At 71.8% G+C, this 114,810-nt stretch carries 98 protein-coding genes and 1 tRNA gene (1 of these 99 only partly in view); 62 read left to right on the plus strand and 37 right to left on the minus strand.

Annotated features, from left to right (window positions below; genetic code table 11):
• Positions 1–98 precede the first annotated feature (98 nt).
• Positions 99–743, minus strand: a complete 645-nt coding sequence (locus G3576_RS13575; protein ID WP_235951961.1) for a response regulator — start codon at positions 741–743, stop codon at positions 99–101.
• Positions 744–881: 138 nt separating this feature from the next.
• Between G3576_RS13575 and G3576_RS13580 the strand changes: the two genes are divergently transcribed.
• The 3 genes from G3576_RS13580 to G3576_RS13590 all read left to right on the plus strand — a co-directional run bounded on the left by G3576_RS13580 (position 882) and on the right by G3576_RS13590 (position 3,846).
• Entirely contained in the window at positions 882–1,619 is a 738-nt protein-coding gene (locus G3576_RS13580; protein ID WP_164694959.1) for a HugZ family pyridoxamine 5'-phosphate oxidase, read from the plus strand.
• Positions 1,620–1,771: 152 nt separating this feature from the next.
• Complete coding sequence (locus G3576_RS13585; RefSeq protein ID WP_164694960.1) at positions 1,772–3,367, plus strand: phosphoenolpyruvate carboxykinase; 1,596 nt, start codon at positions 1,772–1,774, stop codon at positions 3,365–3,367.
• A 74-nt stretch (positions 3,368–3,441) separates the two neighbouring features.
• Positions 3,442–3,846 (plus strand): DUF2237 family protein, encoded by a 405-nt coding sequence (locus tag G3576_RS13590; protein WP_164694961.1) that lies wholly within the window; start codon positions 3,442–3,444, stop codon positions 3,844–3,846.
• Positions 3,847–3,867: 21 nt separating this feature from the next.
• Here G3576_RS13590 and G3576_RS13595 read toward each other — a convergent pair whose 3' ends face one another.
• The 4 genes from G3576_RS13595 to G3576_RS13610 all read right to left on the minus strand — a co-directional run bounded on the left by G3576_RS13595 (position 3,868) and on the right by G3576_RS13610 (position 9,444).
• Positions 3,868–5,043 carry an oxygenase MpaB family protein gene (locus tag G3576_RS13595; protein WP_164694962.1) on the minus strand — a complete coding sequence of 392 codons (1,176 nt, stop codon included), beginning with the start codon at positions 5,041–5,043 and terminating at the stop codon, positions 3,868–3,870.
• Between the two features lie 102 nt (positions 5,044–5,145).
• Positions 5,146–6,345, minus strand: coding sequence for an MFS transporter (locus G3576_RS13600; protein ID WP_164694963.1), 1,200 nt, complete (start codon positions 6,343–6,345; stop codon positions 5,146–5,148).
• A 41-nt stretch (positions 6,346–6,386) separates the two neighbouring features.
• Entirely contained in the window at positions 6,387–9,260 is a 2,874-nt protein-coding gene (gene polA, locus G3576_RS13605; RefSeq protein ID WP_164694964.1) for a DNA polymerase I, read from the minus strand.
• On the minus strand, positions 9,220–9,444 hold the full coding sequence (locus tag G3576_RS13610; protein WP_164694965.1) for a zinc-finger domain-containing protein: 225 nt from the start codon (positions 9,442–9,444) through the stop codon (positions 9,220–9,222). The genes polA and G3576_RS13610 overlap by 41 nt, the downstream gene beginning before the upstream one ends.
• Positions 9,445–9,546: 102 nt before the next feature.
• Here G3576_RS13610 and G3576_RS13615 point away from each other — a divergent pair, with 102 nt between their 5' ends.
• Positions 9,547–10,491: an ABC transporter ATP-binding protein gene (locus tag G3576_RS13615; protein ID WP_164694966.1), complete on the plus strand. Its 945-nt coding sequence runs from the start codon at positions 9,547–9,549 to the stop codon at positions 10,489–10,491.
• A complete protein-coding gene (locus tag G3576_RS13620; protein WP_164694967.1) occupies positions 10,488–11,474 on the plus strand; it encodes an alpha/beta fold hydrolase in 987 nt (328 codons plus the stop codon). Before G3576_RS13615 ends, G3576_RS13620 begins: the two co-directional genes overlap by 4 nt.
• A 43-nt stretch (positions 11,475–11,517) precedes the next feature.
• Here the strand turns inward: G3576_RS13620 and G3576_RS13625 are convergent, their stop codons facing one another.
• From G3576_RS13625 to G3576_RS13635, 3 genes are all read right to left on the minus strand, one after another.
• Positions 11,518–11,832: a type II toxin-antitoxin system RelE/ParE family toxin gene (locus G3576_RS13625; protein WP_164694968.1), complete on the minus strand. Its 315-nt coding sequence runs from the start codon at positions 11,830–11,832 to the stop codon at positions 11,518–11,520.
• Complete coding sequence (locus G3576_RS13630; RefSeq protein WP_164694969.1) at positions 11,822–12,109, minus strand: type II toxin-antitoxin system ParD family antitoxin; 288 nt, start codon at positions 12,107–12,109, stop codon at positions 11,822–11,824. The genes G3576_RS13625 and G3576_RS13630 overlap by 11 nt, the downstream gene beginning before the upstream one ends.
• Before the next feature lie 85 nt (positions 12,110–12,194).
• Positions 12,195–13,376 carry an enolase C-terminal domain-like protein gene (locus G3576_RS13635; protein WP_164694970.1) on the minus strand — a complete coding sequence of 394 codons (1,182 nt, stop codon included), beginning with the start codon at positions 13,374–13,376 and terminating at the stop codon, positions 12,195–12,197.
• Positions 13,377–13,457: 81 nt separating this feature from the next.
• Between G3576_RS13635 and G3576_RS13640 the strand changes: the two genes are divergently transcribed.
• Both G3576_RS13640 and G3576_RS13645 read left to right on the plus strand, forming a co-directional pair.
• Complete coding sequence (locus tag G3576_RS13640) at positions 13,458–14,234, plus strand: enoyl-CoA hydratase/isomerase family protein (RefSeq protein WP_164694971.1); 777 nt, start codon at positions 13,458–13,460, stop codon at positions 14,232–14,234.
• 47 nt (positions 14,235–14,281) lie between these two features.
• Entirely contained in the window at positions 14,282–15,253 is a 972-nt protein-coding gene (locus G3576_RS13645) for a Bug family tripartite tricarboxylate transporter substrate binding protein (protein WP_164694972.1), read from the plus strand.
• A gap of 68 nt (positions 15,254–15,321) precedes the next feature.
• Here the strand turns inward: G3576_RS13645 and G3576_RS13650 are convergent, their stop codons facing one another.
• From G3576_RS13650 to G3576_RS13665, 4 genes are all read right to left on the minus strand, one after another.
• Entirely contained in the window at positions 15,322–16,995 is a 1,674-nt protein-coding gene (locus G3576_RS13650; protein ID WP_164694973.1) for a gamma-glutamyltransferase family protein, read from the minus strand.
• 4 nt (positions 16,996–16,999) lie between these two features.
• Complete coding sequence (locus G3576_RS13655; RefSeq protein ID WP_164694974.1) at positions 17,000–17,980, minus strand: hydroxyacid dehydrogenase; 981 nt, start codon at positions 17,978–17,980, stop codon at positions 17,000–17,002.
• A gap of 82 nt (positions 17,981–18,062) precedes the next feature.
• Positions 18,063–18,665 (minus strand): thiamine pyrophosphate-dependent enzyme, encoded by a 603-nt coding sequence (locus G3576_RS13660; protein ID WP_164694975.1) that lies wholly within the window; start codon positions 18,663–18,665, stop codon positions 18,063–18,065.
• A gap of 5 nt (positions 18,666–18,670) precedes the next feature.
• Complete coding sequence (locus tag G3576_RS13665; protein ID WP_235951919.1) at positions 18,671–19,234, minus strand: phosphonopyruvate decarboxylase; 564 nt, start codon at positions 19,232–19,234, stop codon at positions 18,671–18,673.
• Positions 19,235–19,337: 103 nt separating this feature from the next.
• On the opposite strand from G3576_RS13665, the gene G3576_RS13670 reads away from it, so the two are divergent.
• Positions 19,338–20,702: an ethanolamine ammonia-lyase subunit EutB gene (locus tag G3576_RS13670; RefSeq protein WP_164694976.1), complete on the plus strand. Its 1,365-nt coding sequence runs from the start codon at positions 19,338–19,340 to the stop codon at positions 20,700–20,702.
• Complete coding sequence (gene eutC, locus G3576_RS13675; RefSeq protein ID WP_164694977.1) at positions 20,699–21,439, plus strand: ethanolamine ammonia-lyase subunit EutC; 741 nt, start codon at positions 20,699–20,701, stop codon at positions 21,437–21,439. Before G3576_RS13670 ends, eutC begins: the two co-directional genes overlap by 4 nt.
• Positions 21,440–21,508: 69 nt before the next feature.
• On the opposite strand, the gene G3576_RS13680 is transcribed toward eutC, so the two are convergent.
• The 3 genes from G3576_RS13680 to G3576_RS13690 form a co-directional block, all read right to left on the minus strand.
• A complete protein-coding gene (locus tag G3576_RS13680) occupies positions 21,509–21,838 on the minus strand; it encodes a cupin domain-containing protein (protein WP_164694978.1) in 330 nt (109 codons plus the stop codon).
• Positions 21,835–23,184 (minus strand): amidase, encoded by a 1,350-nt coding sequence (locus G3576_RS13685; protein WP_164694979.1) that lies wholly within the window; start codon positions 23,182–23,184, stop codon positions 21,835–21,837. The genes G3576_RS13680 and G3576_RS13685 overlap by 4 nt, the downstream gene beginning before the upstream one ends.
• A gap of 83 nt (positions 23,185–23,267) precedes the next feature.
• A complete protein-coding gene (locus tag G3576_RS13690) occupies positions 23,268–23,423 on the minus strand; it encodes a hypothetical protein (protein WP_164694980.1) in 156 nt (51 codons plus the stop codon).
• A gap of 157 nt (positions 23,424–23,580) precedes the next feature.
• Between G3576_RS13690 and G3576_RS13695 the strand changes: the two genes are divergently transcribed.
• From G3576_RS13695 to G3576_RS13785, 19 genes are all read left to right on the plus strand, one after another.
• Entirely contained in the window at positions 23,581–24,576 is a 996-nt protein-coding gene (locus tag G3576_RS13695; RefSeq protein ID WP_164694981.1) for a TRAP transporter substrate-binding protein, read from the plus strand.
• A gap of 65 nt (positions 24,577–24,641) precedes the next feature.
• Positions 24,642–25,157, plus strand: coding sequence for a TRAP transporter small permease (locus tag G3576_RS13700; protein ID WP_164694982.1), 516 nt, complete (start codon positions 24,642–24,644; stop codon positions 25,155–25,157).
• A 6-nt stretch (positions 25,158–25,163) separates the two neighbouring features.
• The gene (locus G3576_RS13705) at positions 25,164–26,462 is read left to right on the plus strand and encodes a TRAP transporter large permease (RefSeq protein ID WP_164694983.1); all 1,299 of its coding nucleotides are present in this window, start codon (positions 25,164–25,166) and stop codon (positions 26,460–26,462) included.
• A gap of 4 nt (positions 26,463–26,466) precedes the next feature.
• Positions 26,467–27,339, plus strand: a complete 873-nt coding sequence (locus G3576_RS13710; RefSeq protein ID WP_328729091.1) for an SMP-30/gluconolactonase/LRE family protein — start codon at positions 26,467–26,469, stop codon at positions 27,337–27,339.
• 12 nt (positions 27,340–27,351) lie between these two features.
• Positions 27,352–28,188, plus strand: coding sequence for an NAD-dependent epimerase/dehydratase family protein (locus G3576_RS13715; RefSeq protein ID WP_164694984.1), 837 nt, complete (start codon positions 27,352–27,354; stop codon positions 28,186–28,188).
• Positions 28,188–29,027, plus strand: coding sequence for an aldose 1-epimerase (locus tag G3576_RS13720; protein ID WP_164694985.1), 840 nt, complete (start codon positions 28,188–28,190; stop codon positions 29,025–29,027). Before G3576_RS13715 ends, G3576_RS13720 begins: the two co-directional genes overlap by 1 nt.
• 139 nt (positions 29,028–29,166) lie before the next feature.
• A complete protein-coding gene (locus G3576_RS13725) occupies positions 29,167–29,574 on the plus strand; it encodes a DUF5872 domain-containing protein (protein ID WP_207622823.1) in 408 nt (135 codons plus the stop codon).
• Positions 29,571–30,758, plus strand: coding sequence for a DUF3140 domain-containing protein (locus G3576_RS31735; protein ID WP_164694986.1), 1,188 nt, complete (start codon positions 29,571–29,573; stop codon positions 30,756–30,758). The genes G3576_RS13725 and G3576_RS31735 overlap by 4 nt, the downstream gene beginning before the upstream one ends.
• 113 nt (positions 30,759–30,871) lie before the next feature.
• A complete protein-coding gene (locus G3576_RS13735; RefSeq protein WP_164694987.1) occupies positions 30,872–32,023 on the plus strand; it encodes an FAD-dependent oxidoreductase in 1,152 nt (383 codons plus the stop codon).
• A complete protein-coding gene (locus G3576_RS13740) occupies positions 32,020–33,651 on the plus strand; it encodes an acyl-CoA dehydrogenase family protein (RefSeq protein WP_164694988.1) in 1,632 nt (543 codons plus the stop codon). Before G3576_RS13735 ends, G3576_RS13740 begins: the two co-directional genes overlap by 4 nt.
• 57 nt (positions 33,652–33,708) lie before the next feature.
• Positions 33,709–35,313: a phytoene desaturase family protein gene (gene crtI, locus G3576_RS13745; protein ID WP_164694989.1), complete on the plus strand. Its 1,605-nt coding sequence runs from the start codon at positions 33,709–33,711 to the stop codon at positions 35,311–35,313.
• A 246-nt stretch (positions 35,314–35,559) separates the two neighbouring features.
• Positions 35,560–37,146, plus strand: a complete 1,587-nt coding sequence (locus tag G3576_RS13750; protein ID WP_164694990.1) for a phytoene desaturase family protein — start codon at positions 35,560–35,562, stop codon at positions 37,144–37,146.
• A gap of 2 nt (positions 37,147–37,148) precedes the next feature.
• A complete protein-coding gene (locus tag G3576_RS13755; protein WP_164694991.1) occupies positions 37,149–37,964 on the plus strand; it encodes a lysophospholipid acyltransferase family protein in 816 nt (271 codons plus the stop codon).
• A gap of 3 nt (positions 37,965–37,967) precedes the next feature.
• A complete protein-coding gene (locus G3576_RS13760) occupies positions 37,968–39,071 on the plus strand; it encodes a glycosyltransferase (protein ID WP_164694992.1) in 1,104 nt (367 codons plus the stop codon).
• Between the two features lie 2 nt (positions 39,072–39,073).
• On the plus strand, positions 39,074–40,672 hold the full coding sequence (locus G3576_RS13765) for a squalene/phytoene synthase family protein (RefSeq protein ID WP_328729094.1): 1,599 nt from the start codon (positions 39,074–39,076) through the stop codon (positions 40,670–40,672).
• Positions 40,672–41,901, plus strand: a complete 1,230-nt coding sequence (locus tag G3576_RS13770) for a hydroxysqualene dehydroxylase (RefSeq protein ID WP_164694994.1) — start codon at positions 40,672–40,674, stop codon at positions 41,899–41,901. Before G3576_RS13765 ends, G3576_RS13770 begins: the two co-directional genes overlap by 1 nt.
• Positions 41,898–43,244 (plus strand): aldehyde dehydrogenase family protein, encoded by a 1,347-nt coding sequence (locus tag G3576_RS13775; protein WP_164694995.1) that lies wholly within the window; start codon positions 41,898–41,900, stop codon positions 43,242–43,244. The genes G3576_RS13770 and G3576_RS13775 overlap by 4 nt, the downstream gene beginning before the upstream one ends.
• Positions 43,245–43,262: 18 nt before the next feature.
• Positions 43,263–43,892 (plus strand): GNAT family N-acetyltransferase, encoded by a 630-nt coding sequence (locus G3576_RS13780; RefSeq protein WP_164694996.1) that lies wholly within the window; start codon positions 43,263–43,265, stop codon positions 43,890–43,892.
• 45 nt (positions 43,893–43,937) lie between these two features.
• Positions 43,938–44,019 (plus strand) — tRNA-Leu (locus tag G3576_RS13785).
• Positions 44,020–44,308: 289 nt separating this feature from the next.
• Here the strand turns inward: G3576_RS13785 and G3576_RS13790 are convergent.
• Genes G3576_RS13790 through G3576_RS13810 form a run of 5 tightly spaced genes read right to left on the minus strand, consistent with a single transcriptional unit; the run spans position 44,309 to position 48,164 of the window.
• Positions 44,309–45,217 (minus strand): SAM-dependent methyltransferase, encoded by a 909-nt coding sequence (locus G3576_RS13790; protein WP_164694997.1) that lies wholly within the window; start codon positions 45,215–45,217, stop codon positions 44,309–44,311.
• Complete coding sequence (locus G3576_RS13795) at positions 45,214–45,576, minus strand: DUF423 domain-containing protein (protein WP_164694998.1); 363 nt, start codon at positions 45,574–45,576, stop codon at positions 45,214–45,216. The genes G3576_RS13790 and G3576_RS13795 overlap by 4 nt, the downstream gene beginning before the upstream one ends.
• Before the next feature lie 9 nt (positions 45,577–45,585).
• On the minus strand, positions 45,586–46,236 hold the full coding sequence (locus G3576_RS13800; protein ID WP_164695328.1) for an endonuclease V: 651 nt from the start codon (positions 46,234–46,236) through the stop codon (positions 45,586–45,588).
• Positions 46,237–46,282: 46 nt separating this feature from the next.
• Positions 46,283–47,176: a fumarylacetoacetate hydrolase family protein gene (locus G3576_RS13805; protein WP_164694999.1), complete on the minus strand. Its 894-nt coding sequence runs from the start codon at positions 47,174–47,176 to the stop codon at positions 46,283–46,285.
• Positions 47,177–47,186: 10 nt separating this feature from the next.
• Positions 47,187–48,164, minus strand: coding sequence for a Bug family tripartite tricarboxylate transporter substrate binding protein (locus G3576_RS13810; RefSeq protein ID WP_164695000.1), 978 nt, complete (start codon positions 48,162–48,164; stop codon positions 47,187–47,189).
• 116 nt (positions 48,165–48,280) lie between these two features.
• Between G3576_RS13810 and G3576_RS13815 the strand changes: the two genes are divergently transcribed.
• The 3 genes from G3576_RS13815 to G3576_RS13825 are packed head-to-tail and all read left to right on the plus strand — an operon-like array spanning position 48,281 to position 50,137.
• Positions 48,281–48,904, plus strand: coding sequence for a glutathione S-transferase family protein (locus G3576_RS13815; protein WP_164695001.1), 624 nt, complete (start codon positions 48,281–48,283; stop codon positions 48,902–48,904).
• Positions 48,905–48,914: 10 nt separating this feature from the next.
• On the plus strand, positions 48,915–49,556 hold the full coding sequence (locus G3576_RS13820) for a glutathione S-transferase family protein (protein WP_164695002.1): 642 nt from the start codon (positions 48,915–48,917) through the stop codon (positions 49,554–49,556).
• 2 nt (positions 49,557–49,558) lie between these two features.
• Positions 49,559–50,137, plus strand: a complete 579-nt coding sequence (locus tag G3576_RS13825) for a histidine phosphatase family protein (RefSeq protein ID WP_164695003.1) — start codon at positions 49,559–49,561, stop codon at positions 50,135–50,137.
• Positions 50,138–50,140: 3 nt separating this feature from the next.
• Here the strand turns inward: G3576_RS13825 and G3576_RS13830 are convergent, their stop codons facing one another.
• The 5 genes from G3576_RS13830 to G3576_RS13850 form a co-directional block, all read right to left on the minus strand.
• The gene (locus G3576_RS13830; RefSeq protein ID WP_164695004.1) at positions 50,141–52,066 is read right to left on the minus strand and encodes an HWE histidine kinase domain-containing protein; all 1,926 of its coding nucleotides are present in this window, start codon (positions 52,064–52,066) and stop codon (positions 50,141–50,143) included.
• A 246-nt stretch (positions 52,067–52,312) separates the two neighbouring features.
• Positions 52,313–53,797 carry a tripartite tricarboxylate transporter permease gene (locus tag G3576_RS13835; RefSeq protein ID WP_164695005.1) on the minus strand — a complete coding sequence of 495 codons (1,485 nt, stop codon included), beginning with the start codon at positions 53,795–53,797 and terminating at the stop codon, positions 52,313–52,315.
• Between the two features lie 5 nt (positions 53,798–53,802).
• Positions 53,803–54,261, minus strand: coding sequence for a tripartite tricarboxylate transporter TctB family protein (locus G3576_RS13840; protein ID WP_164695006.1), 459 nt, complete (start codon positions 54,259–54,261; stop codon positions 53,803–53,805).
• Positions 54,258–55,232: a tripartite tricarboxylate transporter substrate binding protein gene (locus G3576_RS13845; protein WP_164695007.1), complete on the minus strand. Its 975-nt coding sequence runs from the start codon at positions 55,230–55,232 to the stop codon at positions 54,258–54,260. Before G3576_RS13845 ends, G3576_RS13840 begins: the two co-directional genes overlap by 4 nt.
• Positions 55,162–55,947, minus strand: a complete 786-nt coding sequence (locus G3576_RS13850) for an FCD domain-containing protein (RefSeq protein WP_235951921.1) — start codon at positions 55,945–55,947, stop codon at positions 55,162–55,164. The genes G3576_RS13845 and G3576_RS13850 overlap by 71 nt, the downstream gene beginning before the upstream one ends.
• A gap of 115 nt (positions 55,948–56,062) precedes the next feature.
• On the opposite strand from G3576_RS13850, the gene G3576_RS13855 reads away from it, so the two are divergent.
• The 4 genes from G3576_RS13855 (at position 56,063) to G3576_RS13870 (ending at position 60,606) form a co-directional block, all read left to right on the plus strand.
• Complete coding sequence (locus G3576_RS13855; RefSeq protein ID WP_164695009.1) at positions 56,063–57,259, plus strand: CaiB/BaiF CoA transferase family protein; 1,197 nt, start codon at positions 56,063–56,065, stop codon at positions 57,257–57,259.
• Between the two features lie 85 nt (positions 57,260–57,344).
• The gene (locus G3576_RS13860; protein ID WP_207622824.1) at positions 57,345–58,151 is read left to right on the plus strand and encodes an enoyl-CoA hydratase; all 807 of its coding nucleotides are present in this window, start codon (positions 57,345–57,347) and stop codon (positions 58,149–58,151) included.
• A gap of 246 nt (positions 58,152–58,397) precedes the next feature.
• Positions 58,398–60,077, plus strand: coding sequence for an energy-dependent translational throttle protein EttA (gene ettA / locus G3576_RS13865; protein ID WP_164695010.1), 1,680 nt, complete (start codon positions 58,398–58,400; stop codon positions 60,075–60,077).
• Between the two features lie 4 nt (positions 60,078–60,081).
• Positions 60,082–60,606 carry a GNAT family N-acetyltransferase gene (locus G3576_RS13870; RefSeq protein ID WP_164695011.1) on the plus strand — a complete coding sequence of 175 codons (525 nt, stop codon included), beginning with the start codon at positions 60,082–60,084 and terminating at the stop codon, positions 60,604–60,606.
• Positions 60,607–60,631: 25 nt separating this feature from the next.
• On the opposite strand, the gene G3576_RS13875 is transcribed toward G3576_RS13870, so the two are convergent.
• Positions 60,632–61,267: an MlaC/ttg2D family ABC transporter substrate-binding protein gene (locus G3576_RS13875; protein WP_235951922.1), complete on the minus strand. Its 636-nt coding sequence runs from the start codon at positions 61,265–61,267 to the stop codon at positions 60,632–60,634.
• 32 nt (positions 61,268–61,299) lie between these two features.
• Positions 61,300–62,124: an MlaA family lipoprotein gene (locus tag G3576_RS13880; protein WP_164695013.1), complete on the minus strand. Its 825-nt coding sequence runs from the start codon at positions 62,122–62,124 to the stop codon at positions 61,300–61,302.
• Positions 62,125–62,332: 208 nt separating this feature from the next.
• On the opposite strand from G3576_RS13880, the gene metF reads away from it, so the two are divergent.
• Positions 62,333–63,265 carry a methylenetetrahydrofolate reductase [NAD(P)H] gene (gene metF / locus G3576_RS13885; protein WP_164695014.1) on the plus strand — a complete coding sequence of 311 codons (933 nt, stop codon included), beginning with the start codon at positions 62,333–62,335 and terminating at the stop codon, positions 63,263–63,265.
• A 116-nt stretch (positions 63,266–63,381) separates the two neighbouring features.
• Complete coding sequence (locus G3576_RS13890) at positions 63,382–64,356, plus strand: tripartite tricarboxylate transporter substrate binding protein (protein ID WP_164695015.1); 975 nt, start codon at positions 63,382–63,384, stop codon at positions 64,354–64,356.
• 70 nt (positions 64,357–64,426) lie between these two features.
• Here the strand turns inward: G3576_RS13890 and G3576_RS13895 are convergent, their stop codons facing one another.
• Positions 64,427–64,834, minus strand: a complete 408-nt coding sequence (locus G3576_RS13895) for a hypothetical protein (protein WP_164695016.1) — start codon at positions 64,832–64,834, stop codon at positions 64,427–64,429.
• A gap of 79 nt (positions 64,835–64,913) precedes the next feature.
• The gene (locus tag G3576_RS13900) at positions 64,914–65,861 is read right to left on the minus strand and encodes a hypothetical protein (protein WP_235951924.1); all 948 of its coding nucleotides are present in this window, start codon (positions 65,859–65,861) and stop codon (positions 64,914–64,916) included.
• A 27-nt stretch (positions 65,862–65,888) separates the two neighbouring features.
• On the opposite strand from G3576_RS13900, the gene G3576_RS13905 reads away from it, so the two are divergent.
• The 3 genes from G3576_RS13905 to G3576_RS13915 are packed head-to-tail and all read left to right on the plus strand — an operon-like array spanning position 65,889 to position 69,546.
• Positions 65,889–66,404 carry a pentapeptide repeat-containing protein gene (locus tag G3576_RS13905; RefSeq protein ID WP_328729098.1) on the plus strand — a complete coding sequence of 172 codons (516 nt, stop codon included), beginning with the start codon at positions 65,889–65,891 and terminating at the stop codon, positions 66,402–66,404.
• Positions 66,395–68,626: an ATP-dependent helicase gene (locus G3576_RS13910; RefSeq protein ID WP_164695019.1), complete on the plus strand. Its 2,232-nt coding sequence runs from the start codon at positions 66,395–66,397 to the stop codon at positions 68,624–68,626. The genes G3576_RS13905 and G3576_RS13910 overlap by 10 nt, the downstream gene beginning before the upstream one ends.
• Entirely contained in the window at positions 68,626–69,546 is a 921-nt protein-coding gene (locus G3576_RS13915) for a 50S ribosomal protein L11 methyltransferase (RefSeq protein ID WP_235951926.1), read from the plus strand. Before G3576_RS13910 ends, G3576_RS13915 begins: the two co-directional genes overlap by 1 nt.
• Positions 69,547–69,628: 82 nt before the next feature.
• On the opposite strand, the gene G3576_RS13920 is transcribed toward G3576_RS13915, so the two are convergent.
• Complete coding sequence (locus G3576_RS13920) at positions 69,629–70,027, minus strand: DUF1127 domain-containing protein (protein ID WP_235951928.1); 399 nt, start codon at positions 70,025–70,027, stop codon at positions 69,629–69,631.
• A 178-nt stretch (positions 70,028–70,205) separates the two neighbouring features.
• Here G3576_RS13920 and G3576_RS13925 point away from each other — a divergent pair, with 178 nt between their 5' ends.
• From G3576_RS13925 to bcsD, 7 genes are all read left to right on the plus strand, one after another.
• Positions 70,206–71,999, plus strand: coding sequence for an aminopeptidase P family protein (locus tag G3576_RS13925; RefSeq protein WP_164695020.1), 1,794 nt, complete (start codon positions 70,206–70,208; stop codon positions 71,997–71,999).
• 126 nt (positions 72,000–72,125) lie between these two features.
• Positions 72,126–73,211, plus strand: a complete 1,086-nt coding sequence (locus tag G3576_RS13930; protein WP_164695021.1) for a glycosyl hydrolase family 8 — start codon at positions 72,126–72,128, stop codon at positions 73,209–73,211.
• Positions 73,212–73,785: 574 nt separating this feature from the next.
• On the plus strand, positions 73,786–74,460 hold the full coding sequence (locus G3576_RS13935) for a hypothetical protein (protein WP_164694958.1): 675 nt from the start codon (positions 73,786–73,788) through the stop codon (positions 74,458–74,460).
• Positions 74,461–74,479: 19 nt separating this feature from the next.
• Positions 74,480–75,280 carry a cellulose synthase operon protein YhjQ/BcsQ gene (locus G3576_RS13940; protein WP_164695022.1) on the plus strand — a complete coding sequence of 267 codons (801 nt, stop codon included), beginning with the start codon at positions 74,480–74,482 and terminating at the stop codon, positions 75,278–75,280.
• Positions 75,277–80,133 (plus strand): UDP-forming cellulose synthase catalytic subunit, encoded by a 4,857-nt coding sequence (bcsA, locus tag G3576_RS13945; protein WP_268888540.1) that lies wholly within the window; start codon positions 75,277–75,279, stop codon positions 80,131–80,133. Before G3576_RS13940 ends, bcsA begins: the two co-directional genes overlap by 4 nt.
• Before the next feature lie 11 nt (positions 80,134–80,144).
• A complete protein-coding gene (locus tag G3576_RS13950; protein ID WP_164695024.1) occupies positions 80,145–84,059 on the plus strand; it encodes a cellulose biosynthesis protein BcsC in 3,915 nt (1,304 codons plus the stop codon).
• A 13-nt stretch (positions 84,060–84,072) separates the two neighbouring features.
• Entirely contained in the window at positions 84,073–84,552 is a 480-nt protein-coding gene (bcsD, locus tag G3576_RS13955; RefSeq protein WP_164695025.1) for a cellulose biosynthesis protein BcsD, read from the plus strand.
• Between the two features lie 66 nt (positions 84,553–84,618).
• Here bcsD and G3576_RS13960 read toward each other — a convergent pair whose 3' ends face one another.
• Both G3576_RS13960 and G3576_RS13965 read right to left on the minus strand, forming a co-directional pair.
• Entirely contained in the window at positions 84,619–86,667 is a 2,049-nt protein-coding gene (locus G3576_RS13960) for a hydantoinase/oxoprolinase family protein (protein ID WP_164695026.1), read from the minus strand.
• A complete protein-coding gene (locus tag G3576_RS13965; RefSeq protein WP_164695027.1) occupies positions 86,664–88,316 on the minus strand; it encodes a hydantoinase B/oxoprolinase family protein in 1,653 nt (550 codons plus the stop codon). Before G3576_RS13965 ends, G3576_RS13960 begins: the two co-directional genes overlap by 4 nt.
• A 126-nt stretch (positions 88,317–88,442) precedes the next feature.
• On the opposite strand from G3576_RS13965, the gene G3576_RS13970 reads away from it, so the two are divergent.
• The 6 genes from G3576_RS13970 (at position 88,443) to G3576_RS13995 (ending at position 100,537) form a co-directional block, all read left to right on the plus strand.
• Positions 88,443–89,966, plus strand: a complete 1,524-nt coding sequence (locus G3576_RS13970; RefSeq protein ID WP_164695028.1) for a glycosyltransferase family 39 protein — start codon at positions 88,443–88,445, stop codon at positions 89,964–89,966.
• Between the two features lie 21 nt (positions 89,967–89,987).
• Positions 89,988–91,484, plus strand: a complete 1,497-nt coding sequence (locus tag G3576_RS13975; RefSeq protein WP_164695029.1) for an AMP-binding protein — start codon at positions 89,988–89,990, stop codon at positions 91,482–91,484.
• Positions 91,481–92,896, plus strand: coding sequence for a DHA2 family efflux MFS transporter permease subunit (locus tag G3576_RS13980; RefSeq protein ID WP_328729103.1), 1,416 nt, complete (start codon positions 91,481–91,483; stop codon positions 92,894–92,896). Before G3576_RS13975 ends, G3576_RS13980 begins: the two co-directional genes overlap by 4 nt.
• A 71-nt stretch (positions 92,897–92,967) precedes the next feature.
• The gene (locus G3576_RS13985) at positions 92,968–98,079 is read left to right on the plus strand and encodes an alpha-2-macroglobulin family protein (protein ID WP_164695030.1); all 5,112 of its coding nucleotides are present in this window, start codon (positions 92,968–92,970) and stop codon (positions 98,077–98,079) included.
• The gene (pbpC, locus tag G3576_RS13990) at positions 98,079–100,028 is read left to right on the plus strand and encodes a penicillin-binding protein 1C (protein WP_164695031.1); all 1,950 of its coding nucleotides are present in this window, start codon (positions 98,079–98,081) and stop codon (positions 100,026–100,028) included. Before G3576_RS13985 ends, pbpC begins: the two co-directional genes overlap by 1 nt.
• Positions 100,029–100,066: 38 nt before the next feature.
• Complete coding sequence (locus tag G3576_RS13995) at positions 100,067–100,537, plus strand: DUF29 family protein (RefSeq protein ID WP_164695032.1); 471 nt, start codon at positions 100,067–100,069, stop codon at positions 100,535–100,537.
• Here the strand turns inward: G3576_RS13995 and G3576_RS14000 are convergent.
• A complete protein-coding gene (locus tag G3576_RS14000) occupies positions 100,534–101,166 on the minus strand; it encodes an RluA family pseudouridine synthase (protein ID WP_235951930.1) in 633 nt (210 codons plus the stop codon). The two genes, G3576_RS13995 and G3576_RS14000, sit on opposite strands and share 4 nt — an antisense overlap.
• Positions 101,167–101,227: 61 nt before the next feature.
• Here G3576_RS14000 and G3576_RS14005 point away from each other — a divergent pair, with 61 nt between their 5' ends.
• The gene (locus G3576_RS14005; protein ID WP_164695034.1) at positions 101,228–102,142 is read left to right on the plus strand and encodes a PfkB family carbohydrate kinase; all 915 of its coding nucleotides are present in this window, start codon (positions 101,228–101,230) and stop codon (positions 102,140–102,142) included.
• On the opposite strand, the gene G3576_RS14010 is transcribed toward G3576_RS14005, so the two are convergent.
• From G3576_RS14010 to G3576_RS14020, 3 genes are all read right to left on the minus strand, one after another.
• Complete coding sequence (locus G3576_RS14010) at positions 102,139–104,709, minus strand: ATP-binding protein (RefSeq protein ID WP_164695035.1); 2,571 nt, start codon at positions 104,707–104,709, stop codon at positions 102,139–102,141. The two genes, G3576_RS14005 and G3576_RS14010, sit on opposite strands and share 4 nt — an antisense overlap.
• 12 nt (positions 104,710–104,721) lie before the next feature.
• Positions 104,722–105,681, minus strand: coding sequence for a response regulator (locus tag G3576_RS14015; RefSeq protein ID WP_164695036.1), 960 nt, complete (start codon positions 105,679–105,681; stop codon positions 104,722–104,724).
• A 170-nt stretch (positions 105,682–105,851) separates the two neighbouring features.
• Entirely contained in the window at positions 105,852–106,718 is an 867-nt protein-coding gene (locus G3576_RS14020) for a branched-chain amino acid aminotransferase (protein WP_164695037.1), read from the minus strand.
• 123 nt (positions 106,719–106,841) lie between these two features.
• On the opposite strand from G3576_RS14020, the gene G3576_RS14025 reads away from it, so the two are divergent.
• From G3576_RS14025 to G3576_RS14040, 4 genes are all read left to right on the plus strand, one after another.
• Positions 106,842–107,126, plus strand: coding sequence for a UxaA family hydrolase (locus G3576_RS14025; protein ID WP_164695038.1), 285 nt, complete (start codon positions 106,842–106,844; stop codon positions 107,124–107,126).
• Between the two features lie 13 nt (positions 107,127–107,139).
• Entirely contained in the window at positions 107,140–108,315 is a 1,176-nt protein-coding gene (locus G3576_RS14030) for a UxaA family hydrolase (RefSeq protein WP_164695039.1), read from the plus strand.
• A gap of 72 nt (positions 108,316–108,387) precedes the next feature.
• On the plus strand, positions 108,388–108,540 hold the full coding sequence (locus G3576_RS14035; protein ID WP_164695040.1) for a hypothetical protein: 153 nt from the start codon (positions 108,388–108,390) through the stop codon (positions 108,538–108,540).
• A gap of 59 nt (positions 108,541–108,599) precedes the next feature.
• Positions 108,600–109,181, plus strand: a complete 582-nt coding sequence (locus G3576_RS14040) for an HD domain-containing protein (RefSeq protein WP_164695041.1) — start codon at positions 108,600–108,602, stop codon at positions 109,179–109,181.
• On the opposite strand, the gene G3576_RS14045 is transcribed toward G3576_RS14040, so the two are convergent.
• Positions 109,178–111,055: an AI-2E family transporter gene (locus tag G3576_RS14045; RefSeq protein WP_164695042.1), complete on the minus strand. Its 1,878-nt coding sequence runs from the start codon at positions 111,053–111,055 to the stop codon at positions 109,178–109,180. The genes G3576_RS14040 and G3576_RS14045 overlap by 4 nt on opposite strands.
• 145 nt (positions 111,056–111,200) lie before the next feature.
• Here G3576_RS14045 and G3576_RS14050 point away from each other — a divergent pair, with 145 nt between their 5' ends.
• The 4 genes in view from G3576_RS14050 to G3576_RS14065 are tightly spaced (at most 19 nt apart) and all read left to right on the plus strand, a layout consistent with a single transcriptional unit that may run on beyond the window.
• Complete coding sequence (locus tag G3576_RS14050; RefSeq protein ID WP_164695043.1) at positions 111,201–112,172, plus strand: Bug family tripartite tricarboxylate transporter substrate binding protein; 972 nt, start codon at positions 111,201–111,203, stop codon at positions 112,170–112,172.
• Between the two features lie 19 nt (positions 112,173–112,191).
• A complete protein-coding gene (locus G3576_RS14055) occupies positions 112,192–113,220 on the plus strand; it encodes an Ldh family oxidoreductase (protein ID WP_164695044.1) in 1,029 nt (342 codons plus the stop codon).
• A gap of 15 nt (positions 113,221–113,235) precedes the next feature.
• Positions 113,236–114,366, plus strand: a complete 1,131-nt coding sequence (locus G3576_RS14060; RefSeq protein WP_164695045.1) for a 2OG-Fe(II) oxygenase — start codon at positions 113,236–113,238, stop codon at positions 114,364–114,366.
• Positions 114,363–114,810 carry the start of a TrmH family RNA methyltransferase gene (locus G3576_RS14065; protein WP_328729107.1) on the plus strand. Its footprint extends 506 nt past the window's final position, so only the first 448 of its 954 coding nucleotides appear in the window; its start codon is at positions 114,363–114,365; its stop codon lies off the right edge, out of view. The genes G3576_RS14060 and G3576_RS14065 overlap by 4 nt, the downstream gene beginning before the upstream one ends.

A 114,810-nucleotide genomic window follows, 5' to 3' on the forward strand; every position in this document is an offset into this window, starting at 1 on the left:
GGATGGACCCACTTCCAGGCCGGCAAAGCCGCTCTCAAAACCCTCCAGACCTATGCAGATGTGTGAATCTACTAGCCTGCCGGGGAGAGGGCTTTCGCTCAGGCTTCCTTGTAGCGGTAGCCGAGGCCGTAGAGGGTCTCGATCATCGAGAAGTCCGGGTCCACGGCGCGGAACTTCTTGCGCACGCGCTTCACATGGCTGTCGATGGTGCGGTCGTCGACATAGATGTTCTCGCCATAGGCGCCGTCGATCAGCTGGTCGCGGTTCTTCACCATGCCGGGGCGCACGGCCAGCGCCTTCACCAGCAGGAATTCCGTGACCGTCAGCTGCACCTGGCCGCCCTTCCAGAGGCAGGTGTGCTTGGTCTCGTCCAGCACCAGGTCGCCGCGGGCGATGATGCCGCCCGCCGGGGTGCCGCTGCCCTCCGCGCGGCCGGCCTCGTTCCGGCGCAACAGGGCGCGGATGCGTTCCAGCAGCAGGCGCTGGCTGAAGGGCTTGGTGATGTAGTCGTCGGCGCCGAGCCTGAGCCCCATCAGCTCATCCAGCTCGTCATCCTTGCTGGTCAGGAAGATGACCGGCATGGCGCTGCGCTGGCGGAGCCGCTGCAGCAGCTCCATCCCATCCATGCGCGGCATCTTGATGTCGAGCACGGCGAGATCGACGGGCCGCGCCATCAGCCCCTGCAGGGCGCTCTCTCCATCCGTGTAGGTGCGGACGGTGAAACCCTCCTGCTCCAGGGTCATGGAGACGCTGGTCAGGATGTTGCGGTCGTCGTCCACCAGGGCGATGGTGTGCGGCACGGGTCAGGCTCCTCGAGGCGCGGCAGTCGCGCGATGGGGGGATCATGGCGGCCAATTGTGGCAAAGGCGGGTCAGGCGGAGATGGCGACGGAGAAGTTCGGCTTCGAGGCCCGGAAGCTGGTGCGGGCGGCGGCTTCCGCCACCCTGGCGACGGTGACGGAAGGCCAGCCCTTCGCCGCACTCGCCACGCCGGCGGCCACGCCGGACCTGTCCATCCTGATGCTGCTCTCGTCGCTGTCGGAGCATACGCGGCACCTGCGACAGGAAGGGCGCTGCGCGCTGCTCTATGTGGGCACGCCCGAATCGGCGAACCCCCAGACGGCGCCGCGCGTGACCCTGACCGGGATGGCGGAGCCGGTGCCGGAGGCGGAGGTGGCGGGGCTCAAGGCTCGGTGGCTCGCCCGCCACCCCTATGCCGCGCTCTACGCCGATTTCGGCGATTTCGCCCTGTGGCGGATGCGGCCCCAGGCGGCGCTGCTGGTGGGCGGCTTCGCCCGCGCCACGCGGCTCAAGCGCGCCGATCTGCTGCCGGACCCGGCGGCGGTCGCGGCGCTGGAAGCGGCGGAGGCGGAGATCATCGCCCATGTGAATGCCGACCATGCCGATGCGCTGGCCGCGATGGCGCAGGGGCTGCACGGGCAGGGGGCGGGCCAGGATTGGCGGCTGGTGGCCGTGGACAGCGATGGCTGCGACCTCGCGGCCGGGGAGACCGTGATCCGCCATGCCTGGACGGCACCGGTCGCCGATGCGGACGGTGTCCGCGCCGGGCTGATCAAGGCCGCGCGAGCGGGGCGCGCGGCGCTGTCTCAGTCCGATTGAATATCGTAAACAGAAGTTGCAACAAGTAACCGGGCGGTTATCTTGATTATGGCAGCTTACCCGCCCTAATCTTGCCGCGCTCAGCGCCGAAAACGACGCCCGCGACGATGGCCGCCTGACCTCGGTCGGCCACCCCCCTCTGGAGGTTCCTGATGACGTCCGACGCATCCGCCCTGTCCGGGACCGGCGTAGCCGGCTCGGCGAAGGTTCACGCCAATCTGACGGCGGCGGGGCTCTACGCCCACGCGCTGCGCCGGGGCGAGGGGCGGCTTTCGGCGGATGGCGCCTTCATGGCGATCACCGGCCAGCACACCGGCCGTTCCGTCCAGGACAAGTTCGTCGTGGACGACCCGGAAGTGCATGACGCGATCTGGTGGGGCAAGATCAACCAGCCGCTGCCGCCCGCGAAGTTCGCCGGCTTCAGCGCCAAGGTTCGCGAATGGCTCGGCGCCCGCGATGAGCTCTTCACGCAGGACCTGTTTGCCGGCGCCGATACCGGCCACCGCATCAAGGTGCGCCTGGTGACGACGAATGCCTGGCACGCCCTGTTTGCCCGCAACATGTTCATCCGCCCGACGGCCGAGGAACTGAAGACCTTCGAGCCCGACTTCTTCATCCTGCACGCCCCGGAATACGAGGCGAATCCCGCCGAGGATGGCTGCCGCACCAGCACCCTCATCGCGCTGTCCTTCGCCAAGCGCACCATCTGCATCGCCGGCACGAGCTATGCGGGCGAGATCAAGAAGTCGATCTTCACCGTCATGAACTGGCTGCTGCCGGAACGCGGCGTGCTGCCGATGCACTGCTCCGCCAACCTCGGCAAGGGCGGCGACACCGCGCTGTTCTTCGGCCTGTCCGGCACGGGCAAGACGACGCTCAGCAGCGACCCCGAGCGCAGCCTGATCGGCGATGACGAGCATGGCTGGTCGGACACCGGCGTCTTCAACTTCGAAGGCGGCTGCTACGCCAAGGTCATCAAGCTGTCGAAGGAAGCCGAGCCGCAGATCTGGGACGCCAGCCACCGCTTCGGCGCGGTGCTGGAGAACGTCCATGGCGACGAGCACGGCGTCCTCGACCTCGACGACAACCGCTACACCGAGAATACGCGGTCCTGCTACCCGATCGAGTTCATCCCGAACATCGTGACGGGCGGCCAGGCGGGCAAGCCGAAGAACGTGGTGATGCTGACGGCGGATGCCTTCGGCGTGCTGCCGCCGATCGCCAAGCTCTCTGCCGCGCAGGCCATGTACCACTTCATGTCCGGCTACACCGCGCGCGTCGCCGGCACGGAGAAGGGCCTGGGCAAGGAGCCGCAGGCGACCTTCTCCACCTGCTTCGGCGCGCCCTTCCTGCCGCGGCACCCGGAGGTCTATGGCCGCATGCTGGCCGAGCGCATCGCCAAGGACGGCGCCGATGTGTGGCTGGTGAATACCGGCTGGACCGGCGGCGCCTATGGCACGGGCAAGCGGATGAGCATCCAGCACACCCGCGCCCTGCTGCGCGCGGCGCTGGATGGCTCGCTCGCCAAGGTCGAGTTCGTCCGTGATCCCTTCTTCGGCCTGATGATCCCGAAGGCGGTGCCGGGCATCCCCGACAACGTGCTGAACCCGCGCGACAGCTGGGCCGACAAGGCCGCCTACGACAAGCAGGCGAAGCACCTCGTCTCCCTGTTCGAGAAGAACTTCGAGACCTTCGCCGGCGCGGTCGGCGAGGATGTGAAGGCAGCGGCGATCAAGGCCGCGGCGTAGGCCTTTCCGGGCTGGACCATCCAGGGCGCGTCCCCATCATGGGGGCGCGCCCTTTTTCATGTCCGGACCCCGCCATGCCCCTCGACGAGACCACGCCCCGCCGGCAGCCCCAGCGTCCTGAACCCGCGCGCAACGTGCTCGGCGGCACGCTGCTGCCCTGCTCCGTGGCACCCCTGACGGGCTTCCTGCGCGACGGCTGCTGCAACACGGGGCCGCAGGATCTGGGCCTGCACGTCGTCTGCGCCGAAGTCACCGCGGAATTCCTCGAATTCAGCGCCTCGCGCGGCAATGATCTTTCCACGCCGCGGCCGGAATACGGCTTTGCCGGGCTGAAGCCCGGGGATCGCTGGTGCCTCTGCGCGGCGCGGTGGGAGGAAGCGCGCCTGGCGGGGCTGGCGCCGCCGGTCCTGCTGGAAGCCACGCATGAGGCCGCGCTCAGCGTCGTCCGCCGCGAACACCTGATGGCGCATGGGGTGTAGCGGGGCGGCGGTGCCCCTGGTTCAGCCTGGCCCTTCCTTCGGCCGGTCATGCTCGGCATGCAGCGTGCCGGGCATGGCGTAGCTGATGCGGCCGCGGTCGAAGAAGGACAGGTCCAGCATGCGCTTGAACTGGCTGGCCCGCCGCCGCTGTTCCTGGCCGGGGATCACCGAGCGCAGCAGCCGGTCGCCGACATTGCGGGCCCGCAGCAGCGGCAGGACGCCGAAGGTCGCGGTCCGGGGATAGTGGAGCTGGTCCGCCATCGTGTCCCCGATCAGCGCGCGTGACACCCGGTAGACGTAGCGCGCCAGGCTGCGCCGCGCCGCGGGATCCGTGATGCCGGCAACGAGCGGCGCGGAGTTGATCAGGCTGTTGGCCATCATGATTGCCTCCAGCTGCGGTTCCGGTTCGCAGAGCCGGCCGATATGGACGAGGTGCCGTGCCTCGGCCTCCGTCCTGGCCTGCAGCGCCGGGGGCACGCCCATGAGGTGCCCGGCATAGCGCCAGACCAGCATGAAGCTCTCCGCCTCCTCCGCCGTGAAGCGCAGGCCGAGCTGGCGGCCGCGATGCAGCAGCTGGCCGGAGAAGGCGGCGGTGGCGAAGCCGATATGCGCGGCGTGCAGCGGCACGCCCCAGGCTGCCGCGTCCCACTCCTCGGATCGGGACAGAAGCTGCCGGATGCGCGCATGCATCAGGCGGATGCGGACCGAGAGCTTCCAGCCTTCTCCCTGCCGATCCAGCCCGCCGGGCATGAAGATTTCCACCAGGTGGCGGTTGTTCTGCTGGAGGCGCCGCACCCCCTGGTCCGTCACGCGGCCGGTGATGGCGAAGGATTTGCTGATGAGGGTGGAGAATCCCTCGATCAGCACGGCACCGACGAAGGCGCCGATCAGCATCTCCGAATTGCCGTGGAAGGCACGGTGGCCGGCGCGCGTGGCTTCAGGGTCGAACCAGGCCGGCACGGTTTCGGCATCCGCGAAGAAGGCGCGGAGGGCCTCCGGTGCCTCCGCCAGGGCCGAGCCGCCCTGTTCGATGCCGCGGTCGATCCAGTGCCGCCCGCCGGCGCCCTCCATCGCCGCCATGGCGGCATCGGCCAGCGGGTCGCCCTGGCCGGTGAGGCGGAGATAGGTTTCCGCCAGGGCAGGGTCCTGCCGTTGTGCCCGCGCGAAGCCGGCGGCGTAGTCGTGCGGGACCATCATGATCGGTGAAGCCTGTTCTTCAGGCCACCATGGGGCAGGCCGCGCGGCCCGCCAAGCCGACCGTTGCGAAAAGGGACGGAATCGCGCCGTGCCGCGGGCGCCTCAGCGCGCTCCGCGCAGCCCCTGCACCGCCGCGGCGATCGCCGTGGTGGCCATGAAGGCGGCGCCGAGGAGGAAGACGGCGTGCGGGTGGCCGGTGTCCATCAGCCAGGCAAACAGGATGGGGGCGATGAGGCCGCCGATGTTGAAGCCGGTGGAGACCACGCCGAAGACGGCGCCGGCCTGGCCGGGGGGCGCGGCGGCGCGGACCATCATGTCGCGGGAGGGCATGCAGAGGCCGGTCAGGATGCCGGACGCGCCCATCAGCACCGGGATGAGCAGCGCCGGGATGGAGAAGAGGCCGAGCGTCGCGGTGATGACCGCGCCGGCGCCGAAGCCGGCCGCGGCGACCAGGCCGTGGCGCTTTGATCGGTCCGCGATCCAGCCGCCGATCAGCACGCCGAGGGCCGAGCCCACGAGGAAGAAGGTCAGCGCGGTGGAGGCGAGGGTGAGCGAGAGGCCATTGCCCGTGACGAGGGCCGCGACGACGAAGCCGTTCACGCCGCCGATCGACAGCGCGATCAGGATGAAGAAGCCGGTGAGGCCGATGACGGCGGGGCTGAGGACGCGCGTCGGCTGGCCCGCTTCCGGCTTCACGCGGCGCACGGGCTGGTCGGGCGGGCAGGCGAGCCAGACAGTGGCGGCAACGGCGAGGCCGATGAGGCCGGCGGAGAGCACCGCGCCCTGCACGCCGAAGGCGGCGGCCAGGCCGATCATCAGCGTCGGCGCGATGGCGCCGCCGAGGTAGCCCGCGAAGGTGTGCAGCGAGAAGGCGCGCCCCATCCGCACGCCGCCGATGCCGCCATTGAGGATGGCGTAGTCCGCGGGGTGGTAGACGGCATTGGCGAGGCCCGCGAGGGCGGCCGCGGCCAGCAGGAAGGCGTAGCTGCCGGTCAGGCCGAAGAGGCTGAAGGCACAGCCGCCCAGGACCAGGCCCGCCGTCAGCACCCGGCGCGGGCCGAGCCGGTCCACCATGAAGCCCACGGGGGCCTGGGTGAAGGCGGAGACCAGGCTGAAGATGGTCATCGCCAGGCCGAGTTCGAGGAAGCTGACCTCGAGCCTGTCCCGCAGCAGCGGGAAGAGCGGCGGGAAGACCATGATGTGCAGGTGGCTGACGGCATGGGCGATGCCGATGGCCGTCAGCGTGCGGCGTTCCGTCGGTGTCCAGGCGGTGGCGGGGACGGCGTCGGCGGTGGTGCTCATGCCGGTTCCTGTGCGGTGCCCTCAGCAGGCGGGCGGGCGTTTCAGTGGGCTTCTGCCCAGGATTGGCCGTGGCCGACTTCCACGGCGAGGGGCACGGCCAGGTCGGCGACGTTTTCCATGATCTGGCGGACGAGAACGCCGGTGGCCTCGACCTCGGCTTCCGGCACCTCGAACACCAACTCGTCATGCACCTGCAGCAGCATGCGGGCGGAGAGGTTCGCTTCGCGAAGCGCGCGGGGCAGGCGGACCATGGCGCGCTTGATGACCTCCGCCGCACCGCCCTGGAAGGGGGCGTTGATGGCGGCGCGTTCGGCGCCGCCGCGGCGGACGGGGTCCTTGCTGGCGATGTCGGCGATCCAGAGCTTGCGGCCGAAGGGTGTCAGCACGTAGCCGGTGGTGCGCGCATCCTCCTTCAGCTTCTCCATGCAGTTCCGGATGCCGGGGTATTGCGCGAAATAGGCATCGATGATGCCGCGCGCCTCCCCGGGGCCAATGCCGAGGCGGGCGGCGAGGCCGAAGGCGGACATGCCGTAGATGATGCCGAAATTGATGGTCTTGGCGCGGCGCCGCGCTTCCTTGTCCACCTTGTCGGGGGGGATGCGGAAGATGTCGGAGGCCGTGCGGGAATGGATGTCCTGCCCCGTCGCGAAGGCTTCCTTCAGCGCGGGCACGTCGGCGACGTGGGCCAGGATGCGGAGCTCGATCTGGCTGTAGTCGGCGGCCATCAGCACATGGCCGGGATCGGCCACGAAGGCGCGGCGGATGCGCTGCCCTTCCTCGGTGCGGACCGGGATGTTCTGCAGGTTGGGTTCGGTGGAGGAGAGGCGACCGGTGGAGGTGACGGCCATCGCGAAATCGGTGTGGACGCGGCTGTTGGCGTCGAGGCGCTGGGCCAGCGCGTCCACATAGGTCGATTTCAGCTTCTGGATCTGCCGCCAGTCCAGCACGCGCCTGGCGAGCGGCACCTGCTGCTGCGCCAACTCCTCCAGCACGGAGGCATCGGTGCCCCAGGCGCCGGTGAGCTTGCTGCGCTTGCCGCCGGGCAGCTTCATCTCATCGAAGAGGATCTCCCCCAATTGCTTGGGCGAGCCGACATTGAAGGGGCGGCCGGCGAGTTCGTGGATCTGCTTCTCGTAGAGGGCGAGCTTCTCCGCGAAATCCTCCCCGATGCGGGCGAGTTCGCCGGCATCGATGCGGATGCCGGCCAGCTCCATGTCCCGCAGCACGCCGACCATGCGGCGCTCCACCTGTTCGTAGAGCGTCAGCGCGCGGGCGGGGCGGAGTTCGGGCTTGAAGACGTGCCAGAGCCGCAGCGTGACGTCCGCGTCCTCCGCCGCGTAGGCGGTCGCCTTGTCGAGGGCCACCTTGGCGAAGCTGATGCGGTTGCGGCCGGTGCCGGTGACGCTGTCGAAGGTGATGGGCGTGTGGCCGAGATGCTTGAGCGACAACTCATCCATGCCATGGCCATGCGCGCCGGCGCGCAGCGCGTAGGACATCAGCATGGTGTCGTCGATCGGCGCGACGGCGATGGCGCCGTTGCTGTCGCGGCAGAGCACTTCGAGGTCGTATTTGGCGTTGTGCAGCACCTTCAGCACGCTGGGGTCCTGCAGCAGCGGCTTGAGTTCCGCCATCGCCGTGTCGTGGTCGATCTGCTCCGGCGTGCCCGACCCCATCAGGTCGCCGCTGCCCTCATGCCGCAGCGGCACGTAGCAGGCGCGGCCGGGGGCGACGGCGATGGAGAGGCCGACGAGCTGGGCCTTCAGCGCATCGAGGCTGTCGGTCTCCGTATCGAAGCCCATGACGCCGGCGGCGCGGGCTTCCGCGATCCAGGACCGCAGGGCCTCGATCGTCGTGACCGTCTCATAGGGGCCGAAGGGCGCGGCGCCGGGCTGGGGCGCGGGCTCAGGGGCGCTGGCATCCGGCGCGCGGGGGGCGCTGCGGACGACGGCGTTGGCCTCGCCCAGGCCGAGGCGGGCCAGCAGGCTGCGGAAGCCGTTGTCGCGCAGGAATTTCTCGAGAACGGCCGGGGAGGGCGGGCGGACCTCCATCTTCTCGATGGGGCAGGGGAGTGGCGCATCCGCGTCCAGCATCACCAGGCGGCGGCTGATGCGGGCCTTCTCGGCGTTCTGCTCCAGCGCCTCGCGCCGCTTGGGCTGCTTGATCTTGGCCGTGTTCGCCAGCAGCGTCTCAAGGTCGCCGTATTCGGTGATGAGCTGGGCGGCCGTCTTGATGCCGATGCCGGGCACGCCGGGCACATTATCCGTGCTGTCGCCGGCCAGCGCCTGCACCTCCACCACCTTGTCGGGGGTGACGCCGAACTTCTCGAAGACCTCGGGCTCCCGGATCGGCTTCTGCTTGATCGGGTCCAGCATCTCCACGCCCGGCCGGACCAGCTGCATCAGATCCTTGTCGGAGGAGACGATGGCGACGCTGCCGCCTTCCGCCACGAAGGCCTTGGCATAGGCGGCGATCAGGTCATCGGCCTCGAAGCCCTGCAACTCCGCCTGGCAGACGCCGAGCGCTTCCGTCGCCTCCCGGATCAGGGCGAATTGGGGGACGAGTTCGGGCGGCGGTTCGGGGCGGTGGGCCTTGTAGTCGGGGTAGAAATCGTTGCGGAAGGTGGTGCGGTTGCTGTCGAAGACGACGGCGATGTGCGTCGCGGAATTGCGGGCGAGGAACTGGGACAGCATCTGGGTGAAGCCGAAGACGGCGTTCACATGCGTGCCGTCCGGCCGCGTCATGGGCGGCAGGGCGTGATAGGCGCGGAAGATGTAGCCCGAGCCATCGACCAGGATCAGCCGCTTCTCGCCCGGCGCGACGGGCGCGACCGGGTCCGCGGCCTTTGCCGCCGTTTCCTCCCCTGCCACGAGCGTCTCAGTGCCCGTGGTCGTCGCCGGCGCCCTCGGCCAGGACATGGGTGCGGGAGCAGTAGGGGCAGGTGACCTGCCTGTCCTCGATGCGGAGATAGACCAGCGGGTGGCCGAGATTGCCGCCGCCGCCGTCGCAGCCGACGACGCGGCTATGGACGATGATGGTGTCCTCCGGCGTCACCCCCGGCAGGGCGACCGGGGCATAGCCGGTCATTCGCTGGTCGCGCATGGCGGTCCTCTAGGCTGGTGGGCGGAAGATAGGCCCTGGGGGGCGGATCGGCCAGCCCGGCGCGCATGGACCAGCCCTGCGCCGCGCGCTACCGGTGGGGCCATGCAGCCAACCCACGCCATCGAGATCGCGGGCCTCCGCAAGACCTACCCGGGCAGCAAGGGTGGCCCGGGGAAGGAAGCGCTGAAGGGCGTGGATCTGGTCGTCCCGCGCGGATCCTTCTTCGGGCTGCTGGGGCCGAACGGGGCGGGGAAATCGACCCTGATCGGCATCCTGGCCGGCCTGGTGCAGAAGACCGCGGGCAAGGCGTCGGTCTGGGGCGTGGACCTGGATGCGGACCCGATCGGGCTTCGCCAGCGGATCGGCGTGGTGCCCCAGGAACTCAACCTCGACCCCTTCTTCACGCCGCGGGAGGCGATGGAGATGCAGGCCGGGCTCTGGGGCGTGCCGAAGGCCCGGCGGCGGACCATGGAAATCCTGGATGCGGTGGGGCTGGCGGACAAGGCGGATGCCTATGCGCGCAGCCTGTCGGGCGGCATGCGCCGCCGGCTGCTGGTGGCCAAGGCCATGGTCCATGCGCCGCCCGTGCTGGTGCTGGATGAGCCGACGGCGGGGGTGGATATCGAGCTTCGCGAACAGCTCTGGCGCATGGTGCAGGGGCTGAACAAGGCCGGCACCACCATCGTCCTGACCACGCATTACCTGGAGGAGGCCGAAAGCCTCTGCGACCGCATCGCCATCATCGGCCAGGGAAGGCTGATCGCGGATGAGCCGACGCGGGACCTGATCGCCAGGCTGGACGACAAGACCATCACGGTGACGGTGGCGGAGGACCTCGGCGCCGTGCCGCCGGGCCTGGCGGGGCATGAGGCGCGGCTGGATGGGCCGAGGCGGCTCGAGATCCGTTATCGCGCGCGGGAGACGCGCGTCGAGGATATCCTGGACGCGGTGCGGGGCGCGGGCCTCGCCATCCAGGATCTGTCCACCAAGGAGGCCGATCTGAACGCCATCTTCCTGCGCCTGACCCGGGAACAGGTCGCCGCTTGATCCGGGCGCTGCTGGCCGCTTGCGCGCTGCTGCTGGCGGCGGCCTGCACGCCGGTGGTGATGCCGGCCGGCCCGCCGGTGGCGCTGCCGCGGCTGGAGGAGGCGGCGATGATCGCCGCCGATGGCGCCCGCCTGCCGATGCGGGTCTTCCCGCCGGAGGGTGAGCCCCGCGCGGTGATCCTGGCGCTGCACGGCTTCAATGACCATAGCGGCAACTTCCTGACCGACAGCCTGGAGGCGCTGAAGCAGGCGGGCATGCTGGTCTATGCCTATGACCAGCGCGGCTTCGGCCGGGCGCCCAACCGGGGCTACTGGGCGGGGGCGGAGACGATGGCGGCGGACGCTGCCGCCGCCGCCCGCCTGCTGGCGGAGCGCCACCCTGGCCTGCCGCTGTTCATGCTGGGCGAGAGCATGGGGGCCGCGGTCTCCATCCTGGCCGCGGGCATGGACCCCGCGCCGCCGGTGCGCGGCTACGTCCTGCTGGCGCCGGCGCTGTGGAACCGCGAACTCATGAATCCCCTCATGCGCGGCGGCATCTGGCTGGCGGAGCGCACCATCCCGGCCCTGCCGGTGACGGGTGGCGTCGGCGGCGTGGTGGCCAGCGACAACGAGGCCGCGCTGCGCCGGCTGGGGCGCGACCCCCTGGTGATCCGCGTGACGCGGGTGGATTCGGCGCTCGGCCTGATGGATCTGATGGACAAGGCGGTGGCGGCGCTGCCGCGCTGCTGCGGCGGCGCACCGGCGCTGCTGCTCTATGGGGAGCGCGACATGCTCGTGCCGCCCCGCATGACGCGGGCGGCGGTGGCGAGCGTGCCGCCGGCGAGCGGCTTGCGCGTCGCGGTCTATGCCGGCGGCTACCACCTGCTGCTGGCCGGCGGGAACCGGGAGGAGGTGGTGCGGGACATCCTTGCCTTCATCGAGGACCCGCGGGGGCCGTTGCCATCGGATGCGGAACAGCGGGCGCCGGGCTGGCTGGCACGCTGACGCGTGCCAGCGTGCTGGCGCGCTGGCGCGATAGGGTCGTCGCTCAGTCGGCCTCATCCTGGCCGGCCCGACCTTCCAGGGCCCGACCCGCATAGAGCAGCCGCAGGATGGTCACGGTCGATCCCGTGACCTGGAAGGCAATCGTGACCCGCCGGCGGTAGCCGAGGGTGCGGAGGCCCGGCCGGATGGCATCACGCCGCGTGCCGCGCTCCGGGAACTCGGCCAGGCCGAGGCAGTGCCGCCGGAGCGCCTCCACATAGGCAAGGGCGCGTTCGGGCAGGGAGGCATCGGCGGTGGCATCGTAGAGGTCGCGGAGGTCGTCGAGCGCTTCCGGCGCGACGACGACCCTATGCGTCACGCCGGGTCTTCAGCCTTGCCGCGTGATGCGCCCTGAGCGCGGCGCCAACCGCATCGGCATCCATCGCCCTGCCGGGGTCGGCCTGCATGGCGTCCTGCACAGGGGCCACTTCCTCGCGCAGCCAGCGTTCGACGGCGGCGTCACGCTCCCGCAGCGCGCGCAAGCCGGCGCGGACGACCTCGCTGGCCGAGGCATAGCCCCCGGTCGCGACCAGCTCATCCATGTAGCGCGCCTGGTCGGGCGGAAGGCTGATGGTGCGCTTCTCAGCGGGTGCCACGACAGGGCTCCTTGGGGGTGCAGTGTGACGTTATCATACCCCCACCCCGGCCCTCCCCCGCAAGCGCGGGGGAGGGAGGCAGCGGTCACCCCAGCGTCTTGAACACCGCAAACAGCTCGTTCTTCGCCTCGAACCCGATCCCGGGGATCGTCGGCATCGCGACCTTGCTGTCCACCACCGGCACGTCATCCGCGAAGCCGCCGAAGGGGTGGAAGACCTCGGGGTAGCTCTCGTTGCCGCCGAGGCCGAGGCCCACCGCGATGTTCAGTGCGAACTGGTGCCCGCCATGGGGCACGCAGCGGCGGCGGGACCAGCCGTGCAGCGCCAGCATGTCGAGCGTGCGGAGATACTCGACCAGGCCATAGGACAGCGCCGGGTCGAATTGCAGGATGTCGCGGTCCGGCCGCAGCCCGCCATGGCGGATCAGGTTGCGCGCATCCTGCATGCTGAACAGGTTCTCCCCCGTCGCGATCGGCGGCGCGTAATGCTCGGCCAGCGTCGCATGGGTGGAGTAATCCAGCGGGTCCAGCGGCTCCTCGTACCAGCGGAGCCCCATGGGGCCGAGCGCCGCGGCATAGGTCAGCGCGGCATGCAGGCCGAAGCGGCCATTGACGTCCACCGCAAGCTTCGACCCATCGCCGCCCAGCAGCTTCACCACCGCCTCGATCCGGGCCATGTCCTCGGCCAGCGCATCCTTGAGCGAGGTGCCGGGGGCGCCGCCGATCTTCATCTTCACGGTGGAATAGCCCATGCCGAGGTAGCGCTTCATCTCCTCGACCAGCTGGTCCACGCCCTTGCCGGGGTAGTAGTAGCCGCCGGCCGCATAGACCCAGGCGGCCTGGTCCGCGACGCCGTTGTTGTAGCGATCCGCCAGCAGCTTCCAGAGCGGCACGCCGGCGAGCTTCGCGGCCGCATCCCACAGCGCCATGTCCAGCACGCCGACGGCGACGCTGCGCTCCCCATGGCCGCCCGGCTTCTCGTTCTTCATCACCACGGCCCAGGCCCCTTCGGGGGAGAGGGTGCCATCGGCGCGCGTCACCTGCGCCTCCGTCGCCTCCAGCAGCCGGGGGATGAAGCGCTCCGCCAGCAGGCCGGGCTGGGCGTAGCGGCCATTGCTGTTGAAGCCGTAGCCGGTGGCGCGCTTGCCGCCCGCATCCTCCACCGTCACGGCGACGATGGAAGCGGTCATCTTGCTGAAGTCGATATAGGCATTGGCGATGGCGCTCGCGATCGGCGCCGTGCCCTGCTTCACGCTGACGATGCGCATGCCTGGGGGTTCCTGTCCTGGTCGCCACCTTGTCGCCCCGCCCCGCTTGGCGGCACAAGAGGGGGAGGAAGAGGAAACAGCATGCCCGACATCCTGCACGAGACCCGCGGCCGCATCGCCTGGACCACGCTGAACCGGCCCGAACAGCGCAACGCCATGACCTTCGCGATGTATGAAGGCCTGGTGGAACAGGCGGAGCGCGTGACGAAGGACGCTGGCATCCGCGCCTGGGTCATCACCGGCGCCGGCGGCAAGGCCTTCGCGGCCGGGACCGACATCAGCCAGTTCCGGGAATTCAAGTCCGGCCAGGACGGGCTGGAATATGAGAAGCGGATCGACCGCGTGCTCTCGGCCGTCGAGGATTGCCCGAAGCCCGTCATCGCCGCCATCGCGGGCGCCTGCACGGGGGGCGGGCTCGGCATCGCCGCGGTCTGCGACCTGCGCATCGCTTCCGCCAACGCCAAGTTCGGCGTGCCGGTGGCGCGCACGCTCGGCAACTGCCTCAGCACCTCCAACGTCTCCCGCTTCGCGACGCTGATCGGCCCGGCGAAGCTGAAGGAGCTGATCTTCACCGCGCGGTTGATGGAGGCCGAGGAGGCCCGCGCCGCCGGGCTGATCAGCGAGATCCTGCCGACGCCGGAGGCCGTCGTGGACCGCGCGATGGACCTGGCGGAGACGGTCGCCGGCATGGCGCCGCGCACGCTGACGGCGACGAAATTCGCGCTGAAGCGCCTGCGCCTGGCGGCTGGCCAGATCCAGGGCGACGACCTGGTGGAGCTCTGCTTCGGCAGCCAGGATTTCCGGGAGGGGATGGAGGCGTTCCTGAACAAGCGCGCCCCGAACTGGACGGGGAACTGAGGGCATCGCATGCTTCCTCCAATCGATAAGACGATTGGAGGAAACGCATGGTCACGAGACGCCTCTTGATGGGCGCGGCGGGCGCCTGCGCGCTGCCGCTGCCGCTTCTGGCCCAGGCCGCCTACCCCACCCGCCCCGTCTCCCTGCTGGTGGGCTTCGCGCCCGGCGGCGGCACGGACATCATCGCCCGCCTGCTGCAGCCCGCGCTGAGCGAGGAATTCGGCCAGCCCATCGCGATCGAGAACCGCGCGGGCGGGTCGGGCACCATCGCGGCGACGCAGAATGCGCGCGGGCGGCCGGATGGCTACCAGATGCTGATGACGACGGTCAGCGCCAGCGCCGTGGTGCCGCCGACGATGAACCCGCCGCCCTTCGACATCATCAATGACCAGACGGCGGTGGTGCTGGCGGGCACGGTGCCGCTGGTGGCGGTGGTGCCGCTGACCTCCCCCGCGCAGAATTTCCGCCAGTTCCTGGACCATGCGAAGGCCAATCCGGGGAAGCTGAACTACGCCTCCTCCGGCATCGCGACGCAGCAGCACCTGGCGAGCGAGTTGCTGAGCTTCGCCGCCGGGCTGTCCATGCAGCACATCCCCTTCCGCGGCACCGGCCAGGCGGTGAACGAGATCCTGGCCGGGCGCATCGACATCGCGATCGACACGCTGCCGACCTACCTGCCGCATATCCGCGCCGGACGCGTGCGCGCCCTGGCGACGACGCTGCCGGACCGGGTGCCGACGCTGCCGGATGTGCCGACGGTGGCCGAGCACGGCTTCCCCGGCTTCGATTCCGCCGTCTGGTACATGGTGATGGGCCCGCCCGGGCTGCCGGATGCAATCGCGCAGCGCTGGGTGGCGGCGGTGAACAAGGCGCTGGCGGAGCCGGCGCTGCGGCAGCGGGTGATGGAGGCGGGCTTCATCCCGGGCGGCGGGTCGAGCGCCGATGCGGCGGCGCTGCTGCGGCGGGATGCGGCGAAATATGCGCAGCTGATCCGGCAGGCGAATATCAAGTTCGAGTAGGCTGCCCGGGGGAAACGCCGTTTCCCCCGTACCCCCTTTGCCAGGGCCGAGCCGGCCCTGGACCGTCTTCAGTCGCCCGCGGCGATGCCGTCGCGGCGCGGGTCGGCGGCGCCTTCCAGCGTGCCATCGGGCAGGCGGCGGATGACCTGCAGGCCGGTGTTCATCACCACGGCGCGGGGCGCGTGGCCGAGCGTGGTCAGCGCGGGCGCCAGGGCCTCGAGCGGCGTGCCGCGCTCGATCTCCTCCACCCCGTTCTGTGCGCCGATACGGGGGCGCGCGGTGGCACGCTCGGCATCGGCGCCGAAGGCCAGGATCTCCACCAGCGCGGCCGCGACGGCATCGGGGATGCGCGCGCCACCACCGGCGCCAAGCACCACCATCGGTCGGCCATCCGCGCCCATCACCATGGTCGGCGCCATGGTCGTGACGGGGCGCTTGCCAGGCTCCAGCCGGTTCTGCGCCGGCGCCTCCGCCGTGCCGGGGCTGGTCGCGAAATTCGTCATGCCGTTGTTCAGCGTGACGCCCATCGCCGTAAGCTCGGCGCCGAAATTCAGGTTGTTGGTGGTGGTGAGGGAGACGGCGTTGCCGCTGGCATCGACGATGACGACCTGCGTCGTCGCGGCCTCCGCCCAGGGATCGCTTTCCGCCGGCAGGGCGCCGCGCTGGTCGGGCGGCGTGCCGGGCGCGACCTGCGCCATGGCGCGGTCGATGCTGGCGAGCGCGGCGCGGTCATCGATGTAGCCGGCATCGACCAGCCCGCGCGTCGGCACCGCGACCCGGTCGGGATCGCCGATCCAGCGGCGACGGTCGGCGGTGGCGAGGCGGCTCGCCTCGAGGAACAGATGCGCGGCCTCCGCACTGTCCCGCCCCTGGCGCGCGATGCCGAGGCGCTCCGCGATGCCCAGCGTCTGCAGCACGGCGACGCCGCCCGACGACGGCGGGGCGGCCGTGCAGACCTGGTGCGCGAAGGCCGTCATGCAGATCGGCTCCCGCTCCACCGCGCGATAGGCGCGGAGGTCGTCGAGGGTGATCCAGCCGGGGACGGCATGGGCCTGCGTCGCCTCCACCAGCGCCTGGCCGATCGGGCCGCCATGGATGGCGGCGGGGCCGAGCGTCGCCAGCAGGCGCAGCGCCTCCGCCTGGTCCGGGTTGCGGAAGGGCGCGCCGGCGGCAAGCGGCTCGCCGGCGGCGTCGAAATAGAGGGCGCGCAGCGCGGGCACGCGGCGGAGTTCGGCGGCACGGGCGCGAATGACCTGCGCCAGGTAGGGCGGCAGGGGGAAGCCCTGCTCGGCTAGCGCGATGGCGGGGGCGATGAGCTCCGCCCAGTGCAGGCGGCCATGCGCTTCCCGCGCCAGAGCGAGGGCGGCGATGGCGCCGGGCACCGCGACCGATCGGCCGGAGCGCGCGACGGTGGCGGGGCCGACACCGCCCGCGGTCAGGCGGTCCGCGCTGGCGGCGGGGGCGCTGGCGATGCCCTCGTAGAAGCGGAGGCGGCGCTGGCCTTCGTCCCAGACCAGCACGAAGGCGCCGCCGAGCAGCCCGCTGGCATGCGGCTCGGCGACGGAGAGCACGGCCTGCGCCGTGACGGCGGCATCGATGGCGGTGCCGCCGGCGCGGAGGGTGGCGAGCGCCGCTTCCGTCGCATGCGGGCTGGCGGTGGCGACCATCTGGCGCGGGGCCCTCGCGGGCTCCGCGAAGGCGGGCGTTGTTGCCAGCAGCAGGGCGGCGAGAAGGCGGCGCATGGCGTCAGTTCCTCCGGCTGAGGACTTCCTTGTTCACGACGATATCGGGGTCGAGCGTGCCGGCGAAGCAGGCGAGGCAGGCCTCGGCCGCATCCATCGCCATCCGCGCCAGGCCTTCCGCCGTGCTGGCGGCGACGTGGGGGGTGAAGATCAGGTTGGGCGCGGTCAGCAGGGGGATCGCGGTCTCCACGGGCTCGTCGTGGAAGACGTCGATCCCCGCGGCGCCGAGATGGCCGGAACGCAGCGCGGCGTCGAGCGCCGCTTCATCGACGAGGGTTCCGCGGGCGGTGTTGATGAAGAGGGCGCCCTTCTTCATGCGGGCCAGGAGGGCACCGTTCACCATGTGACGGGTGGAGGCGTCGGAGGGGCAGTGGATGGTGACGATGTCGGCCTCGGCGGCGGCTTCCATCACGTCGTCCACGGGGATGAAGCCGAGGCCGCGGATGCTGCCCTTGCCGATGTTGGGGTCTCGCACCAGCACCCGCATCCCGAAGGCGGCGCAGAGCTTCGCGACGCGCGTGCCGATGCGCCCGAAGCCCACCACCAGCACGGTCTTGCCGGCCAGGTCGAAGGTAGGGAGGTTCGCCTGGCCGCCCCAGACGGGCTTGGTCTGGCGGAGGTTGGCGTCGTAGCCGGAAAGCTGGCGCGCGCAGGCCAGCATGAGCATCAGCGCGTGCTCGGCGACGGAGACGGCGTTGGCTTCGGGCGTGATGGTCAGCGGGATGTTGCGTTCCGTCAGCGCGGGCACGTCCACCGCATCGTAGCCCACGCCGTGGCGGGCGAGGATGCGCAGGTTGGTGCAGTGGGCCAGGAAGGGCCGGTCGATGCGGATGGTGCGGACGATCAGGGCATCCGCCTTCGGCAGGTTCCGCGCCAGGCTTTCCGGCGAGATGTCCATCAGGACTTCGACGGTCACGCCCTCGGTCGCGCGCATCTTCTCGATGGCCGCTTCATGGATCGGTCTTACGCAGATGACGTGCGGCATTGACGGGTCTCATTTGAAAAGCCCCCTCCGCTGGAAGGGGGGTTGGGCGCACTGCGCCCAACGGTGGGTGAGGGGGTGACGCCTAGAGTTGATGGTGCGCTGCCGGCCCCAGGATCGCTTCCCGGAACCTGGCCGCGAGGTAGGCGCCTTCCCGCGGCGGCAGCTTGAGCGGCAGGTTGGCCGCGTCGATCTTGATGACGGCGACGAGCGGCGCCGTGGCGGCGTGGATCGCCTCTCGCAGTGGCGCTATGCCGTCCGGCGTCGTGATGGTGCGTGCATCGGCGATCCCCGCGCCGCGGGCGATGGCGGCGAGGTCCACGCCGTGTTTCGTCGCCGTCTCCTGCCCGCCGGTCTCGCCGTAATGTTCGTTGTCCAGCACGACGATGGCGAGGTTGGGCGGCTGCTTGGTGGCGATGGTGGCGAGTGCGCCGAGGCCCATCAGCGCCTCCCCATCCCCGGTGATGACCAGCACGCGGCGGCTGGGCTGGGCGAGGGCCAGGCCGAGCCCCATCACCGCCGCGCCGCCCATTCCGCCCCAGAGGGGCAGGTTGTTCGGGCAGTCGCCGGCCGCGGTGATGTCCCAGGCGGGGGCGCCGAGGCCCGCGATGACGAGGAGGTCGCCGCGATCCGCCAGCAGGGCGTTGACGACGGCGCGGCGGTCGAGCTTGCCGGAGGGTGCGAGCATGGCCCTCATTCTCCCCCCTCGGCCTTCCCGAAGGTCTTGGCGCCGATCAGGCGCTGGCCGAGCAGCGTCGCGGTCGGTCGGTAGGTGTTGAAGGCCATGCGGATGGTGGCGTCCACGCAGGCTTCCACGTCGCCCGGCACGTCGGCGCGGCGGACCAGCGTGCCCATGGCTTCCAGCACCGTCTGGGTGGCATTGCCCATGGGCACCTGGGCCGGGTTGAACTCCCCATAGTCGCCGCGCATGGTCACGATCATCGGCATCGGCGTGCGATGCAGGATGGGCAGGGACAGCATGTTGATGCAGTTGCCCACGCCCGAGGATTGCATCAGCAGCACGCCCTTCACGCCGCCCATCCAGGCGCCGGAGAGCAGCGCGATGCCTTCCTCCTCCGTCGTCAGCGTCACGACGGTGATCTCGTTGTCGGCCAGGCAGCGCCGGATGAGGCGCGAATGCCCGGCATCCGGCACCAGGGCCACCTGGGTGATGTTCTGGGCCTTGAGCACGGCGTAGATGCGGTCCGGCCACTCGGCCGCCGCATCGGGGCGCATTTCCAGCGCGTCGCGATCCATCTGCTTCCTCCGTCGTGGGGGCAGGATCGGGGGTGGAATTGGTGTTGGCAAGCCGGGCCGCCCGGTGCCATGTGACCGCAGCGGTTCAGGGATGCGGGGCGGCATGGGATTCGCACAGATCGTCGGCGGCACGCGCCACGTTTTCCCCGATCTTCGCCGGCTGCTGGCCTGCGCGACGCCCTTCCGGTCCGGCGATGCGCTGGCCGGGGTCGCGGCCGAATCAGCCGCGCAGCGGGTGGCGGCGCAGCGGGCGCTGGCGGATCTGCCGCTGCGCCATTTCCTCGATGAAGCGGTGGTGCCCTATGAGGATGACGAGGTCACGCGGCTGATCCTCGATGGGCATGATGCGGCCGCTTTCGCGCCGGTGGCGCACCTGACGGTCGGTGGCTTCCGGGACTGGCTGCTGGCCGAGGCCGATCCCGCGTCGATCACCGCTCTGGCGCCGGGCCTGACGCCAGAGATGGTGGCGGGACTCACGAAGATCTGCCGGCTGCAGGATCTGGTCGCCATCGCGGCCAAGTGCCGCGTCACCACGCGCTTCCGCAACACGCTCGGCCTGCCGGGGACGCTGTCGATCCGCCTGCAGCCGAACGACCCGGTGGATGACCCCAAGGGCATCGCCGCGCAGGTGCTGGACGGGCTGCTGCTGGGGGCGGGCGATGCCGTGATCGGCGTAAACCCGGCGACCGACAACGTCGACAACCTCTGCCGCGTGCTGGGCCTGCTGGATGCGGTGCGGGACCGCTACGCCATCCCGACGCAGACCTGCGTGCTGGCGCATGTGACGACGACGATGCTGGCGATGGAGCGCGGTGCGCCGGTGGACCTCGTGTTCCAGTCCATCGGCGGCACGCAGGGGCTCAACACATCCTTCGGCGTGTCGCTGTCGCTGCTGCGGGAAGCGCATGAGGCGGCGCTGGCGCTGAAGCGGGGCACGGTCGGCGATAACGTCATGTATTTCGAGACCGGGCAGGGCAGCGCTCTGTCCGCCAATGCGCATCACGGCGTGGACCAGCAGACGCTGGAGGTGCGGGCCTATGCGGTGGCACGGGAATTCCGGCCGCTGCTGGTGAACTCCGTCGTCGGCTTCATCGGCCCCGAATACCTCTATGACGGCAAGCAGATCATCCGCGCGGGGCTGGAGGATCACTGCGCCGGCAAGCTGCTCGGCCTGCCGATGGGGGTCGATGTCTGCTACACCAACCATGCGGAGGCCGACCAGGACGACATGGATGCGCTGCTGACGCTGCTGGGCGTCGCCGGCGTGACCTATGTGATGGGCGTGCCGGGGGCGGACGACACGATGCTGGCCTACCAGTCCACGTCGTTCCATGACGGGCTCTATGCCCGCGCGGCGCTCGGCAAGAAGCCCGCGCCGGAATTCGCGGCCTGGCTGGAACGGATGGGCCTGGCGGAACGCACGCCGGAAGCGCTGCCCGCGCCGATGACCGTGGCGGGGCTGCTGTGAGCGCGCCGGTGCTCTGGCGCGACCTGCGCCGCTTCACCAGCGCGCGGGTCGGGCTCGGGCGCGTGGGGCATGCGCTGCCGACGGCGGCGCATCTCGATTTCCAGGAAGCGCATGCGCAGGCGCGGGATGCGGTGTGGTCGGCGCTCGACGTGCCCGCCTTGCAGGCCGTGCTGCCGGGGGCGCGGGTGGTGGCCTCCGCGGCGCCGGACCGTCGGTCCTACCTGCTGCGGCCGGACCTCGGGCGGCGGCTGGCGGAAGGCACGGTGCTGGAGGCGCAGCCCGGCTGCTTCGCGATCGTGGTGGCGGACGGACTCTGTGCCAGCGGGGTTCAGGCGCAGGCGGCGCCGCTGCTGGCGGCGCTCATCCCCGGGCTGGAGCGCGCGGGCTGGGCGGTGGCGCCGCCCGTCATCGCAACGCAGGCGCGCGTCGCGATCGGTGACGATATCGGCCAGGCGCTGGGTGCCGCGATGGTGGCGGTGCTGATCGGGGAGAGGCCGGGCCTCTCCTCGCTGGACAGCATGGGCATCTACCTGACCCATGCGCCGCGCCGTGGCCGCAACGACGCGGAGCGCAACTGCATCAGCAACATCCGTCCGGGCGGCATTTCCGTCACCGATGCGGCGGCGAAGCTGCTCTGGCTGGTGGCGGCGGCCCGGCGCCTGGGGCTGACAGGGGTCGGGCTCAAGGACGAACAGCCGGCGCTCCTGGAAGGCGAGGCACCAACGCTACTCACGTAGACCTGGGGAAGGCGCTGCCTTCCCCAGACCCCATCCGCCAGGAGGCAGAGCCCCCTGGACCATCGTCAATCAGCCCGGCAGGTGCACCGCCAGCCACAGCGCGGCCTCGCTGGTCCAGGCCACGCGGTGGCGGCAATGGGCGGGCAGCACGGCCCAGTCGCCGGCCACCATCCGGCGTTCGCTGCCATCGTCGAAGGCGAGGCCGGCCTCGCCCGAGACCAGCAGCACGAATTCGGTGCTGGGCTGGTCGTACCAGAAGCCCTCCGGGCTGGCGGCGCGGCGGCTGGCGATACGCTGCACCGTGACGCCCTTCTCCGCCAGCAGGGTGGCGATGGCCTCGCCACCCTCCCGCGCCGCGGCACCGGCGCCGAGTGCGCCGAAGCGGGGGTTGGGGTTCACGCGGCCAGCGCCGCTTCCACCGCGCGCGCCACGCTGAACAGCTTCGCATCGCCCATGTGTTCCCCCATCAGCATGAAGCCGACCGGCGCCTCGCCAGGCCGGTGGCAGGGGATCGAAATGCCGCAGCGGTCGAGGAAGTTGCCGACCGTGGTGTTGCGCAGCAGCAGCATGTTGATGCGGCCATACTCGGCCTCGTCCTCCACTTCCGCGATCGCGGGCGGGATCAGCGGGCAGGTCGGCATCACCACGGCATCGAAGCCGGCGGTAGCCTTGGCGAAGGCGGCGATGATGCGGGCGCGTTCCTGCATCAGCAGGATGTAGTCGGCCGCCGTCATCTTCGCGCCGTTCCGGATGCGCCCCAGGATGCGCGGATCGTAGCGATGGCCCTCGCGCTCGATCAGGTCGCGGTGCCAGGCATAGGCCTCGCTGGCCGCGAAGGTGCCGCGGGCATGCGCCTTCGGGATGTCGGCGAGTTCCGGCACGTCGAGCGTCGTGATGCGCGCGCCGGCGGCGGAGAGGGCGGAGAGGGCCCGCTCGAAGGCGGCCGTCACGCCGGCATCCCAGTTCTCCGTGACATAGCCCTGCAGCACGCCGAACCGGAGCCCGGCCACGCCCATCGGCGCGATCGGTGCAGCCGCCTCCGCGCCCGCCATGAAGCCATCGACGATGGCGCAGCATTCGACGGAGCGGGCGAGGGGGCCGAGGCTGTCGAGGGAGAAGGAAAGGGGCAGCGTGCCCTCCAGCGTCACGCGCTTCGCCGTCGGCTTCCAGCCGACGATGCCGCAGAGCGCCGCCGGGATGCGGCAGGACCCGCCGGTATCGGAACCGAGGCCGGCGAAGCCCATGCCATCGGCCGTCGCGACGGCGGCGCCGGAGGAGGAGCCGCCGGGCAGCCGCCCCGTCGCGCGGTCCCAGGGACTGCGCGGCGTGCCGTAATGCGGGTTCACGCCGAGCCCGGAGAAGGCGAACTCCACCATGGTGGTGCGCCCCAGCACCACGAAGCCCGCGCGCTGCAGCCGCGCGACGGGGGGTGCGGTGGCGCTGGCCGGTGCCGCGCCATCCAGCGCGACGGATCCGCCGCGCGTGACCTGCCCGGCCTCATCATACAGATCCTTGATGCTGATCGGGATGCCGGCGAAGGGGCTGGGGGGACGGCCGGCCTGGCGCAGCGCATCCATGGCATCGGCATTCGCGCGGGCCTGGTCGGCCTGCACCACCATGAAGGCGCGGGCACCCTCGCCGGCGGGGTCGCCGATTCGGGCCAGCGCCTCCTCCACCAGGGCCCGCGAGGTGGTGCGGCCCGAGGCCAGGGCGGAGGCGGCCTCGGCGATGGTGGGGAAGGACATGCTGGCGAGATCCCGCTGAGTGGCGGCGGGATGCTGCGCAGGACGGCCCGCTTCCGCAACCCTCGCTGCGGGCGGGCAGGCGATCAGCGGTGGTCCTTGGCCTCGCCCTGGTCATTCGCCGGCGGGACGGCCAGGATGAGCTGGACGGCCCAGGGATACAGAAGAAAGCCCACGGCGGCAGCGGGTACCAGCGGCACCTCGTTGTCCTCGGCTTCCTCGATCTCGTCTTCCCGGTCCATGCTCGGTCCTCCACCCACGCGACAACAGCGCGCGAAGGGGGGCAACCGTTCCCTCACAATCCGCGGGGCGGCGCATTTGACAAGCCGCGGCCGGGCGGTTGTATGATGTCATATAAGCCGGTGGAGCATCCGCCGGATCGGGAAGGAGACGGGACGAATGATCCGGAAGACTGTGTCGCGCGCGGTGCGCGCGGTGGCCGTGGCGGCCGCGGTGCTGCTGCCCTTCGCCCCCGGCGCGGGCAGCGCCCAGGAATGGCGCGGCTGGAACATCCATGCGGCCGATTATCCGAATGGCCGCGGCCTCGACCGCTTCGCGGAGCTGGTGGGGAGCCGCAGCAACAACCGCATGCGGCTGCGCACCTATCACAGCGCGCAGCTCGGCCAGCAGGATGAGGCGATCCAGCAGATGCGGCTGGGCTCAATCGACTTCGCCAACTTCAACCTGAGCCCCTTCAACAACCTGGCCCCCTCCACCAACGTCGTCACGCTGCCCTTCCTGTTCCGGGACGTGGCGCACAGCCATGCCGCGATCGATGGCGTGGCGGGGCAGGAGATCGCCCGCGACCTGGAGCAGATCGGGATCATCGCGCTCTCCTGGTTCGATGCGGGGGCGCGCAGCCTCTACACCACGCGCCCCGTCCGCACGCCGGCCGACCTCCGCGGCATGAAGATCCGCGTGCAGACCTCCGACCTCTGGATCGACCTGATGCGGGCGCTGGGCGCGAACCCGACGCCGCTGCCGTTCGGCGAGGTCTTTACCAGCCTGCAATCCGGCGTGATCGACGGGGCGGAGAACAACTGGCCGTCCTATGAAAGCACGCGCCACTTCGAGGTCGCCCGCTTCTACACCACCACCGAGCACAGCAACGTGCCGGAGGTGCTGGCCGTATCCCAGCAGCGCTGGCGCCGCCTGAACGATGCGGAGCGCAACATCCTCCGCGACGCGGCGCGCGAAGCGGCGACGCTGCAGCGGCAGCTCTGGGCGGAGCGCGAGGTGGCCTCCCGCCAGCGGGTCGTGGCGGCCGGTGCCACCGTCATCGAGATCCAGGACCGCTCGCCCTGGTCCGCCCTGATGGCCCCGGTCTATGAGAAGTACACGGGCGGCAATGCGCGCCTGTCCGGCCTGGTGCAGCAGATCCGCGCTCTGCGCTGACCGTCCCTGGGGGGCGTCCTCGGGCGTCCCCCTTTCTCGTCGTTCTTCTGGCAGGACGCGCGCCCATGGCGATGTTCACCCGTGCCCTCGACCTCTTCTCGCGGCTGGTCATCGTCATCGCCGGCGCCGCGCTGGTGGGCCTCGTCGCGATGATGGGGTGGCTGGTCTTCGGCCGCTACGTGCTGAACGACACGCCGACCTGGATCGAGCGCGCGGCGACGCTCTCCATCCTCTGCATCGCGCTGCCGGTGGCGGCCGTCGGGGTGCGGGAGCGTTTCCACCTCTCGGTGCTCGGGTTCCGGGAAGCGCTGCCGATCGGCATCCAGCGCTGGATCGCGGTGGGCTGCGACGCGCTGGTCGGCGCCTTCGGCTTCGCCATGGCCTGGTATTCCCAGGAACTCGTCGACATGGTCTGGAACTTCAGGATTCCGCTGCTCGGCATCAGCCAGGGCTGGACCTATGTGCCGCTGCAGGTCTGCGGCGGCCTCATCACCCTTTTCGCCATCGAGCAGGTGCTGCTCGACATCCTCAGCAAGGATGGCCCCGAACAGCGCGGCGTGAAGGCCGCCTTCCTGGAGTAGCCCCGCGTGGAATTCGGCCTGTTCCTGATCTTCGCGGTCTTCGTCGTCGGCGTCGTCGCCGGCGTGCCGGTGGCCTTCGTGCTCGGCATCGCGGCCCTGGTCGGCTTCATCTATGAGGGCATCAACCCCGCCGTCGCCTTCCAGCAGATGGCGAGCGGCATGAGCATCTTCGCCCTGCTGGCCATTCCCTTCTTCGTCTTCGCCGGGGAGTTGATGCTGCATGGCGGCATCGCGCGGCGGCTGGTGGCGCTGGCCTCGGCCGCGGTCGGGTGGATGCGGGGCGGGCTCGGCATGGTCGATGTCTCCACCTCCATGCTCTTCGGCGGCATCTCGGGCTCCGCGGTCGCGGATACCTCCGCCACCGGCGTCATCCTGATCCCGGCCATGAAGGCCAAGGGGTATGGGGTGGATTACGCGGTGTCGCTGACCGTCACCTCCTCCATCGCCGGCATCCTGATCCCGCCCAGCCACAACATGATCCTCTACAGCCTGGCGGCGGGGGGCGGCATCTCCGTCACCGCGCTGTTCATCGCGGGCATCGTGCCGGGGCTGCTGATGTGCGGCTTCCTCGCCATCGCGGCCTATGTGATGGCGGTGCGGCGCGGCTATCCGGCGGAGCCCTGGGCGGGCTTCAAGCATCTGGCCCTGAAGTTCCTGGATGCGCTGCCCGGCCTCTTCACCGCCATCATCATCCTGGGCGGCGTGCTGTCCGGCATCTTCACCGTGACGGAAAGCGCCGCCTTCGGCACCATCTGGGCGCTGCTGGTCACCATCATCGTCTATCGCAACCTGAGCTGGGAGAGCTTCAAGGTCGCGGTGGCGGCCGCGGTGCGCACCTCCGCCGTGGTGTTCCTGCTGGTCGGCACGGCGACGGCCTTCGCCTACCTCCTGGCGCTCTACCGCCTGCCGGATCTGCTGACGGAGGGGATGCTGGCCATCAGCGACAACCCCGTCGTCATCATGCTGCTGATCAATGTCTGCCTGCTGCTGCTGGGCTGCGTGATGGACATGGCGGCGCTGATCCTGATCACCACGCCGATCTTCCTGCCCGTCGTCGTCGCGATCGGGATCGATCCGGTCCAGTTCGGCATGATCATGATGATGAATCTCGGCCTCGGCCTGACCACGCCGCCGGTCGGTGCCGTGCTCTTCGTGGGCTGCGCCATCGGCCGCATCCGGATCGAGGAGGTGATGCGGACGATCTGGCCCTTCTACGGCGCCATCCTGGCCGCGCTGCTGCTGACCACCTACTGGCCCGCCGTGTCGCTGACCCTGCCGCGGCTGCTGCTGGGCTACGAGGGGTAGGGCCGTGTCCTTCCAGCTGGTCGCCGACCTGCGGGCCAGTGTCGGCGAAAGCCCGGTCTGGGATGCGCGGCGCGGCGTGCTGTGGATGGTGGACATCCTGGCCCGCGACGTCATCCGCTTCGACCCCACCGATGGCGCCATGCGCCGCATCCCGGTGCCGGAGGTCTGCGGCAGCCTCGCCCTGTGCCGCTCCGGCACGCTGCTGGTGGCACAGCGCGCGAGCGTGGTGCGCCTCGACCCCGAGACCGGCGCCATCGCCGCCTTCGCGACCATGCCGGAGGAGCCCGCCCATAACCGCCTGAATGACGGCAAGGTGGGGCCGGATGGCTGCTACTGGGTCGGCAGCATGGACGACCGGTCGGAGAAGGGGCCGACCGGCATCCTCTGGCGCGTGCGGCCCGATGGGGTGGTGGAGCGGCGGCGGGACGGCCTCGTCGTCTCCAACGGCCTGGCCTGGAGCCCGGATGGCCGGCGCATCTGGCATTCCGACAGCCGCCGCGCCGTGCTCGACATCGCGGATTTCGACCCCGCCACCGGCGCCATCGGCGAGTGGCGGCGGGTGATCCAGCTGGATGAGGCGACGGGCCGCCCGGATGGCGCGGCGATGGATGCGGAAGGCCACTACTGGTCCGCCGGCGTCTCCGCCGGCCGGATCAACGTGATCAGCGCGGAGGGCGTCATCCTGCGCCACCTGCCCTTCCCGGTGCCGGCGCCGACCATGCCCTGCTTCGCCGGACCCGATCTCCGCACCCTCTTCGTCACCAGCCTCCGCGCCGGCAAGGACGAGGCGACGCTCGCCGCGCATCCCGGGCTCGGCGGGCTGTTCCGGGGCGAGGGGTTGGGACAAGGTGCGCCCGTGACCGACTTCGCGGACTGAGGAAACCCATTCATGACCAAGCCCATCCTGCTGACCGGCGCTTCCGGCAACCTTGGCCGCATGCTGGCGAAGGAACTCTCCGCCGCGGGCCACACGCTGCGCCTGACCGACATCGCGCCCTTCCCGGACCCGCTGCCCGCCAATTGCAGCTTCACCCGCATCGACCTGAACGAGGGCATGGGCATCCTGCGCCTGGCGGAGGGCTGCGGCACCATCCTCCACTTCGGCGGCATCGCGACGGAGCATCCCTTCGAGGTGGTGCTGGGCCCGAACCTGCGCGGCCTCTACCACATCTATGAGGCGGCCCGGCGGGAAGGGGCGCGCGTCGTCTTCGCCTCCTCCAACCACTCCATCGGCTTCCACACGCGCCCGACCGGGAACGCCGAGCGGCTCGACCTCGACTGCGCCTTCCGGCCGGATGGCTTCTACGGGCTCTCCAAGGCCTATGGGGAGCTGATGGGGCGGATGTACTGGGACAAGCATGGCGTGGAGAACGTCAATGTCCGCATCGGATCCTGCTTCCCCAAGCCCACCAACAAGCGGATGCTCTCCACCTGGCTGAGCTACGCCGACCTCGCGCGGATGATGAAGGCCATCATCGGCGCGGAGCGCGTGGGCCATGCCGTGATCTGGGGTGCCTCCAACAACCCCGAGACCTTCTGGGGCAAGGACCACCGCGACCGCATCGGCTGGAAGCCGGAGGACAGCGCGGAGGATTACCGCGCGGAGGTCGGGCACATCGTCTCCGACGACCCGGTGGAGGAACGCTACCAGGGCGGCAGCTACACCTCCGACGGCTATACGCGGAAGGGTGGCTTCTCCCCGCGCGACCAGTTCGACCTCGACTGATGATCCTGGCAGCGGGCGATTGGCGGGCGGAGCTGGTGCCGGAGGCGGGCGTCGCCTTCCGGTCGCTGACCTTGGCGGGGCGGGATGTGCTGCGGCGCATCCCCGACGGCGCCGACCCGAACAACGGCTTCCACGGCGCCTTCATCATGGCGCCCTGGACCAACCGGCTGGAGGATGGGCGGATCGTGGTCGGCGGCGTGGAGCACCGCATGCCGATCAACCGCCCGACCGAGGGCAACGCGCTGCACGGCTTCATCCGCGACCTCGCCTGGTCCGTGGAGCAGCAGGATTCATCGCGCGCCACCTTCGGCTGCGCGCTGGACCATGCGCCCTTCCGCTGCAGCGCGAGCCTGTCCGTGGCGCTGTCCGATGCTGGGCTGGCGCTGTCGCTGGCCCTGACGAATACGGGCGATGCGCCGACGCCGATGGGCATGGGCTGGCATCCCTGGTTCGCGCGCCCCGCCGGCACGCGGCTCCGCTTCCACGCCACCACCATCTTCGGCCGCGACGCCAGAAGCATCTCCTCCGGCGCACGGCCGAGCGCGGGGCTGAACGGCGACGACGCCGTGCTGCTCGGGCTCGACACGCATTTCGCGGGCTGGGATGGCGCGGCCACCATCACCTGGCCGGACGGCACCGCCATCACCATGCGCGCCGCCGGCGACTGGGCGCGAAACCTGCAGGTCTTCGCGCCGCGTGGCGGCGACGTGCTCTGCGTGGAGCCCGTCAGCCATGTGCCGGATGCGGTGAACCGCCCCGCGAATGCCGCGCATGGTGCGATGCATCTGCTGTCGCCGGGCGCGTCGCTCGACGCCTCACTGATGATTCATCGCGCCTGAGGGCGCGACGCACGCTTTTCGTGCATCCGCGTTCCAACACGCGGGAACAATCGCCGCGTCGTGACGTTCGCCTTCGCAACCCGATGCGTCGCGCATTGTGGCGCGCAGCATGGCGTGCATCGTGGAGGGAGCGGACTTCATGGCGAGCACCGCGCAGCGGACGGACCCCGCACTCTGGGAAAAGGTGAAGCGCCGCGTGATGCGCGGCGACAAGGGTGGCGATCCCGGTGAATGGTCGGCGCGCAAGGCGCAGTTGGCCGTCGCCGAATACAAGAAGGAAGGCGGCGGCTATGTCGGCGGCAGGAAGGCCGACAACAGCCTGGCGCGCTGGACCAAGGAGGATTGGGGCACGGCGTCGGGCAAGCCTTCGGGCGAGACCGGCGAACGCTACCTGCCCAAGGCCGCGCGGAAGCGCCTGACCAAGGACGAGGTCGCGCGCAGCACGGCGAAGAAGCGCGCCGACACCAAGGCGGGGAAGCAGTTCTCCGCCCAGCCGAAGGACGTGGCGCGCAAGGCCGCCACAGCGCGGAAGGCGGCGTCGCGATGAGCAGCGAAGCCGATGTCGCGCGGGATTTCCGCCGCCTCGTGAATCTCTCCGCCGAGGAGCTGCGCGACTGGCTCGGCACGGCGGAGAGCAGGGAGGCGGGCTGGACGCAGGAGGGGGAGCAGGAATCCGTCGGCCATCAATCCGGCCGCTGGATCTTGTCTTTCCTGGAGAGCGGCGCATCCGAACCGGATGAGGCGGATGCGGGGCAGATGCGCCGGGTGGTGGGCTACATCCACCGCCACCTCGCGCAGCGGCCCAAGGGCGACGTCAGCGACACGCGCTGGCGCCACAGCCTGATGAACTGGGGGCACGACCCCCTCAAGGAGGATCGACGCATGAGCGACGAGATGAACCAGGCGAACGAGGCCGAGGACATGCCGGCGGAGCCGATGCCCGCGCCGGCGGAGGAGAAGCCGAAGCGCCGGCGGGCGGCGACGCCCCGCAAGGCAGCCGATGGCGAGGCCAAGCCGGCGCCGCGACGCGCGACGAAGGCCGCTTCCGGCAGCACCGCCAAGGCAGCGCCGAAGCGGGGCGCGGCGGGTCGCACGGCGGCGGCGGCGAAGGGCGGGCGCAGCAGCACGGGCACGGCCCGCAAGGCGGCGTCCTCCTCCACCCGCTCCACCCGCAAGGCCGCCGGTGACGGCGCGGCCAAGGCGGCACCGAAGCGCGCCACCAAGGCCACCGCAAGCCGCAGCGCGGCGGGTCGCACGGCGGCGGCGGCGAAGGGCGGGCGCAGCAGCACGGGCACGACCCGCAAGGCGGCGTCCACCACCACCCGCAAGGCGGCGACGAAGGCGCCGGCCAAGCGCGCCAGCGCGACCGGCACGCGCAAGGCGGCGTCCGGCACCACCCGCAAGGCCAGCGGCACGGCGCGCAAGGCGACGATGAGCCGGTCGGAGGCGGCGTCCAAGGCTGGCAGCGCGCGCACGCCGAAGAAGGCCGCGGCGGCGCGGGCGAATGGCGCCAAGGGCGGCGCCGCCCGCGCCAAGGCGGCGACCACCCGCCGCGCCAGCACGGCCAAGGCCGCGCCGAAGGCCGCTGCCAAGACGACCCGCGCGAAGAGCACGGCCGCCAAGTCCGGCCCGCCCAAGGCCGCGCCGAAGCGGGGCGCGGCCGGCCGCACGTCTGCCGCCGCCAAGGGCGGGCGCAGCAGCGGCGGCAGCAGCCGCGCCAGCCGGGCCTGACCTGATGCGGCGGGGGCTCTGGTCCCCGCCGCATGCCGAACCCTCACCCCCAAAGCCTGACCCAATGGGTCCCCCCCTCCCCAAGCGGCGGGTGCTGGGCAAGACTGCGGCGCATGGGAAGCGCCATCATCCTCGGGGCCGGAATCATGGGCCTGTCCACCGCCTGGGCGCTTGCCCGGGCGGGGTGGTCCGTGCAGGTGGTGGAGCAGGATGGGGTGCCGAATCCGCGCGGCTCCTCCGTCGATGACCATCGCCTGATCCGCCACGCCTATGGCGCCGCCGCGGGCTACATGCGGATGATCGACCCCGCCTACGCCGCCTGGGACCTGCTCTTCGCCGAAGCGGGCGAACGCCCCTATGTGGCCACCGGCGTGCTGGCGCTGGCGAATGCCCCGGGCGGCTGGCTGGCCGACAGCCGCGCCACGCTGCGGGGCGACGGGCATGCGGTGACGGAGTTGACGGGCGCCGAGGTCGCCGCCCGCTACCCCTACCTCTCCGGCGACGGCATCGCGGCAGCCTTTCACCTGCCGACCGGCGGCGTGCTGCTGGCCCGGCGGATCGTGGAATTGCTGGCGGCGCGGCTGGCCGCCCGCGGCGTGCCGATCCAGCGCGGCCAGGCGGTGGCGGTGGATCCCGCCCGGGGCGCGCTGACCCTGGCGGATGGCACGCGCATGGAAGCCGACCTGCTGGTCGTGGCCGCCGGCCCCTGGGCGCCGCGCCTGCTGCCCGCGCTCGCCGCCCGTGTGCGCCCGACGCGCCAGATCATCGTCCGCCTGGCGCCACCGACCGAACACGCGGAAGGCTGGGCCCGCGCCCCCATGCTGCTCGACCTGGCGGAGGATGGCGGCTTCTACGCCGTGCCGCCGGTGGCGGGCACGCCGCTCAAGATCGGTGACCACCGCTTCGCCCCGCATGGCGATCCCGAGGAACCGCGGGAGGCGACGGCGGCCGAGGCCGAGGAGATCCTGGCCTATGCCCGTCACCGCATCCGCGGCTTGGCGGAATACCGCGTGTTGTCCGCCGCCGCCTGCTACTACGACGTGGAGCCGCAGGAGCGCTTCGTCGTGGAACGCCTCGGCGCCCGGGCCTTCGTGATGTCCGGCTTCTCCGGCCACGGCTTCAAGTTCGGCGCGCTGCTTGGCCTGGCGATGGCGCGCGCGGCGGGTGACGAAAGCCTGGGCCGGGCCATATCCGCCTGGGCGGCCGGCGATGCGCCGCCGCCGCCGGGCCTCCTTGCCGACCTGCCTCAGGAAATCACCGCATGACGCTGCCCTCCGCTGCAGACGACCTGATCCTCGGCCTGACGCGCGTGGTGGACCTGCCCGGGCTGACGGCGGCCGCCGGCGCGCCCCTGGCGGCGGAGGATATCGCCGCGCTCATCGAGGAAGCCGCCCGCTTCACGCGGGAGCAGATGGCGCCGGGCTGGCAGGAGGCGGACCGCCACGGCGCCCACTACGCCAATGGCACCGTCACCACGCCCCCGCACTACAAGGCATTGATGAAAGCCTGGATCGAGAGCGGGTGGCAGGGTGTCGCGGCGCCGGAGGCGCATGGCGGGCAGGGGCTGCCGCATGCCGTCTGGGTGGCGGTGACGGAACTCGCCTCCGCCGCCGACATGGCCTTCTTCCTCGGCCCGGTGCTGACGACCGGCGCCATCGACCTGCTGCTCGGCCATGGCACGCCGGACCAGCAGGCGCGCTTCCTGCCGAAGCTCGTCACCGGCGAGTGGAACGGCACCATGTGCCTGACGGAGCCGCAGGCGGGCAGCGACCTGGCTGCGCTCCGCACCCGCGCGGAACCCCTCGGTGACGGGCGGTATGCCCTGCACGGACAGAAGATCTACATCACCTGGGGCGAGCACGACACGACGGAGAACATCCTCCACCTCGTCCTCGCCCGCCTGCCCGGCGCGGCGGAAGGCAGCCGGGGCATCTCCCTGTTCGCGGCCCCGAAGGTGCTCCCCGACGGCACCCGCAACGCGCTCCGCTGCGGCGGCATCGAGCGGAAGATGGGCATCCACGCCTCCCCCACCTGCATCATGCTGTTCGAGGGGGCGGAGGCGGAGCTGGTGGGCGAGCCGGGCAGGGGCCTCAACGCCATGTTCGCCATGATGAACGCCGCGCGGCTTGCCGTCGGCGTGCAGGGGGTGGCCGCCGGCGCGCGGGCGCTGGAACTGGCGGAGAAATACGCCGCCGACCGCACCCAGTCCGGCCGCCCCATCGCGCGCCACGCCGATGTCGCCCGCATGCTGGCGGAGATGCGCGCCACGACGCTCGCGGCCCGCCTGCTGGCGCTGGAAGCCGCCGCCTCGCTCGACCGGCACCACCTGCTGGGGGATGAGGCCGGGCAGGTGCGCCTGGCGCTCCTGACCCCCATCGTGAAGGCCTGGAGCACCGACCGCGGCGTGGAGAATGCCAGCCTCGGCGTCCAGGTGCATGGCGGCATGGGCTTCGTGGAGGATACCGGCGCCGCCCAGGTGCTGCGCGATGTCCGCATCACCCCGATCTATGAGGGCACGAACGGCATCCAGGCGATCGACCTGCTGGTCCGCAAGGTCGCCAAGGATGGCGGCGCCGCGATGCGCGGCCTGCTGGCGGAGGTGGCCGCCGCCGATCCCCGCCTGGCCGGCGCCGCCTCGCGGCTCGATGCCGCCACGGGGCTGATGCTGGACCTGCAGTCGCGGGACCCCGAGGCCGCGCAGGGCCTGGCGACCGCCTATCTCGATGCCTGCGGCTGGGTGCTGGGGGGCTGGATGCTGGCCCGGGCCGCCGCCGCGGCGCCGGATCGTGCGGCGCTGGCGGCCTTCTACCTCGGCCGACTGCTGCCGCGGGCGGAAGCCCGGTGCCTGGAAATAGAGCAAGGGGCGCTGGTGCCCATCCCTGCGGTGCTGTAACCGCTTGTCCATGCCCCTTGCAGCCCCCGGGGTCGGACGCATCTGCTGCCCACCGCCATGACCGCTCCCCTCTCCTCCCCCGCCCTCCACAGACCCCGGCCGAAGGTGGCCATCATCGGCGCGGGGCCAGGCGGCCTCGCCGCCGCCATGATGCTCGCGGCCTCCGGCGCCCGCGTCACGGTGTTCGAAAAGGACAACGTGGTCGGCGGGCGCACCCGCACCCTGGCGACCGATCAGGGATACAAGTTCGACCTCGGGCCGACCTTCTTCCTCTACCCCCGCATCCTGAAGGAGATCTTCAGCCGCTGCGGCGCCGATCTCGAACAGGAGATCGACATGCGGCGGCTGGAGCCGCAATACCGGCTGATCTTCGAACAGGGCGGCAGCACCACCCAGATCGAGGCCAGCGCCGACATGGCGCGGATGGAAGCGGCGATCGCCGGCATCTCGCCGAAGGACGCCAAGGGGCTGCGGCCCTTCATGGAGGAGAACCGCGCCAAGCTCGCGGCCTTCCGCCCGGTTCTGGAACGCGCCTTCTCCACCGCCGCCGACATGATCCGGCCGGACATGATCAAGGCGCTGCCGCTGATGAAGCCCTGGTCCACGGTGGACCGTGACCTGGCGCGCCACTTCAGCGACCCGCGCGTACGCCTCGCCTTCTCCTTCCAGACCAAGTACCTGGGCATGAGCCCGTTCAAATGCCCGGCGCTCTTCACCATCCTGTCCTTCCTGGAATACGAGCACGGCATCTTCCACCCCATCGGCGGCTGCGGCGCGGTCTCTGTCGCCATGGCGAAGGTGGCGGAGCGCCTCGGCGCCGAGATCCGGCTGAACGCGCCCGTGGAGCGCATCGGCTTCGAAGGCCGCCGCGCCAAGGGGGTGGAGATCGGTGGCGTGCGGCATGACGCGGACGCGGTCGTCGTGAACGCCGATTTCGCCCACGCCATCCCGCGGCTGATCCCGGATCACCTCCGCAAGGGCTGGAAGGACCGGAAGATCGGGCAGGCCAAGTATTCCTGCTCCACCTTCATGCTCTATCTCGGGCTGGACCGGGAACTGCCGGAACTCGCCCACCACAACGTCCTGCTCTCCGAGGGCTACCAGGAGAACATCGCCCAGATCGAACGGGGCGATATCCCGGAAGTCCCCTCGCTCTACGTGCAGCACGCCGGCGCCACGGACCCGACCATGGCCCCCAAGGGCCACTCGGCGCTCTACGTCCTGGTGCCCGTGCCGAACCTCATCAAGCAGCCGGACTGGCCCGCCCAGGCCGCACGTTACCGGGAGATCGCGCTCGACCGCCTCAAGGTCCTCGGCCTGCCGGACCTGCGGCCCCACATCAAGTACGAACGCATCGTCGCCCCCCAGGACTGGGAGAGCGACTTCGCGGTCGGCTTCGGCGCCACCTTCAACCTCTCCCACGAACTGCCGCAGATGCTGCTGTTCCGCCCGGGCAACCGCTTCCGGGACGTGGAAGGCGTCTACCTCGTCGGCGGCGGCACCCACCCGGGCAGCGGCCTGCCCGTCATCTACGAAGGGGCCCGCATCACGACGGGGCTGATGGCGCAGGACCTCGGCCTCGCCAGCGCGCCCAGCCGCCCCACGGCCGGCGGCGACTTCGCGGCCGCCACGCCGGCCGCCGCCTACGGGCCGGATCGGTAGGCGGGTTTCGCGGGCGGTTCGCGGGGGCGCTGCCCCCGCACCCCCGCCGGGGGGCGTGGCGCCCCCCGGGCCCCGCCGGATTTCAACGCTGGCCAGGGAGGGGGCCTGAAGCCCCCTCCCTGGCCAGCGTTCAATACCTGAGGTCCAGGAGGCCGCTGCCTCCTGGCAGGGGGTGCAGGGGGACAGCGTCCCCCTGCGAATCACCCCGCAAACACGCTACGAATAGAGGCACGGAGGTGCGTTCGCATGGCTGATCGGGTGGTGGTGGTCGGGGGTGGCCTGGGAGGCCTCGCGGCGGCGGCGGTGGCGGCGGCGCGCGGGCACAAGGTCACGCTGCTCGACAAGAACCCTTGGCTGGGTGGCAAGGCGGCTGTGTTGAGCCTGTCGGCGCCGGATGGCAGTGGTGATTTCCGGTTCGACATGGGGCCGACCATCCTGACGGTGCCGCGCGTGTTGCGCCGGATCTATGCGGAGGCGGGGCTCGACCAGGCGAAGGAGTTGCCGCTGATCCGGCTGGATCCGCAGTGGCGGTGTTTCTTCGAGGATGGGACGCAGATCGACCTGATGGCCGATGTCGCGACCATGCAGGCGCAGATCGAAAAGTTCGCGCCCGGGCGCGGGCTGGGCGAGGGTTATCGGAAGTTCCAGGAGGAGAGCCGCCACCTGCATGGTGTCTCCGAAAAGTTCTTCTTCTGGCGCCCGGTGGAGGGTGTGACCGACACCATCGACATGAAGGCCAACCTCAACCCGAACACCATCCGGGACGTGTTGAGCCTGAAGATGGGCCAGACCGCGGCCAAGGTGATCCGCGGCCATGTGCCGGATGAGCGCCTGGCCCAGATGCTGGACCATTACTGCCAGTATATCGGCTCCTCGCCCTATCTGGCGCCGGCGGTGGTGTGCTCGATCGGCGACATGCAGGCGAGCGAGGGCGTCTGGTATCCCGTCGGCGGCACGCGCGCGGTGGCGGAGGGCTTGGCGAAGCTGGCCGCGAGCCTCGGCGCCGATCTGCGCCCGAATTCCGAGGTCACCGGCTTCGACATCGAGAATGGCGCCATCAAGGGCGTGCGCGTGGGGTCGGAGCGGATTGCCTGCGATGCCGTCATCTCCAACATGGATGCCATCCGGACCTACAAGGAACTGGTCGGCGGCGATGTCGGCCGGAAATACGAGAAGAAGGGGTTCGAGCCCGCCTGCAGCGGCGTCGTGCTCTATCTCGGCCTGAAGAAGCGCTACGACCACCTGGCGCATCACTGCTTCGTCTTCTCCAGGGATGCGGAGGAGGAGTTCGACAGCATCTACAAGAAGGGCGAGCCCGCGCCCGATCCCACGGCCTATCTGGCGGCCACGTCGTGCAGCGACGACACCACGGCGCCGGCGGGGGGGGAGGCGCTGTATGTGCTGGTCCACACGCCGCATCTGCGCCCGCATCATGACTGGTCCAAGATGCTGCCGAAGTACCGGCAGACCATCCTCGACAAGCTGAAGCGCACGGCGGGGATGGAGGATATCGAGGAGCGGATCGTGGTGGAGAGCCAGCTGACGCCGGTCGATATCCACAACCGCTACAAGGTGCTGGACGGCGCGATCTACGGGCTTGCCAGCCATGGCAGCTTCACCGGCGCCTTCAAGCCGGGCAACCGCAGCAAGGCGGTGAAGGGGCTCTACCTCTGCGGCGGTGCCGCGCATCCGGGGCCGGGCATGCCGATGGTGATGATGTCCGGCTGGATCGCCGCCGATGCGCTGGACCGCGACCGTGGCGGCCGTGGCATGAGCGAGGCGGCGCGGCAGGCCGGGCGGCGCGATTCCGAAATCGCCGCGGCGGCGGAATAGCCATGGCTGCTGCGCCGAAGCCGGAGGGGGAGGACCCCGTCCCCCTCTTCGATCCGCGGCGCATGGCCTTCTTCCACTTCATGTTCCGGCGCTTCTTCGCCAAGCACATGCGCGCCGCGCGGGTGGCGCGCTGGGGGATGCCGCGGGAGTATGGCGCGCGGCCCCTCGTCATCTTCGCCAACCATCCGGGCTGGTGGGACGGCGTCGCCTTCATGCTGCTGTCGCAGCGCCTGTTCCGCGGGCGTACCATGTTCATCCCGATGGATGCGCAGGCGCTCAGCCGCTACGCCTTCATGAAGCGCCTCGGTGTCTTCGGGATCGAGACGGGGACGCCGCGCGGTGCCGTCGCCTTCCTGCGCACGGCGAAGACGGTGCTGGCGGCGCCGGATCGCATGCTCTGGATGAATGCGCCGGGCCGCTTCAGCGATGTGCGCGAACGCCCGGTGCCGATCGCGCCGGGGATGACGCGGCTGCCGGAGATGGCGCCGGATGCGCTCTTCGTGCCGCTCGCGCTCGACTACCCCTTCTGGACGGAGCGCAAGGCGGAGATGCTCTGCGCCTTCGGCGATCCGATCGAGGCCTCGGCGTTGCTGGCGCTGCCGCGGGATGACCGCGCGCCGGCGCTGTCGCAGGCGCTGGCGCAGACGATGGATCGCCTGGCGCTGGACGCCATTGCCCGCGATCCGGCAAGGTTCGAGACGCTGCTGCGCGGGCCGGAAGGCATGGGAGGCGTGTGGCAGCTCTGGCGCCGCCTGCGCAGCACCCTGCGCGGCGAACGCTTCGATCCACGACACGATCCTCGCCAGGAGGCCGGCTAGACCATGGTTGCGGATTTCACCTGGGCCTGGATTGCGCTCGCGCTGGCGACCTTCCCGGCGACGATGGGGGTGGTGAACCTGTTCCTGGTGCGGCCGCCGGAGGGGAAGCCGAAGGACGGCACGCTGGTCTCCGTGCTGATCCCCGCGCGGAACGAGGAAGCGAACATCGCCGCCTGCCTCGATGCCGTGCTGGCCTCCCGCGGCGTCGCGATCGAAATCGTCGTGATGGATGACGGATCGACGGACCGCACGGCGGCGATCGTGCAGGGCTATGCGGCGCGGGATTCGCGGGTGCGGCTGGAACAGGCGCCGCCGCTGCCCGCGGGCTGGACGGGCAAGGTGCATGCCTGCCAGCGCCTGGCGGATGCAGCGCGCGGGACGCATCTGCTGTTCATCGATGCCGATGTGCGGCTTGCCCCCGATGCCGCGGCCAGCATGGCGGGGCATGCGGCGCGCACCGGGGCGGGCATGGTCACGGGCGTGCCGCGCCAGGTCATCGAATCGCTCGGCGAGGCCGCGACCGTGCCGATGATCAATTTCCTCCTGATCTGCTACCTGCCGGGCGGCGGGCGCGCCTTCACGAAGCGGTCCGGCATGGCGGCGGCCTGCGGGCAATTGCTGCTGGTGGAGCGCGCGGCCTATGACCACACCGGCGGCCATGCCGCGGTGAAGGGCGTGCTGCATGACGGCCTCGCCCTGGCGCGACTGATGCGCGACGCCGGGCACGCGACGGAGATCGTGGAGGGGGCGGGCCTCGCGACCTGCCGCATGTACACGAACTTCGCGGATTGCTGGGCGGGCTTCAGCAAGAATGCGCGGGAAGGCATGGCGACGCCGGTCGGCCTGCCGGTCTGGACCGCCATGCTGGCGGGCGCGCATCTCTGGCCCTTCGTCTTCCTGCCGAACACCGCGGCGATCATCGCGCTGGCGCTGGGCTTCGCGCTGCGCGCCGCCGTCACGCTCCGGGTGCGGGAGCCCTGGTGGACCATCCCGCTGCATCCGCTGACGGTGGCGGTGGCACTCGCCATCCAGTGGACGGCGCTGGTGCGCGGGCTGATGGGCAAGCCGGCGGGGTGGAAGGGCCGCGCCTACCAGGGCATCGGCTGAGCGTGGACGGCGCCTCGGTTGCCGCCGGCCCGCCGACGCGGGACGAGAATTCGGAGAACTTCCCCGTCGCCTCGCGGCTGATCCCGGCCGCGCTGCGCCCGAAGGTGCTGGCCTTCTACCGCTTCGTCCGCACCGCCGACGACATCGCGGACAGCGCCTCGCTGAATAGCCATGAGAAGCTGGCCCGGCTGGAGGCGATGGAGATCCAGCTCGATGACCCCGCCGGCCCGCTGGCGGCGGTCGGCACGGAGGAGGCGCGGCTGCTGCTTTCCGCCTTCCGCCAGGATGCGGTGCGTGGCCGCTACCCCGATTGGGCAGCGCTGGAGGATTACTGTGCCCGGTCCGCGGAGCCGGTGGGCCGCATGCTGCTGCGCCTGCATGGGGAGGATGACGAGGCGGCGGGCCATGCCTCCGACGGGCTCTGCACCGCGCTGCAGATCCTGAACCACCTGCAGGATTTGGTGCCGGACCGGGATGCGATGGACCGCATCTACCTGCCCGTGCCCTGGATGGCGCTGGCGGGCGGGGAAGCGGCGTTCTTCGCGCGGGAGAACCCGGCGCGGCGCGCCGTGCTGGATGCGGCGCTCGATCGGGTGGAGGCGGGCCTGGAACAGGCGGCGCCGCTGCCGCGGCTGCTGCGGTCCCGGCTGCGCTTCCAGGCAGCGGTGACGCTGGATCTGGGATGGCGGTTGCTGTCGAAGCTGCGGGCGGCCGATCCCGTGCAGGGGCGCGTTGCCCTGGGCAAGGCCGATTTCGGGAAGGCCTTCGCGCGCCTCGCCCTGCCGCCGCCCTCCGACGCCGCGGTGGTGCGCGCGCGGGTGGCGCGGGCAAAATCCTCCTTCGCGCGGGGGATGGCCGTGCTGAAGGGGGAGCGGCGCCGCGCGCTCTTCGCCGTCTATGGCTTCTGTCGCGCGGTGGACGACATCGCCGATGGCGCCGTGCCGGAAGCCGAGAAGCGCCGCTTCCTCGCGCAATGGCGCAGCAAGCTGGAGGCGCCGGATTGCGCGCTTTCCGCCGAACTCGCCTGGGCGCGCGATGCCTTCGCGCTGCCGCTCTCCGAATGCGAGGCGATGATCGCGGGGATGGAGACGGATGCGACGGCGCCGCTGCGGCTGCGGACGGAGATGCAGCTCGATGAGTATTGCCGCCGCGTGGCGGGCAGCGTCGGCGCCATGGCGGTGCGCATCTTCGGCGCGCCGGGGGCGGAGGGCTTCGGCCTGGCGCTGGGCCGCACCTTCCAGCTCGTGAACATCCTGCGCGACGTGGATGAGGATGCGGCGATCGACCGCGTCTACGTCCCCGCCGAGCTGCTGGCGCGCCATGGCGTGACGGCGACGGCGGCCGAGGAGATCGTGGCGCATCCCGGCTTCGCCCGAAGCTGCGAGGAACTGGCGCATCGCGCCGCCGCCGGCTTCGCCCGGGCGGAGGCGGAGCTGCGCGAACACGACCCGGCGGCGCTGAAGCCCGCGCGCGTCATGATGTGGGGCTACCGCCAGCTGTTCGACCGCATGCAGGCCCGCGGCTTCGCGCATCCGCGCGTGCGGCCGCGCCTGTCGCGGGGCGAGAAGCTGCGCATGGCCCTGCTGGCGATGAAGCCCTGATGGTCGTCCATGTGATCGGCGCAGGCGTCGCCGGGCTGGCGGCGGCGCTGGTGCTGGTGAAGGCTGGGCGGCGCGTGGTGGTGCATGAGGCCTCCCCTGGCGCGGGCGGGCGGGCGCGGGCGCTGCCGGATGGCACGGATAACGGCACGCATGCGCTGCTCGGCGCCAACCAGGCGGCGCTGGGATTCCTCCGCGATGTCGGCGCGCTGGAGGGCTGGGTGGAGCCGGAGCCCGGGGGGCTGCCGGTGCTGGACCTGGCGGACCACGCCGCGCGCCGCGTGGCGCTGGCGCCGATGGGCTGGCTGCGTGCCGGGATGCGCCCGGCGGGGATGGATGCCGGCGGGTTCCTGGCGCTGCTGCGCCTCGCCCTGCCGGGGCGGGACCGCAGCGTCGCCGACGCCTTCGCCCGCCACCCCGTGCTGCTGCGCGCGCTGGTGGAGCCGCTGACGGTGGCCGCGCTGAACACCCCCGCGACGGAGGCCTCCGCCAGGCTGCTGGGGATGGTGCTGCGCCGCCTCGGCGCGCCGGGCGCGGCGCGGCTGCTGGTGGCGCAGCGGGGCCTCGGGCCGGACATGGTGGCGCCGGCGCTGGCGACGATCGGCGCGCATGGCGGCGCGGTGCGCTTCGGCGCGCGGCTTCGCGGCCTGGTGCGGGCGGAGGGCCGTGTCGCGGCGCTGGATTTCGGGGAGACGGCGCAGCGCCTGGCGCCCGATGACCAGGTGGTGCTGGCGCTGCCGCCCTGGGAGGCGCTGCGGCTGCTGCCGGACCTGCCCGCGCCAGTGACGCATGCCCCCATCCTCAACGTCCATTTCGCGCGGGAAGGGGAGGGGCCGGTGCGCTTCATCGGGCTGCTCGGCGGGCTCGGCCAATGGGTGCTGGTGCGACCCTCCGGCGTCTCCGTGACGGTCAGCGCGGCGGATGACAGCGTGGGTCTGTCCGACGCCGAGGCGGCGGAGCGTATCTGGCCGGAGGTGCTGGCCGCCGCCATGGCCTTCCGCCTGCCCGGCGAATGGCCGATCCGCGCGCCTGGCGCGCGCGCCGTGCGGGAACGCCGCGCCACGCCGCGCCACGGCGTCGGCCCGCGGCCCGCGCCACCCCGCCGGCCGCTGCCGAACCTGGCCCTCGCCGGCGACTGGACGTTCCCCAGCCTCCCCGCGACCATCGATGCGGCGGTGCAGTCCGGACAGGCCGCTGCCGCGGCGTTGCTGCATCCGGGGCCGCGGCCGTGACGCCCGCGGAGGCGCTGGCCCATCTGCGCGAAGCGGAGGCGCGGGACGGGCGGATCGATGTCGAGCGGCGCCGCGCCCTGCTGGCGCGGCTGGCCGACAGCCTGCTGACCCATGCGGAAGCGATCGCGGCGGCGCTGGATGCCGATTATGGCGGGCGATCTCGGCTGGAGACGCTGCTGGCCGACGTGCTCTGCGCCGTCGATGCCGCGCGGTATTCGCGGCGCCACCTGCGGTCCTGGGCGAAGCCCCGGCGCGTGGCCGTGCCCTACCCCTTCTGGCCGACGCGGGCCTGGGAGGAGCCGGTGCCCAAGGGCATCATCGGCATCATGGCGCCCTGGAACTACCCGGTGCAGCTGGCCCTGGTGCCGGTGGTGGACGCCATCGCCGCCGGCAACCGCGTGGCCGTGAAACCCAGCGAGGGGACGCCCCGCTGCGCCGGCCTGATCGCCCAGGTGCTGGAGGAGGCGCTGGGCCCCGACATCGCCGCGACGGTGCAGGGCGGGCCCGATGGCGCGGCCGACTTCGCCGCCCAGCCCTGGGACCACCTGGTCTTCACCGGCGGCACCACCACGGGCCGCAAGGTGGCGGAAGCGGCGGCGCGGAACCTGGTGCCCGTCACGCTTGAACTTGGCGGCAAATGCCCGGCCGTGGTGCTGCCGGGTGCGGACCTCGCCCAGGCGGCGCGGGACATCCTGGTGGGCAAGGCGGTGAATGCCGGCCAGACCTGCGTGGCGCCCGACACGGTCCTGCTGCTGGGCCACACGCCGGAGGCCTTCGTGCAGGCCTGCCGCGCCACCGGCATCGGCCTGCCGGAGACCACGCTGGCCAATGACGCCCAGGCCGAGCGCCTGGACCGGCTGGTGGAGGGCGCGCGGCTGGAGCGCCTGGCCGCGGACGGGGCAGGGCGCCACCGCGCGATCGCGCTCGCCTTCCCGGAGCCCGACCACGCCCTGCTGCGGGAGGAGGTCTTCGGCCCGATCCTGCCCGTGCTGGCCCTGCCGGATCTGCCGGCCGCGATCCGCTGGATCACCGCCCGGCCCTCCCCGCTCGCCGTCTATCTGTTCGGCGCGACGACCGTCGAAACCAGCCTGGTTGCTGAATCGGTTCGTTGCGGTGCCCTGATCCAGGACCGCGCCGTGGAATATGCGGCCTTCCCCGCACTGGGCTTCGGCGGCGTCGGTCATTCCGGATCCGGGCGGTATAAAGGATCCGCGGGATTCGTCGCATTTTCAATAATTCGCGCGCGGGTTGTTCACGGGAAATGGAGTCTTTCCCGTATCTTCGATGTCCCGAGAAAAAAATTCGCTCCGCAGTTGATCGAGAGGCTGGTAAGGAAGCGTTAACGCTGTCAGCTTCCGTGCATGATCGTATCCGGCGAGCCTGACGCGCCCATCCACACGCAGAGGCTGCGTCTGCGTCTTCCCCAACCCGATGACGCGCAGGCACTGGCCGGTCTCATGGCGCCGGAGGTGAGTGCGCGCCTGGCCTCCTGGCCCGCCAGCCTGGCGCCGGAGGTGGCGGCGCAGCGCCTGACGGAGGCCCGCGGCGCCGCCATGGCCGGCCGGGCGCTGCCTCTGGTGATCGAGCGGCTGTCCGACCAGGCGGTGATCGGCTGGATCAGCGCCACGAGGGCCGAGCTGGACCCCAACCGCGCCATCCTGACCTACTGGCTGGGCTCCGCCCATCACGGCCAGGGATACATGCGCGAAGCGGCCCCGGCTGCGCTGGCCGCCGCCTTCGCGCGGCTCGGCGTCGCGGAGGTGCGCGCCGCCGTGCAATGCGACAACGAAGCCTCCCGCGCCGTGTTGCAGGGCCTTGGCATGATGCGGCTGGAACTTGGCAGTATCTGGTGCAGTGCCCGGGGGCGCGAGGAAGCCTGCGAGTGGTGGGGTGTCGCGCGCCCGGTGGAGGAAGCGCCCGCCGCTTCCCTTCCCGCGGTCCTGCCGACGCTGGCCGTCGCGGTCCCCGCCCTGCAGGTGGCGGCGCAGTAGCCGCCCCTGGCCGAGCCGCGGCCGCACCGCCATAATCAGCACCGCGCGGGCGTGCCGGAACGGTAGACGGAAGGGTCTTAAAAACCCTCGGCCTTTGGCCATGCGGGTTCGATCCCCGCCGCCCGCATAAATGCGGTGCCCTCAAGCGCCGGGCGGCCCCTCCGGGGCCTTGGCTCGCCGGACTGCCGGCGGGCCGCCTTCGCGGCCTCGGCGCGCGATGCGCGCCGCCCTTTGCGGACCCTCAGACGGCGGGCGCGGCCTCCGGCCGCTTGCCTTCGCGCCCTGCACGGTGTGTGCGGGCGGCGATGCTGGCCTGGGCGCGGGCCGCCTTCGCGGCCTCGGCGCGCGATGCGCGCCGCTGTTTCCGGTGGCGGGGGCGCGTTCGTTCCGCGCGGTGTGGGGGTGGCGCCTGCCGCCTACCCCAGCCGCGCGAAGGTCAGCTCGTGCTTGTTGTGGGCGCTGTGGAAGACGACCGCGCCGGGGATGGCGGCGAAGGCCTCGGCGGCCTCGTGGTCGGTCTCGCCCTGGAACTTGATGGTGCAGACCAGGTTGCGCGCCGCATCGGCCTCGATCCAGCGCCGCACCAGCGCCAGCAGGCGCGCGGGGTAGCAGATGACGTCGCTGAACAGCCAATCCACCTTCGGCTCCGTCCGCGGGTCGAGCCCGAAGGCGCTTTCCGCCCGCACCGTCACGCCGCGCATCGCGGCCACGCCCGGGTCCATCGCCGCCTTGTCGACGGCGGCCACCTGCGCGCCGAGCCTCGCCAGCACCCAGGTCCAGCCCCCCGGCGCGGCGCCGAGGTCGAGGCACCGGTCGCCCGGCCCCGGATAGCGGCCGAGCCGGGTCAGCGCCTCCCACAGCTTGAGGTAGGCGCGCGACGGGGGGCCTTCCTTGTCCTCGACGAAGGCGACCTCCCCGTTCACGAAGGGGCTGGTCTTGGTGGGGGAGGCCAGCATCCGGTCCGGCGCCAGCAGCGTCCAGGCGCCGAGATGCCCGGTCGGCGCCGGCTCCGGGAAGGCCAGCGGCCGCGCCTTCACCGGCGGCAGGCGTTCCGTGATCAGCGTGCTGCGGCGGTGATGCGCCGCCGCGTAGCACGCCCAGTTCCGCTGGATGGCCCGCAGCGCATCGGCGCCTGCCTTGACGGAGGGCACGGCGATCTCCGCCGGCGCCGTCCAGCATTCCAGCGCCCAGGCCGCATGCGCCGGCGGGTCGGGCGACAGCGCGAGCCTGCCATGCCAGGCGGTGACGCGTCGGCGCGCGCGGCGCAACTCCTCCGCCAGTTCGGCCTCGAAGCCCTCGGCCGCCAGATAGGCGCTGGCGATCACTTCTGGGGCGCCAGCGCGGCGGCCGCGGCCAGGATGCCCCAGCCCACCAGCAGCACCGTGCCGCCCAGCGGCGTGACCAGGCCGAGCGAGGTGTCCGTCAGCGCCCGCAGATAGACGCCGCCGCAGAAGGCGATGGTCCCGGCCGCGAAGCACCCGGCGGCGATGTGCACCAGGCGCCCGCGCCGCCGCTCTGCCAGCAGCCCCGCGCCGAGCAGCGCCAGCGCGTGCCAGGCCTGGAGCGAGGCGCCCGTCGTCGCCAGCGCCGCGCGCTCCGGCGCCAGCCCATGCGAGGCATAGGCCGCCATCGCCACCGCGATGAGGCCCGACAGCGCCCCGAACACCATCCACATCCGTGCCATGGCCGGGGATTACCCCGCGGCCGCCGCCGCCGCCAGCCGAACCCGCGCGGCCTCCTCATGCGCCAGCCGCGTCGGCTCCGGCAGGCGCCGGCCGCGCAGCGTGCGCTCCACCCAGGCGATCGCCGTCTCCAGCGAGACGCGATGCCCGACCGAGACATAGAGCGGATTGGCCCCCCGCCGCGTGCGCAGCGCCATGCCGAGCACGCGCCCCTTCCAGACCAGTGGCGCCCGCGCGCCGGGCGTGTCGGGGAAGTCGCCCTCCACCGTGCCGCGCAGCACAGATTTCGCGACGCCGATGGTCGGCACATCCAGCACCACGCCGAGATGGCTGGCCACGCCGAGGCCCTTGGGGTGCGCGATGCCATGTCCATCGACGAGGATCAAATCCGGCTTCACCGGCAGCTGCGCGAAGGCGCGCGCCAGCACCGGTACCTCCCGGAAGCCGAGCAGCCCCGGGATGTAGGGCAGGCCGCCCGACCGGCTGGCGCCGCCGGCGCCGATCGGCGCCAGTGTCGCGACGTCCAGCGCCACCATCGCCGCATGCACCGTCCGCGTCGGGTCGAAGCGCATCGAGGATGCATCGGCGCCGCCCAGCACCCGCACGGGGCCGAGCGCATCCTCCGTCACCACAAGCGCCGCGAGGTCGGGCTGGAGGCGCAGCGCCTCCGCGGCGGTCGCGGGCTCGGGTGGTGTCGTGACCCCCTCCTTACGCTTCGCCGGGCGCCACGATGTGGGTGGTGATCTCCATCACGCCCTCCAGCCCCGCGACGCAGACATCGCCGGGCTTCAGGTAGAGTTCCGCCGCGTTGGGCTGGCCGATCGCGGTGCCGCGCGGCGCGCCCGTCGCGATTACGTCCCCGGCCTCGAAGGGCATGAAGCGGGAGAAATGGGCGATGATGCCCTCGATCCGGTGGATGTATTCGTCGGTGTTCACGCGCAGCCGCTGCTGGCCGTTCACCACGCAGGTCAGCCACAAATCGTAGGGATCCGCGATCTCCGCCAGCGGCACGGCATAGGGGCCGACCGGCGTGAAGCCCGGCATGTTCTTCGAGACCCAGAACTTGGTGCCGAGCTGCACCTCCTGCTTCTGGATCTCCCGCGCCGTCAGGTCGTTCAGCACCGTCACGGCGCCGACATAGTCCCGCGCCTTCTCGCGCGGCACCTGGAAGGCGCGCTTCGTGACGATGAAGGCGAGCTCCGGCTCGTAGTCGAAGGTCGTGATGCCCTCCGGCCGCACCACGCGCGCGCCATCGCCGACCAGCGTCTCCGTCAGCTTCACGAAGCTCGTCGGCTCCTTCGGGTCCTCCAGCAGCATGCCCTTCGCGGCGAGTTCCGCGCGGTGCACCTTGCTGTTCTTGCCGACGCAGAAGATCTTTCCCGGGTTGGTGATGGGCGGCAGCACGTGGCAGGAGGCGAGCGGCAGCGCGACCTTCGCGCCCTCGATGATCGTCCGCAGTTCCCCGACGGGCAGCGCCAGCGCGCGCAGCATGTCCCAGTCGCCGCCGAGCGCCGCCGTCAGGTCCAGCATCGTCTCGCCACGCACGGCGCCGAGCCGCGGCCGCACATCGCCGCGGGAGAGGAAAGTCGCCAGTCGGATCATGGAAGAAGGCCTATTCCAGGGTGATGTTGCGTTCGCGGACCACGCGCTGCCACTTCGCGATGTCCTGGTCGATGAAGGCGGCGAAGGCGTCGGGCGTCATCGGCTCCGGCTCCGCGCCCAGCGTCGCCATGCGCTCTTTCGTGGAGGCCAGCGACAGGGCGCGCGACGCCTCCTGCGCGATGCGCTGCGTCACGGAAGCGGGCACGCCCTTCGGCGCGAAGAGGCCGAACCAGCCGACGGCCGCGTAGCCCGGCAGCCCCGTGGTGCTGGCCGCCGGCACGCCGGGCAGCAGCGCGGTCGGGCGTTCCGACGTCACCGCCAGGTTCACGACCTGGTTGGCGGCCACCGCGGAGGCCACGGTCTGCGGCGGCGCGAACATCAAATGGATGCGCCCTGCCACCAGATCCGTCAGCGCGGGACCGGTGCCGCGATAGGGCACGTGCAGCATCTCGATCCCCGCCATGGAGGCGAAGAGCTCCGCGGCGAGATGGCTCGCGGCGCCCGTGCCGCTGCTGCCGAAGGTGAAGTGCCCCGGCCGCGCCTTGGCGAGCGCGATCAGCTCGCCCACGTTGCGCGCCCCGACGCCGGGATGCATGGCGATGACATAGGCGGGGGCGGCGATCAGCGTGATGGGCGTGAGTTCGTCGCGCACCGCGAAGACCTTGTCACCCCCCGGCCCCGCAAGCCCCATGATCCCGCCGGTCGAGGTCACCATCAGCGTGTGCCCGTCCGGCTGCGCGCGCTGCACCATCTGCAGCCCGATCCGCCCCGCCCCGCCGCCGCGATTCTCGACGACAACGGATTGCCGCCAGGATTCTTGAAAGTGCTGGCCAAGGATGCGCGCCAGCACATCCGTGCCGCCGCCCGGCGGGAAGGGCACCACGATGGTGACGGTGCGCGTGGGAAAGGCCGCATCCTGCGCGCGGGTGAGCCCCGGCAAGGCCAGGCCCGCGCCAAGCGTGGCCAGCAGCGTCCTGCGCGTCGTCATCAATCTTTCCTCCTCGGCGGGATAATCTCTTCGCATGGGGCGAGGGATGGGCCAAGGGGGTGACGCCCCTCCAGCCCCGCCCTACAAGTTTCGCCGCCTCGGAGGAGAACCCCGCCATGAAGCTCTACTACTCGCCCGGCGCCTGCTCGATGGGCATCCACATCATCCTCGAGGAGCTGGGCAAGCCCTATGAGCTGTCGCTGGTCGCGCTGAAGGATGGCGCGCAGCACAAGCCGGAATTCATGGCGGTGAACCCGAAGTCGAAGGTCCCCGCGCTGGATCGCGGCGATGGCAAGGTGCTGACGGAATTCCCGGTCATCGCCTGGTGGCTGGCGAAGTCGAACCCGACGGCCGCGCTGATCCCGACCGACCTGGAAGGGGAGGCGCGGTGCCTCGAGCTGCTGGACTATGTCTGCGGCACCATCCACCCGCAGGCCTTCACCCGCCAGTTCCGCCCCGCCCTCTACACGCTGCGGGAGGAGGACTTCCCGAAATCGGTCGAGCAGGGCAAGGCGAATGCCGACAAGTATTTCGCGACGCTGGAGAAGGGCTGGGCCGGCGGGACCTACCTGCTGCCCTCCGGCTATTCCGTCGCCGATGCCGCGCTGTTCTTCGTGGAATACTGGGCGGTGAAGCGCTCCGGCCTCACGCTGCCGCCGCGCCTCGCGGCGCATCTCGCGGCCATGCTGGCGCGGCCGGCGGTGCAGCGGGCGCTGACGCAGGAAGGCCTGGCGCTGTAAGGGGGCGGTGATGAGCACCCCCATCCTCTGGACCTCGACCAACTCCTCCGGCTCCATCGCCCACCAGGCGGCGCGGGTGTCGGGGTTGTCGATCGAGGTGCGGTTCATCTCGATCCGCGCCGGTGACGTCCGGAAGCCCGACTACCTCGCCATCAATCCGAAGGGGGAGGTGCCGGCGCTGCAACTGCCGGATGGCACCGTCATCACGGAGATCCCCGCGGTGATCTTCTGGCTGGCGGAAGCGGCGCCCGACAGCGGCCTGCTGCCGGCCGGTCCCTCGGGCCGGGCCAAGGGGATGGAATGGCTGGCCTGGTGCCATTGGACCATGGGGCGGCACTTCAACCCGGCCTTCGGCCCGCTGCGCTTCGCCGGCGGCAACGAGGCCGCGGGGAATGCGGTGCGCGCCGCGGCGCTGGTCCGGGCGAAGGAAGCGCTGGCCTTCGCGGATGCGGCGGTGAGGCGGGGCGGCGGCACGCTTTGCGGCACCGACCAGCCCTGCGGCGCCGACATCTTCCTGGCGGCGCTGGTCGGCTTCGCGGGGTTCCTCAAGATCGACATCAGCGACCTGCCGGCGCTCGGGGCGCTGCGCGATTCCGTCGCGGCGATGCCGGGCGTCGCGGCCGCGATCGCGCGCGAAGCAGCACAAGGATAGCCATGACGGGCCTCACCCCCACCACCTTCTGGTTCCTCCGTCATGGGGAGACCGACTGGAACGCCCAGGGGCTGTCCCAGGGCCGCACCGACATCCCGCTGAACAGCGTCGGCCTGGCGCAGGCGCGGCGCGCGGCGCGCACGCTGGCCCCCCTGCCCATCAAGACCATCGTCGCCTCCCCCCTGCTGCGCGCGCGCCGCACGGCGGAGATCGCGGCGGAGGCGCTGGGCCTTCCCGTCAGCCTCGACCCCGACCTCCAGGAGGTGAATTTCGGGGAGCAGGAAGGCCAGCCCATGGGCGACTGGTACGATGACTGGATCGCCGGGGACTACACGCCAGCGGGCGCCGAGACCTTCGCCGGACTCCGCGCCCGCACGGTGCGCGGCATCAATGCGGCGCTGGCGCATCCCGGCCCGGTGCTGGTGGTGGCGCATGGCGCGCTGTTCCGCGCGCTGCGCATGGAGGCGGGGCTGGAGGCCAATGTCCGCACCCCCAACGCCCTGCCGCTGCTGATGGAACCGCCCAGGCCGGGCGAGGCCGCCTGGACCATCACGCCGGCGGTGCTGGCGCCCGACGAGTAATCCTCACTCCGGGATCGGCGGCTCCTCCGCCACCGGTCCCGCCAGCGGCAGGGTCATGGTGCAGGCCAGGCCCTGCGGCGACCATTCCATGGCGATGCCGCCGCCGAGCTGCCCGCGCAGCGTCGCCTCCAGCACGCGGCTGCCGAAGCCCTGGCGGTTCGGCGCGACGGCGGGCGGCCCGCCGCTCTCCCGCCAGCGCATCACCAGCGTGGCGCCGCCATCCTCGGTCCTCCAGCTGACGGAGACGCGGCCGCCGGCGACGGAGAGCGCGCCATGCTTCGTCGCATTGGTGGCGAGTTCATGCATGGCCATGGCCACGGGCTGCACCGCGCGGCCCTGCAGATGCACGGGCGGGCCTTCCAGGACCAGGTGCTGTCCCTCGCCGATGAAGGGCTTCAGCTCGCCTTCCAGCAGCTGGGCCAGCGCGGCGCCCGACCAGTTCTCCCGCGCCAGCAGCGTCTGCGCCCGCGCCAGCGCGGCGACGCGGCCTTCCACCGCGGCGCGATAGGCGGGCAGGCTGTCGGCCCGCGTCAGCCGCAGTGCGGCCAGCACCACCGCCAGCGCGTTCTTGGCGCGGTGGTCCACTTCCCGCGCCAGCAGCGCCTGGCGTTCCTCCGACGCCTTGCGCTCCGTCACGTTCAGGAAGACGGCAGCAAAGCGTCCCGGCTCCGTGCGATAGGCAAAGACCTCGAACCAGGCGCCGAGCGTCGCGACCTGGTATTCGACATGCGCCGGCTCCCCGCTGCGCACGACGCGGCCATAGGTCTCGATCCAGAAGGGCTCGACGCCGGGGATCAGGACGGAGACGAGCTGCCCTTCCGCGGCCTTGCGCGTGATGCCGGTCAGCCTCTCCCAGGCGTCGTTGACCTCGAGGTAGCGGAAATCGACATCGCGCCCGGCCTCGTCCCGCACCATCTCGCAGAGCGCGAAGCCCTCATGCATCGCGGCGAAGAGGCCGCGCCAGCGGGCCTCGCTGGCGCGCAGCGCGACCTCGGCCTGGGCGCGCGCGAGGCTGGCGGCGATGCGCTCCGCCATCTCCCGCAGCAGCGCCTCCTCCGCCTCCAGCCATCGCCGCGGCACGGCCTGGTGGACGTAGAGCAGGGCCGTGAGCCGCCCCGCGCTGGCGATGGGGATGAGGAGCCCCGAAGCGGCGCCGCCGGGCAGCCCCTCGACCGGATCGGTGGCGGCATCGTCGATGCGCCGGGGCAGGGCGGCGGGCGCGGCCTCGACCGGCATCAGGGGCGTGCCGGGGGGAAGGGAGGGCAGGGTGCCATCGCCCCATTCGGCGGTGACGAGAAGCGCCTCGCCGTGCTCATCCGGCTCCGCATAGCCGCAGCGGCCCACGCGGAGCTGCGCCCCCAGCATGCGGAGCGCCACCTCCGCGACGCGGGCGGGATCGGCGATGTCGCGCAGCGCCTGGTCGAGCGCGAGGCCGAAGGCCTGGCGGCGTTCCGCCATGATTCGGGCGGTGATCTCCGCGCAGGCGCAGAACATGCCCGCGACCCGTCCCTCCTCATCCCGCACCGGCGTGGTGGAGAAGGAGAAATGCGCCTCCTCCGGATAGCCGTTGCGGGTCATCACCAGGGCGATGTCGTCCATATGCGTCGCTTCGCCGGCGAAGGCGCGGTCCACGATCGGGCCGACATCCTCCATGACGTCGAACCAGACGTCGCTGAACGGCTTGCCGAGCGCGGCGGGATGGCGGGCGCCGCAGAGCACCGCGTAGCTGTCGTTGTAGAGCATGAGGCGCGCCGGGCCCCAGGCGACATACATGGGCTGGCGGGACCCGAGCATGATGCCGACGGTGGTCTTCAGCGCCTCCGGCCAATCCTCCGGCGGGCCGAGGGGCGTCGCGGCCCAGTCATGCGCGCGCATGAGGGCGCCGAGGGCGCCGCCATCGGCCAGGAATCGCAGCCGCCTATGGGGCATCGGGGGCGCTGGCACAGAGGGGCGGCATGGGCATGGGCGGCTATCCAGGGTCCAGGGCGTGTCCCCGACCAGCCTGCCCGTCGCCGCCGCCGGGGGCCGCGGCGCGGCCTTGCCTGCGGCCGCCTCGGGCCGGCACCGCACCGAAGCGTTGCAACCGGGCAATGTCAAACGCCTGGCGCGCCTCAGGGCGCGCTTCCGCTTCGCCTCACGCAGGCGTGTCGGCGCCCCCCCGCCAGGCCGTGGCCTTCAGGCCGCGGCGCGGCGCATCCGAACCAGGCGCGCCAGCACCGGCCAGAGCAGCCCCGCCAGCGTCACCACGATCAGCGTCATGGCGATGGGGCGCGCCAGGAAGCCGGTCAGGTCGTCGCCGAAGATGATGAGGGATTGCTTCAGCGTCTCCTCCACCATGCCGCCCAGCACGAGGCCCATGATCAGCGGCGCGGGGGAGAAGCCGGCGCGGCGGAACAGCAGGCCGACGAAGCCCGCCACCATCATCACCCAGACATCGCCCATGGACTGGTTCGGCCCATAGGCGCCGATCAGTGACAGCGCGAAGACGGAGGGCCAGAGGAAGGCGGGCGGGATCAGGCTGATGCGGGCGAAGAACTTCGCCATGGTCAGGCCCATCACGAGGTAGAAGATGTTGGCCGCGAGCATGGAGGCGAAGACGGCGTAGAGCAGCGTCGGCTGTTCGTTGAAGAGATGCGGCCCCGGCCGCACGCCCTGCACGATGAGGCCCGCGAGGATGATGGCGGTGGTGGCACTGCCGGGAATGCCGAGCGCCAGCGTCGGCACCATGGATCCGCCGACCGCGGCGTTGTTCGCGGCCTCCGGCCCCGCCACGCCCTCGATGCTGCCATGGCCGAATTCATGCTTGTGCTTCGACCAGCGCCGCGTCTCGTTGTAGCCGATCAGCGCGGCGGTGGTGGCACCGAGGGCCGGCAGCGCGCCGATGAAGGTCCCGATGCCGCTGCCGAGCCAGATGGATCGCCAGCATTTTCGCATCTCCGCCCAGCCCGGCACCCGCGCGGCATCCAGCGCGATGATGGCGGGCTTGCCGAGGCGCCGGGTCGCCTGGTCCAGCATCTCGCCGACCGCGAAAAGGCCGATGAGGACGGGCACGAAGCCGATGCCGTCCGACAGTTCCATCACGCCGAAGGCGTAGCGCTCCACGCCCGTGGTCAGGTCCATCCCCACGGTCGCGATCAGCAGGCCGAGCGCGGCTGCGATCAGGTTCTTCAGCGCGCTGTCGCCGCCCACCGCCGCGCACATGGACAACCCGAACAGCGCGAGCGCGAAATACTCGGGCGGGCCGAAGGAATAGGCGGCGCGGGCCAGCAGCGGTGCCGCGAAGATCAGCACCACGACGCTGACGATGCCGCCGATGGCGCTGCTGATCGCGGACATGCCGAGCGCCAGGCCCGCCTGTCCCTTCTCCGCCATCTTGAAGCCCTCCAGCGCCGTCGCGCTGGCCGAGGGATCGCCCGGGGCATTCACCATGATGGCGGTGATCGATCCGCCGAAATTGGCCGCGCAATAGATGGCGCCGAGGAAGCAGATGGCCGGCACCGGACCCATCGCGATGGTCATGGGCAGCATCAGCGCGATGGTGGTGGACCCGCTGATGCCGGGCAGCGCGCCCACGAAGATGCCGAGCACGGTGCCGAGCAGCACCATCAGCATGACATAGGGATCGACGAGGATGGCGAGGCCGCCGAGGAAGGCTTCCACGATGCTCAGCCCCCGAAGACCATGCCGGTCGGCAGGGTCAGCCTGAAGATCTTCACGAAGACCAGCCAGATGATCGCGGTCATGGACAGCGAGACGGCCAGCAGCATCGGCCAGCGCACCTCTCCCCAGAGCCGCCCCACCACCACCAGGAAGACGGCGATGGTGCCGAGCATGCCGATCACCGCCATCAGCGGCACGGCCAGCAGGCAGGCGGCGAAGATGGCGATGGCGTCGCCGCGGATCGGCGGCGCCACCTCCGGGTCATGCGGCGCCGATTCCTGGAGGAACAGCAGCACGGCCATGCCCGCCATCACCAGGCAGATCAGGCGCGGGAACTCCACCGCGCCCAGGCCCGGCAGACCCTCCGGCACCGGATCGAAGCCGTAGGTGGCGGCGAAGGCCGCGGCCGCGACCAGCGCGACGCAGAGTGCGGCGGCCTGGTTCGTCCCGAAGCGGCGGATCATCCGCGCAGCAGTCCGAGCGCCGTCAGCGCCTCCCGCCCGTCATTGTTGAAGCCGGCGAGCTGCGCGCCCCAGGCCTCCCGCCCCGCCACGCTGTCCGGCGCCTGGCCGGTGTTCTCGAGGTAGGTCTTGTAGATCGGGCCGGACATGGCGCGGATCAGCCCCTGTTCCAGCCGCGCGACCCGATCCTCCGGCGTGCCCTTCAGCACGCAGAAGCCACGCAGCGTGTAGCCCGTGGCATTGATGCCGAGCTCCTTCGCCGTCGGCAGCTCACCGAAGGCGGCGATGCGCGTATCGGCCAGCGACATCAACGGGCGGAGTTCGCCGGCGCGGAGCTGCGCCTCGGCCTCGCCCGGGTTCACCACGGCGGTGTCGATGTTGCCGCCGACCAGGTTGATCACGATCTCTCCGCCGCCGCGGAAGGGCACGAGTGTCGGCCGCTGCAGGCCGGCCGCGCGGCCGAAGGCGAAGATGGTGACGTGGTCGACGCCGCCGACATGCGTGCCGCCGAAGCGCAGCGATCGCGTCTTGCCGGCCTCGATCAGGTCGGCCGCGGTGCGGAAGGGGCTGTCGCGGCGCACCAGCACCAGCTGCGGGTCGGCGGTGGCGCGCGCCACGGGGATCAGGTCCCCGAATTGCGGCAGGTTCGCGTTGCGCAGCTGCGTCAGCAGATGGGTCTGCGTGACCAGGATGATGGTGTGGCCATCGGCGGGCTTGCTGGCGAGGTATTGCAGCGCCTGCGCGCCGCTGCCCGCGGTGCGGTTCACCACGGTGAATTCCTGCCCGAATTCCGCCGGTGCCTGCACCATCATCATGCGCGCCGTGATGTCCGTGCCACCGCCGACGCCGGCATGGGTCACGACCTCGATGGTGCGGGAGGGAAAGCGCTCCTGCGCGTGCAGCCTAGCCGGCGCGGCGAGGGCGGCCGCCGCGCCGGCCAGCAGCAGGTGGCGGCGATGGATCGTGCTGGTCATCGTCGTTTTCTCCCTTTCGCCCTGTTCCGGGCTTCGTTGTCGCATCGGTCGCCTGGAAGCGGCGCTTGCCGCCGGCGATATGGGCCTCCCCGGCCGCGCGGGCCGCGGCCGCATCGCCGGCCGCGATCGCCTTCAGGATCGTCGCGTGTTCCGCGTTGCTCTCCCGCATGTTCTCGGGCTGCACGAGCGCGCGGCGGCGGAAGAGGTGAAGCTCGTTGCCGAGATCCTCGTAGAGGCGCTGGGATCGCGGCCCGCCGCCGAAGGACAGCAGCGCGGCATGGAATTCCAGGTTGGCGGCGTAGTAGCTGGGCGGGTCGTCGGCGCGGCGCGCCGTGTCCATCCGCTTCACCAGCGCGCGCAGCGTCGCCATCTGCGCGGGCGCGGCGCCCTCCGCCAGCCTGGCGCAGGCCAGGCCCGTGATGGCGGCGCGAAGGTCGTAGATCTCCAGCGCCTCCTGCGCGCTGACGGTGCGCACATAGGATCCCTGGTTGCGCACCGCGACGACGAGGCCCGAGCGTTCCAGCCCGCGCACCGCTTCCCGCACCGGGCCGCGGGAGACGCGGAGCTGCGCCGCCAGCTGCTGCTCGTTCAGCCGTTCCCCCGCCGGCAGGGCGCCGGAGAGGATCATGCGTTCGATTTCCTGGGCGACGAGGGAGGAGAGCGATCGCGTGCGCACGATCTCGAGCGCGGTGGGCTCGGGCGCTGTCAGGCTCATTTCCTCCATGACGGAAGCGTGCCGGTGCGGACTGCCATCTGTCAACAGTTGGCGCGGCCGGATTTGCCTGGGCGGGGGAGGGTGCTAGACAGGCCGGGTCCAGGAGAACCCGCCGATGGCCCAGGCCCCCCAAGCGTCCACCGCCCTGTCCCGCTTCACGGTGCTCGACCTCACCCGCGTGCGTTCCGGCCCCACCTGCGTCCGCCAGCTGGCCGACTGGGGCGCCAACGTCATCAAGATCGAACTGCCGCCCGCGCTCGACGAGGGCGACCCGATGGGCGGTCCGCGCGCGGGCTCCGACTTCCAGAACCTGCACCGCAACAAGCGGGCGATGACGCTGAACCTGAAGTCGCCCGATGGCGTGGCGCTGCTGAAGAAGCTGGTGGAGAAGGCCGACGTCGTCGTCGAGAATTTCCGGCCGGATGTGAAGAAGCGGCTGGGCATCGACTACGAGGCGCTGTCGGCCGTCAATCCGAAGCTGGTCTACGCCTCCATCAGCGGCTTCGGGCAGGATGGGCCCTATGCCACGCGGCCGGGCTTCGACCAGATCGCGCAGGGCATGGGCGGCCTGATGTCCATCACCGGCCTGCCGGGCCAGGGGCCCGTCCGCGTCGGCATCCCGATCGCCGATCTCTGCGCCGGTCTCTTCGCCGCGCAGGGCATCATGATCGCGCTGCTGGAGCGGGAAGTCTCCGGCAAGGGGCAGTGGGTGCAGTCGTCGCTGCTGCAGGCGCAGATCTTCATGCTGGACTTCCAGGCCAGCCGTTGGCTGATGGAAGGCCAGGTGCCGAAGCAGGCGGGCAACAACCACCCGACCAGCATCCCGACCGGCGTCTTCACCACCAGCGACGGCTACATGAACATCGCAGCCTCCGGCAACAAGATCTGGGAGCGCTGCGCCAAGGCGCTGGGCCGCGACGACCTGCTGGCCGATGACCGCTACAAGACCGCCGCCGGCCGCAGCCAGAACCGCGACGAGCTCAATGCCGAGATCGAGAAGACGACGCTGACCAACACCACCGCGCATTGGGTGGCGGCGCTGAACGAGGCCGGCGTTCCCTGCGGCCCGATCTACAAGGTGGACGAGATGTTCGCCGACCCGCAGGTCCAGCACCTCGGCATCGCTCAGAAGCTGAATGGTGGGAACAAGGGGGAGGTCGCCTATGTCGGCCAGCCCATCAAGCTGTCCCGCACGCCGAGCAGCATCGTCACGCACCCGCCCGAACTCGGCGAGCACACGGATGAGGTGCTGGGCGAACTCGGCCTCGACAAGGCCACCATCGACGACCTGCGCGCCCGCCAGGTGATCTGACGAATACTCCCTCCCCCGCGCTTGCGGGGGAGGGTCGGGGTGGGGGTTCCCACCCGCTCCCCATCCGCAGGAAGGATCGACGTCCATGGACGGAATGCTCGTGACCGGCAGCGAGAAGATGCTGGCCCGCAAGGCCGACGGCATCGGCTGGATGACCTTCAACAACCCCGAACGCCACAACGCTGTCTCCATGGAGATGTGGCAGGCCGCCGAGCGTATCCTGGCCGACTTCAAGGCGGATGATGCGGTGCGCGTCATCGTCGTCAACGGCGCGGGCGGCAAGGCCTTCGTCAGCGGCGCCGACATCTCGAAGTTCGAGAGCGAGCGCAGCGGCGAAGCGGCCGTCGCTGCCTACCAGGCGCAGACCGCCAAGGTCTATGACGCGCTGGCGGAAAGCCCGAAGCCCACCATCGCCATGATCCAGGGCCACTGCATCGGCGGCGGCACCGCGCTCGCCGTCTGCTGCGACATGCGCATCTGCGGGGAGACGGCGAGCTTCGGCGTGCCCGCGGCCAAGCTCGGCCTCGGCTATCCGCTGGCCGGCATCCGCCGCCTGGTCGATCTCGTCGGCCCTTCCTTCGCGAAGGAGATCTTCTTCACCGCGAAGAAGTGGACCTCGGAGGAGGCCCGCATCATGGGCCTGGTGAACCGCGTGGTGCCGAACGACAAGCTCGAGGACTTCGTGCTGGACTACGCGAAGACCATCGCGGGCAATGCGCCGCTGACGGTCGGCAGCGTGAAGTTCATCGTCGGCGAGGCGCTGAAGGATCGCGGCGCCGCGAACGAGGCCGCCTGCGACGCCATGGTGAAGGCCTGCTTCGCGAGCGAGGACTACAATGAGGGGCGGAAGGCCTTCCTCGAGAAGCGGCCGCCGCAGTTCAAGGGGCGGTGAGTCCCGGGGAAGGCGCTGCCTTCCCCGGACCCCATCCGCCAGGGGGGAGACCCCCCTGGACCATCGTCAATTCCAGGGTTCCAAGGGCCCGCTGGCCCTTGGCCGGGGGTGCAGGGGGACAGCGTCCCCCTGCGTGTAATGGTTGGTGCGGGGGAACGGCGTTCCCCCGCGGGCAACCCGGTTTGCAGCGGCGTCCCCCGCGCGGTAAAACCCCGCCCTCCCGCCCGTCCTCCGGAAGCCGAAGCAATGCCCGCCTGGCAGTACGTCTACGTGATGAAAGACCTCACCAAGTCCTATCCGGGCGGGCGAGAGGTCTTCAAGGGTATCACCCTCTCCTTCCTCCCCGACGTGAAGATCGGCGTGCTCGGCCCGAACGGCGCCGGCAAGTCCACGCTGATGCGCATCATGGCCGGCCAGGACAAGGAATATGGCGGAGAGGCCTGGGCGGCGGAGGGCGCGCGCGTCGGCTACCTCTCCCAGGAACCGCAGCTCGACCCGAACAAGACGGTCGGCGAGAACGTGATGGAAGCCTTCGCGGAGCTGTCCGGGCAGCTCCGCCGCTTCAACGAGATCTCCGAGAAGTTCGCCGAGCCGATGGAGGAGGAGGAGATGAATGCCCTCCTCGCCGAGCAGGCGGAGCTGCAGGAGAAGATCGAGGCCGCGGAGGGCTGGGAGCTCGACCGGCGGATCGAGATCGCGCTCGACGCGCTGCGCTGCCCGCCCTTCGACAGCCCCGTCGGCCATCTCTCGGGCGGTGAGCGCCGGCGCGTCGCGCTGTGCAAGCTGCTGCTGGAAAAGCCCGACCTGCTGCTGCTGGACGAGCCGACGAACCACCTGGACGCGGAATCCGTCTCCTGGCTCGAACAGACGCTGAAGGACTACAAGGGCGCCGTGCTGATCGTCACGCACGACCGCTACTTCCTCGACAACGTCACCAACTGGATCCTGGAAGTCGATCGCGGCCGGGGCTTCCCCTACCAGGGCAACTACTCCGCCTATCTCGACCAGAAGCGCAAGCGCCTGCAGCAGGAGGAGCGGGAGGAGAGCGCCCGCCAGCGCCAGCTCGCCAAGGAACAGGAATGGATGGGCCGCAGCCCCGCGGCGCGCCAGGCCAAGTCCAAGGCCCGCATCGCGGCCTATGAGGAGATGCTGGCGAAGCAGAATGAGCGGGCCGGCGGCGAGGCCGAGATCGTCATCCCCCCCGCGCCGCGCCTCGGCAACACGGTCATCGTGGCCGACCAGCTGCGCAAGGGCTATGGCAACCGCCTGCTGATCGACAACCTAAACTTCAAGCTGCCGCCCGGTGGCATCGTCGGCATCATCGGGCCGAACGGCGCCGGCAAGTCCACGCTGTTCAAGATGATCACGGGGCTGGAGACGCCGGATGGCGGCAGCCTGGTGGTCGGCGACACGGTGAAGCTCGGCTATGTGGACCAGTCCCGCGACAGCCTGGCGGACGACAAGACCGTCTGGCAGGAGATCTCGGACGGCATGGACCAGATCACCATCGGCAAGCGGACCATCCCGTCCCGCGCCTATGTCGCCGCCTTCAACTTCAAGGGCGCGGACCAGCAGAAGCGCGTCGGCGTGCTCTCGGGTGGTGAGCGCAACCGCGTCCACTTGGCCAAGATGCTGAAGCGGGAACACAACGTCCTGCTGCTGGACGAGCCGACCAACGACCTCGACATCGACACGCTGCGCGCGCTGGAAGATGCGCTGGAGGAATTCGCGGGCTGCGCCGTGGTGATCAGCCACGACCGCTGGTTCCTCGACCGCCTGGCGACCCACATCCTGGCCTTCGAGGGCGACAGCCACGTCGAGTGGTTCGAGGGTAACTTCGAGGCCTACGAAGCGGATAAGCGACGTCGACTCGGTGCCGCGGCCGACCAGCCGCACCGCATCAAGTACCGCCCGCTGGTCCGGTAGGGATTTGGTTCCCGCCCGTCTGGCGGAAGGCAATGGCATCACGACGGAGCGGCTTTCGCTCCGTCCCGTGGCGCCGGAGAATTTGCCCGACCTGATCCGCCTGAAGGCGGATGAGGCCGCCTTCGGCCTCATGCTCCATGGCACCCGCTCCCCGGAGCGGGCGCGGGAGGAGCTTGAGGACGACATGGAGTTCTGGCTGGTGCGGGGCTACGGCACCTGGGCGGTGTTCGAGCGCGGCACGGGCGAGTTCCTCGGCATCACCGGGCTCATGGAACGGCCGGATGGGCGGGGCGTCGCGGTACGCTTCGCGCTCTGGCCGTCCTGCCGGGGCAAGGGCTATGCGCGGGAAGCCGCGCGGGCCGCGCTGGCCTTCGGCTTCCGCCGCGGCCTGGCCCGCATCGTGGCCGTCGCGTGGGAAGGCAACCACGCCAGCCGCGCGGTGCTGACCGACCTCGGCATGACGGAATGCGATCGCTTCCAGTATCGCGGGCGGGAGATGCTGGTCTTCGAGGCCTTCCCGCCGGGTTGAGGGGCGCTCCGGGCGCCCCCCGCTCTCAGCCTCCCTCGCGGGAGGCCAGCTGCTGGATCTGCTGGCGCATCGCCGTCAGCAGGCTGGCGACGTTGCCGCCGTTGCGGCTGATGACGCTGCTGTATTCGCTTCGCGTTGTCAGGCGCAGGCTGGTGCCCTCCGCGATCACGTCCACCACCCGAGGCGCGCCGCCCACTTCCGCCACGCGCCAGTCGAGCCCGAAGGCCGGGCTGCCAGGGCGTTCCACGACGGTGTTGACCAGCACGTCCTCCTCCGTCCGCGCCTGGCTGCGGCCGAGCGAGAAGCGCACGCCCTGGTATTCGCCGAAGCGGGCGGAGAGGTTGCGGATCAGGATCTCCTCGAACAGCCGGAGATATTCGGCCTGCTGATCGGGGGAGGCAGTCCGCCAGAAGCGGCCGAGGATGAAGCGGCCCACGCCCTCCACGTCGACGGCGCGGCGCAGCACCGCGGCCACCCGTTCGCGCCGCTGCGCGACGGGCGAACCCACGGCGTTCATCGCCTGCACCAGCTCCTCCCCGGTCTGCTGGATGAAGGAGGTGGCGCGGGCGGGGTCGATCTGCTGGGCCTGCGCGGCCCGGCCCATCAGGGCCATGCCGGCGGCGGCGATCAGCAGGCTGCGGCGGTCAAGGGAATGCATCATCCGGTCCATCTGTTCGGGCGTGCAGGGGACGCTCAGCGCTGCTGTTGCTGCGGCACGCCGGTCCCGACTCCAAAGCCGGTCCCGCGCGCCGCGGCAGGGGCGCCACCCTGGTTGCGGATCTCCACAACGCGCCGCTGGCGATAAGCGCTGCGGATCGTCGCATAAGGATCGAGTGAACTGGCCTTCACCTGGTCCACCGTCTCGATCAGGCTTTCGCGGGTATCGAGGGCGGTCAGCGCGGTGCGGGTGATGGTGATGGCTTCCAGCGTCTCCCCGCTATTGCCGGTCCAGGTCAGTGGATGGAGGGCGGTATCGACGCCGGTGCCCACCAGGTCCCGCGGGTTGGAGGGGCCGAGCACGGGCACGAAGAGGTAGGGCCCTTCCGGCGCGCCCCATACGGCCAGGGTCTGGCCGAAATCCTCGGTATGGCCGAGCAGGCCGAAATCGGTCGCGCGGTCGAAGATGCCGCCGATGCCGACCGTGGTGTTGACCAGGAAGCGCCCCATGGTGGTGGCGGCGCGCTGCGTGTCGCCCTGCAGCAGGTCGTTCACCAGGATGACGGGGGTGCGGAGATTGGCCAGCACGTTGCGGATGGCGGTGCGCAGCTCCGGCGGCAGGAAGATCCGGTAGGCCTCCGCCGCCGGGCGCAGCACCAGGGTGTCGATGCCGTCATGCACGAAGTAGGAAGCGCGGTTCAGCGGCTCCAGCGGGTCGTTGGTGGCGTTGAATTCCGCGACGGCCTCCGCATCCGCAGGATCGGGGCGGGTGGCGCAGGCGGAGAGGCCAAGCGCCAGTCCGAGGGCGAGCACGGGCGCGCCTAGGCGCTTCGCCATCATGCCTTGGCGGTTCTGCGTCATGCGGCTCAAACCTGGACCTCCGAGGGCAATGGCGGGGCACAACCTCCCCGTGCGGCCCAGCCCTTCCTGGGACGCAGGGTTCCCCTTATATGCGGCGCGGGCGGGCAACGGAACAACGGTGCCGCCGAAGTTACGAACGGTCATATCAACCAGGGGTTTTCCGCGTGGCGGCGGGACACTCCGCTGTGATGGATGCGAGAACGGACCGATGGACCAGGCCTATCCCGGCACCCTGCAGCGCTGGCTGACAGGCCCCCGCGTCGCCGGTCTTCCGGTGCCGAGCGAGATGCCGCCACCGAAGCTGTCCTTCGAGTTCTTCCCACCCAAGAACGAGGCCCTCGAGCAGTCCCTCTGGGCCGCGATCCGGCGGCTGGAGCCGCTCGGCCCCCGCTTCGTCTCCGTCACCTATGGCGCGGGCGGCACCACCCGGACGCGCACGCATGACACGGTGGCCCGGCTCGCCAAGGAAACCAGCCTGACCCCCGCCGCCCACCTGACCTGCGTCGGCGCCACGACCGCTGAGGTGGATGAGGTCGCGCGCGCCTATCTGGAGGCCGGGGTCCGCCACATCGTCGCGCTGCGCGGCGATCCGCCCGCCGGCGCCAGCCAGTACACGCCGCATCCCGGCGGCTATGCGCAGGCCGAGGACCTGGTGCGGGGGCTTCGCCGCATCGGCGATTTCGACATCAGCGTCGGCGCCTATCCGGAAACTCATCCCGCCGCGGCCTCGGCCAGCGCGGACCTCGACTTCCTGAAGCGCAAGATCGACGCGGGCGCGACGCGCGCGATCACCCAGTACTTCTTCGACACGGACATCTACCTCCGCTTCATCGACCGGTGTGCGGCGGCGGGCATCACGGTGCCCATCGTCCCGGGCATCCTGCCCGTGTCGAATTTCTCCCAGGTGAAGAAATTCAGCGCGATGTGCGGCGCCTCCGTCCCCGCCTGGATGGGCAAGCTGTTCGAGGGGCTGGACGAGGATGCGGAGACGCGGCGGATGGTCTCCGCCGCCATCGCCGCCGAACAGGTCCGGCTGCTGCAGGCCAACGGGGTGGACGAGTTCCATTTCTACACGCTGAACCGCGCCGACCTGACCTACGCCATCGCGCATCTGCTGGGGGCGCGCCCGAAGGCGGCCTAGGGCGCAAGCCCGAGGGGCATTCCAGGCTACCCCGCCGGGGCGGAACGACCTTCCCCTGCCGCCGCGCCGGGTCCAGCATCGCTGGGCCGGCGTGAGACCGGAGGAGGAAGCGCCCCATGACCCTGATCACCCGCCGCGCGGCCCTGCTGGCCGCGCCGGCCCTGGCCCTTGGTGGCCGCCTGGCCCAGGCCCAGGCCTTTCCCGCCCGGCCCGTCCGCATCGTCGTGCCCTATACGCCCGGCGGCGTGTCCGACATCACGGCCCGGCTGATCGCCGACCCCATGGCCACCGCCATGGGCGTGGCCGTGCCGGTGGAAAACCGCGCCGGCGCCGATGGGGTGATCGGGACGGAGGCCGTGGCGCGATCCCCCGCCGATGGGCACACCCTGGCCCTGGTTTCCGTGGGCCATCCCGTGAATGCGGCCTTCTACCGGCTGCCCTATGACACGATGCGGGACTTCACCTTCATCACGCTGACGACGAAGACGCCGCTGGTGCTCTGCGCCGCGCGGAACTTCGCGGCCTCCACGCCCGCCGAGCTGGTGGCGCATGCGAAGCGCAACCCGGCGGGGCATGTGACCTTTGCCGGCACGGGCGGGGTGGTGCGCCTGGCCCCGGTGCTCTTCGCCCAGCGCACCGGGATCGAGATGACCTATGTCCCCTATCGCGGATCGACCCAGGCGCATCCGGACCTGATTGCCGGGCGCGTCGACATCATGTTCGACACGGTGCCGGCCGCGCTGCCGCATATCCAGGCCGGCACGCTCAAGGCCCTGGCCACCACCGGCGCCACCCGCGCGCCGCAGCTGCCCGACGTGCCGACGATCGGGGAGAGCGTGGCGGGGTTCGAGGCCTCCACCTGGGGCATGGTGATGGGCCCGGCGAACCTACCCCCGCCGGTGCTGGACCGCCTGCACCGGGAGATCACGGCCGCCGTGCAGCGCCCCGACGTGGTGGCGCGCCACCGGCAGCTCGGCGCGGAGGTCGTCGTCTCCAACCCCGACGATACGCGGACCTTCGTGCAGGCCGAGATGGAGAAATGGGGCGCCGCAGCGCGCGCCGCCGGCGTCCAGCCCCAGAATGCCGGCTGACTGACGACGGTCCAGGCCCGTCTCGGGCCTGGCGGATGGGGTCCGGGGAAGGCAGCGCCTTCCCCGGGACTCACCAGCGAACGACTTTCTCCGCCAGGAAGAGCGTCGCCACCAGCGTGCCGGCGAAGATCATCAGGTGCATCCGCACCGCGTCCTTCCTGTAGATCATGGCCGGCGGCGGCGGCGGCTCGGCGGAGGCCGCCAGCGCCGCCAGTCCGCGCGGCTCCGCGGCCGTCGCCTGCGCGGCCATGGCCGCGCGCGTCTCCTCGGGCGTCAGGCAGGGGCCGAGATAGGTGAAGCGCTGCGCGGCCTCGGCGGCGGAAATCTGGCTGCCGTCCCACACCATCCAGGCCCGCAGCGCGCCGTTCCAGCCGATCGGCAGCGGCGCCGCGCCGCCGTCATCCGCGCGGGCGACCCAGTGCCAGGGCCGGTTGGCATCGGCGGGTTCGCCGGGGCGGGCGGGGTTCGGCCAGGTCATGCGCGCGTCGCTTCCTCAGGGTTGGGGGAAGCCTAGACCCGCCGCGCGCCGACTGGGAACGCCCTTCAGCGGACGCCCCTTACCGCACGCCCCGGGCCCGCAGCGCCTCATAGACCGGCTTCAGCAGGAAGGGGCTGAGGAAGAGCGGAAACTGGCAGAGCGCGAAGAACAGCAGGATGCTGGGATCGGTCGCCGCCGGCAGCACCGCGATGTAGAGCGCCATGTTCCGGTTGCCCGACAGCAACCCGGCCGAGAGCGCGACCCGCGTGCCCGCCACCGGCCGCATGGCCAGTGCCGTCAGGATGTTCAGTCCGAAATTGCCGGCGAAGGCCAGGGCGATGCCGCCCGCGACCCAGAGCGGCTCCGCCAGGATCTTCGCCTGCATCCCGTCCATCACGCCGAAGCCGTAGAGCACGACCAGCAGCACCACCGCGCCGTCCACCGCGCGCCCGGTTCGCGCCAGGCGCTCCGGCCCCGCCAGCCGGCGGATCGCCAGCGACAGCACCAGCGGCAGCCCGACCACCAGCGCCAGCCGCGTCATCAACGCCGAGAGGGAGATCGCCAGGTCGATCCCCAGCAGCCCGAGCGCGAGCGGCGGCGCGATGAAAGGCACCAGCAGGGTGGAGAGCACGGAGACGACCAGCGCGATCTCCCCATCCAGCCCCACCAGCCGCGCGAAGGCGGGGGAGGAGGTGGCGGCGCAGCCGGTCGCCATGATCACGACCGCGGCACCGAGCGCCCCGTCCAGCCCGACGGCGCGGGTGATGGCGAAGACGATCAGCGGGCAGGCCAGCAGCAGCCACACCAGCAGCACGGCCACCATCAGCGGCCGGCGGAGATAGGCCAGCACCTGCACGAAATCGACGCGCAGCAGCACCAGCGTCATCAGGCAGAACACACCCGGGGAGACCAGGTCCCGCGTCGCGGCGGCCAAGGGCGGGAAGATCACGCCGGCGAAGACGCCGAAGCCCAGCAGCGCACCGCCATGCCGGGCCGACCATTCGAAGGGGGCGAGGAGGATGCGCAAGGCCGCGTGGTTGGAGTTGTTCGCTCCGTGTTCTATATCCGGCTTGTGCAACCCCGTCATCTCCCCACCCTCGTCCTCGCCGCGCTGCTCCTCGCGGTCCCGGCCTATGCGGCCTGCACTTCCCCGGCCGCGCCGGAGGTCGTGTGGCGGCGGTGCCTGCTGGACGGGCGAGATTTGACGGGCGTCGATCTCAGCCGCGGCGTCCTGCGCGATTCCTCGCTGCAGCGCAGCCGACTGATGCGGGCGCGGATGGTGGGCGTGGACGCCGTCGAGGGGCGCTTCGTCTCCGCTGACCTGACCGGCGCGGATCTGACGGAAGCGACGCTCCGCAACGCCGACTTCACCCGCGCCGTGCTGCGCGGCGCGATTTTCAGCCGCGCCGACCTGCGTGGCGCGCGGCTGTTCCGCGCCGACCTCACGGGCGCGGACCTGACAGGGGCCGACCTCAACGGCGCCGATTTTTCCAGCGCCATCCTGGATGGCGCGGTCTGGACGGATGGGCAGCGCCGCTGCGCGGCCGGGAGCGTTGGCACATGTCAATGAGCGCGCCCGCGCCCGACTACATCACCCGCCTGAATCCCGAGCAGCGGGAAGCGGTGGAGGCGCTGGACGGGCCGCTGCTCGTGCTGGCCGGCGCCGGCACGGGCAAGACCCGCGTGCTGACCACGCGCTTCGCGCATCTGCTGATGACCGGCAAGGCGCGGCCGTGGGAGGTGCTCTCCGTCACCTTCACCAACAAGGCGGCGCGGGAGATGCGCGAACGCGTCGCCGCCATCATCGGCCGGCCCGTGGAGGGCCTCTGGCTCGGCACCTTCCACGCGCTCTGTGCGCGGATGCTGCGGCGGCACGCGGCGATCGTCGGCCTGCAGACCAACTTCACCATCCTCGATGCCGATGACCAGATGCGCCTGCTGAAGCAGGTGATGGCGGCGGCCAACATCGACAGCAAGCGCTGGCCCGCGCCGGGGATGATGGCGGTGATCCAGCGCTGGAAGGATCGCGGCCTGACGCCCCAGCGCATCACGGCGGCCGAGGACAGCGACTACGCCAACAACCGGGCCAGCGAGATCTATGCGGGCTACCAGAAGCGCCTGATCGAGTTGAACGCCGCCGATTTCGGCGACCTGCTTCTGCACATGACGGAGATCCTGCGCACGCGGCCCGACGTGCTGGCGGACTACCACCGCAGCTTCCGCTACATCCTGGTCGACGAATACCAGGACACGAACCTGGTGCAGTATCTCTGGCTGAGGCTGCTCGCCCAGCATGAGGATCCCAATCGCCGCAACATCTGCTGCGTCGGCGATGACGACCAGTCCATCTATTCCTGGCGCGGCGCCGAGATCGAGAACATCCTCCGGTTCGAGAAGGATTTTCCCGGCGCGCGCATCGTGCGGCTGGAATCCAACTACCGCTCGACGAAGCCCATCCTCGCCGCCGCCGCCGGGTTGATCGCCCGCAACACCGGCCGCCTCGGCAAGACGCTGCGCTCCGGCCGCAACGATGCCTGCGGCGAAAAGGTGCGCGTGGTGTCGCTCTGGGACAGCGAGGATGAGGCGCGCATGGTCGGCGAGCGGATCGAGGCCGCGCGGCGCTCCGGCCACCCGCTGTCGGAGATCGCGATCCTGGTCCGCGCCGGCTTCCAGACGCGCAGCTTCGAGGAACGCCTGATCACCCTCGGCCTGCCCTATCGCGTGGTCGGCGGGCTGAAATTCTACGAGCGCGCGGAAATCCGCGACGCCATGGCCTATCTCCGCGTCCTGCAGCAGCCCGCCGACGACCTGGCCTTCGAGCGCATCGTGAATGTCCCGAAGCGCGGGCTCGGCGACAGCGGCATGCGCGCGATCCATGAGGCGGCGCGCGCACAATCCGTGCCGCTGGCCATCGCCGCCGAACGCCTGGCGGAGACGGAGGCGCTGAAGCCCAAGCCGCGCACCGCCCTGCGGGAATTGATGCGCGGCTTCGCGCGCTGGCGCGCGCTGAACGAGAAGGAAGGCCATGTCGTCGCCGCCGCGACCGTGCTGGAGGAAAGCGGCTACACCGACATGTGGAAGCAGGACCGCAGCGCGGAAGCGCCGGGCCGGCTCGAGAACCTGAAGGAGCTGCTGCGCGCGATGGGCGACTATCCCTCGCTCGCCGGCTTCCTCGACCATGTCGCGCTGGTGATGGAGACGGATGAGAATGCGGAGGCCGAGCGCATCCAGCTGATGACCTTGCACGCCGCCAAGGGCCTGGAATTTGACACCGTCTTCCTGCCGGGCTGGGAGGAGGGGCTCTTCCCCAGCCAGCGCAGCATGGATGAGGGCGGCGAGAAGTCGCTGGAGGAGGAGCGGCGCCTGGCCTATGTCGGCATCACCCGCGCGCGGAAGACCGCGGTGATCAGCCACGCGGCCAATCGCCGCATCTACGGCAACTGGACCTCCTCGCTGCCCTCCCGCTTCCTCGACGAATTGCCGGCCGAGGCGATCGAGCGGGAGGGCGCCGCGCAGATGCGCGCGCATCGGATGGCCGACACGCCCTCCGTCTTTCTCGGCCAGCAGGGGCTGATGGCGCGCCGGCCGCGCGTGATCGAGGCCGGCGCCTGGGAGGTAAAGGAACGCCCCGCCCAGGCGAGTGGCATCGGCAAGGGGGAGCGGGTGTTCCACCAGAAATTCGGCTACGGCACCGTCACCGCGGTGCAGGATGACCGCCTCGACATCGAATTCGACCATGCCGGGGAGAAGCGGGTGCTGGACCGGTTCGTGCAGAAGGCAAGCGACGTCTGATGGCGAGAGACGTGTATTCGATGCAGCGGGACCGGCGCGCCGATCCGCTGGAGACCATCTGGATGGAGGGCCTGCCGGAGGACGCCGTGCCGGCCTTCGAGGCCGCCTTCCTGACGCATTGCCGCTCTGTCGCCCTGTTCAAGGACGAGCCCAGCGACACCTGGCGGGTGGAGGGCGTGCGCCCCCAGGGCACGCCGGACGACGAATTCACCGGCGCCCTCGCCCTCGCTTCCCTGATGGCCGGCGTCGAGCAGCCCGCGCTGCAGGTCGCCCCGGTCGAGGCCGAGGGCTGGCTGGCCCGCACGCTCTCGACCTTCGAGGAAATGCCGATCGGCGGCGATGTGCTGGTGCGGCCGACCCATGTGGCCCCACGCCGCCTCTACGGTCGCACGGTGCTGACCTTGGATGCCGGCATCGCCTTCGGCTCCGGCGAGCACAACTCGACCCGCGGCTGCCTGATCGCGTTTGAAAAAGTGTCGCGCGACCGGCGGCCAAAGCGGCGGCTGCTCGATCTCGGCACGGGGTCGGGGATCCTCGCCATGGCCGCGGCCAAGCGGCTGAAGCGCCCGGTGCTGGCCACCGACATCGAGCCCTGGTCCGTCCGCGTCGCGCAGGACAATGCGCGGATGAATGGCGTGGGCGGCCTGGTGCGGGCCAGGCTCGCCGATGGCTGGCGGGACCGGCATGTGAAGGCCGGGCGGCGCTACGACGTCGTCTTTGCGAACATCCTCGCGCGGCCGCTCTGTTCCATGGCGTGTGCCATGTCGGTCGGGCTCGCGCCCGGCGGCACGGCCATCCTGGCGGGGCTGCTGGGGACCCAGGCGCGGATGGTGCTGGCCGCGCATCGCCGGCGCGGCATGGTGCTGGAACGCATGCTGCCGCAGGGCGCCTGGACAACCCTTGTGTTGCGGAAACGCTGAAACATGCGACGGGGCCGGCTTCCTTGCGGAAGCCGGCCCCGTGCTTCCGCCCGGGGGCCCGCCGGGGCCCCCGGTGGGTAACTCAGGCGGCGAGCGCCTTGCTGGCCACCGCGACATTCGCGTTGGCGGGCTTCAGCGCCAGGCCGTTCGCCGGGCGGGGCTGGTTGGCGCTGAAGCCGGGCTCGAAGACGCGGGCGATGTCGCCGCGGGTCAGGCCGATATCGGCCAGCTCGCGATCGGACAGGGACCGCAGGTTCTCGTAGGTCCGGCGGCGCTCCGGCCAAGCGCGGACCGCCTCGGCGGCGTAGGCGATGCCGTGGCCGATGGCGGAGAAGAACTTCCGCACGCCGGCGGCAAGGGCCTCGTCCCGCGCGCGCATCGCGGCGAAGCGGATCGCTTCCAGCTCGGTCTCGCGCGTCAGGCGGGTGGTGGCGGCGTGGGGGAACAGGCCAACCTGTTCCTCGGGGATGCGGGCGTTCATGATGACCTCTGTTGTGGTGCGCGTCGGGGAATGTTCTGTCCTCGGCCGCGCTTCGCAGGTGCAACATAGGTGTTTGCGCGCCACAGGTGATGCGGTGAGGCAACAGCATAGCCATGCATGTAACGCATGAAACACTGTGGACATATGTTTCAACGTTAGAGCTTCGGTAACACATCCCGTGACGCATCCGCCCAAGACCCCCCTGGCCGACCGCCTCGCCGCGCTCCGCGCCCGCTTCGATACCCTCGGCATCGATGGGGTCCTGGTGCCCCGCGCCGACGCCTTCCTCGGCGAATACGTGCCGCCCTCGGCGGAGCGCCTGGCCTGGCTCACCGGCTTCACCGGCTCGGCCGGCCTCGCTTTGGTGCTGCGGGACCGCGCCTTCCTGTTCATCGACGGCCGCTACACCACCCAGGCGCGGCAGGAGGTGGATGGCAGCCTCTGGGAGTTCCGCCACCTCATCGACCAGCCCCCGGCCAGTGTCCTGAAGGCGGAGGCGCCGGGTCGCCGCATCGGCTACGACCCCTGGCTGCACCCGGAAGCGGCGCTGGAGCGCCTGAGCCAGGCCGGCGTCACGCTGGTGGCGCTGGACGGCAACCCGATCGACGCGATCTGGGCCGACCGCCCCGCACCCCCCGCCGCCGCGGCGGTGCCGCACCCCCTGGCCTTCGCCGGCCAGGATTCCGCGGCCAAGCGGGCGGAGGCCGCGGCGACGTTGCGCGCGGCGGGGCAGGGGGCCGCGGTGCTGGCCGATGCCCATTCCGTCGCCTGGCTGCTGAACATCCGGGGCAGCGACCTCTCCCACACGCCGCTGGCGCTCGCCGTCGCCATCCTGGATGCGGAGGGGGCGGTGGACCTCTTCCTCGATCCCGGCCGCGCCGATGCCGGGCTGCGCGCCCATCTCGGCAATGGCGTGGCCCTGCATCCGCCCGCCACCCTGCCGGATCGCCTCGCTGCGTTCGCCGGCCGCACGGTGCGCCTGGACCCGGACGTCACCCCGGCCTGGTTCGGCCGCGCGCTCCGCGCCGCCGGCGCCACGCCGGAGGCCGGGGAGGATCCCTGCCGCCTGCCCCGCGCCCGCAAGAACGCGGTGGAGCAGCAGGGCGCCCGCAACGCCCATCGGCGCGACGCCGTCGCGATGGCGCGCTTCCTCGCCTGGTTCGCGCAGGCCGCGCCGGCGGGCGGTCTCACGGAGATGTCCGCCGCCGCCCGCCTGCTGGCCTTCCGGGCGGAGGGCGAGCATTTCGTGGCGGAGAGCTTCCCCGCCATCTCCGGCGCCGGCGAGCACGGCGCCATCATCCACTACCGCGCCACGCCGGCGACGGACCGCCCGATCCGCGCGGAGGAGGCCTATCTGATCGACAGCGGCGCGCAGTACCGCGACGGCACCACCGACATCACCCGCACCCTCTGGACCGGCCCGGGCGAGGCGCCGGCGGAGCTTCGCGAACGCTACACCCGCGTGCTGCAGGGCCACCTGGCCCTCTCCGCGCTGCGCTTCCCCGATGGCATCGCCGGGCCGCATCTGGACGCGCTGGCGCGGCGGCCGCTCTGGCTGGCCGGGCTCGACTACGACCATGGCACCGGCCATGGCGTCGGCAGCTTCCTGTCGGTGCATGAGGGGCCGGCCGGCATCAGCCGGGCAGCGAAGCCGGTGCCGCTCGCGCCGGGCATGGTGCTGTCCAACGAGCCCGGCTTCTACCTGCCGGGGCATTACGGCATCCGGATCGAGAACCTGCTGATGGTTCAGCCGGCCCCCGGCCTGCCCGGCCAGGCCAAGCCGTTCCTGGCGTTCGAGACGCTGACCCTGGCGCCCTACGACCGGCGTCTGATCGACCTTTCCCTGCTGGCGCCGGCCGAGCGCCGGCAGATCGACGCCTACCATGCACGCGTCCTGGCGGAGATCGGCCCGCTGCTGACCGCGAGCGACCGCGCCTGGCTGCAGCAAGCCTGCCTGGCGCTGACGGGATGAGACCGGAACGACCCGGCATCGTTTGAATTGCAACCTATGCGGGTATTCTTGTGGCGCTGGGACGGAAAAAGTTGTTGATTGTCAGGGTCAACCTCCGCTTCACCCGCCGCTGCGACCCTGGAGCCCATGCCGAGCCCCCGCCTCCATCGTCGCTCCCTTCTGGCCGCGCTGCCCGCGCTGGGCAGTGCCCCGCTATGTGGCCCCGCCACCGCCTTCACCGGCGGCGCCACCGCCTCCCTGCGCTCCCTGGAACTGGGCGAGTGGCAGGCCTTCTGCGCCCGCTTCCTGGAACCCGATGGCCGCATCGTCGATGGCGGCAATGGCGGCGTCTCCCATAGCGAGGGGCAGGGCTGGGGCCTGCTCTGCGCCGAGCGGGCGCATGACCGCGATACCTTCGACCGCATCGTCGGCTGGACGCGCCGCACCCTGGCGCGCCGCCACGATGCCCTCTTCTCCTGGCGCTGGCGGCCGGAAGGGTCGGGCGGCATGGTCGATGACCCGAACAACGCCACCGATGGCGACCTGATGATCGCCTGGGCGCTGCTGCGGGCCGGGCAGCGCTGGCCCGACGGGGACTACACGGCACAGGGCGTCGCCATCGCCCGCGACGTGCTCCGCCTGCTTGTCCGGCAGGTGGGGGAGGAGACGGTGCTGCTGCCCGGCGTCGCGGGGTTCGAGCAGCGGGAGCATGTGATCCTCAATCCCTCCTACTATGCCTTCCCCGCCATGAGGGCGCTGGCGCAGGCCGTGCCCGATCCACTTTGGTTGCGACTCGCAGCCGATGGCCTGGGGCTGCTGCGCCGGGCGCGCTTCGGCCGCTGGAGCCTGCCGGCCGACTGGGTGGCGCTGCCGCGCAGCGGGGGAAGGCCGGCGCCGGCGCCCGGCTGGCCGGCGCGCTTTTCCTATGATGCGGTGCGGGTGCCGCTCTATCTCGCCTGGGCAGGGCTGGGCCGCGAACCCGCCGTGGCCAGTGCGGTGCGGTTCTGGCTGGACCCGCAGCACACCAGGCTTCCGGCCTGGGCCGACCTGACGTCTGACAGTGTCTCGCCCTACGCCGCGTCCCCAGGTATCCGGGCGATCGTGATGGTTGCGACGGCGCGCCAGGGCGGGCTTGCCACGCCTTTTCCGATACTACCCACCGTTGATGAGGCGCGGGACTATTATTCAGCCGTCCTGACCCTCCTCGCGCGTCTCGCGTGGAGAGATTCGTGAACGAGTAAAAGTTGGCGATGCTTTCAGGAAAGGGATTAGGTATTCCCTTAACGGCCAGGGCACGGCATGTTGCATTGCAATCGGGGGTTTCCAGCATATGGCGCAGGATACGGATGTCGCACGGGTCGCCGCAGCCTTGCGCGCCCCGGCCATCCGCTATCGTAGTTTCGGTAACGAACCGGTCAGGACGCCGCCCCCGGCGCCGGAGCCCGATACCTACGCCCTGCTCGGCGCCATGACCCAGGCGGCGGAAACCCCGCCGGAACAGGCGCTTCCCCCCGCCGAAGCTTGGCAGGCCCCGCCGAACGCCGCCCCGCCGCCAGCCTGGCCCGATCCGCCCGCGCCGCAGGCGTGGTCGGCGCCGCCCGCGCCGCAGGCGTGGCCTGATCCGCCTGCGCCGCAGGCGTGGCCCGAGCCAGCCCAGCCTGCGTGGCAACCGCCGGCGGCCGATCCATGGCCTGCGCCGGCGCAGCGCGCCGAACCGGAGCCTCCCTCCTGGGCCAATCCCGACCTGCCTCCGCTGCCGCCCCTGCCTGCGGAGCACGCCTGGACGCCGCCGCCTGCCCCGGCAGCCGTGGTCGCGCACCCCGCCGCCGCGGCTCCCCTTGCCGCGCCCGAGACGCCGCGCCCGGCGCTGCCGCCCCTGCCCCCGCTGCGCTCGCTGCCGCCCTTGCCCGAGCCCTTTCCGGCGCGGGACCCCGCGCCAGCCCTGGTCGCGCCACCGCCGGCCTCGTCCCCCGGCTGGACGCCCGCGCCGCCGCCAGAGCCAGTCTCGACGCCGCCGGCCGATCCGGCGCCCATCCAGCCTGCCCCCGTTGCCAGGCCCGCCACGCCGGCGCCGCCGGTCGCGGCCGCGCCGCGCCCCGGCGTGGAGGCCATGACCCTGCTGCGCGCCGCGGACATGGTGGCGCCGCTGCCCCCGCCGCCGCCCACCGGCCTGACCACCCTGGCCGCCCTGTCCACCGCCCCGGGCGCCGCGGCGCCTGGCGCGCAGCCGCGCAACCTTTTCCCGCTGATCGAGGCGCTGGACCTGCCCGGCGGCCTGCAACCGCGCCGTGACACCAGCGCCGCCCCGCCGCCGCCCGCCGCCATGCCTGCCTTGCGCGCGCGGCCGGTGCTGGTCCCGGCGGCGGATGTCGAGATGCCGCTGCCCGATCTGCTCCGCCTGCTGGCGGCCGGGCCCGATGGCGCGGCCGATGCCTACACCGCTATGCGCCGCCCGCCGCGCGCAGACCGGCCAACGACTTGACCGGAGGCTATCCCCTTCCATGCCCCTGATCTGCTTCGCCTCGCCCAAGGGCGGCGTCGGCAAGACCACCCTGGCGGCTAACCTGGCCGATGCGCTTCAGCGCGACGGCCGCCGCGTGCTGGTGATGGATTTCGACCCGCAGAACACGCTGCGCCTGCATTTCGGCGTGCCGCTGACCGACATGGGCGGCTTCACCGCGGACCTGCCACGCCGGCCGGACTGGCGTTCCTGCGTGCGGGAGACGCCGTCCGGCGTCATGGTCCTGCCGCATGGCGCGATGGAACTGCGCGGCGCCCTCGGCCTGGCCGCGGCGCTGGAGCGGGATCCGGACCTGCTGGCCGCGCCGATGCGCGCCATCCTGTCCGACCCCGGCCTGACCGTCATCGCCGATACCTCGCCCGGCCCGTCCCATGCGCTGGCGGTGCTGGTGCCCATGGCTTCCATGGTGGTGGCCGTGCTGCAGGCGGAAGCGATCAGCGCCGCGCTGATCCCGGATATCGACAGCGGCCGCTTCCTCGGCTCGGGCACCATGGCGGCGCTCTTCGCCGGGCGGCTGCGCGTCGTGCTGAACGAGGTGGACCTCAACTCCCGCCTGTCCCGCGCCGCGGCCGATGCCGTGGCGCGCCATCTCGGCCCGCGCCTGCTCGGCGCCGTCAGCCGTGACGAGACGCTGGCGGAGGCGCTGGCCATGCAGAAACTGGTGCAGGAGATCGCCCCGGACAGCCGCGCCGCCGAGGACATCCGCGGCATCGCCCGCGCGATCGAGGCCGCGCTGCCCAACGCGCCGGAGAGCTTCGGCCTCGGCTGGGGCGCCCGATGAGCTTTGGCCAGGCGCTACGCCACGGCCGTGCCTTCCGCGGCGGGATCTGGGCTCGCCCCTGGATCTCGTTGCCGATCATGGTGCTCGCCGCCCTGATCGGGACCACCTTCATCGTGGCGCCGCTGGACGCCGAGCAGCAGGCCTGGCTCGCCGTCGCGGGCTTCCTCCTGTACCTCGTCGCGGACCGCATCCCGGGCCGGGGGATGACGATCTTCATCGTCCTCGTCTCCGTCCTCGTCTCGCTCCGCTACATCCACTGGCGGCTGGTGGACACGCTGGAATTCACCAGCTTCTCCCAGACCTTCCTCGGCACCGGCCTGCTGCTGGCGGAGGTCTATGCGATCTCCACCATGCTGCTCGCCTATCTCCAGGTCATCTGGCCGCTGGACCGCAAGCCGGTGCCGCTGCCCGAGGACCCCGAGGAGTGGCCGACCATCGACGTCTTCATCCCGAGCTACAACGAGCCGCTGGAGGTGGTGAAGCCCGCCATCTACGGCGCGCTGGCCATGGACTGGCCGCGCCACAAGATGAACGTCTACCTGCTGGATGACGGGCGGCGCGACGAATTCCGCCGCTTCTGCGAACAGGTGGGCTGCAACTACGTCATCCGCGCCGACAACAAGGGCGCCAAGGCCGGCAACATCAACGCCGCGCTGAAGAACACCACCGGCGAATACATCGCGATCTTCGATTGCGACCACGTGGCCACGCGCGCCTTCCTCCAGCTGACCGTCGGCTGGCTGCTGCGCGACCGCGACCTCGCCATGGTGCAGACCCCGCACCATTTCTATTCGCCCGACCCCTTCGAGCGGAACCTGGCCTCCGGCCAGCGCGTGCCGAACGAAGGCCTGCTCTTCTACGGCCTGGTCCAGCAGGGCAACGATCTCTGGAACGCCGCCTTCTTCTGCGGCTCCTGCGCCGTCATCCGGCGGGAGGCGCTGGAGGAAGTGGGTGGCGTGCCCACCGTGACGGTGACGGAGGATTGCCACTGCTCGCTGAAGATGCAGCGGCGCGGCTGGCGCACGGCCTATATCCGCATCCCGCTGGCCGCCGGCCTCGCGACCGAACGGCTGATGCTGCATATCGGCCAGCGCATGCGCTGGGGCCGCGGCATGATCCAGATCCTGCGCATCGAGAACCCGATGACGTCGGAGGGTCTCCGCTTCGCGCAGCGCTGCTGCTACTTCATGTCGCAGTTCCACTTCCTCTTCCCGCTGCCGCGTTTCGTCTTCCTGACGGCGCCGCTGGCCTTCCTGCTGTTCGGGGAGAGCATCATCGCCGCCAGCCCGCTGGCCATCCTGGCCTATGCCGGGCCGCACATCCTGCATTCCGTGGGCGCGACCAGCCGCCTGTCCGGCCATGTCCGCCACAGCTTCTGGTCCGAGATCTACGAGACGGTGCTGGCGCTGTATCTCATCCCCGTCATGCTCGCGACGCTGCTCGACCCGAAGAAGGGCAAGTTCAACGTCACCGACAAGGGCGGCACGTTGCAGGAAGGCTTCTTCGACCTGCGCGCGGTCGGCCCCAACATGGTGCTGACGCTGGCGCTGATCGCGGGCCTGCTGTCCGGCATCTACGGGCTGACGACGAACCCGGTGGAGAGCCTGGACTTCCAGGCCTTCGCGCTGAACTTCGTCTGGGCGCTGCTGTCCTTCGTCGTGGTGCTCGCCGGCCTCGCCGTCGGCCGTGAACGCCGGCAGGTGCGCGAACGCGCCCGCGTCGGCGCCGTGGTCGCGGCGAATGTCGTGCTCGCCGATGGACGGGTGCTGGAAGGCGAGACGATGGACCTCTCGCTCGGCGGTGCCGCGGTGACGGTCGATCGGCCGGAGGACGTCGCGGATGACGCGGCGGTGACGCTGGAACTGGATGTCGGATCCGAATGGGTCGCCATCCCCGCGGAGATCCTCCGCTGGAACGAGGCTCGCCTGCAGGTGCGGTTCGCCGCGCAGACGCTGCATGACGAAGGCAATATCGTCCGCGCCGTGCTCGGCCGCGCGGATGCCTGGGTGGATTGGGACGACGTGCGAGAAGACAAGCCTCTCCGCAGCCTGGTGGAGGTTGCCCGCTCGATCGGCGGCCTGTTCCGTGGCGACAGCCAGTTCTCCTTCTTCGTCCGCCGCGGCCGGCAGCCCAAGAAGCCTACGGTCCGCATCGTGCCGCCGCCGGGGACGGAAGGTGCCGACAGCGTCGTCGCCGGGGAAGCCGCGCCGCCGCCCGCCTCCACGCGCCGCCCGCGCGGGGAAAGCAGCATCCGCCGCGCCGCCGCCATCGCGCTGATGCTGGCACTCGGCGCGCCCGGCATCGCGCTCGCCCAGGTGAACCTGCGCGGCGCGCCGCCCCCGCCAACCCCGCTGCAGCCCGGCCCCCAGGGGCTGCCGCTGAACCTGCCGCCGCAATCCCCGGGCGCCGGTACTTTCGGCGCTCCGGCGGGCGCCGGCACCTTCGGCGCTCCGGCGGGCGCCGGCGCTTTCGGCGCGCCCGGGGCGGGTCAGCCGCTGACGCCCGGTGCGGGCTCACCCTTCGCGGCGCCGGGCCAGGCACCGACCTCCGGCGGCTTCGCGCCGCCGCCGCCGGCCCTCGGTGGCGGGCTCCTCTCCACGCCCCAGGGCGCTGGGCAGGCGCAGGCCCCGCTGCCCGGCGGCCCGCTGCCGGCGGCGCAGCCCGCCTTCACCGGCGTGCCGATGGTGGGCAGCTTCGGCTCCCCCACCGGCGACGGATCCTCCCGCACCGAGACGCGGACCCTCCGCCAGCTCGGCCTGCGCGCGCCGATGCAGATGCGCGGGACCTCCGACCTCCAGGGCGTGCTCTTCGGCGTCCGGGGCGATGAGGTGGTGACGGCCGCGCGCCTCGTGCTCCAGGGCGCGACCAGCCCGGCGCTGATCCCGGAATACAGCCAGATCGCGATGTCGCTGAACGAACAGTTCGTCGGCGTCGTGAACCCCGACCGCAACCGGCCCGCCTTCGGCCCGCTCGAATTCCCGATCAATCCGGTCTTCTTCGCCGACCTCAACCGGCTGAACTTCCGCTTCACCGGCCGCTACACGGTGGAGTGCAACGACCCGCTCTCCGGCCTGCTCTGGGCCAATATCTCCGACCTCTCCACCCTGCAGGTGACACTGGAGCGCCTGCCGCTGCAGCGCGACCTGGCCCGCCTGCCGGAGCCCTTCTTCGACCCGCGCCTGCTGCGCGAACCGCTGATCCTGCCGGTCGTGGTGGCGGAAGCGGCGGGCAATGACTCGCTGAAGGCCGCGGCCGCCGTCGCCTCCTGGTTCGCCGTGCAGGCGGATTACCGCGGTGCCAGCTTCCCCGTCTCCTTCCAGCTGCCGGCGCGCGGCAATACGGTGGTGATCGCCGCGGGGAACGAACAGATCGCGGGCGTGGCGCTGCCGCGCTTCGATGGCCCGACGCTGGCGCTGGTGCCGCATCCCGCCGATCCCTACAGCCTGCTGCTGATCGTCGGCGGCCGGACGGGCGCGGAAGCGGCGCAGGCCGCGACCGTGCTGGCCGGCAGCAAGGAAGCGCTGGCGGGCGAGATCGCGGTGGTGCAGCCCATCACGCTGCCCGCGCGCCAGCCCTATGACGCGCCGCGCTGGATCCGCAGCGACCGCCCCGTGCGCTTCGGCGAACTGGTCGATCCCAGCGAATTGCAGGCCTATGGCTATGCGCCGGGCCCGATCGCGCTGCCCTTCCGCACGGCGCCGGACCTCTACACCTGGCGCGGCCGTCCGCTGCCGGTGGACCTGCACTATCGCAGCCCGCCCGGGCCGATCATGGATGTGGCGGTCTCGCGCCTCGATGTCGCGCTGAACGACATCTACCTGCGCAGCCTGCCGCTCAGCCCGCCCGAGGCGCCCTGGCCTATCAACCTGCTCAGCCGCCAGGTCGGCCAGGCGGATCGCCAGAGCTCCCGCTTCGGCCTGCCGGCCTACCTCATCTTCGGCATGAACGAGCTGCAGCTGCGCTTCGACATGCGGCCGATGCATCGCGGCGACTGCGTCGCGGTGCCGGCGGATGTGCGGGCCTCCATCGACCCCGACAGCACGATCGACCTGACCGACGCCTACCGCTTCACCACCCTGCCGAACCTCGCCTTCTTCGCGGGGTCGGGCTTCCCCTACACGCGGATGGCGAATTTCAGCGACACCGCCGCGGTGCTGCCGGAACGGCCGAACCCGGTGGAACTCTCCTCCTTCCTGACGCTGATCGGGCGCCTCGCCTCCCATGTCGGCCATCCCGCCACGGGGATCGAGGTGGTGCGCCCCGGCGGCATGGAAGCCGTGGCGGCGCGGGACCTGCTGGTGATCGGCACGCTCGGCCGCCAGCCCGCGCTGAACACGCTGCTGCGGGAGGATGGGCCGGTGAAGCTGGACGGCAACCGCCTGTCCGTGGCCCTGCCCGACACGATGGAGAGCTTCCGCAACCTGTTCCTCGGCGATGAGCCGCGGATCGCGCGCGAACAGGCCTCCGCGCTGCTGACCTCGACCGGCGACGGCCTCGGCATCCTGATGGGCTTCGAAAGCCCGCTGCGGAGCGGCCGTTCCGTCGTGGCGCTGACCGGCACCACGTCCCAGGGGCTGGAGATGATGCTGGCCGCGCTGCGGGATCCCGAGCAGTCGCCCCGCATCCAGGGCGACCTCGCCATCCTCAGCGGCGGGCGGATCAGCAGCTTCTCGCTCGGCGGCCACTACACCGTGGGCAGCCTGCCGCCGCATGTCTGGCCGCAATACTTCATGTCCACGCGGCCGGACCTGCTGCTGCTGCTGCTGGTCGCCTCCTGCGCCATCGTGGCCATCCCCGCCTACTGGGCGCTGCGTCGCCGCGCCGCCATCCGCCTCCGGACCCGCACGACATGATGTCGCTCCGCATGCCACACCGTCCCAGCCTGCGCACCGGCCTGCTTGGCACGGCGCTGGTCGCGGCCTCGCTCGTCATGCATCCCGCGCTTGCCCAGGAACGGGGCGTGGCCGCGCTGCTGGACCAGGCGAACTACTGGAAGCTGCAGAACCGCCCGGACCAGGTGATCCGCACCCTGGAACGCGTGCTGCAGGTGGATGCCCGCAACGCCGATGCGCTCTCCGGCATCGCGGAGGCCCAGGCCCAGCTCGGCAATACCGCGCAGGCGCAGGATGCGCTGGCCCGGCTGCGCGCCCTGGCGCCGGCCGACCCGCGGACCCTGCAGGCCGATACCGCCGTCCGCACCTCCACGGTCGATGCCACGGCGCTCGCCCAGGCGCGGCAGCTGGCCCAGGCCGGCCGCAATGCGGAAGCGGTGGAGCGCTACCGCCAGATCTTCGCCGGCGCCCCCATCCCGGACACCTTCGCCCTCGAATACTACCAGACCCTGGCGGGGACCGAGGCCGGCTGGCGGGAGGCGCGGGACGGCATCGGCGCGCTGGCCCGCCGCGCCCCCAACAACACCGCCATCCAGCTCGCCAATGCGCAGATCCTCACCTACCGGGAGGAGACGCGCGCCCAGGGGATCGAGCAGCTCCGCCGCCTCTCCGGCCAGGGCGACAGCCAGCAGAGTGCCACGGCCGCCTGGCGCCAGGCGCTGACCTGGCTGGGCGAGGGGCCGGAGGCCGTGCGGCCGCTGGAAGGCTACCTCCAGCAATTCCCGGATGACGCGGAGATCCAGCGCCGCCTGGAACTCGCCCGCAACCCGCCCGCCACGCCGGCCGACGACATCGGCCTGAACCGCGTGGCCGGCTGGCGCAACTTCAACGGCAACCGGCTGCGGGAGGCGGAGGAGAACTTCAACGCCGTCCTGGCGCTCGACCCCAATGATGCCGACGGGCTCGGCGGGCTCGGCCTGATCCGGCTGCGCCAGGGCCGCCAGGCGGATGCGCGCCGGCTGCTGACGGCGGCGATCGAGGCCGATCCCTCCCGCCGTTCCTCCTGGGAGCGCGCGCTCCAGGGTGCCTCCCAGCGCGGCGGCCCTGGCGGGCCGGGTGGTGGTGGCGGTGGCGCGCCGGGGCCGGACATCCAGGCCGCGCGCAACCTCGTCGATGCCGGCAACTACTCCCAGGCCGAGGCCATGCTGGCGCGCATCACCGCGCGCAATGGCGGCGACCGCCCGGATGCGGAGGCGCTGCTCGGCGACATCGCGCTGCGCCAGGGCAATGCGGGCCTGGCGGAGCAGCGCTACCGCGCGGCCCTGGCCCGCCGCGGCAATTTCGGCGCCGCCATGTCGGGCCTGGCCAATTCCCTCCAGGCCCAGGGCAAGTTCGCCGAAGCCGAGGAGGTGTTCCGCCGCATCGGCGGCACCAACGCGCCGCAGGTCCGCGCCGATGCGCTGCGGGCCGAGGCGCAGCGCACGGATGACCCCGCCGCCGCCGCCGCGCTGCTGCGCGCGGCCGTGCAGAACGACCCCTCCAACCCCTGGCCGCGCCTCGACCTCGCGCGCCTCATGGCCCGCAGCGGGCAGGGCGCCGATGCCCGTGCGCTGATCGATGCCAGCGTCGCCAGCCGCGCGACGCCGGACGCGATCCACGCCGCCGCCATCTTCGCCACCGAACAATCCCGCCCGGGCGACGCCATGCGCCTGCTGGAACGCATCCCCGCCGGGGTGCGTACCGCCGACCAGACGCGGATGCTGAACTCCACCCGCATCCAGGCGCAGGTGAACGCCGCCGCGGCGCTGGCGACCCAGGGCCGCCGCCAGGAAGCGCGGCAGCAGCTCCTCGCCATGGCGTCCCGCCCCGATCCCTCGGGCGAGGTCGGGCCCGCCGTGGTGCGCGCGCTGAACGCCATGAACGACCCGCGCGGCGCGCAGGAAGCGGCGCGGCTCTACGCCATCAATGCGCGCGCGCAGCAGCCTTCCACCCAGCTCGCCGCCGCCGGCGCGCTGATGGAGGCGGGGCTCGACCAGGAAGCGGCGCAGCGCGCCACGCAGATCGACCCGAACCGCCTGACGGCGGAGCAGCGCCGCGTGGCGAATGGCCTGGCCTCCGGCCTGTCGATCCGCGCGGCGGACCAGCTGAATGCCCGCGGCGACCGCGCCACGGCCTTCGACGTGCTGGTGCCGACCCTGCAGAACGACCCCGCCAACCCCGCCGCCAATTTGGCGCTGGCCCGGCTCTACCAGGGGGCGCGGGACCATGAGCAGGCCGGGCGCATCGCCGATGCCGTGCTGTCCCGCAACCCGCGCGACACGGATGCCCGCACCGCGGCGCTCGACGCCGCCGTCGCGGCGCGGGACTGGGCGAAGGCGGAGGCCCTGATCAGCGAGGGTCGCGCGCTGATGCCGAATGATGCGCGCATCCCGCTGCTGGAAGCGCGCCTGGCCCGCGCCTGGGGCGACCAGCGCCGCGCCCAGACCGCGCTGCAGCAGGCGGCGCAGCTGCGCCGGCAGCAGATCGGCCTCGATACCCAGCCGCCCAGCGTCATCACCGGCGGCGTGCTGCCGCAGGCGACGCTGCCGCAGCAGCGCGTGACCCCGGGCTACGAGAACCCCTTCCGCCGCACCCCGCTGGCCGGGCAGGACCTCTCCCCCGCCCAGCTGCAGATGATGCAGGCGAGCCAGGGCCTGGCACCGGCGGCGCCGGGCATGCAGGGCATGCAGTTCGCGCAGCTCCAGCTGCCGAACCAGTCCGCCCAGCCCGCCGACCCGCTGCTCAGCGAGATCAACCGCCAGCTCGGCGAGGTGCGGGAGGAAGCGGCACCCCGCATCAACCCGGCGCTCGGCATGCGCGTCCGCTCCGGCGATTCGGGCATCGACAAGCTGACGGAAAGCCATGCGGGCGCCGAGGGCAGCATCGCCATGCCGGGTGTCGGCGGGCGGCTCACGGCCCGCGTCAGCGCCGTCAGCCTCGATGCCGGGGACCTTTCGCCCCAGCTCGGCTCCATGCGTCGCTATGGCGGCTTCGCCTCGACCCTGCCAGGCCCCAGCGGCACGCTGTCCTCCCAGCAGGCTGCGCAGGCCGGCAATACGGGGTCGAGCCAGTCCGGCGTGGCACTCGGCGCCGCCTATTCGCGTCCGGGCTTCACGGTGGATATCGGCACCACCCCGCTCGGCTTCCTGCAGGAGAACTATGTCGGCGGCATCGAGATCGCGCCCGAGATCGGGGACGGCGTCCGCCTGCGCCTGACCGCCGAGCGCCGCGCCATGACCGACACGCTGCTCTCCTGGGGCGGGCGGCGCGACCCCGTCACCAGCACCATCTGGGGCGGCGTGGTCCGCACCGGCGGCCGCGCGCAGATCGAGTTCAGCAGCGGCGAGACGAACTTCTACATCGCCGGCGGCTACTTCACCTTCGCCGGCGACGGCGTCGCCGAGAACAGCCGCATGGAGGCCGGCGCCGGCTTCCAGACGCCGCTCTGGCGCACGGCGAATGAGGAACTCGTCACCGGCCTCGACCTCGTCTACTTCGCCTATGACAAGAACCTGCGCTTCTTCACGCTGGGCCATGGCGGCTATTTCAGCCCGCAGAGCTTCATCTCCGCCAACGTCCCCATCGACTATCGCGGCCGGTCGGGCGACCTCTCCTACCGCATCGGCGCGACGGTGGGGCTGACCACCTTCACGGAGGACCGGACCGCGGTCTTCCCGAACGACGCCGCCCGCCAGGGCGCGCTGGAAGCGGCCTCCGCCGCCGACAGCTCGATCAACGCCTTCTATGCCGGCCAGACCAAGACCGGCCTGACGGGCGGGCTGCGCGGCGACATCGAATACATGCTGACGCCGCAGCTCCGCATCGGCGGCGCGCTGCGCTTCGACCAGGCCGCGGATTGGAGCGAGACCCGCGGCCTCGTCTATGCCCGCTACCGCTTCGACCGCTGACCGGGACGGGCCCATGAGTGAGAACACCCCGGCGGACGCCATGACCGCCGCCTACCTGGCCAGGCGCGGCGTCTCCGCCCAGTGGCGCGCCTTCCTGCGTGCGCTGGTGGAGACGCTGGACGCGCATCTGGACGAGGCCGGCCGCGCCTCCCTGATGCACATCATCGGCCGCCGCATGGCGGAAGCCATGCCGCTGCGCCACTGCGACACGCTGTCGGGCCTGGAAGCCCAGGTGAACGAGGTGCTGGCCGGCGCCGAATGGGGCTTCTGCCGCCTGGCGGTGGATACGGAGGCGCGGCGCCTCGTCATCACCCATGCCGCCGCGCCCTCCATCGGCACGGGCGCGGATGCGGAAGGCAGCTGGATCGGCTCCGTGCTGGAAGGGCTGTGGGGCGGCTGGATGGCCGAACAGCCCGGCGCGGACCCGGCCATGACCGTCACGGTCGCGGCCGCCACGCCGGGGGAGACGGTGCTGCACTACGCAAAGGGGTGATTCCCGGGGAAGGCGCCGCCTTCCCCGGACCCCTACCGCCAGGGGCGTGACGCCCCTGGACCGTCGTCAGCCGACCACCACCTCCAGCCAACCCCGCGCATCAAGCCGCGCCACGTCGCCGGGCAGCAGCAGCACGGTCGTCGTGTCGCTCTCGACGATCGCAGGGCCGGCAACCGGCTGCCCGGGCGCCAGTGCCGTGAAGGCGAAGACCGGCAAATCCGCCATCGCACCGGCCACATAGGCGCGGCGTGTCGCGACAGGCGCGGCCGGCGGCACCTCCGGCAGCAGGGGCGCGGGCAGGGGGGGCAGGCGGCCCACCGCGGCCACGCGCGCCGTCACCAGCACCACCTCCTCGCCGCGCAGCGCATAGGTGAACAACGCCTCGTGCCGTGCATGGAAGGCCTCCGCCAATGCCGCGGGCAGCCCTTCCGCGTCCCAATCCACCGCATCCAGCGGCACGCCGACCTCGAAGACCTGTTCGCCATAGCGCATGTCGGCGCTGCGCCGGATGGCCGGGTCGCCCGCCATCCACTGCGCCATCCGCTCCCGCGCGGCCGCCTCCAACTCGGCGAACAGCGCGCGGATCGCGGGCTCGTCGGGCAGCCCCGCCGCGCCGACCAGGCTCCGGGAGACCTCGTAGCGGAGGTCCGTCTGCAGCATCCCCCAGGCAGAGAGCCCCGCCGCCAGCAGCGGCACCGCGACCCGCCCCATGCCGAGGTCCCGCGCCACCGCGCTGGCATGCAGCCCCGCGGCACCCCCGAAGCTCAACAGCGTGAAGCCCCGGGGATCGACGCCGCGGCGCACCGTCGCCACCCGGATGCCATCCGCCATCGCCACATTCGCCAGCGCATGGATGCCCGCCGCGCAGGCCAGGCGGTCCAGCCCGAGCCTCGCCGCCAGCCGGTCCACCGCCGCCTCCGCCGCCGCCCGGTCCAGGCTCCGCGCCCCGCCGAGGAACCGGTCGGGGTCAAGATAGCCCAGCACGAGGTTCGCATCCGTCACGGCGGGCTCCACGCCCCCGCCGCCATAGCAGGCCGGCCCCGGCACTGCGCCCGCGCTGCGCGGCCCGACGCGCATCATGCCCCCCGCGCCGACATGGGCGATGGACCCGCCGCCGGCGCCGAGCGTGACGATGTCGAGGCTCTCCAGCGCGATGCGCTCGCCGCCGACCACGCGGCCCCGGCCAAGCGCGGCTTCCGCCCCCTCGATCAGCGCCACATCGGTGGAGGTGCCGCCGACATCGAAGGTGACGAGGTTGTCCCCGAGCCCGGCCCGCGCCAGCGCCAGCCCCGCCGCGACGCCCCCCGCCGGGCCCGACAGCGCCGTGCCCGCCGCGAGCCGCGCCGCTTCCGCCACGGGCGCCACCCCGCCATGGGAGAGGATCACGAAGAGCGGCCCGTGGAAGCCGGCCTCGGTCAGCCTTGTCTCCAGCCGCGCCAGATACCCCGCGACGATCGGCCCGACCGCGGCGTTCACAACGGTGGTGGAGAAGCGCTCGAACTCCTTGATCTGCGGCAGCACGTCGGAGGAGAGCGTCACATAGACGCCCGGCATGGCCGCGCTCACGGCCGCGCCCGCCGCCTGTTCATGCGCGGGGTCGCGCCAGGAATGCAGCAGGCAGACCGCGACGCCGGCCACGCCTTCCGCCTTCAAGGTCGCGATGGCCTCGTCCAGCGATGCGGCATCCAGCGCCGTCTTCACCGCCCCATCGGGGCGGATGCGTTCGCGCAAGGGCAGGCGCAGGCGGCGCGGCACGAGCGGCGCCGGGACGGGCAGGCGAAGGTCGTAGCGTTCGGGCTTGAGGCCCTCCCGCATCTCGATCACGTCGCGATGGCCTTCCGTCGTGATCATGCCGATGCGCGCGGTGCGGCGTTCCAGCAGGGCGTTGGTGGCGACGGTGGTGCCGTGCACCAGGCGCTCCGTCACTTCCAGCATCTCCGCCACGGTGATGTGCAGCATGGAAGCCAGAACGCCCAACCCATCCAGCACGCCGCGGGACTGGTCATCGGGCGTCGTGGCGGCCTTGGCCAACAGCGTCGCGCCATCGCTGCCCACGCAGACCACGTCGGTGAAGGTGCCGCCGACATCGACGCCGATGCGATAGGGACCCATCATCGGGGGAGATACCCTTCCGCCTTGTCGGCCTCGATCGCCGCGGGATCTCGCGCCGCCTTGTCGCCCCAGCCGCCGCCGCCGCCGGACCGCGCGATCAGTCGGTCACCGGGATTCAGCACCACGCCGGCCTCCTTGGTCTTCAGGTCGCGCTCCGTGCCATCGGCGTGGCGCAGCGTGTAGTGGTGGGGCGCGCCATCCTCGCCGCCCAGCATCCCCGCCGCGCCATGGCGGACCCCATCGCCCGCGGTATTGGCCCGCGCCGCGCCCGCCGTCTCGATCCGCAGGTCGAGCTCCGCGCCGAGTCCCCCGCGGAACTGGCCTTCGCCGCCCGACCCCGGCCGCAGCTCGTGATGCGCGAAGAACAGCGGGAAGCGCGCCTCCGCCATCTCCACGCTGCCGAATTTCAGGCCGCCGGCGGAATGCCATTCACCGACCGAGGACCAGCCATCCCCCTTCGCATGCCCGCCGCCGCCAGGGCGCGCATGGAACAGGTGCCAGACGAAGCGCCGCCCCGCGCGGCGCGGATCGGTGCCCTGGATCGCGACCCGGAAGCGCCGCCCCCAGCCGCCCATGGCGCGGTCGGGGCAGGCGGGGGCCAGGGCCTTCACGATCGCCTCCACGATCTCGTTGGAGCAGTGGCTGGTGCAGAGCGTCACCGCCGCGCCGGGCCGCGCATTCACCACCGACCCTTCCCGCGCGACCAGGTCCAGCGCGCGGAAGGCGCCGTCATTCTTCGCGACCTCGGGATCCAGCAGATAGGCGAGTGCCATCCGCGCGGCGGAGAGCGTGTTGGGCCAGGAGGAATTGACGAAGCCCCGCACCTGGTCGTCGGAGCCCGACAGGTCCACGGAGACCTGCCCGCCGCACTTGGTCACGCGGGCGCGGATGGTGATGTCCTCCACGCCATGCCCGTCATCATCCAGCACGGCCTGGCCCTCATAGTCGCCATCCGCCCAGCCTTCGATGATGCGCCGCGCATGCGCCTCCGACAGGTCGAGGATGGCGTCCACGGCGGCCGCGAGCCTCGCCCCGCCATGGCTCGCCAGCAGCGCGTCCATCCGCTTCGCGCCGAGTCGCGCCGCGCCCCACATCGCCATGAGGTCGCCGGTGAAGTCGCGCGGGATGCGGGTGTTCAGCGCCAGCATCCGCACCAGGTCGTCCCGCAGCGCGTCGCCCTCGCCGAGCCGGATCGGCGGGATGCGGATGCCCTCCTGCCAGATTTCCGACGCCGCCGGGTTGTAGCCGCCATGGGTCGCGCCGCCGATGTCCGACTGGTGCGCGCGCACGACCGTGAGGAAGCGGAGGATCGTGCCCTCGAACACCGGCTGGATGATGGTGAGGTCCGGCAGGTGCGACCCGCCATGCCAGGGATCGTTCAGCAGGTAGCACTCGCCCGGTGCGATACCGCCCCCGAAGGCATCCAGCACCGCCTTCGCCGCCAGCGGCATGGCGCCGACATGCACGGGGATGTGGTCCGCCTGCGCCACCAACCGCGCCTGGTCGTCGCAGAGCGCGATGGAGAAGTCGCGGGAGGAGTTCAGGATCTGGGAGGTGGCGGTGCGCAGCAGCGCCTCCCCCATTTCCTCCACCACCGCGCGGAAGCGGTTTTCCAGCACCGCGAGGGTCACGGGATCGGGCGTTTCGTTCATCCGGCGACGGTCCCGCCCCCTCGCCGGGGCGTCAAGGGAGGGTGTTTTGCGCACGACTCCGTGATTGTCTCGGCATCGAACCCTTGGGCTTGTGATGCGCTTCGGCCCCCGAAGGATGGGGACCCGATGTTCGTATCGACGACGGCGGACCACGCCAGCACGCGCCCGCAACGCCGTCGGGCGTGGTGGCGATGGGGCCTCGCGCCGGCCGTCCTGCTCCTGCTGCCCTTCCTGCTGCGCGCGGTCGCCATCCGCGCCAGCGTGGTGGACCCCGATGAAGGTCTCTACCTCGTCCAGGCCGTCGCCTGGCTGAAAGGGGGCTGGCCCTACCTCGCGGTGTGGGACATGCACCCGGTGGGCGCGCCGGCGCTGCTGACGCCCTTCGTCGCGCTGCTGCCGAGCCCGCTGCTGGCGCTGCGCATCGCCGGCATGGTGGCGGTCGCGGCGACGTCCCTGCTGCTCATGCGCCTCGTCATGCGCCTCGGCGCCAGCCGGGCCGCGGGCTTCGCCGCGGGGCTTCTCTATGCCGCCCACACGCTGGTGCTGGGCGGGCTCGCGACCAATACGGAAATCCTCTTCGCCCCCTTCATGGTGGCCGGCGCCACGCTGCTGCTGCAGGAGGCGCTGGCCGAGCGCGCCCCGCGCCCCGCCACCGTGCTCGCCGCCGGGCTGTTCTTCGGCGTGGCGCTCTGGGTGAAGCAGGTGGTGGGGCTGGAAGCCTCGGCGCTCTGGCTGACCATGGTGGGCGTGGCGCTCGCACGGCGGCGGATGGGTATCGGCGCCGTGCTGGTCCTCGCGCTGCTCTTCGCCCTCGGCGCCGCCCTGCCCACCGCGCTGACCGCCGCGATCTACGCCGCCAAGGGCGAATTCGCGACCTGGTGGAACAGCAACGTCACCGTGCTCCTCACCTATTCCGCGGTGGAGGACGGCGCCCCCGGCTTCCGGCGCGGCGTGGTGGTGGCGCTGGGCTGCCTGCTGTGGCTGCTTGCGGCAGCGATGCTGGCGGCGGCGCATGCCCCGGCCCGGCGCCGCGCGGCGCTGCTGCTGCCCTGGCTCGCCGCCGCGATCGTGCAGGCGGCCGCGCCGGGCAAGTATTTCGACCACTACTTCCTGATGCTGCTGCCGCCGCTCTGCGTGCTGGCCGCACTGGGGCTGGAAGCCGTGGCGATCCGCTGGGGCCGGCAGGGCGTGCGCCGTGGCATGGTGATCGGCCTTGCGGCCGCCATCGCCGTGCTGCCCGTCTCCTCCCTGCTGCTGCCGCGGCTGGCGAACGGCCTCGGCTGGCGCCTGCCCGATGCCGCCACCCAGGTCGCCGCCATCGCGCGGGCGGAGGTCGGGCCCGGGGAGGCGCTCTACATCGCCAACTGGCACCCCGTGGTCTACGCCCTGGCGGGGATCGAGGCGCCAACCCGTTTCGCCTTCCCGAGTCACCTGGCGGGCCTTCATGCCGGGCTGACCGGCTTCGACCAGGATGCGGAGCTGGAGCGGGTGCTGGCCCTGGCCCCGCGCATCATCGTGATCGCCCCCTCCCATTGGTGGCGGACGCGCCCGGAAGCCCGGGCCCGCATCGAGGCCACGCTGGTCGGCTATGACCGCATCGCAACCATCCGGGATGGCGACGGGCCGGTGGAGGTCTGGCGGCGCCGCTGAGCCCGCCGCATCATGCGGGCGATGCCGCGCCCCGCCACCCTGACCCAGCTTCTCGAAGACACCGCCCGCCGCAGCCCGGATGCGCTGGCCTTTGGCGGCCTGACCTGGGCGGAGGCCGCGGCCACGGTGCGGCGGATGGCGGGCGGGCTGGCGGAAGCGGGGATCGGCCCCGGCGACCGCGTCGCGCTCTTCCTGCCGAACCGCCCCGACTTCCTGCTGCTGCTGCTGGCCCTCGCCCGGCGCGGTGCCACCGCCATCCTGCTGAACACCCGCTTCCGCGCCGCCGAGATCGGCAACCTGCTGGAACGCGCCGCCCCCCGTGCCATCGCCATCGCCCGCGACTTCCCGGCGGTGGATGCGGAAGCGGTGCTGGAAGCCGTGCCGCCCGCCCAGCGCGCCTCGCTCCGCCTGGTGATCGTCATGGATGGGCGCGGCATGGACCGCATCCTCGACCTGCCGGTGAAACGCCGCGCCACGCTGGTCTCGGCCAATGAGGCGCCTGACCTCGCGACGCCGGAGGCCGAGTGCCTGACCTTCACCACCTCCGGCACCACCGCCGGGCCGAAGCTGGTGCTGCACCGCCAGGCCTCCATCGCGGGGCATGCGGCGGATGTGGCGGCGCGGATCGGCACGGGGGCGCCGGGCGCCGCGCTGCTGGCCGCCGTGCCGCTCTGCGGCACCTTCGGCCTCGCCTCGGCCCTGGCGGCCATCGCCGGTGGCGCCGCCATCCTCTGCATGGAACGCTTCGACGCGCAGGAGGCCGATGCGCTGATCCGCGCGCAGTGGATCACCCACATGGTCGGCGGGGATGAGCTGTTGCTGAAGCTGGCCGAGGCCGCGAATGGCCGCCCCTATGCCCCCTTCGCCTTCACCGGCTTCGCCAATTTCCACGGCCAGGCGGACCGCGTGATGGAGGCCTCCGCCGCGCTGAACCTGGCGGTGCGCGGCGTCTATGGCAGTTCGGAGGCGCAGGCCCTCTTCGCCCTGCAGGACCCCGCCGGCCCGCAGGCCGCGATCGGCGGCGGCATCCCCGCCAGCCCGGAGGCCGCCCACAGCCTGGCCGAGGATGGCGAATTGCTGCTGCGCGGCCCCTCCCTCTTCGACCGCTACCTCGGCGACGAGGCCGCGACCGCCAAGGCCCGCACCGCGGAGGGCTGGTTCCGCACCGGCGACCTCGCCACGGCGCAGGAGGGGGGCGGCTTCGCCTTCGTCACGCGCCGTGGCGACGCACTCCGCCTCGGCGGCTTCCTCGTCTCCCCGGAGGAGATCGAGGCCTTCCTCCAGGCCCAGCCCGGCGTGGCCGCCGCGCAGGTGGTGGAGCATGAGGGAAAGCCGGTAGCCTTCGTCATCCCGGACGATGGCTATGACGAGGCCGCGCTGATCACCGCCTGCCGCGCGAGCCTGGCCCGCTTCAAGCAGCCCGAGCGCATCGTGGTGCTCGATGCCTTCCCCGTCACGGACGGCCCGAACGGCCCCAAGATCCAGCGCGCCGAACTGCGCCGGATGGCGGCCGGGTGAGCCCAGCCGCCACCACCCGCGACCCGCGCACCGTCGCCGCCATCGTCGCCTCCGCGTTGTTCATGCAGAACCTCGACAGTTCCGTCGTCGCGACGGCGCTGCCGGCCATGGCGCGGGACCTCGGCGTGGATGCCGTGCATCTCTCCGTCGCCATCACCTCCTACCTCGTCGCGCTCTGCGTCTTCATCCCCGTCTCCGGCTGGGTGGCGGACCGCTTCGGGCCGCGGCGCGTCTTCATGGCGGCGATCATCGTCTTCACCATCGCCTCCGCCCTGGTCGGCCTGTCCCAGGGCATGGGGTCGCTGGTCGCGGCGCGCATCCTGCAGGGGGTGGGGGGTGCGATGATGGTGCCGGTCGGGCGCCTGCTCCTGCTCCGCCGCGTGCGGAAGGAGGAGCTGCTGACCGCCATGACCTGGCTGACCATGCCGGCCCTCCTCGGCCCGGTCTGCGGCCCGCCGCTCGGTGGCCTCCTCACCGATGCCGTCTCCTGGCGCGCCGTCTTCTGGATCAACCTGCCCGTCGGCCTGCTCGGCCTGGCTCTGGTCTGGCGCTTCATTCCGGAGGTGGAGCGCCAGGACCCCGGGCCGCTCGATGCCAAGGGCCTGACGCTCTGGGGCTTGGCGCTGGCGCTGCTGGTCTCGGGGCTGGAGACGATCGGCCGCGGCGTCGTGCCGGGCTGGGCCACGGCCGCGATGATCGTGGCCGGGCTCGCGGCCAGCATCGCCGCCGTGCTGCATTCCCGCGCCTCCGTCCGCCCCGCCGTCGATCTCTCCCTGCTCGCGGTCCGCAGCTTCGGCGTGCCGATGGTCAGCGGCACGCTGTTCCGCGCGGGAGCGGGCGCCGTGCCCTTCCTGCTGCCGCTGTCGCTGCAGCTCGTCTTCGGGCTCTCGGCCGGCGGCAGCGGGCTGGTCACCTTCGCGACCGCGCTCGGCGCCATCCTGATGAAGCCGATGATCCGCCCGCTGCTGCGCCGCTTCGGCTTCCGGCGCATCCTGATGGTCAACGTCGTCCTCGCCTCGGCCGGCGTCGCGGTCTGCGCCGCCTTCACCCCCGCCTGGCCCATGATCGCGATCTTCGCCGTGCTGGCGGCGGGCGGCCTGTCGCGCTCCCTGCAATTCACCTCCATGGCCACCCTCTCCTTCGCCGATGTGCCGCAGGAGAAGCTGGCCGCCGCCACCGCCATGTCCGGCACCATCCAGCAATTCTCGGTCGCGCTGGGTGTCGTGCTGGGGTCGCTGTCGCTGGAGGCCGGCATGTGGGCCAGCGGCCAGACGACGCCGCAGCTCTGGGAATTCCAGCTGGGCTTCGTCATCGCCGGGCTGGTGATGCTCGTCTCCTTCTTCGGTGTGGCGCGCCTGCCGCCCGATGCCGGGGCGCGCGTCTCCGGCCACGGTGACGCGAAACGCGCGTAACCTCTTCGTCGCTGCCAGCCCCGGCGGCGGCGTGCCATGCTGCCCGAAACGCCGCCCGCACGGAGCCAAGAATGTCCTTCCGCCGCCTGTTGCCGCTGGTCCTGCTGCTGGGCTGGCTGCTGCCGTCCAGCGTCCTGGCCTTCGAGCTTCCCGGCCTTTCCGGCGATGCGCAGCGCTACGAATCCTCCCTGACACGCCGCTTCCCCGCCGGCGCCACGGCCCAGCAGCGGAACCAGGCCGAGACCCGCGCCCGCGCCGCGGAGGCCCGCAACGACTGGGCGGCAGCCGCCGCGGCCTGGGAGGAGCGGATCGGCACCGGCCAGGCTACCGCCGACCACTGGATGTCGCTGGCGAACGCCCAGCTCCGCCGCAACCCGGCCGAGGCCAACCGCGCGCTGCAGGCCGGCTGGCAGGCCTTCATGCTGGTGCCGGGCGGCGCGCCGGAAATCCCCTCCCTGGTCGTGATGGCGGAGGCGCTGCGCCGCCTGGACCAGCCCGTGTTGCAATTGCAGGCGCTGGAGGCGGTGGTGGAACGCGCGCCGGAGGATGCGAAGCACCGCGACGCGCTGGCCAGCGCCCGCCGCGCCGCCGGCGTGCTGGTCCGCCGCCTGCGCACCGAACCCGATGCCGAGCCCGCCCGCGCCTGCCTCGACTTCACCGTGGCCCCCGCGCGGCGCAATGACTGGCAGCCGCAGGATTGGGTCCGCGCGGAGCCCCCCATCCCAGGGATGGCGGTGGTGCGGGAAGGCGATGCGCTCTGCGTCGCTGGCCTGCCCTGGGGCGCCACCACGCGGCTCACGCTCCGCGCCGGCCTGCCCGGGGAGGATGGGCTGCGGCTGCTGCGGGACACGCCGCTGAACGTGGCGATGCCCAACCGGACCGCGCGCATCGCCTTCGACAGCCGCGCCTTCCTGCTGCCGCGCGGCCAGGAACCGCGCGTGACGGTCGCGACCGTCAACGTCACCGCCCTCTCGCTGCGCCTCATCCGCGTCACCGAGCGCAATCTGGTGCCGCTGACGCGGGACTGGCGCCCGGGCGAGCAGATGGAGGAATGGACGGCCGAGAACCTCTCGGACGATCTGGGCCGCGTGGTCTGGGAAGGCCGCGCCGAGCTGCCGACGACCACGCCCAACCGCACCAGCCGCAGCGCCCTGCCGCTGCCCGATGCCGTGCGCAATGCCGGCCCCGGCCTCTATGTGCTGGTGGCGCGGCCGGGTGACGGGCAGGCGCGCGGCGCGGCCTCGGCGCTGCCGATCCTCGCCACCGATCTCGGCCTGACCGCCTGGCGCGGGCCGCAGGGGCTTGCGGTGCAGGCGCGCGGCTTCACCGATGCCACGCCCCGCGGCGATGTCCGCCTGGCGCTGCTCGCCCGCAACAACGACATCCTGGCGGAGGCCACGACAGGCGCCGACGGCATCGCCCGCTTCAACGCGCCCGCGCTGCGCGGCCAGGGCAACCTGGCGCCGGTCGCGGTCCATGCCTTCGCCGGCACCGATTTCGCGGCGCTGGATCTGGAGACGGCGTCCTTCGACCTGTCGGATCGCGGCGCCGATGGCGCGCCGAATCCCGGGCCGCTCGACGCCTTCGTCTGGCTCGACCGCGGCATCTACCGGCCGGGCGAGGTGGTGAATATCGGCGCCCTGCTGCGCGATGGCGGCGGCCAGCCCGTGGACCTGCCGGCCCGTCTGCGCATCAAGCGCCCGAACGGCCAGGTGTTTTTCGAGAGCGTGCCCCAGCGCGTCGCCGGCGCCGCCTTCGTGGCGCCCGTCACGCTCTCCTCCACCGCCCCGGTCGGCGCCTGGACGGTGGAGGTGCTGGCCGACCCCGACGCACCCCCGATCGGCACCGCGTCCTTCCGCGTCGATGCCTTCGTCCCCGAACGGCTGGAGGTCACGGCCGGCCCCGTCACCGGCCAGATCGTGCCCGGCCGGGCGCTCGACCTGCCCGTCCAGGCGCGCTTCCTCTATGGCGCGCCGGGCTCCGGCCTGACCGGCAGCGCCGAACTCCGCCTGTCCACGGACCCGCTTCCCTTCGAGGCCTGGCGCGGCTGGCGCTTCGGCCTGATGGACGAGACCTTCGCCCCCGACCTCATCACCGCCGACATCCTGGAGACGGATGCGGAAGGGCGCGCCCGCGCCAGCCTGCTGCTGCCCGCCGCCCCGGACACGACGCGGCCCGTGAAGGCCGACATCACCGTGCTGATGGCCGATCCCGGCGGCCGCACCAGCGGCGCGCGCCTGTCGCTGCCCGTCCGCGCCGCCGGCACGCTGCTCGCCATCCGCCCGGCCTTCGAGGGGGGCGCGGTGAATGACGGCGCGGAAGCCGCCTTCGACATCGCCGCCGTCAACCCCGACGGCGCCGCCATCCCCGCCACGCTGCGCGTGCGCCTGGTGCGCGAGCGGCCGGACTGGCGGATCGTCGTCCGCGAACGCCTGGCCCGCTACGAGACGGTGTGGCGCGACGAGCCGGTGGACAGCACCGAGATCCGCGTCGCCCCCGGCCAGCCCGGCCGCTTCGCCCGCACCCTCGGCTTCGGCCGCTACCGGATCGAGGTCGCCGAACCCAGCGGCCTCGCCATCGCCAGCTACCGCTTCCGCGCGGGCTGGGCGCAGGCGGAGGCGGCGGAAGTGCCGGACCGCGTCGATGTCGCCGCCGACCGCCGGGCGTACAACGCGGGCGACACGGCGCGGCTCCGCATCACGCCGCCCTTCGCCGGCCGTGCCAGCGTCGCCGTGCTGACCGACCGCCTGCTCTCGACGCAGGAGATCGAGGTGCCGGAAGCCGGCGCCGAAATCTCCATCCCCGTCGATGCCGCCTGGGGCCCGGGCGCGCATGTCGCCGTCACGGTCTTCCGGCCGGGCAATGCGCCCGCAGGCCGGCCGGGCCGCGCGCTGGGCCTGGCCTGGATCGGCCTCGACCCCGCTGCGCGACGGATGGAGGTCGCGATCGGAACGCCGCCGCTCGCCCGCCCGCGCACGCGGATCGAGGTGCCGCTGCGCCTGACGGGCGCGACCGGCTCCGCCATGGTCACGCTGGCCGCGGTGGATGAGGGGATTCTCCGCATCACCAACTTCGCCTCGCCCGACCCCGTCGCGCATTTCCTGGCCCGCCGTCGCCTCGGCCTCGACATCCGCGACGATTACGGCCGGCTGATCGCCCCGGCGGAGGGCGAGGCCGCCGTGCTGCGCCAGGGCGGCGACGGCATGGATGCCGCGGCGATGCAGAACATCCCGCAGCGCCTGGTGGCGCTCTTCAGCGGCGCCGTCACGGTGAACCCGGACGGCACCGCGACCGTGCCGCTCGACCTGCCGGATTTCGCGGGCGAGCTTCGCCTGATGGTCGTGGCCTGGGACGGCAACCGCATCGGCAATGCCTCCCGCCCCCTGACGGTGCGCGACCCCGCGGTGGCGGAGGCGATGCTGCCCCGCTTCCTGGCCCCGGGCGACGAGGCCCGGCTGCCGCTGCTGCTGCACAATGTCGAACTCCCCGCCGGCACCTTCACCGCGACGCTGACGGCGACAGGGGCCATCGAACTCGCCGGCCCCGCGCGGATCGACCAGTCGCTGGCGCAGGGCGCGCGCGCCGCCCCCTTCACCACCTTGCGCGGCACCATGGCGGGGGAGGGGGTTCTCCGCCTGGCCGTCACCGGCCCGGGCGGGTTCAGCGTGGAGCGGGAGAGCACCATCACCATCCGCTCCTCCCGCCCCGCCATGACGGAAGTGGCCGTCACCAGCCTGGCGCCGAACGCGGCGGCGCCGGTCGCGCTGCCGTCGGATCGCTTCATCCCCGGCACCTGGCGCGCCACCGCCACCTGGGGCGCGCCGGTGCGCTACGACCCGCAGGCGCTGCTCCGCGCCGTGCGGCTCTACCCGCTGGACTGCCTGGAACAGGCCTCCTCCCGCGTCCTGGCGCTGTCCTACGCGCCGACCAACGCGGATACGGCGCAGGAGGACCAGGCGCTGCTCGGCCGGGCCATCGCCTCCGTGCTCGATCGCCAGCGCTATGACGGCCGCTTCGGCTTCTGGAGCGCCGAGGGCAGCGTCCACCCCTGGGCCAGCCTCTACGCGACGGAGGCGCTGCTCCGCGCCCGCGCCGCCAATGCCCCGGTGCCGGAAGCGGCACTAGCGGCCGCGCTGCGGGCCGCGGAGGAGGATCTGGAGATCACGGCCGATACGCCGGAGGAACGCGCCGCCCAGGCCTATCGCGTGCATGTCCTGGCGCTCGCCGGCCGCAACCGGCTGGGCGCGGCGCGGCGCCTGGCGGAGCAGCTGGACCAGTTGCCGACGCCGCTCGCCAAGGCGCAGCTCGCCGCCGCCTTCGCCCGCGCGGGCGATCGCGGAAGGGCGGAGGCGATCTTCGCCGCCGCGCTGGCGAGCCCCGCGCGGAACGTCTGGTATGGCGACTATGGCAGCGCGGTTCGGGACACGATGGCCACCGCCCTGCTGCTGCGGGAATCGGGGGTGGCGCAGGACCGGATGCCGGCGCTGATGGCGCGGCTGCCGGGCGCCGACCTGACCCCCGCCGTGACCAACACCCAGGAACAGGCCTGGGCCGTGGCGGCGGCCTTCGTGCTGGGCCGGGACGGGCGGCCCATCCGCATCACTGTCGGCGACCGCGACCAGCCGGTGCAGCCCATCGTGACGATGGCGCTGACGGCGCCGACCACCGCCCGCAACCGCGGCGATGCGGCGGTGGCGCAGGCGGTCTCCATCACCGGCGTGCCCACCTCCCCCCTGCCGGCGGCTTCGCAGGGCATGCGGGTGGCGCGGCGCTTCTACGACCTGGCCGGCCAGCCCGTGAACCTGGATACGCTGCGGGCCGGCGCCTCCATCATCCTGCTGGTCGAGGCCCGCAACACGACCAATGAGCGGATGCAGGCCATGGTGACCCAGGGCCTGCCGGCGGGGTGGGAGATCGCGGGCCGCCTCGGCCCGGGCGACGTGCCCGGGATGCCCTTCCTCGGCACGCTGACCTCGCCCGAATCGCAGCCCGCGCGGGATGACCGCTTCGCGGCGGCGGTGGAGCTGACGCCGGAACAGCCGCTGGCGCGCCTTGCGGTGCGGCTGCGGGCGGTGACGGCGGGACGCTTCGAACTGCCGGGGCTGGAGGCGCAGGACATGTACCGCCCCGGAATCTTCGCGCGGCAGAACGCGGCGCGGATCGTGGTGCTGCCGGCGGATTGATGAGGCGCTGGCTCCTCGCGGCGGCGGCGCTGGGCGCGGCGGTTTTCGCCGCGGACCGGGCGCTGCCGCCGGACCTCTCCCGCCTCACCGCGGGGGTGGAGGTGCTGGACGGGCAGGGGAGGACGCTCTCCGTCCTGCCCGTGCCCGGCGGCACCTGGCGGCTGCCGGTCTCGGTCGCCGATGTGCCGCCGCATCTCACGGCCATGCTGATCGCGGCCGAGGATCGGCGCTTCCGCTGGCATCCCGGCGTCGATCCCGTCGCACTGGCCCGCGCCGCGGTGCAGTGGGTGCGAGCAGGGCGGGTGGTCTCGGGCGGATCGACGCTCACCATGCAGGCCGCCCGGCTGCTGGAGCCGCGGCCGCGAACCTTGCGCTCCAAGCTCATCGAGATCGCCCGCGCCCTGCAGCTGGAAGCCCGCTTCACCAAGGACGAGATTTTGGGAGTCTGGCTCACCCTGGCGCCGCAGGGGGGCAATCTGGAGGGGCTGCGCGCGGGCTCGCTCGCCTGGTTCGGCCGCCCGCCCGCGCAGCTCGATGCCGCGGAGTCCGCGCTGCTGGTGGCGCTGGCGAGGCGGCCGGAGGCGCTGCGGCCCGACCGCCACCCGGAGGCCGCCCGCCGCGCGCGGGACGCCGTGCTGCTGGCCCGCGCCGCGGGGGCCGGCGCGGTCAACGCCGATGAACGCGCCTTGGCGCTCGCGGAACCCGTCCCCGCCCGCCGCCTGCCCATGCCCCGCCTGGCCCCGCACCTGGCGCGGGAAGTCGCGCGCGGCGTGGCGCCCGGCGCCCGCATCGCCACCACCCTCGACCGCGACCTGCAGCGCGCGGCGGAAGGGCTGGCGCAGGAGGCGCTGCGCGGCATGCCGGACCGCGCGGCCCTCGCCCTGGTGGTGGCGGATGTCGAGACGCGGCAGATCCGCGCGCTCGTCGGCGGCAGCTTCGGCGTGGAAAGCCGCGCCGGCATGCTGGATTTGACGCGCGCCATCCGCTCCCCCGGCTCCGCCCAGAAGCCCTTCCTCTACGCCATGGCCTTCGAGGCCGGCGTGGCGCGGCCCGACACCGTCGTCAGCGACATCGCGCTCCGCTTCGGCAGCTACGCGCCGGAGAATTTCGCCCGCGAATTCACGGGACGCGTGACGGCGGCCGATGCGCTCCGCCAGTCGCTCAACCTGCCCGCGGTGGCGCTGCTGCAGGAGGTGGGCGCGCTGCGCTACGCCGCGGCGCTGAAGGCCGCCGGCAGCCCGCCGCGCCTGCCGCCGGGCGCGGAGCCGAGCCTGCCGCTGGCGCTGGGCGGCGCCGGCACGACGCTGCGGGAATTGGTGGCGCTGCACGCCGTGCTGGGCGATGCCGGCCGCGCCGCGCCCCTGACCGCGCTGCCCGGCCCGCCGGCACCCCGCGCCGAGGTGCTGGTGCCCCACGCCGCCGCCGCCGTGGCGGGCATCTTGGTACAACCCTTCCCCGGCGGAGGGCCGCAGGGCATCGCCTGGAAGACCGGCACCAGCTGGGGCGGGCGGGATGCCTGGGCGCTCGGGCTTGACCAGCGCCATGTCGCGGGGGTCTGGGTGGGGCGGCCGGACGGCACGCCGATCCCCGGCCTGACCGGGCGCAGCGCCGCCCTGCCGGTGCTGGCCCGGAGCTTCGCCCTGCTGCCTGCCGCACCCCGCCAGCCCCTGCACGTCCGCCCCGCCGCGCAGCCCTTCGCGGAGGCCGCGGACAGGCTGCGCCTGCTCTTCCCCATGCCCGGCGCCGTGCTGGCCGAAGGGGCCGGGCCCGTGACGCTGCGCGCCACCGGCGGCCGCCGCCCCCTGACCTTCCTGGTCGATGGCGCGCCCCTGGCGCATGAGCGGGCGCGGCGGGAGGCCGCCTGGACACCCCCCGGCCCCGGCTTCTACCGCATCACGGTGCTGGACGCGGATGGCGTCTCGGCGCGGTCCGAATTGCGCGTGCGGTAGCGCGCCGCCGCCCCTACATTCGGCGGCAGGAGGCAGCCATGCCCGACGACCTCTGGCGCACCGACACCTACACCTGGTCCCTGCAACAGGCCGACCGCCTGCGCCGCCTGCGCGCGGGGGAACGCGTGAACGACCTCGACTGGGAGAACGTGATCGAGGAGATCGAGAGCGTGGGGCGCAGCCAGCTGGAAGCGGCACGGTCGCTGCTCGTGCAGTCCGTCCTGCACCTCATGAAGTGCCGGGCCTGGCCGGGGCATCCGGCGACGCGGAAATGGCGCGTCGATGCCGCCGATTTCCTGATCCAGGCGCAGGAGGCCTATCGCCCCTCCATGGCGCAGGTGATCGACCTGCCGGGCGCGTTGGCCTATGCGCGCAAGCGCCTGCCCTGGCAGCGCTTCACGACACCGCCGCAGCCGCTGCCGGAGGGTGGGGCCATCCCCCTCGACGCCCTCGCCAACCCCGACTTCACCATCGAGGACCTCGAAGCCGCCCTCTTCACGCCGGCCTAACCGCAGCGCGCCACCGCCGCGCGCATGTGATCCGGCACCGGCGCTTCGACGCGCAGCGGCGGATCGAGCGGCAAGTCGATCGCCCGCGCCAGCAGGTGCAGCGCCCCCGCGCCGCCCCCATACATCGCATCCCCCAGGATCGGGCAGCCGAGATGCGCGCAATGCACGCGCAGCTGGTGCGTCCGCCCCGTCTCCGGCGCCATCTCCAGCAGCGCGATCCCCTCGCCCCGGCCCAGCACCCGCCAGGCGGTGCGGGCGGGATCGCCCTTCGCATCCACCACCATCCGCCAGCCCTTCGCCGCGCTGCTCACCTTCAGCAGCCGCGCATCGACCAGGCCCGAATGGCCCGCCGGCCCGCCCCGCACCACCGCCCAGTAGGTCTTGCCCACGCGGCGCTCGGCGAAGAGCGCATTGATCCGCGCCAGCATCGGCGCCGTCCGCCCCAGCACCAGGCACCCCGCCGTATCCTGGTCCAGCCGATGCGTCGGCTGCGGGTCCCGCCGCTTGCCCATCCGCAGCGCCGGCAGGAAGGATTCCAGGCTCTCGCCGCTGCGGGCCGAGACCGGCAGCCCGGCCGGCTTGTCCAGCACCATCACCTCCGGCCCCAGATGCAGGATGCGCGCGCGCAACCATGCGGGAATCGGAATCTCCGCTTGGCGCGAACCCCCTCGCGATGGAACCCTGGGTGCCATGACCCTCCCCGCACTCCGACCCATCGTGGTCTGCCTCGGCTCCGTCGTGATGGACCACACCTTCCATGTCCAGGAGGTGGTGCAGCCGCCGTCCAAGAATCGCGCGACCTCCTATGCGCTGGGCGCCGGCGGCCTGGCCGCCAATGCCTCCATCGCCGTCAGCCGCCTGGGGGGCAACTGCATCTTCTGGGGCCGCGTCGGCGATGACCTGAACGGCACGCCGCTGCTGGAGGCGCTGGCCGCGCAGGGCGTCGATGTCTCCCATTGCCGCCGCGCCCCCAATGCCCGCACCCCCGTCTCCGCCGTGCTGGTCGATCCCGTCGGTGAACGCAGCATCTTCGCCTATCGCGGCGACAATCTCGGCACCGATCCCGCCTGGCTGCCGCTGCACCTGCTGGACAAGGCGCAGGCCTTCCTCTGCGACCCCCGCTGGCCCGAAGGCAGCGCCGCGGCGCTGGACTACGCCCGCGCCCGCGGCATCCCGACGGTGATCGATGGCGAGAAGAGCGAGACGCGCCTGCTGCTCGACCTCATCCCCCGCGTCGACCACGCCGTCTTCTCCCAGCCCGGCCTCGGCAACTACGCGCCCGGCCTGAAGCCCGCTGACGCGCTGCGCAAGGCGATCGCCGATGGCTGCAAGGTCGCCGCGGTGACGCGGGGCGAGAAGGGGACGCTCTGGATGACGGCCGAGGACCAGACCCCGCGCGTGACCCCCGCCTTCCGCGTCATGGCCACGAACACCACCGGCGCCGGCGATGTCTTCCACGGCGCCTATGCGCTGGCGGTGGCGGAGGGCCAGCCGATCGACCGCGTCATGCGCTTCGCCTCCGCTGCAGGCGCGCTCCGCGCCCGCGATGGCGCGACACCCGACCGCGCGATGCTGGAACAGCTTCTCCGGGACCAGCCCGGCTAGGTCTTGAGGTCCGCCAGCAGGTCGGCGAAGGCGTCGCCGAGGTCGTCCGCCAGCTCGGGCTCCGGCTCCGGCGGCGCGGCCTGCGCGTCGCTGCGCGGGAAGGCCCGGAAGCCGAGCGTCTGCTCGATGGTGGCATAGAGCTCCCGCCGCGACACCGGCTTGCTGACATAGGCCGTCATGCCGAGCGCGAGATACTTCTCCCGGTCTCCCGACATGGCGTTCGCCGTCAGGGCGATGATCGGCGTTTCCCGGTTCGGGCCCGGATTCTCCCGGATCCAGCGCGTGGCCGTCGGCCCGTCCATCTCCGGCATCATCACGTCCATCAGGATCAGGTCGAAGGGCTCCCCCTGCGCCGCGTGCACGGCCTTCGACCCGTTCTCCGCGAAGGTCACCTCATGCCCGCCCGGCGCGAGCAGGGACCGGATGACCACGCGGTTCACCTCGTCATCCTCCGCGACCAGGATGTTGAGGTGGTGCAGCGGCCCCTCGACCGCCGCTTCCTCCACCGCATCGCGCTCCGGCTTCGGCTCCGCCGCGCTGACCGGGAGCGACAGGTGCACCACGAATTCGCTGCCGAGGCCCGGGCGGCTGCTCACCTCGATATGCCCGCCCATCATCTTCACCAGGTCCCGCGTGATCGCGAGGCCGAGGCCCGTGCCGCCGAAGCGGCGCGTGGACGAACTGTCCACCTGCGTGAAGCGGACGAAGAGGCGCGACACCTCCTCCTCCGACATGCCGATGCCCTGGTCCTCCACGCAGAGCCTGACCAGCACGCGGCTGTCCGGCGCGGCGGGGTCGGGCTCGGCCTCCAGCGTCACGGCGATCTCGCCCTTGTCGCTGAACTTGATGGCGTTGGAGAGCAGGTTGGACAGGATCTGCCTGACGCGCGTCGGGTCGATCATCACCGGCGGCAGCGCCGACCAGTTCTGGAACCAGAGGCCGATGGACTTCGCCTCCGCGGCGTGGCGCATCAGCTCCGCGACATCGCGGGCCAGCACCTCCAGCCGCGCGGGCTTGAGTTCGAGCTCGAGCCGCCCGGCCTCCAGCTTGGAATAGTCCAGGATGTCGTTCAACACGGTCAGCAGCGAATTGGCGGACCGTGTGATCACCTCGCACATGTCGCGCTGGTGCTGGTTCAGGCCGGAATGGCGCAGCACCTGGATCATGCCGATCACGCCGTTCATCGGCGTGCGGATCTCATGGCTCATATTGGCCAGGAATTCGGACTTCGTGCGGCTCGCCGCCTCCGCCGCCGCGCGCGCCGCGGCCTGGGCGGCGATCGCGGCCTGCTGCTCCGTCACATCCGTGCAGGTCAGCAGCAGCGCGCCCTGTTCCGTGCGGATCGCCTTGGTCTCCACCCGGCTGCCATCGGCCCGCGTCCGCAGGTAGACGCGGCTCCGATGCCCGCGGCGATGGCTGATATCGGCCTGGCCCAGCAGGCGCAGGATGGGCTTGATGCGCCGCCCCCGTTCCAGCAGCCGCGGCTCCAGGTCCAGCAGCTCCGCCGCCCGCAGGTTCGCGACCAGCACGCGGCCATCGAGCCCCGCCATGATCACGCCCTGGTCCATGCCCCGCAGCGTGTCGCGCAGCGCGTGCTCCGACCGGATGCGCCGCGCGCGCTGCACCAGCAGGAAGGGGCCCACCAGCAGCACCGCCACGCTCAGCACCAGCCCCGCGATGATGAATCGGCTGCGGAGACTCCGGTAATCCGCGAAGGCCGAGCCCAGATCGACGCCGACGGCCACCACCAGCGGATGGTCATCCACCTGCCGGAAGCTCAGCAGCCGCTTCACGCCATCCAGCTGCCCGTCATCGACGATGCTGCCCTGCCGCGCGGCGACGAAGGCGCGCGCCAGCGGCGCCGGCAGGGTCTGGCCGATCAGCTGGCTCTGCGGCTGCGCGCCGCGCGGCGCCCAGGCGCGGATCACGCCATCCGTGCCCGCCAGCAGCAGCCCGCCCGCGCCGAGTTCCAGCAGGTCATAGGGCGCCGACAGCAGCTCGGGATCCAGCGAGATGACGATGACGCCGCCGAAGCTGCCATCCCGCCCGCGCAGCGCGCGGGTGAACTGGATGGTCTGCCGCTGGCTCACGCGCCCCAGCACCGGGCGGCTGATGAACAGCCGGTCCTCCATGGCGCCGAGATGCACGCGGAAATGCTCGCGATCCGACAGGTCGACCGGCGTCGTCACCGTCGCGCCGTTGAGGCCGGAGGCGCGCAGCCGCCCATCCGGCCCGATCATCGCGATCTGCACCGTGGGCCCGCCGCCGCTGAAATAGGCGTCCGTCCATTCCAGCAGGTCGAAGCCCGCGGGATCATGGCGATAGGCGGACTGCACGAAGCGCAGCGCCTGGTCCAGCGAATCGATGCTGCGGATGATGTGCTGTTCGACGCTGCGCGCCAGGTTCGCCGTGTCGCGTTCCGCGACAGCCTCCGTCTGCCGCTCCATCTCCCGCAGCTGCAGCGCGATGCCGGCCCAGATCAGGCCCAGGATCAGCGGCAGCAGCAGCCAGGGCCGGAGGACCGAGAGAAGGCTGGCCCGCCTCGGCGCGGGGGAGACGGTGTCCATGGCGCCTTGCTCCTACCGGGCCTTCTCGCCGAATTCCGCCTGGGTCAGCCGGATGCGGCGCTCCACGATCAGGCGCTGCTGCTCGGCCGCCAGCAGCACGTCCGACTGGTGGTTGCGGCGCTGGCGCTCATTCACCTCGGCCGCATCGGCGGCGGCCACGATGCGGGCATGCAGCGGCCGCGCGAAGGCGGCGATGTCGGCCAGCACCTTGGCGCCGACGGCGCCCGCGGAGCCGCGCACGTTGCGGTCCACGATCAGCCGCATCACCTTGAAGCCGCTCTCCACCAGGCGGATCAGGTCGGGGCGGAAGCTGTCATCGTCATGCAGCAGGCGATCGGCTTCCTGCAGCACGTCATGCACCTCCCCGGCGACGGAGCCCAGCAGCGCATAGCCCAGCGTGCCCGCCTGGCCCTTCACGACATGCAGGCGCTTCGCCAGGTCCTGGATGGTCGCGTTGAAATGCTCCGGCCGCGCAGGCAGGCGGGCGGCGATGCTCTCCAGCGTCTGGATCTCGGCCGGCAGCCGCTTCTCATAGGCATCGGCCAGTTCGGTCAGCACATCCTCCGGCATCGCCGTGGTGCCGACATTCAGCCCGAGCACGCCGGCGACCCGCTTGATGACGGCCTGCGGCGTGATCGGCTTCACCAGCCAGGCGGAGACCTTGAGCTCCCGCCCCGCCCAGGCATCCTCCGGGCGGTTGTTGGCCGTCAGCATCACCACGGGCTTGTTGGCGCCTTCCGGCAATTCCCGCAGCCGCTTCACGAAGGTCAGCCCATCCACCGGCGCCATCTGGTAGTCGCAGGTGATCAGGTCGATGTGCGACTGGCGCACGATGTTCAGCGCCTGCTCGCCGTTGGAGGCCTGTCGCACCTGGTTGCAGCCGGCGGCGCGCAGCGCGCTGGTGATGACGGACCGCATGGTCGGGTCGTCATCCACGACGAGGATGGTCAGGCGGGCGAATTCACTCGGCATGGCGTTCCCTGCAAGCCTGGCGACCCTCGGGGGAGGGAACGCAGGGTTCGGTCGGGACGCCCGGCGCGTGGAAACACCGTCCTGACGTCCCACCGGAGAGATCGGGGACGCCCGTAACTGCCGTCTTAACACGGGGGCGAAGCGTTCACCCCCGCTTCGTCACGGCCTTCTCAGCCGACCTTCGGCAGCACGCGCCAGTGCTGCTCCGCCCAGTCGAAGTAGAGCGTCCTCGCTTTCTGCGCGAGCGGCCCGGGCTGCATGGCGCGGCCTTCGTAGTTGGTGCAGGGCAGCACCTTGCCGTAGTTGCCGGTGGAGAAGATCTCGTCCGCCTCCAGCAGCTCCTCCGGCCGCACCGCGCGTTCCTCCACCGTCACGCCGGCCTCCCGCAGCAGGGCGATGACGCGGGACCGCGTGATGCCGGCGAGGAAGGTGCCATTGGCGGCGGGGGTGATCACCTTGCCGTCCTTGGCGAACATCAGGTTCGCGCTGGCGAATTCCGCGACATTGCCGATGGGGTCGCAGACCACCGCATTCTCGAACCCCTTCTGCATGGCGAAGAGCGCGGCGCGGGAGCCGTTGGGATAGAGCGCCGCGGCCTTGGCATCGGTCGGCGCCTGGTCCGGCGCGGGGCGGCGCTGCGGCGCCAGGCACGCGCTGAAGCCCTTGTAGGGCGGCAGCGGGCTGTCATAGATCGCCAGGATGAAATCCGTGCTGTCCGGGTCGGGCCGCGCGGCGCCAAGCCCCTTGCGGACGAAGAACATGGGGCGGATGTAGAGTTCCGCCTCCGGCCCCATGCGGCGGATGCCCTCCCGGCACAATTCCTCGATCTGCTCCGCCGTCATGGTCGGCTTCATCAGCATGTTGCGGGCGGACTGCACCGCGCGGGCCGAATGCCTGTCGAGGTCCGGCGCCACGCCGCCGAAGGACCGCCCGCCATCGAAGATCACGGAGCCGAGCCAGAAGGCGTGGTCCATGGGGCCGATCACCTTCGGCTCCTCGGTGAACCAGGTGCCGCCGTACCAGTATACGCCCGCCATGGCGTCCGATCCCTTGTGACTGTGTTTCCCTGCCCCGATGCATGGCACGAACCGGGGGGCGGGTTGAAGGGGCCGCCCGGGCCGCCTAGGCTCCCGCCAGCAAGATTTCCCGGGGGGAGCGCGATGACGATCCATTTCGTCGTCCATGACGAGGGCGACAGCGTGGGCGTGGTGGTGGTGGAGGGCCTGACGGCCGGCACGCCGCTGACGGGCTGGATCATGGACCAGGACAAGATGATCGAGTTCCAGGCGAGGAACGACATCCCGATCGGCCACAAGCTGGCGATCCGGTCGATCGCCAAGGGCGACACCATCATCAAGTACGGCATCGATATCGGCCGCGCGGTGGCGGATATCGGCCCGGGCGAACACGCCCATGTCCACAATGTGAAGACGAAGCGCTGGTAAGGGGGGCGGCATCATGGGCATCGACCTGAAGGGCGCATCCTTCGAAGGCTGGCGGCGCGAGAATGGCCGCATGGGCGTGCGCAACCACGTCATCATCCTGCCGGTGGACGACCTGTCCAACGCGGCGTGCGAGGCGGTCGCGCACAACATCAAGGGCTGCATGGCGATCCCGCACGCCTATGGGCGGCTGCAGTTCGGCTACGACCTGGAACTGCATTTCCGCACGCTGATCGGCACGGGATCCAACCCGAATGTCGCCGGCGTCGTCGTCATCGGGATCGAGCCGGGCTGGGCCGGCAAGATCGCGGAAGGCATCGCCGCCACCGGCAAGCCGGTGGAGTTCTTCGGCATCGAGCAGCATGGCGACATCAACACCATCGCCCGCGCATCCCGCGCCGCCTACCGCATGGTGAAGCACGCCTCCAAGCTCAAGAAGACCAAGGCGCCGGTCGTCGACCTCTGGGTCTCGACCAAGTGCGGCGAGAGCGACACCACCTCCGGCCTCGCCTCCTGCCCCACCAACGGCAATGCCTTCGACAAGCTCTGGGAGAACGGCAACACGCTCGTGTTCGGTGAGACGACGGAGCTGACGGGCGGCGAGCACCTGGTCGCGGCGCGCTGCAGGACACCCGAGATCCGCGCGCAGTTCCAGGCGATGTTCGACCGCTACCAGCGCGTGGTGGAGGCGAACAAGACCTCCGACCTGTCGGAAAGCCAGCCCACCAAGGGCAACATCGAGGGTGGCCTGACCACCATCGAGGAGAAGGCGCTCGGCAACATCCAGAAGATCGGCAAGAGGTGCGTCGTGGACGGCGTGCTGGACAAGGCGGAGGCGCCGACCCATTCGGGCCTCTGGTTCATGGACAGCAGCTCCGCCGCCGCCGAGATGGTGACGCTCTGCGCCGCTTCCGGCTACGCGGTGCATTTCTTCCCGACGGGCCAGGGCAACGTCATCGGCAACCCCATCGTCCCCGTCATCAAGATCACCGCCAACCCGCGCACCCAGCGCACCATGTCCGAACACATCGACGTGGACGTGACGGGCCTGCTGCAGAAGCGGATGAACATGGACGATGCCGGGGAGGCGCTGCTGGACTGCATGCTGCGCACCGCGGATGGCGAACTCACGGCGGCCGAACTGCTCGGCCACCGCGAATTCAGCCTGACCCGCATCTACGAAAGCGCCTGACCGTAAAGCCCTCTCCCCCCAACGGGGGGAGAGGGTTGGGTGAGGGGGGCACCATTGCCGCAAGGTGGCGTCATGACGGCGCGCATCGACGATATCGGCCAGTGGCTGCTGTTCCTGGACCGCCTCGCCAGCGGCCTCCTCTCCCACGGCTGGCCCGTCCTGCTCATCCCCGGCGGCCTCCTCGCCCTGGCCTTCGCCTTTTGGCTTTGGCGCCGGGGGCGCTGAGCGCCACCCGCATGCCCCGCTAGCGTGCCCCCTTGGGCCCGCCGCGCTATACCGGCGCCATGACCCCCGCCATCCTCGCCGATCTCCGGCATCGCCATGCGGAGCCGCACCGCGCCTGGCATGACTGGAACCGCGTGGCCGGCATCCTCGCCATGGCGGAGGAGATCTCCGCCGCCATCGCCGACAAGCCCGCCTTCATCATCGCCACCATGTTCCACAGCGCCGTCTTCGACCGCGCCGTGCCGGGCCAGGCGGAGGCCTCCATCGCGCTGATGCGCCGCCACCTCACGCCCCTCATGCCGCCGCACATGCTGGACCGGGCAGAGGTGCTGATCCACGCGGTGACGCGCCAGGAACTGCCTGAGACCGACGACCCCTCGCTGCGCGGCGATGCCTGCCTGCTGCTCGACATGGACAATGCCATCCTCGGCGAACCCGCGTCCCGCTACGACGCGTACGAAGCCGCGATCCGCCGCGAATTCGCGCATCTGCCGGATGACCGCTACGAGTTCGGCCGCATCGCCGCGCTGCGCATGCTGCTGTGGCGCGACCGCATCTACCGCACGGACCGCTTCTACCTGGAGCGGGAGAAGCGGGCGCGACGCAACATCGAGGCGACGCTGCGCCGGCTGGAAGGCTAGCCCACCTTCTCGACTGCCTTCTCCTGAGCCACCCGCATCGCCGCCTTCGCCGCCGCGGCCACGCCGGGTTCCACCGCCACCGCGTCCTCCGCCCGCAGCGCCGCGGGCAGCCGCGCCTCCGGCCCCGCACCGGCCACCATCGCGCAGACCCGCGCCTCCGGCATCCGCCGCCGCATCCGCCGCAGCAGGTAGCGCGCCGCGGCGGTGGAGGACCCGCCCTCCACCGCGCATAGCCAGGCCTGCCGGACCAGCGTCAGATCGAAGCCCGTCACATCGCCCCGCAGCAGTTCCGGCGGCGCCACCACCGCGCCGATGCCGCGCTTGCGCAGCACCTGCGCCAGCATGATCGCGGCCGCATCGTCGAAGGGTCCGCGGCCGGGCAGGCAGAGCACGCTGCCCGGCGGCACCAGGCTTTCCGGCGCCGCGGCTTCCACCATGCGCGGCTTGTCGGATTCGGGATCGGTCATCGGCTTCTCCGGCGCCGCGTCCTCCTCTTCCTCCTCCTCGAGGTCCTCCAGCAACGCGGCCACGCGCGCATGCACGGCCTGCATCCGCTCCTCCGCCACGCCGCCGCGCAGCGCATCGCCCTGCGCGAGGGCCAGGGCCGGCAGCGCGACCTCATCGTAATAGGCGGACAGCGCGCGGTCCCGCAGCACCATCTCCGCCTGCTCCTCCAGCCCATCCGCATCGCCCATCAGGGCGCGCTGGTAGAAGGTCTCGGGCGGGTCGAGCGGTGGTCGGTCCCCCAGCGCCACTTCCAGGAATTCCAGCCGGTCCACATGCCGGCCGAGCACCACCAGGCAGACCGTCAGCGGCACCGCCACTAGCAGGCCGACGGGGCCCCAGAGCCAGGTCCAGAAGGTGGCGGCGGCGATGACGGCGATGGGCGACAGCCCCGTGGAATGGCCGAAGACCATCGGCTCCACCACCTGGCCCATCGCGCCCTCCCCGATCGCGAAGAGGATCAGCACCATGATCGGCATGGTCCAGCCGGGATCGGTGGCGAGTGCCAGCAGCAGCGGGAAGGCCACGGCGACGAAGGTGCCGACGAAGGGCACGAAGCGCATCAGCCCGGTCAGGATGCCCCAGAGGATCGGCTGCGGCACGCCGATCACGAACAGCGCCATGCCCATGAAGGCGCCGAAGGCGGCGTTCAGCGCCGTCTGCGCCAGGAAGAAGCGGGACAGGCGATAGGCCGCGTCGTCCATGGCGGCCACGGTGCGATGCAGGTCCCGCGCGCCGACCAGGCGGATGACGCGGTCGCGCAGATCCTCCCGGTACAGCAGCACGAAGACCACCAGCACGATGACGATGCCGATGGTGGCCAGCGGATGCAGCAGGGGGGCTACCACGCCCTGCAGCGTCTCCAGCGCCGCCGGGTCGGGCTGGCGGATCTCGACCGGGATCGGCTGCACCGCCTCGGCATGCAGCCCGCGCGGCGCCACCTCCCGCGGTTCGCGCCCCACGCCGTTGGACAGGCCGCGCAGCATCTCCTGCGCCCGTTCCACCAGGCCCCCGCTGGCATGGATGGAGGAGAGCTTGCGGGTCACCTCCGCCTGGTAGGCCGGCAGTTCCGCCGCCAGCTCCGCCAGCTGCCGCCCCATCACCAGCCCGAGCGAGGCCAGCACCATCACCGCCGCGAGCACGGAGAGGATCACGCCCGGCACGCGCGGCATCCCCCAGCGCCGCAACGCGCGGGCGATCGGCGCCAGGATGAAGGAGAGCAGGATGGCGAGTGCGAGTGGCACCAGCAGGTCCCGCGCGAAATAAAGCACCGCGATGATGACGAGGGCGGCCTGGGCGATGGCCGCGCCATCCGTCGGCACGCCGGCCGCGGGGATTCGACGGCGGGCGGGGGCGGGAAATTCGGGCATCGGGGTGGGGGCTGTCCTTGGGCGGGCTTTCGCCGTCCGGAACGCGCCCGCACCGTTGTAGTTCACCCGCTCCATCCCGTGCTGGACGCGCCGCGCCGGAAGGCGCCAGACTTGCCCCAACATCGAACAATGATGGGGAGGTTCCATGATCCGCCGCCGTTCGGCCCTCGCGCTGCCCGCGCTCCTCCTGCCGGGCCTGGCCCAGGCACAAGCGCCCTTTCCCGACCGCAACCCGCGCTACGTCGTGCCCTTCCCGCCGGGTGGCCTCACCGACATCATGGCGCGCTTCGTCGCGCAGAAGCTGTCGGACCTCTGGGGCAAGGCGGTGGTCATCGACAACCGCGCCGGCGGCAACGCGCTGATCGGCGCCGACATCGCCGCCAAGTCGCCGCCCGATGGCCACACGCTGCTCGCCATCACGCTGACCCACGCGGTCAACGCCACGCTCTTCCCCAACGCGCCCTACGACTTCCGGCGCGACTTCCACGTCATCTCGATGCTGGGCTCGCTTCCGCTGGTCGTGGTCGTGAACGCCGAGAAGTCGCCGGCCCGCGACCTCGCCTCCCTGGTCTCGCTCATGCGCACCACGCCGATGAGTGGCGGTTCTTCCGGCAACGGATCCCCGCCGCATCTCGGCCTGGAACTGCTGCGCCGCGTCACCAATGCCGGCGAACGCCTCACCCATGTCCCCTATCGCGGCGGCGCGCCCTCCGTCACCGACCTCGCCGGTGGGGTGCTCGACGTCATGGTCTCCAACCTGCCGGAATGCCTGGCGCAGATCAGGGGCGGGCGGCTCCGCGCGCTCGCCATCACCAGCGCGGAGCGTCACAAGCTGGTGCCGGAGGTGCCGACGGTGCGGGAACTCGGCATGCCGCAGCTCGAGATCACCAACTGGACCGCGGTGCTGACCCAGGCCGCCGTCCCCGCCGCCATCAAGGCCCGGCTGGAGCAGGACGTGCTGGCCGTGATGCGGGACGCCGACACCATCCGCCGGGCGGAGGAAGCAGGCTTCCAGGTGCTGGGCTGGGACAGCAACCGGTCCACCCGTTTCGTGCAATCGGAGACGGATCGCTGGGCCAGTCTTGTGACGGAGGCGCAGATCAGGCCCGATGCCTGAAACCGACTGAAGGTCCGCCATGCCCCGCCTGAGCCTCGCCGAAGCCCGCACCCTGGCCGAAGCCGCCCTGTCCCGCGCCGGCGCCAACCCCGCCATGGCGCGTCTGACCGCGGAGGCGCTCACGGGCGGGGAGGCCGAGGGCCAGGCCGGCCACGGCCTGTCCCGCGTGCCGCAATACGCCGCCTTCCTGGCCAATGGCCGGGCGGATGGCGGGGCCGTGCCCGCCATCATCGCGGAACGCGGCGGGGCGGTGCTGGTCGATGCGCGCCACGGCCTGGCCTATCCCGCCGTGGCGCTGGCGGTGGAGCAGGCGGCCTCGCGCGCGCGGTCGCATGGCGTGGCCTTCGCCGGCATCACCAACAGCCACCATGCCGGCGCCATGGGCCTGCCTGTCGCGGCCCTCGCCCGCCAGGGGCTGGTCGCGCTGGCCTTCACCAATTCGCCGGCCGCCATGCCGGTGCCCGGCGGTCGCCGCCCGCTGATGGGCACCAACCCCGTCGCCGCCGCCTTCCCGCGGCGGGACGCGGCACCGCTGGTCATCGACATGGCGCTGTCGGAAGTCGCGCGCGGCAAGATCATGGTCGCCGCCAAGGCCGGCAAGCCGATCCCCCAGGGCTGGGCGCTGGACGCGGAAGGCAACCCCACCACCGACGCCAAGGCCGCACTCGGCGGCGCCATGCTCGCCATGGGCGGCACCAAGGGCGCGCTGCTCGCGCTGATCGTCGAATTGCTGTGCTGCGCCCTGACCGGCAGTGCCTTCGGCTTCGAGGCCGATGGCTTCTTCCAGGATGAGGGCAACCGCCCCCGCCTCGGCCAGGCCTTCATCGCCATCGACCCCGGCGCCCTGGCGGGGCAGGACGCCTTCCTCGACCGCATCGAATTCCTGCTCGCCGCCATGCAGGCCGATCCCGGCGTCCGCCTGCCCGGCAGCCGCCGCGCGGCGCTGGCCGCCCGTGCGGGGGATGAGGGGGTGGAGGTGCCGGACGCGCTGCTCGCCACGCTGCGCACCCTTGCCGGCCAGCCCGCCGATGCGGCATCGGTGGGCTGAGCAAGGAGGCCCGTGATGCCGACCCCCGCCTATACGCCCGGCGAGCCCATCCCCGCCTTCCATGCGCGGTCCAGCACCAATCCGCGCTACGCCTTCGACACCACGGCGGGCCGCTGGCTGATGGTGCTGATCCCCGGCTCGCTCGGGCAGCCCGGCCTGGCGGATCGCCTGGCCGCCATGGTCGGCCCCCATGCCGCGGTGCTGGATGCGGTGCGGGCCTATATGCTCGTCATCGGCACGGATCCGGAGGATGAGCGCCTCGGCCGGCTGAAGGACGGAACCGGCCGCCGCGTGCTCTGGGATGATGACGGCGCCGCCCGCCGCGCCTTCCGCGCGACGGAGCCCGACGGCACGCTCCGCCCCGGCTGGGTGCTGCTGGACCCGGGCCTTCGCGTCTTCGGCATCTGGCCGCTGGAGAAGGGCGCGGAGGCGATGGCGACCCTCGCCGCCCTGCCGGACCCCGCCGACCACGCCGGCGTGCCGCTGCACGCCCCCGTCCTCATCGTCCCCCGCCTCTTCGAGCCCGCCTTCTGCCGGCGCCTGATCGACCTCTATGAGACGCAGGGCGGCGGCGAGAGCGGCTTCATGCGCGATGAGGGCGGCAAGACCGTCGGTGTGATGGACCCCGGCCACAAGCGCCGCAAGGATGCGATCATCGAGGATGACGGGCTGAAATCCGCCATCCGCGCCCGGCTCAACGCCCGCCTGGTCCCGGAAATCCAGCGCGCCTTCCAGTACAAGGTCACGCGCCTCGAACGCTACATCGTCGCCTGCTACGACAGTGCGGATAAGGGCTTCTTCCGCGCCCATCGCGACAACACCACCAAGGCGACCGCGCATCGCCGCTTTGCCGTGACCATCAACCTGAACACCGGCGAGTATGAGGGGGGCGAGCTCAGCTTCCCCGAATTCGGCCCCAGGACCTATGTGGCCCCGGCAGGCGGGGCTGTGGTGTTTTCCTGCTCCCTGCTGCATGAGGCGCGTCCGGTCACGCGCGGGCGGCGATACGCCTTCCTGCCGTTCCTGTATGATGACGAGGCCGCGGCAATCCGCGAGGAGGGTGCAAAATTCCTGGTGACGAACGACGCGGCCCGCCCGGGTCCCCCCCCGGCCGTGGCAGCCGAGGCTCCTTCTCCCGCGGCGTGAGGGGCGATTTCGAGCGTGACGAGCGCGGCCCGGAAGGGTGGGCGGAGCGCCGCCTGCCGCCCGAGGGCAGCCATGCCAGCGGCCGCGGCTACGGCCCCGGCGGCCCCGCCGCCGGCCTGACCCCGCGCCCCCGCCCCAACCCCGGCGGCCCGCCGGAGGGTGGCTGGCGGGACAGCGACCTCGATCGCCTCTGCGGCCCCGCCGCCGTCACCGCGGCCTTCGCCGTGCGGCCCGACGCCGTGCTGCGCCTGTTCTACACCGCGAGCCGGAAGCGGGAGGCCGGGCCCGTCTGCGCCCTGATGGCCAAGGCGCATCGCCCCTATCGGGAGGTGACGCCGGAGGAGATCGTCCGCATCGCCGGAACCGAGCATCATGGCGGCATCGTCGCCATCGCCGTGCCGCGGGAGGTGCCGGAACTCGGCGTCGGGCCCTTCCCCCAGGCGC

It is taken from the genome of Falsiroseomonas algicola (assembly GCF_011040385.1).
Taxonomy (GTDB): domain Bacteria; phylum Pseudomonadota; class Alphaproteobacteria; order Acetobacterales; family Acetobacteraceae; genus Falsiroseomonas; species Falsiroseomonas algicola.

Bases quoted from the DNA above. Each gene is read 5' to 3' on its own strand.
- G3576_RS13690 (WP_164694980.1), bottom strand. From the start codon at position 23,423: ATGGACCGGGAAGACGAGATCGAGGAAGCCGAGGACAACGAGGTGCCG.
- G3576_RS13640 (WP_164694971.1), top strand. From the start codon at position 13,458: ATGCCCGACATCCTGCACGAGACCCGCGGCCGCATCGCCTGGACCACG.
- G3576_RS13600 (WP_164694963.1), bottom strand. From the start codon at position 6,345: ATGAGCACCACCGCCGACGCCGTCCCCGCCACCGCCTGGACACCGACG.
- metF (WP_164695014.1), top strand. From the start codon at position 62,333: ATGGACCAGGCCTATCCCGGCACCCTGCAGCGCTGGCTGACAGGCCCC.
- G3576_RS13940 (WP_164695022.1), top strand. From the start codon at position 74,480: ATGCCCCTGATCTGCTTCGCCTCGCCCAAGGGCGGCGTCGGCAAGACC.
- G3576_RS13655 (WP_164694974.1), bottom strand. From the start codon at position 17,980: ATGCCGCACGTCATCTGCGTAAGACCGATCCATGAAGCGGCCATCGAG.
- G3576_RS13665 (WP_235951919.1), bottom strand. From the start codon at position 19,234: ATGGATCGCGACGCGCTGGAAATGCGCCCCGATGCGGCGGCCGAGTGG.
- G3576_RS14005 (WP_164695034.1), top strand. From the start codon at position 101,228: ATGACCCTCCCCGCACTCCGACCCATCGTGGTCTGCCTCGGCTCCGTC.
- G3576_RS13985 (WP_164695030.1), top strand. From the start codon at position 92,968: ATGTCCTTCCGCCGCCTGTTGCCGCTGGTCCTGCTGCTGGGCTGGCTG.
- G3576_RS14010 (WP_164695035.1), bottom strand. From the start codon at position 104,709: ATGGACACCGTCTCCCCCGCGCCGAGGCGGGCCAGCCTTCTCTCGGTC.
- G3576_RS13575 (WP_235951961.1), bottom strand. From the start codon at position 743: ATGACCCTGGAGCAGGAGGGTTTCACCGTCCGCACCTACACGGATGGA.
- G3576_RS13810 (WP_164695000.1), bottom strand. From the start codon at position 48,164: ATGACGACGCGCAGGACGCTGCTGGCCACGCTTGGCGCGGGCCTGGCC.
- G3576_RS13740 (WP_164694988.1), top strand. From the start codon at position 32,020: ATGACGCTGCCCTCCGCTGCAGACGACCTGATCCTCGGCCTGACGCGC.
- G3576_RS13970 (WP_164695028.1), top strand. From the start codon at position 88,443: ATGTTCGTATCGACGACGGCGGACCACGCCAGCACGCGCCCGCAACGC.
- G3576_RS13660 (WP_164694975.1), bottom strand. From the start codon at position 18,665: ATGCTCGCACCCTCCGGCAAGCTCGACCGCCGCGCCGTCGTCAACGCC.
- G3576_RS13615 (WP_164694966.1), top strand. From the start codon at position 9,547: ATGCAGCCAACCCACGCCATCGAGATCGCGGGCCTCCGCAAGACCTAC.
- G3576_RS13780 (WP_164694996.1), top strand. From the start codon at position 43,263: ATGATCGTATCCGGCGAGCCTGACGCGCCCATCCACACGCAGAGGCTG.
- G3576_RS13890 (WP_164695015.1), top strand. From the start codon at position 63,382: ATGACCCTGATCACCCGCCGCGCGGCCCTGCTGGCCGCGCCGGCCCTG.
- G3576_RS13735 (WP_164694987.1), top strand. From the start codon at position 30,872: ATGGGAAGCGCCATCATCCTCGGGGCCGGAATCATGGGCCTGTCCACC.
- G3576_RS13725 (WP_207622823.1), top strand. From the start codon at position 29,167: ATGGCGAGCACCGCGCAGCGGACGGACCCCGCACTCTGGGAAAAGGTG.
- G3576_RS13590 (WP_164694961.1), top strand. From the start codon at position 3,442: ATGCCCCTCGACGAGACCACGCCCCGCCGGCAGCCCCAGCGTCCTGAA.
- G3576_RS13920 (WP_235951928.1), bottom strand. From the start codon at position 70,027: ATGAACGCCCGCATCCCCGAGGAACAGGTTGGCCTGTTCCCCCACGCC.
- G3576_RS13910 (WP_164695019.1), top strand. From the start codon at position 66,395: ATGTCAATGAGCGCGCCCGCGCCCGACTACATCACCCGCCTGAATCCC.
- G3576_RS13815 (WP_164695001.1), top strand. From the start codon at position 48,281: ATGAAGCTCTACTACTCGCCCGGCGCCTGCTCGATGGGCATCCACATC.
- G3576_RS13960 (WP_164695026.1), bottom strand. From the start codon at position 86,667: ATGATGGGTCCCTATCGCATCGGCGTCGATGTCGGCGGCACCTTCACC.
- G3576_RS13840 (WP_164695006.1), bottom strand. From the start codon at position 54,261: ATGATCCGCCGCTTCGGGACGAACCAGGCCGCCGCACTCTGCGTCGCG.
- G3576_RS13750 (WP_164694990.1), top strand. From the start codon at position 35,560: ATGGCTGATCGGGTGGTGGTGGTCGGGGGTGGCCTGGGAGGCCTCGCG.
- G3576_RS13855 (WP_164695009.1), top strand. From the start codon at position 56,063: ATGGCCCAGGCCCCCCAAGCGTCCACCGCCCTGTCCCGCTTCACGGTG.
- G3576_RS14040 (WP_164695041.1), top strand. From the start codon at position 108,600: ATGACCCCCGCCATCCTCGCCGATCTCCGGCATCGCCATGCGGAGCCG.
- G3576_RS13610 (WP_164694965.1), bottom strand. From the start codon at position 9,444: ATGCGCGACCAGCGAATGACCGGCTATGCCCCGGTCGCCCTGCCGGGG.
- G3576_RS13700 (WP_164694982.1), top strand. From the start codon at position 24,642: ATGGCGATGTTCACCCGTGCCCTCGACCTCTTCTCGCGGCTGGTCATC.
- polA (WP_164694964.1), bottom strand. From the start codon at position 9,260: ATGTCCTGGCCGAGGGCGCCGGCGACGACCACGGGCACTGAGACGCTC.
- G3576_RS13820 (WP_164695002.1), top strand. From the start codon at position 48,915: ATGAGCACCCCCATCCTCTGGACCTCGACCAACTCCTCCGGCTCCATC.
- G3576_RS13770 (WP_164694994.1), top strand. From the start codon at position 40,672: ATGGTCGTCCATGTGATCGGCGCAGGCGTCGCCGGGCTGGCGGCGGCG.
- G3576_RS13850 (WP_235951921.1), bottom strand. From the start codon at position 55,947: ATGAGCCTGACAGCGCCCGAGCCCACCGCGCTCGAGATCGTGCGCACG.
- bcsD (WP_164695025.1), top strand. From the start codon at position 84,073: ATGAGTGAGAACACCCCGGCGGACGCCATGACCGCCGCCTACCTGGCC.
- G3576_RS13805 (WP_164694999.1), bottom strand. From the start codon at position 47,176: ATGATCCGACTGGCGACTTTCCTCTCCCGCGGCGATGTGCGGCCGCGG.
- G3576_RS13685 (WP_164694979.1), bottom strand. From the start codon at position 23,184: ATGTCCTTCCCCACCATCGCCGAGGCCGCCTCCGCCCTGGCCTCGGGC.
- G3576_RS13580 (WP_164694959.1), top strand. From the start codon at position 882: ATGGCGACGGAGAAGTTCGGCTTCGAGGCCCGGAAGCTGGTGCGGGCG.
- G3576_RS13715 (WP_164694984.1), top strand. From the start codon at position 27,352: ATGACCAAGCCCATCCTGCTGACCGGCGCTTCCGGCAACCTTGGCCGC.
- G3576_RS13645 (WP_164694972.1), top strand. From the start codon at position 14,282: ATGGTCACGAGACGCCTCTTGATGGGCGCGGCGGGCGCCTGCGCGCTG.
- G3576_RS13975 (WP_164695029.1), top strand. From the start codon at position 89,988: ATGCCGCGCCCCGCCACCCTGACCCAGCTTCTCGAAGACACCGCCCGC.
- pbpC (WP_164695031.1), top strand. From the start codon at position 98,079: ATGAGGCGCTGGCTCCTCGCGGCGGCGGCGCTGGGCGCGGCGGTTTTC.
- G3576_RS14025 (WP_164695038.1), top strand. From the start codon at position 106,842: ATGACGATCCATTTCGTCGTCCATGACGAGGGCGACAGCGTGGGCGTG.
- crtI (WP_164694989.1), top strand. From the start codon at position 33,709: ATGACCGCTCCCCTCTCCTCCCCCGCCCTCCACAGACCCCGGCCGAAG.
- G3576_RS13695 (WP_164694981.1), top strand. From the start codon at position 23,581: ATGATCCGGAAGACTGTGTCGCGCGCGGTGCGCGCGGTGGCCGTGGCG.
- G3576_RS13795 (WP_164694998.1), bottom strand. From the start codon at position 45,576: ATGGCACGGATGTGGATGGTGTTCGGGGCGCTGTCGGGCCTCATCGCG.
- G3576_RS13760 (WP_164694992.1), top strand. From the start codon at position 37,968: ATGGTTGCGGATTTCACCTGGGCCTGGATTGCGCTCGCGCTGGCGACC.
- G3576_RS13895 (WP_164695016.1), bottom strand. From the start codon at position 64,834: ATGACCTGGCCGAACCCCGCCCGCCCCGGCGAACCCGCCGATGCCAAC.
- G3576_RS14015 (WP_164695036.1), bottom strand. From the start codon at position 105,681: ATGCCGAGTGAATTCGCCCGCCTGACCATCCTCGTCGTGGATGACGAC.
- G3576_RS13915 (WP_235951926.1), top strand. From the start codon at position 68,626: ATGGCGAGAGACGTGTATTCGATGCAGCGGGACCGGCGCGCCGATCCG.
- G3576_RS14055 (WP_164695044.1), top strand. From the start codon at position 112,192: ATGCCCCGCCTGAGCCTCGCCGAAGCCCGCACCCTGGCCGAAGCCGCC.
- G3576_RS13595 (WP_164694962.1), bottom strand. From the start codon at position 5,043: ATGATGGTCCCGCACGACTACGCCGCCGGCTTCGCGCGGGCACAACGG.
- bcsA (WP_268888540.1), top strand. From the start codon at position 75,277: ATGAGCTTTGGCCAGGCGCTACGCCACGGCCGTGCCTTCCGCGGCGGG.
- G3576_RS13670 (WP_164694976.1), top strand. From the start codon at position 19,338: ATGGGATTCGCACAGATCGTCGGCGGCACGCGCCACGTTTTCCCCGAT.
- G3576_RS13965 (WP_164695027.1), bottom strand. From the start codon at position 88,316: ATGAACGAAACGCCCGATCCCGTGACCCTCGCGGTGCTGGAAAACCGC.
- G3576_RS13950 (WP_164695024.1), top strand. From the start codon at position 80,145: ATGCCACACCGTCCCAGCCTGCGCACCGGCCTGCTTGGCACGGCGCTG.
- G3576_RS13720 (WP_164694985.1), top strand. From the start codon at position 28,188: ATGATCCTGGCAGCGGGCGATTGGCGGGCGGAGCTGGTGCCGGAGGCG.
- G3576_RS13635 (WP_164694970.1), bottom strand. From the start codon at position 13,376: ATGCGCATCGTCAGCGTGAAGCAGGGCACGGCGCCGATCGCGAGCGCC.
- G3576_RS13995 (WP_164695032.1), top strand. From the start codon at position 100,067: ATGCCCGACGACCTCTGGCGCACCGACACCTACACCTGGTCCCTGCAA.
- G3576_RS14035 (WP_164695040.1), top strand. From the start codon at position 108,388: ATGACGGCGCGCATCGACGATATCGGCCAGTGGCTGCTGTTCCTGGAC.
- G3576_RS13650 (WP_164694973.1), bottom strand. From the start codon at position 16,995: ATGCGCCGCCTTCTCGCCGCCCTGCTGCTGGCAACAACGCCCGCCTTC.
- G3576_RS13930 (WP_164695021.1), top strand. From the start codon at position 72,126: ATGCCGAGCCCCCGCCTCCATCGTCGCTCCCTTCTGGCCGCGCTGCCC.
- G3576_RS13755 (WP_164694991.1), top strand. From the start codon at position 37,149: ATGGCTGCTGCGCCGAAGCCGGAGGGGGAGGACCCCGTCCCCCTCTTC.
- G3576_RS13845 (WP_164695007.1), bottom strand. From the start codon at position 55,232: ATGACCAGCACGATCCATCGCCGCCACCTGCTGCTGGCCGGCGCGGCG.
- G3576_RS13825 (WP_164695003.1), top strand. From the start codon at position 49,559: ATGACGGGCCTCACCCCCACCACCTTCTGGTTCCTCCGTCATGGGGAG.
- G3576_RS14045 (WP_164695042.1), bottom strand. From the start codon at position 111,055: ATGCCCGAATTTCCCGCCCCCGCCCGCCGTCGAATCCCCGCGGCCGGC.
- G3576_RS13830 (WP_164695004.1), bottom strand. From the start codon at position 52,066: ATGCCCCATAGGCGGCTGCGATTCCTGGCCGATGGCGGCGCCCTCGGC.
- G3576_RS13880 (WP_164695013.1), bottom strand. From the start codon at position 62,124: ATGACGCAGAACCGCCAAGGCATGATGGCGAAGCGCCTAGGCGCGCCC.
- G3576_RS14030 (WP_164695039.1), top strand. From the start codon at position 107,140: ATGGGCATCGACCTGAAGGGCGCATCCTTCGAAGGCTGGCGGCGCGAG.
- ettA (WP_164695010.1), top strand. From the start codon at position 58,398: ATGCCCGCCTGGCAGTACGTCTACGTGATGAAAGACCTCACCAAGTCC.
- G3576_RS14060 (WP_164695045.1), top strand. From the start codon at position 113,236: ATGCCGACCCCCGCCTATACGCCCGGCGAGCCCATCCCCGCCTTCCAT.
- G3576_RS14020 (WP_164695037.1), bottom strand. From the start codon at position 106,718: ATGGCGGGCGTATACTGGTACGGCGGCACCTGGTTCACCGAGGAGCCG.
- G3576_RS13875 (WP_235951922.1), bottom strand. From the start codon at position 61,267: ATGATGCATTCCCTTGACCGCCGCAGCCTGCTGATCGCCGCCGCCGGC.
- G3576_RS13860 (WP_207622824.1), top strand. From the start codon at position 57,345: ATGGACGGAATGCTCGTGACCGGCAGCGAGAAGATGCTGGCCCGCAAG.
- G3576_RS13585 (WP_164694960.1), top strand. From the start codon at position 1,772: ATGACGTCCGACGCATCCGCCCTGTCCGGGACCGGCGTAGCCGGCTCG.
- G3576_RS14050 (WP_164695043.1), top strand. From the start codon at position 111,201: ATGATCCGCCGCCGTTCGGCCCTCGCGCTGCCCGCGCTCCTCCTGCCG.
- G3576_RS31735 (WP_164694986.1), top strand. From the start codon at position 29,571: ATGAGCAGCGAAGCCGATGTCGCGCGGGATTTCCGCCGCCTCGTGAAT.